The sequence below is a fragment of the Pseudomonas sp. 1L-C-7-B-C1 genome (assembly GCF_057291635.1).
In genome coordinates this window covers 56,416-161,124 of record NZ_JBXAWH010000016.1, presented here as the reverse complement: position 1 = coordinate 161,124, position 104,709 = coordinate 56,416, and the positions used below count along the sequence as shown (strand labels likewise).

At 61.4% G+C, this 104,709-nt stretch carries 99 protein-coding genes (1 of these 99 only partly in view); 43 read left to right on the top strand and 56 right to left on the bottom strand.

Annotated elements, in window-relative coordinates:
* The first annotated feature begins 480 nt into the window (after positions 1 to 480).
* Positions 481 to 1,215 carry a phosphoadenylyl-sulfate reductase gene (locus AC0Z8Z_RS23040; RefSeq protein ID WP_485620640.1) on the top strand — a complete coding sequence of 245 codons (735 nt, stop codon included), beginning with the start codon at positions 481 to 483 and terminating at the stop codon, positions 1,213 to 1,215.
* 123 nt (positions 1,216 to 1,338) lie between these two features.
* Here the strand turns inward: AC0Z8Z_RS23040 and cysB are convergent, their stop codons facing one another.
* The 5 genes from cysB to AC0Z8Z_RS23015 form a co-directional block, all read right to left on the bottom strand.
* The gene (gene cysB, locus AC0Z8Z_RS23035) at positions 1,339 to 2,313 is read right to left on the bottom strand and encodes an HTH-type transcriptional regulator CysB (protein WP_122534560.1); all 975 of its coding nucleotides are present in this window, start codon (positions 2,311 to 2,313) and stop codon (positions 1,339 to 1,341) included.
* A gap of 152 nt (positions 2,314 to 2,465) precedes the next feature.
* Positions 2,466 to 2,960 carry a universal stress protein gene (locus tag AC0Z8Z_RS23030; protein ID WP_272634907.1) on the bottom strand — a complete coding sequence of 165 codons (495 nt, stop codon included), beginning with the start codon at positions 2,958 to 2,960 and terminating at the stop codon, positions 2,466 to 2,468.
* Between the two features lie 94 nt (positions 2,961 to 3,054).
* The gene (locus AC0Z8Z_RS23025) at positions 3,055 to 3,975 is read right to left on the bottom strand and encodes a 5'-nucleotidase (RefSeq protein WP_485620639.1); all 921 of its coding nucleotides are present in this window, start codon (positions 3,973 to 3,975) and stop codon (positions 3,055 to 3,057) included.
* 46 nt (positions 3,976 to 4,021) lie between these two features.
* Positions 4,022 to 4,990 (bottom strand): putative 2-dehydropantoate 2-reductase, encoded by a 969-nt coding sequence (locus AC0Z8Z_RS23020; RefSeq protein WP_485620638.1) that lies wholly within the window; start codon positions 4,988 to 4,990, stop codon positions 4,022 to 4,024.
* Between the two features lie 12 nt (positions 4,991 to 5,002).
* The gene (locus AC0Z8Z_RS23015; RefSeq protein ID WP_485620637.1) at positions 5,003 to 5,338 is read right to left on the bottom strand and encodes a YbbN family protein; all 336 of its coding nucleotides are present in this window, start codon (positions 5,336 to 5,338) and stop codon (positions 5,003 to 5,005) included.
* Between the two features lie 212 nt (positions 5,339 to 5,550).
* Here AC0Z8Z_RS23015 and AC0Z8Z_RS23010 point away from each other — a divergent pair, with 212 nt between their 5' ends.
* A complete protein-coding gene (locus tag AC0Z8Z_RS23010; RefSeq protein WP_172612653.1) occupies positions 5,551 to 6,627 on the top strand; it encodes a 3-deoxy-7-phosphoheptulonate synthase in 1,077 nt (358 codons plus the stop codon).
* A 65-nt stretch (positions 6,628 to 6,692) separates the two neighbouring features.
* Here the strand turns inward: AC0Z8Z_RS23010 and AC0Z8Z_RS23005 are convergent, their stop codons facing one another.
* Complete coding sequence (locus AC0Z8Z_RS23005; RefSeq protein ID WP_172612654.1) at positions 6,693 to 6,974, bottom strand: GNAT family N-acetyltransferase; 282 nt, start codon at positions 6,972 to 6,974, stop codon at positions 6,693 to 6,695.
* Positions 6,975 to 7,605: 631 nt separating this feature from the next.
* Between AC0Z8Z_RS23005 and oprI the strand changes: the two genes are divergently transcribed.
* A complete protein-coding gene (gene oprI, locus AC0Z8Z_RS23000) occupies positions 7,606 to 7,857 on the top strand; it encodes an outer membrane lipoprotei OprI (protein WP_003199355.1) in 252 nt (83 codons plus the stop codon).
* Between the two features lie 177 nt (positions 7,858 to 8,034).
* Here oprI and AC0Z8Z_RS22995 read toward each other — a convergent pair whose 3' ends face one another.
* From AC0Z8Z_RS22995 to AC0Z8Z_RS22980, 4 genes are all read right to left on the bottom strand, one after another.
* The gene (locus tag AC0Z8Z_RS22995; RefSeq protein WP_122534554.1) at positions 8,035 to 9,003 is read right to left on the bottom strand and encodes a L,D-transpeptidase family protein; all 969 of its coding nucleotides are present in this window, start codon (positions 9,001 to 9,003) and stop codon (positions 8,035 to 8,037) included.
* 83 nt (positions 9,004 to 9,086) lie between these two features.
* Positions 9,087 to 9,383, bottom strand: coding sequence for a hypothetical protein (locus AC0Z8Z_RS22990; protein ID WP_065988524.1), 297 nt, complete (start codon positions 9,381 to 9,383; stop codon positions 9,087 to 9,089).
* Positions 9,384 to 9,454: 71 nt separating this feature from the next.
* Positions 9,455 to 9,913 (bottom strand): thiol-disulfide oxidoreductase DCC family protein, encoded by a 459-nt coding sequence (locus AC0Z8Z_RS22985; protein ID WP_485620636.1) that lies wholly within the window; start codon positions 9,911 to 9,913, stop codon positions 9,455 to 9,457.
* 120 nt (positions 9,914 to 10,033) lie between these two features.
* A complete protein-coding gene (locus AC0Z8Z_RS22980) occupies positions 10,034 to 10,639 on the bottom strand; it encodes an arylesterase (RefSeq protein WP_172612659.1) in 606 nt (201 codons plus the stop codon).
* 10 nt (positions 10,640 to 10,649) lie between these two features.
* Here AC0Z8Z_RS22980 and AC0Z8Z_RS22975 point away from each other — a divergent pair, with 10 nt between their 5' ends.
* Both AC0Z8Z_RS22975 and AC0Z8Z_RS22970 read left to right on the top strand, forming a co-directional pair.
* Complete coding sequence (locus AC0Z8Z_RS22975) at positions 10,650 to 11,333, top strand: ABC transporter ATP-binding protein (RefSeq protein WP_065988527.1); 684 nt, start codon at positions 10,650 to 10,652, stop codon at positions 11,331 to 11,333.
* Complete coding sequence (locus AC0Z8Z_RS22970) at positions 11,333 to 13,846, top strand: ABC transporter permease (protein WP_485620635.1); 2,514 nt, start codon at positions 11,333 to 11,335, stop codon at positions 13,844 to 13,846. Before AC0Z8Z_RS22975 ends, AC0Z8Z_RS22970 begins: the two co-directional genes overlap by 1 nt.
* A gap of 61 nt (positions 13,847 to 13,907) precedes the next feature.
* Here AC0Z8Z_RS22970 and greB read toward each other — a convergent pair whose 3' ends face one another.
* Together greB and AC0Z8Z_RS22960 are read right to left on the bottom strand one after the other, a co-directional pair.
* Complete coding sequence (gene greB / locus AC0Z8Z_RS22965; RefSeq protein WP_172613149.1) at positions 13,908 to 14,381, bottom strand: transcription elongation factor GreB; 474 nt, start codon at positions 14,379 to 14,381, stop codon at positions 13,908 to 13,910.
* 102 nt (positions 14,382 to 14,483) lie between these two features.
* Positions 14,484 to 15,467, bottom strand: a complete 984-nt coding sequence (locus AC0Z8Z_RS22960) for a GlxA family transcriptional regulator (protein WP_485620645.1) — start codon at positions 15,465 to 15,467, stop codon at positions 14,484 to 14,486.
* Positions 15,468 to 15,731: 264 nt separating this feature from the next.
* Between AC0Z8Z_RS22960 and AC0Z8Z_RS22955 the strand changes: the two genes are divergently transcribed.
* The 5 genes from AC0Z8Z_RS22955 to AC0Z8Z_RS22935 all read left to right on the top strand — a co-directional run bounded on the left by AC0Z8Z_RS22955 (position 15,732) and on the right by AC0Z8Z_RS22935 (position 20,466).
* Positions 15,732 to 16,910 (top strand): GGDEF domain-containing protein, encoded by a 1,179-nt coding sequence (locus tag AC0Z8Z_RS22955; RefSeq protein WP_485620634.1) that lies wholly within the window; start codon positions 15,732 to 15,734, stop codon positions 16,908 to 16,910.
* 24 nt (positions 16,911 to 16,934) lie between these two features.
* A complete protein-coding gene (locus AC0Z8Z_RS22950; protein ID WP_485620633.1) occupies positions 16,935 to 17,459 on the top strand; it encodes a GNAT family N-acetyltransferase in 525 nt (174 codons plus the stop codon).
* A gap of 514 nt (positions 17,460 to 17,973) precedes the next feature.
* Positions 17,974 to 18,324 carry a hypothetical protein gene (locus AC0Z8Z_RS22945; RefSeq protein ID WP_485620632.1) on the top strand — a complete coding sequence of 117 codons (351 nt, stop codon included), beginning with the start codon at positions 17,974 to 17,976 and terminating at the stop codon, positions 18,322 to 18,324.
* A gap of 457 nt (positions 18,325 to 18,781) precedes the next feature.
* On the top strand, positions 18,782 to 19,264 hold the full coding sequence (locus tag AC0Z8Z_RS22940) for a DUF2938 family protein (RefSeq protein ID WP_122534544.1): 483 nt from the start codon (positions 18,782 to 18,784) through the stop codon (positions 19,262 to 19,264).
* A gap of 140 nt (positions 19,265 to 19,404) precedes the next feature.
* The gene (locus AC0Z8Z_RS22935; protein WP_485620631.1) at positions 19,405 to 20,466 is read left to right on the top strand and encodes an SDR family oxidoreductase; all 1,062 of its coding nucleotides are present in this window, start codon (positions 19,405 to 19,407) and stop codon (positions 20,464 to 20,466) included.
* Positions 20,467 to 20,557: 91 nt separating this feature from the next.
* On the opposite strand, the gene AC0Z8Z_RS22930 is transcribed toward AC0Z8Z_RS22935, so the two are convergent.
* The 3 genes from AC0Z8Z_RS22930 to AC0Z8Z_RS22920 are packed head-to-tail and all read right to left on the bottom strand — an operon-like array spanning position 20,558 to position 23,436.
* Positions 20,558 to 20,767 (bottom strand): hypervirulence associated TUDOR domain-containing protein, encoded by a 210-nt coding sequence (locus AC0Z8Z_RS22930; RefSeq protein ID WP_172612667.1) that lies wholly within the window; start codon positions 20,765 to 20,767, stop codon positions 20,558 to 20,560.
* Positions 20,768 to 20,792: 25 nt separating this feature from the next.
* On the bottom strand, positions 20,793 to 22,643 hold the full coding sequence (locus tag AC0Z8Z_RS22925) for a glycoside hydrolase family 15 protein (RefSeq protein WP_485620630.1): 1,851 nt from the start codon (positions 22,641 to 22,643) through the stop codon (positions 20,793 to 20,795).
* The gene (locus AC0Z8Z_RS22920; protein WP_485620629.1) at positions 22,636 to 23,436 is read right to left on the bottom strand and encodes a glucose 1-dehydrogenase; all 801 of its coding nucleotides are present in this window, start codon (positions 23,434 to 23,436) and stop codon (positions 22,636 to 22,638) included. The genes AC0Z8Z_RS22925 and AC0Z8Z_RS22920 overlap by 8 nt, the downstream gene beginning before the upstream one ends.
* Before the next feature lie 341 nt (positions 23,437 to 23,777).
* Between AC0Z8Z_RS22920 and AC0Z8Z_RS22915 the strand changes: the two genes are divergently transcribed.
* The 10 genes from AC0Z8Z_RS22915 (at position 23,778) to AC0Z8Z_RS22870 (ending at position 35,900) form a co-directional block, all read left to right on the top strand.
* On the top strand, positions 23,778 to 26,210 hold the full coding sequence (locus AC0Z8Z_RS22915) for a type VI secretion system Vgr family protein (RefSeq protein ID WP_485620628.1): 2,433 nt from the start codon (positions 23,778 to 23,780) through the stop codon (positions 26,208 to 26,210).
* Positions 26,207 to 27,034, top strand: a complete 828-nt coding sequence (locus tag AC0Z8Z_RS22910; protein WP_485620627.1) for a DUF4123 domain-containing protein — start codon at positions 26,207 to 26,209, stop codon at positions 27,032 to 27,034. The genes AC0Z8Z_RS22915 and AC0Z8Z_RS22910 overlap by 4 nt, the downstream gene beginning before the upstream one ends.
* Positions 27,035 to 27,102: 68 nt before the next feature.
* Positions 27,103 to 27,555, top strand: a complete 453-nt coding sequence (locus AC0Z8Z_RS22905; RefSeq protein ID WP_485620644.1) for a DUF3304 domain-containing protein — start codon at positions 27,103 to 27,105, stop codon at positions 27,553 to 27,555.
* Positions 27,556 to 27,645: 90 nt separating this feature from the next.
* Positions 27,646 to 28,140 carry a DUF3304 domain-containing protein gene (locus AC0Z8Z_RS22900; protein WP_485620626.1) on the top strand — a complete coding sequence of 165 codons (495 nt, stop codon included), beginning with the start codon at positions 27,646 to 27,648 and terminating at the stop codon, positions 28,138 to 28,140.
* Between the two features lie 305 nt (positions 28,141 to 28,445).
* Positions 28,446 to 30,038, top strand: coding sequence for a T6SS phospholipase effector Tle1-like catalytic domain-containing protein (locus AC0Z8Z_RS22895; protein WP_485620625.1), 1,593 nt, complete (start codon positions 28,446 to 28,448; stop codon positions 30,036 to 30,038).
* A 217-nt stretch (positions 30,039 to 30,255) separates the two neighbouring features.
* Positions 30,256 to 30,729 carry a DUF3304 domain-containing protein gene (locus tag AC0Z8Z_RS22890; protein ID WP_485620624.1) on the top strand — a complete coding sequence of 158 codons (474 nt, stop codon included), beginning with the start codon at positions 30,256 to 30,258 and terminating at the stop codon, positions 30,727 to 30,729.
* Positions 30,730 to 30,742: 13 nt separating this feature from the next.
* Positions 30,743 to 32,644, top strand: a complete 1,902-nt coding sequence (locus AC0Z8Z_RS22885; RefSeq protein WP_485620623.1) for a T6SS phospholipase effector Tle1-like catalytic domain-containing protein — start codon at positions 30,743 to 30,745, stop codon at positions 32,642 to 32,644.
* Positions 32,641 to 33,132: an META domain-containing protein gene (locus AC0Z8Z_RS22880; protein ID WP_485620622.1), complete on the top strand. Its 492-nt coding sequence runs from the start codon at positions 32,641 to 32,643 to the stop codon at positions 33,130 to 33,132. The genes AC0Z8Z_RS22885 and AC0Z8Z_RS22880 overlap by 4 nt, the downstream gene beginning before the upstream one ends.
* The gene (locus AC0Z8Z_RS22875; RefSeq protein ID WP_485620621.1) at positions 33,132 to 34,742 is read left to right on the top strand and encodes a type VI lipase adapter Tla3 domain-containing protein; all 1,611 of its coding nucleotides are present in this window, start codon (positions 33,132 to 33,134) and stop codon (positions 34,740 to 34,742) included. The genes AC0Z8Z_RS22880 and AC0Z8Z_RS22875 overlap by 1 nt, the downstream gene beginning before the upstream one ends.
* A 228-nt stretch (positions 34,743 to 34,970) precedes the next feature.
* On the top strand, positions 34,971 to 35,900 hold the full coding sequence (locus AC0Z8Z_RS22870) for a LysR family transcriptional regulator (RefSeq protein ID WP_485620620.1): 930 nt from the start codon (positions 34,971 to 34,973) through the stop codon (positions 35,898 to 35,900).
* A gap of 298 nt (positions 35,901 to 36,198) precedes the next feature.
* On the opposite strand, the gene pstB is transcribed toward AC0Z8Z_RS22870, so the two are convergent.
* From pstB to AC0Z8Z_RS22830, 8 genes are all read right to left on the bottom strand, one after another.
* Positions 36,199 to 36,978 (bottom strand): phosphate ABC transporter ATP-binding protein PstB, encoded by a 780-nt coding sequence (gene pstB, locus AC0Z8Z_RS22865; protein WP_065988537.1) that lies wholly within the window; start codon positions 36,976 to 36,978, stop codon positions 36,199 to 36,201.
* Positions 36,978 to 37,856: a phosphate ABC transporter permease PstA gene (gene pstA / locus AC0Z8Z_RS22860; protein WP_122534538.1), complete on the bottom strand. Its 879-nt coding sequence runs from the start codon at positions 37,854 to 37,856 to the stop codon at positions 36,978 to 36,980. Before pstA ends, pstB begins: the two co-directional genes overlap by 1 nt.
* Positions 37,853 to 38,848, bottom strand: a complete 996-nt coding sequence (gene pstC / locus AC0Z8Z_RS22855; RefSeq protein WP_065988539.1) for a phosphate ABC transporter permease subunit PstC — start codon at positions 38,846 to 38,848, stop codon at positions 37,853 to 37,855. The genes pstA and pstC overlap by 4 nt, the downstream gene beginning before the upstream one ends.
* Positions 38,849 to 38,918: 70 nt before the next feature.
* The gene (pstS, locus tag AC0Z8Z_RS22850) at positions 38,919 to 39,938 is read right to left on the bottom strand and encodes a phosphate ABC transporter substrate-binding protein PstS (protein ID WP_485620619.1); all 1,020 of its coding nucleotides are present in this window, start codon (positions 39,936 to 39,938) and stop codon (positions 38,919 to 38,921) included.
* 403 nt (positions 39,939 to 40,341) lie between these two features.
* On the bottom strand, positions 40,342 to 41,232 hold the full coding sequence (gene bla, locus AC0Z8Z_RS22845; protein ID WP_485620618.1) for a class A beta-lactamase: 891 nt from the start codon (positions 41,230 to 41,232) through the stop codon (positions 40,342 to 40,344).
* A 199-nt stretch (positions 41,233 to 41,431) separates the two neighbouring features.
* Entirely contained in the window at positions 41,432 to 41,635 is a 204-nt protein-coding gene (locus AC0Z8Z_RS22840; protein WP_172612673.1) for a hypothetical protein, read from the bottom strand.
* 29 nt (positions 41,636 to 41,664) lie between these two features.
* Positions 41,665 to 43,734: a 2Fe-2S iron-sulfur cluster-binding protein gene (locus tag AC0Z8Z_RS22835; protein WP_485620617.1), complete on the bottom strand. Its 2,070-nt coding sequence runs from the start codon at positions 43,732 to 43,734 to the stop codon at positions 41,665 to 41,667.
* Between the two features lie 28 nt (positions 43,735 to 43,762).
* Entirely contained in the window at positions 43,763 to 44,386 is a 624-nt protein-coding gene (locus AC0Z8Z_RS22830) for a glutathione S-transferase family protein (protein WP_485620616.1), read from the bottom strand.
* A 302-nt stretch (positions 44,387 to 44,688) separates the two neighbouring features.
* On the opposite strand from AC0Z8Z_RS22830, the gene AC0Z8Z_RS22825 reads away from it, so the two are divergent.
* Positions 44,689 to 45,984 carry an MFS transporter gene (locus AC0Z8Z_RS22825; protein ID WP_485620615.1) on the top strand — a complete coding sequence of 432 codons (1,296 nt, stop codon included), beginning with the start codon at positions 44,689 to 44,691 and terminating at the stop codon, positions 45,982 to 45,984.
* 5 nt (positions 45,985 to 45,989) lie between these two features.
* Here the strand turns inward: AC0Z8Z_RS22825 and AC0Z8Z_RS22820 are convergent, their stop codons facing one another.
* From AC0Z8Z_RS22820 to cydP, 5 genes are read right to left on the bottom strand one after another with little or no spacing between them, the layout of a single operon-like run.
* Positions 45,990 to 46,292: a cyd operon YbgE family protein gene (locus AC0Z8Z_RS22820; protein ID WP_485620614.1), complete on the bottom strand. Its 303-nt coding sequence runs from the start codon at positions 46,290 to 46,292 to the stop codon at positions 45,990 to 45,992.
* Positions 46,282 to 46,398: a cytochrome bd-I oxidase subunit CydX gene (gene cydX / locus AC0Z8Z_RS22815; protein ID WP_065988546.1), complete on the bottom strand. Its 117-nt coding sequence runs from the start codon at positions 46,396 to 46,398 to the stop codon at positions 46,282 to 46,284. The genes AC0Z8Z_RS22820 and cydX overlap by 11 nt, the downstream gene beginning before the upstream one ends.
* Positions 46,399 to 46,423: 25 nt before the next feature.
* Positions 46,424 to 47,566, bottom strand: coding sequence for a cytochrome d ubiquinol oxidase subunit II (gene cydB, locus AC0Z8Z_RS22810; protein WP_205482918.1), 1,143 nt, complete (start codon positions 47,564 to 47,566; stop codon positions 46,424 to 46,426).
* Positions 47,567 to 47,576: 10 nt separating this feature from the next.
* Positions 47,577 to 49,169, bottom strand: coding sequence for a cytochrome ubiquinol oxidase subunit I (locus AC0Z8Z_RS22805; RefSeq protein WP_485620613.1), 1,593 nt, complete (start codon positions 49,167 to 49,169; stop codon positions 47,577 to 47,579).
* Positions 49,166 to 49,363, bottom strand: coding sequence for a cytochrome oxidase putative small subunit CydP (gene cydP / locus AC0Z8Z_RS22800; RefSeq protein WP_485620612.1), 198 nt, complete (start codon positions 49,361 to 49,363; stop codon positions 49,166 to 49,168). The genes AC0Z8Z_RS22805 and cydP overlap by 4 nt, the downstream gene beginning before the upstream one ends.
* An 853-nt stretch (positions 49,364 to 50,216) precedes the next feature.
* Between cydP and AC0Z8Z_RS22795 the strand changes: the two genes are divergently transcribed.
* The 5 genes from AC0Z8Z_RS22795 (at position 50,217) to AC0Z8Z_RS22775 (ending at position 55,854) form a co-directional block, all read left to right on the top strand.
* On the top strand, positions 50,217 to 51,014 hold the full coding sequence (locus AC0Z8Z_RS22795; RefSeq protein ID WP_485620611.1) for a substrate-binding periplasmic protein: 798 nt from the start codon (positions 50,217 to 50,219) through the stop codon (positions 51,012 to 51,014).
* Between the two features lie 2 nt (positions 51,015 to 51,016).
* On the top strand, positions 51,017 to 52,375 hold the full coding sequence (locus AC0Z8Z_RS22790; RefSeq protein ID WP_485620610.1) for a diguanylate cyclase domain-containing protein: 1,359 nt from the start codon (positions 51,017 to 51,019) through the stop codon (positions 52,373 to 52,375).
* 15 nt (positions 52,376 to 52,390) lie between these two features.
* On the top strand, positions 52,391 to 53,131 hold the full coding sequence (locus AC0Z8Z_RS22785; protein ID WP_485620609.1) for a hypothetical protein: 741 nt from the start codon (positions 52,391 to 52,393) through the stop codon (positions 53,129 to 53,131).
* Between the two features lie 239 nt (positions 53,132 to 53,370).
* The gene (locus AC0Z8Z_RS22780; RefSeq protein WP_485620608.1) at positions 53,371 to 55,014 is read left to right on the top strand and encodes a phosphoethanolamine transferase; all 1,644 of its coding nucleotides are present in this window, start codon (positions 53,371 to 53,373) and stop codon (positions 55,012 to 55,014) included.
* A gap of 6 nt (positions 55,015 to 55,020) precedes the next feature.
* Positions 55,021 to 55,854, top strand: a complete 834-nt coding sequence (locus AC0Z8Z_RS22775; RefSeq protein ID WP_485620607.1) for an AraC family transcriptional regulator — start codon at positions 55,021 to 55,023, stop codon at positions 55,852 to 55,854.
* Between the two features lie 32 nt (positions 55,855 to 55,886).
* On the opposite strand, the gene AC0Z8Z_RS22770 is transcribed toward AC0Z8Z_RS22775, so the two are convergent.
* From AC0Z8Z_RS22770 to AC0Z8Z_RS22755, 4 genes are all read right to left on the bottom strand, one after another.
* Entirely contained in the window at positions 55,887 to 56,474 is a 588-nt protein-coding gene (locus AC0Z8Z_RS22770) for a LysE family translocator (RefSeq protein ID WP_485620606.1), read from the bottom strand.
* 97 nt (positions 56,475 to 56,571) lie between these two features.
* Complete coding sequence (locus AC0Z8Z_RS22765) at positions 56,572 to 58,041, bottom strand: MFS transporter (protein ID WP_485620605.1); 1,470 nt, start codon at positions 58,039 to 58,041, stop codon at positions 56,572 to 56,574.
* Between the two features lie 370 nt (positions 58,042 to 58,411).
* Positions 58,412 to 59,845, bottom strand: a complete 1,434-nt coding sequence (locus AC0Z8Z_RS22760) for an NAD-dependent succinate-semialdehyde dehydrogenase (RefSeq protein ID WP_485620604.1) — start codon at positions 59,843 to 59,845, stop codon at positions 58,412 to 58,414.
* 567 nt (positions 59,846 to 60,412) lie between these two features.
* Positions 60,413 to 60,712 (bottom strand): ArsR/SmtB family transcription factor, encoded by a 300-nt coding sequence (locus tag AC0Z8Z_RS22755; protein WP_205482901.1) that lies wholly within the window; start codon positions 60,710 to 60,712, stop codon positions 60,413 to 60,415.
* A gap of 399 nt (positions 60,713 to 61,111) precedes the next feature.
* Between AC0Z8Z_RS22755 and AC0Z8Z_RS22750 the strand changes: the two genes are divergently transcribed.
* Both AC0Z8Z_RS22750 and AC0Z8Z_RS22745 read left to right on the top strand, forming a co-directional pair.
* On the top strand, positions 61,112 to 62,641 hold the full coding sequence (locus AC0Z8Z_RS22750; protein WP_485620603.1) for a nucleobase:cation symporter-2 family protein: 1,530 nt from the start codon (positions 61,112 to 61,114) through the stop codon (positions 62,639 to 62,641).
* 42 nt (positions 62,642 to 62,683) lie between these two features.
* Positions 62,684 to 63,166 (top strand): LEA/WHy family protein, encoded by a 483-nt coding sequence (locus AC0Z8Z_RS22745; protein WP_485620643.1) that lies wholly within the window; start codon positions 62,684 to 62,686, stop codon positions 63,164 to 63,166.
* 82 nt (positions 63,167 to 63,248) lie between these two features.
* Here the strand turns inward: AC0Z8Z_RS22745 and AC0Z8Z_RS22740 are convergent, their stop codons facing one another.
* Complete coding sequence (locus tag AC0Z8Z_RS22740) at positions 63,249 to 63,506, bottom strand: hypothetical protein (protein ID WP_122534790.1); 258 nt, start codon at positions 63,504 to 63,506, stop codon at positions 63,249 to 63,251.
* Between the two features lie 199 nt (positions 63,507 to 63,705).
* Here AC0Z8Z_RS22740 and AC0Z8Z_RS22735 point away from each other — a divergent pair, with 199 nt between their 5' ends.
* Positions 63,706 to 64,026 carry an ElaB/YgaM/YqjD family protein gene (locus AC0Z8Z_RS22735; protein WP_122625365.1) on the top strand — a complete coding sequence of 107 codons (321 nt, stop codon included), beginning with the start codon at positions 63,706 to 63,708 and terminating at the stop codon, positions 64,024 to 64,026.
* Between the two features lie 72 nt (positions 64,027 to 64,098).
* On the opposite strand, the gene AC0Z8Z_RS22730 is transcribed toward AC0Z8Z_RS22735, so the two are convergent.
* Positions 64,099 to 64,452 (bottom strand): hypothetical protein, encoded by a 354-nt coding sequence (locus AC0Z8Z_RS22730; RefSeq protein WP_172612691.1) that lies wholly within the window; start codon positions 64,450 to 64,452, stop codon positions 64,099 to 64,101.
* Positions 64,453 to 64,932: 480 nt separating this feature from the next.
* Here AC0Z8Z_RS22730 and AC0Z8Z_RS22725 point away from each other — a divergent pair, with 480 nt between their 5' ends.
* From AC0Z8Z_RS22725 to AC0Z8Z_RS22705, 5 genes are all read left to right on the top strand, one after another.
* Positions 64,933 to 65,487 carry a paraquat-inducible protein A gene (locus AC0Z8Z_RS22725; protein ID WP_485620642.1) on the top strand — a complete coding sequence of 185 codons (555 nt, stop codon included), beginning with the start codon at positions 64,933 to 64,935 and terminating at the stop codon, positions 65,485 to 65,487.
* A complete protein-coding gene (locus tag AC0Z8Z_RS22720) occupies positions 65,484 to 66,101 on the top strand; it encodes a paraquat-inducible protein A (protein WP_485620602.1) in 618 nt (205 codons plus the stop codon). Before AC0Z8Z_RS22725 ends, AC0Z8Z_RS22720 begins: the two co-directional genes overlap by 4 nt.
* Positions 66,091 to 67,767, top strand: a complete 1,677-nt coding sequence (locus AC0Z8Z_RS22715; protein ID WP_172612693.1) for a PqiB family protein — start codon at positions 66,091 to 66,093, stop codon at positions 67,765 to 67,767. Before AC0Z8Z_RS22720 ends, AC0Z8Z_RS22715 begins: the two co-directional genes overlap by 11 nt.
* Positions 67,764 to 68,387: a PqiC family protein gene (locus AC0Z8Z_RS22710; RefSeq protein WP_485620601.1), complete on the top strand. Its 624-nt coding sequence runs from the start codon at positions 67,764 to 67,766 to the stop codon at positions 68,385 to 68,387. Before AC0Z8Z_RS22715 ends, AC0Z8Z_RS22710 begins: the two co-directional genes overlap by 4 nt.
* 319 nt (positions 68,388 to 68,706) lie before the next feature.
* Positions 68,707 to 69,177, top strand: coding sequence for a helix-turn-helix domain-containing protein (locus AC0Z8Z_RS22705; RefSeq protein WP_485620600.1), 471 nt, complete (start codon positions 68,707 to 68,709; stop codon positions 69,175 to 69,177).
* Positions 69,178 to 69,249: 72 nt separating this feature from the next.
* Here AC0Z8Z_RS22705 and araH read toward each other — a convergent pair whose 3' ends face one another.
* From araH to AC0Z8Z_RS22680, 5 genes are all read right to left on the bottom strand, one after another.
* Positions 69,250 to 70,215: an L-arabinose ABC transporter permease AraH gene (araH, locus tag AC0Z8Z_RS22700; protein WP_065988753.1), complete on the bottom strand. Its 966-nt coding sequence runs from the start codon at positions 70,213 to 70,215 to the stop codon at positions 69,250 to 69,252.
* Between the two features lie 45 nt (positions 70,216 to 70,260).
* The gene (gene araG, locus AC0Z8Z_RS22695; RefSeq protein WP_485620599.1) at positions 70,261 to 71,790 is read right to left on the bottom strand and encodes an L-arabinose ABC transporter ATP-binding protein AraG; all 1,530 of its coding nucleotides are present in this window, start codon (positions 71,788 to 71,790) and stop codon (positions 70,261 to 70,263) included.
* A gap of 93 nt (positions 71,791 to 71,883) precedes the next feature.
* Positions 71,884 to 72,888: a substrate-binding domain-containing protein gene (locus AC0Z8Z_RS22690; RefSeq protein WP_485620598.1), complete on the bottom strand. Its 1,005-nt coding sequence runs from the start codon at positions 72,886 to 72,888 to the stop codon at positions 71,884 to 71,886.
* 163 nt (positions 72,889 to 73,051) lie between these two features.
* Positions 73,052 to 73,930 carry an SMP-30/gluconolactonase/LRE family protein gene (locus tag AC0Z8Z_RS22685; RefSeq protein WP_485620597.1) on the bottom strand — a complete coding sequence of 293 codons (879 nt, stop codon included), beginning with the start codon at positions 73,928 to 73,930 and terminating at the stop codon, positions 73,052 to 73,054.
* A 76-nt stretch (positions 73,931 to 74,006) separates the two neighbouring features.
* Entirely contained in the window at positions 74,007 to 74,717 is a 711-nt protein-coding gene (locus AC0Z8Z_RS22680) for a FadR/GntR family transcriptional regulator (RefSeq protein WP_485620596.1), read from the bottom strand.
* A gap of 345 nt (positions 74,718 to 75,062) precedes the next feature.
* On the opposite strand from AC0Z8Z_RS22680, the gene AC0Z8Z_RS22675 reads away from it, so the two are divergent.
* Together AC0Z8Z_RS22675 and AC0Z8Z_RS22670 are read left to right on the top strand one after the other, a co-directional pair.
* Positions 75,063 to 76,205 carry an aldose epimerase family protein gene (locus tag AC0Z8Z_RS22675; RefSeq protein ID WP_205482889.1) on the top strand — a complete coding sequence of 381 codons (1,143 nt, stop codon included), beginning with the start codon at positions 75,063 to 75,065 and terminating at the stop codon, positions 76,203 to 76,205.
* Between the two features lie 260 nt (positions 76,206 to 76,465).
* Positions 76,466 to 76,690, top strand: coding sequence for a DUF6555 family protein (locus AC0Z8Z_RS22670; protein WP_037011182.1), 225 nt, complete (start codon positions 76,466 to 76,468; stop codon positions 76,688 to 76,690).
* Between the two features lie 378 nt (positions 76,691 to 77,068).
* On the opposite strand, the gene AC0Z8Z_RS22665 is transcribed toward AC0Z8Z_RS22670, so the two are convergent.
* The 3 genes from AC0Z8Z_RS22665 to AC0Z8Z_RS22655 form a co-directional block, all read right to left on the bottom strand.
* On the bottom strand, positions 77,069 to 77,809 hold the full coding sequence (locus AC0Z8Z_RS22665) for an S-methyl-5'-thioinosine phosphorylase (protein WP_485620595.1): 741 nt from the start codon (positions 77,807 to 77,809) through the stop codon (positions 77,069 to 77,071).
* A 9-nt stretch (positions 77,810 to 77,818) separates the two neighbouring features.
* Positions 77,819 to 78,820 carry a beta-N-acetylhexosaminidase gene (nagZ, locus tag AC0Z8Z_RS22660; protein WP_485620641.1) on the bottom strand — a complete coding sequence of 334 codons (1,002 nt, stop codon included), beginning with the start codon at positions 78,818 to 78,820 and terminating at the stop codon, positions 77,819 to 77,821.
* Positions 78,821 to 78,925: 105 nt separating this feature from the next.
* Entirely contained in the window at positions 78,926 to 79,636 is a 711-nt protein-coding gene (locus AC0Z8Z_RS22655) for a TetR/AcrR family transcriptional regulator (RefSeq protein WP_485620594.1), read from the bottom strand.
* A gap of 229 nt (positions 79,637 to 79,865) precedes the next feature.
* On the opposite strand from AC0Z8Z_RS22655, the gene lexA reads away from it, so the two are divergent.
* Together lexA and sulA are read left to right on the top strand one after the other, a co-directional pair.
* The gene (gene lexA / locus AC0Z8Z_RS22650) at positions 79,866 to 80,474 is read left to right on the top strand and encodes a transcriptional repressor LexA (RefSeq protein ID WP_065988571.1); all 609 of its coding nucleotides are present in this window, start codon (positions 79,866 to 79,868) and stop codon (positions 80,472 to 80,474) included.
* A gap of 11 nt (positions 80,475 to 80,485) precedes the next feature.
* A complete protein-coding gene (gene sulA / locus AC0Z8Z_RS22645; RefSeq protein ID WP_485620593.1) occupies positions 80,486 to 80,989 on the top strand; it encodes an SOS-induced cell division inhibitor SulA in 504 nt (167 codons plus the stop codon).
* Between the two features lie 98 nt (positions 80,990 to 81,087).
* Here the strand turns inward: sulA and AC0Z8Z_RS22640 are convergent, their stop codons facing one another.
* The 7 genes from AC0Z8Z_RS22640 to AC0Z8Z_RS22610 all read right to left on the bottom strand — a co-directional run bounded on the left by AC0Z8Z_RS22640 (position 81,088) and on the right by AC0Z8Z_RS22610 (position 89,479).
* Positions 81,088 to 81,324: a hypothetical protein gene (locus AC0Z8Z_RS22640; protein ID WP_037011193.1), complete on the bottom strand. Its 237-nt coding sequence runs from the start codon at positions 81,322 to 81,324 to the stop codon at positions 81,088 to 81,090.
* 75 nt (positions 81,325 to 81,399) lie between these two features.
* A complete protein-coding gene (locus AC0Z8Z_RS22635) occupies positions 81,400 to 81,921 on the bottom strand; it encodes a DUF6586 family protein (protein ID WP_485620592.1) in 522 nt (173 codons plus the stop codon).
* 149 nt (positions 81,922 to 82,070) lie between these two features.
* A complete protein-coding gene (gene topA / locus AC0Z8Z_RS22630) occupies positions 82,071 to 84,674 on the bottom strand; it encodes a type I DNA topoisomerase (protein WP_485620591.1) in 2,604 nt (867 codons plus the stop codon).
* Positions 84,675 to 84,783: 109 nt separating this feature from the next.
* Complete coding sequence (locus tag AC0Z8Z_RS22625; protein ID WP_485620590.1) at positions 84,784 to 85,020, bottom strand: DUF1653 domain-containing protein; 237 nt, start codon at positions 85,018 to 85,020, stop codon at positions 84,784 to 84,786.
* 100 nt (positions 85,021 to 85,120) lie between these two features.
* Positions 85,121 to 86,296, bottom strand: a complete 1,176-nt coding sequence (gene fadA, locus AC0Z8Z_RS22620) for an acetyl-CoA C-acyltransferase FadA (RefSeq protein WP_485620589.1) — start codon at positions 86,294 to 86,296, stop codon at positions 85,121 to 85,123.
* A 23-nt stretch (positions 86,297 to 86,319) separates the two neighbouring features.
* Entirely contained in the window at positions 86,320 to 88,467 is a 2,148-nt protein-coding gene (gene fadB / locus AC0Z8Z_RS22615; protein WP_485620588.1) for a fatty acid oxidation complex subunit alpha FadB, read from the bottom strand.
* 574 nt (positions 88,468 to 89,041) lie between these two features.
* On the bottom strand, positions 89,042 to 89,479 hold the full coding sequence (locus AC0Z8Z_RS22610) for a hypothetical protein (RefSeq protein WP_205482881.1): 438 nt from the start codon (positions 89,477 to 89,479) through the stop codon (positions 89,042 to 89,044).
* A 110-nt stretch (positions 89,480 to 89,589) separates the two neighbouring features.
* Here AC0Z8Z_RS22610 and AC0Z8Z_RS22605 point away from each other — a divergent pair, with 110 nt between their 5' ends.
* On the top strand, positions 89,590 to 90,033 hold the full coding sequence (locus AC0Z8Z_RS22605) for a universal stress protein (protein WP_172612707.1): 444 nt from the start codon (positions 89,590 to 89,592) through the stop codon (positions 90,031 to 90,033).
* Between the two features lie 69 nt (positions 90,034 to 90,102).
* Here the strand turns inward: AC0Z8Z_RS22605 and AC0Z8Z_RS22600 are convergent, their stop codons facing one another.
* Positions 90,103 to 92,013 (bottom strand): ATP-binding cassette domain-containing protein, encoded by a 1,911-nt coding sequence (locus tag AC0Z8Z_RS22600; RefSeq protein WP_122534495.1) that lies wholly within the window; start codon positions 92,011 to 92,013, stop codon positions 90,103 to 90,105.
* 214 nt (positions 92,014 to 92,227) lie between these two features.
* Here AC0Z8Z_RS22600 and AC0Z8Z_RS22595 point away from each other — a divergent pair, with 214 nt between their 5' ends.
* Positions 92,228 to 94,156: a transglycosylase SLT domain-containing protein gene (locus AC0Z8Z_RS22595; protein WP_485620587.1), complete on the top strand. Its 1,929-nt coding sequence runs from the start codon at positions 92,228 to 92,230 to the stop codon at positions 94,154 to 94,156.
* A 107-nt stretch (positions 94,157 to 94,263) separates the two neighbouring features.
* Here AC0Z8Z_RS22595 and AC0Z8Z_RS22590 read toward each other — a convergent pair whose 3' ends face one another.
* Both AC0Z8Z_RS22590 and AC0Z8Z_RS22585 read right to left on the bottom strand, forming a co-directional pair.
* Complete coding sequence (locus AC0Z8Z_RS22590; protein WP_485620586.1) at positions 94,264 to 95,070, bottom strand: MOSC domain-containing protein; 807 nt, start codon at positions 95,068 to 95,070, stop codon at positions 94,264 to 94,266.
* Positions 95,071 to 95,187: 117 nt separating this feature from the next.
* Positions 95,188 to 96,114: a chemotaxis protein CheV gene (locus tag AC0Z8Z_RS22585; RefSeq protein ID WP_122534492.1), complete on the bottom strand. Its 927-nt coding sequence runs from the start codon at positions 96,112 to 96,114 to the stop codon at positions 95,188 to 95,190.
* A gap of 242 nt (positions 96,115 to 96,356) precedes the next feature.
* Here AC0Z8Z_RS22585 and AC0Z8Z_RS22580 point away from each other — a divergent pair, with 242 nt between their 5' ends.
* Complete coding sequence (locus AC0Z8Z_RS22580; RefSeq protein ID WP_485620585.1) at positions 96,357 to 96,833, top strand: hypothetical protein; 477 nt, start codon at positions 96,357 to 96,359, stop codon at positions 96,831 to 96,833.
* 51 nt (positions 96,834 to 96,884) lie between these two features.
* On the opposite strand, the gene yegS is transcribed toward AC0Z8Z_RS22580, so the two are convergent.
* Positions 96,885 to 97,793, bottom strand: coding sequence for a lipid kinase YegS (gene yegS, locus AC0Z8Z_RS22575; protein WP_122534491.1), 909 nt, complete (start codon positions 97,791 to 97,793; stop codon positions 96,885 to 96,887).
* Between the two features lie 455 nt (positions 97,794 to 98,248).
* On the opposite strand from yegS, the gene AC0Z8Z_RS22570 reads away from it, so the two are divergent.
* Positions 98,249 to 99,700: a mannose-1-phosphate guanylyltransferase/mannose-6-phosphate isomerase gene (locus AC0Z8Z_RS22570; protein ID WP_485620584.1), complete on the top strand. Its 1,452-nt coding sequence runs from the start codon at positions 98,249 to 98,251 to the stop codon at positions 99,698 to 99,700.
* An 877-nt stretch (positions 99,701 to 100,577) separates the two neighbouring features.
* Here AC0Z8Z_RS22570 and AC0Z8Z_RS22565 read toward each other — a convergent pair.
* Positions 100,578 to 101,453 carry a LysR family transcriptional regulator gene (locus AC0Z8Z_RS22565; protein WP_485620583.1) on the bottom strand — a complete coding sequence of 292 codons (876 nt, stop codon included), beginning with the start codon at positions 101,451 to 101,453 and terminating at the stop codon, positions 100,578 to 100,580.
* Between the two features lie 150 nt (positions 101,454 to 101,603).
* On the opposite strand from AC0Z8Z_RS22565, the gene AC0Z8Z_RS22560 reads away from it, so the two are divergent.
* Positions 101,604 to 103,133 carry an MFS transporter gene (locus tag AC0Z8Z_RS22560; RefSeq protein ID WP_485620582.1) on the top strand — a complete coding sequence of 510 codons (1,530 nt, stop codon included), beginning with the start codon at positions 101,604 to 101,606 and terminating at the stop codon, positions 103,131 to 103,133.
* Between the two features lie 25 nt (positions 103,134 to 103,158).
* On the opposite strand, the gene AC0Z8Z_RS22555 is transcribed toward AC0Z8Z_RS22560, so the two are convergent.
* Both AC0Z8Z_RS22555 and AC0Z8Z_RS22550 read right to left on the bottom strand, forming a co-directional pair.
* Positions 103,159 to 104,295, bottom strand: a complete 1,137-nt coding sequence (locus AC0Z8Z_RS22555) for a glycerate kinase (protein WP_485620581.1) — start codon at positions 104,293 to 104,295, stop codon at positions 103,159 to 103,161.
* Positions 104,296 to 104,410: 115 nt separating this feature from the next.
* A protein-coding gene (locus AC0Z8Z_RS22550) for a CdaR family transcriptional regulator (RefSeq protein WP_485620580.1) crosses the window boundary here: on the bottom strand, positions 104,411 to 104,709 show its 3' end. The gene runs 787 nt beyond the window's last position; 299 of the gene's 1,086 nt are visible here — the last part of the coding sequence; its start codon lies off the right edge, out of view — the gene reads right to left on this strand; it ends in the stop codon at positions 104,411 to 104,413.

Genomic DNA, 104,709 nt, shown 5'->3' with positions numbered 1-104,709 from the left:
AGTAAGAAGTACGCATGCCCATAACACCTCCGATTTGGGCGCCATCTTAGCGCCCGATTGAGATGTCCAAAATCATTAGGCCAGTTCAGCTTGCTCACGAAGACGCCAGGACAGCAGCTACTTTCTCCGGGAAATGACAGTAAGCATTCGCGAGCAAGCTCGCTCCCACAGGGTCGTGGGTCGCCTCAGGATTTCGGCCCGTTCGTGGGGCTTGTGGGAGTGAGCTTGCTCACGAAGACTGCATTCCTGCCGCCGAATATCCAGCGGATGTAACAACCTCTTCGTGAGCAAGCTCACTCCCACACCTCATGTATTCAGCCGGAATATCAGTGTCCGCCCCATACCCCCTGCACCCACTGCTCGGCACTCAGCTTCAAGCCCAGGGCAATCCCCGCTTTCAACCAAACGGCCCGACGTTTTTGTTACCATCTGCGCCATTACGAGCGCCTAAGCGCCAGCCCTGATCAGGAAGCCGCCCAGATGAACCACCCTTTCGACGTCGACGACATCGCCGCCACCTACGCGAACAAATCCCCTTCCGACATTCTCAAATTCGCCTTCCAGCACTTCGGCGACGACCTGTGGATTTCCTTCAGCGGCGCGGAAGACGTGGTGCTGGTGGACATGGCCTGGAAAATCAACAAGAACGTCAAGGTGTTCAGCCTGGACACCGGCCGGCTGCACCCGGAGACCTATCGCTTCATCGATCAGGTTCGCGAGCAGTACAAGATCGACATCGACATCGTCAGCCCGGACCGCGAGAAGCTGGAGCCTATGGTCAAGGAAAAGGGCTTGTTCAGCTTCTACCGCGACGGCCATGGCGAGTGCTGCGGGATCCGCAAGATCGAGCCGTTGCGCCGCAAGCTGTCCGGCGTGAGCGCCTGGGCGACCGGCCAGCGTCGTGATCAGAGCCCGAGCACGCGTAACAACGTCGCCGTGGTCGAAATCGACAGCGCGTTCTCAACCCCGGAGCGCACGCTGTACAAATTCAACCCGCTGGCCCAGATGAGCAGTGCCGACGTGTGGAACTACATCCGCATGCTCGAACTGCCCTTCAACACCCTCCACGAGCGCGGCTTCATCAGCATCGGCTGCGAACCCTGCACGCGTCCGGTCCTGCCGAATCAGCACGAACGCGAAGGCCGTTGGTGGTGGGAAGAAGCAACGCAGAAAGAATGCGGGCTGCACGCCGGGAATATGATCGCGAAGGCCTGAGAGCAGATCGCAACGTTGTAGGAGTGAGCTTGCTCGCGATGACGGTCTGGCACGCGCCACTCAGCGTCTGAACCGACGCATCGCGAGCAAGCTCACTCCTACAGGTTTTGCGTGCGCAGCCTATCAATGCTCCGGCAGTTCAACCCCGGCAAACAACTCTTCCAGTTCCTGTTTGTTGTGGCACTGAATGGCCTTGGCCATGACGTCGCGGGTCAGGTGCGGGGCGAATTTCTCGATAAAGTCGCACATGAAACCGCGCAGGAAGGTGCCGCGGCGGAAGCCGATCTTGGTCACGCTGGCTTCGAACAATTCGCTGGCGTCGAGCACCACGAGATCGCTGTCCAGCTTCGGGTCGACGGCCATTTTCGCGACGATGCCGACGCCTAATCCCAATCTCACGTAGGTTTTGATCACGTCCGCATCGGCGGCGGTGAACACCACTTTCGGCGTCAGGCCGCGGTGGCTGAACGCTTCGTCGAGTTTGGAACGGCCGGTGAAGCCGAACACGTAGGTCACGATCGGGTATTCGGCGAGAATCTCGAGGGTCAGCTTCGGCACCTTGGTCAGCGGATGGCCCTGGGGTACAACCACACAGCGGTTCCAGGTGTAGCACGGCATCATCACCAGATCGCCGAACAGCTCCAGCGCTTCGGTGGCGATGGCGAAATCGACCGTGCCGTCGGCGGCCATTTCCGCGATCTGCATCGGTGAGCCCTGATGCATGTGCAGCGCAACGTCCGGGTACTGCTTGATGAAATTGCTGATCACCGGCGGCAGCGCATAACGCGCCTGGGTGTGGGTGGTGGCGATGGACAGCGTGCCCTTTTTCTCGTTGGAGAATTCCTGAGCGATCTGCTTGATGCTCTCGACTTTGCGCAGGATCTCGCCGGCGGTGGTGATAATGCGCTCGCCTGCCGGGGTGACGCGGGTCAGGTGCTTGCCGCTGCGGGCGAAGACTTCGACGCCCAGCTCGTCTTCCAGCAGACGGATCTGCTTGCTGATGCCGGGCTGCGAGGTGTAGAGGCTTTGCGCGGTCGCTGAAACGTTGAGGTCGTGGTGCGCCACTTCCCAGATGTAGCGCAATTGTTGAAGCTTCATATGTATCCCTCAAAGCCGGAAGACGCCACGGGCATCAGCGACGGTATATAACTGGATTATTGGTCAGGAAGGCAAAGCTAGAACTTTTTATCACTTTTATCCGGTAATGGCACGCAGCTTTTAACGCCCTTGGCACATTCCCCGGAACACGATCACGTTTGTGTACGACTTTGCAGCATCGGCACCATGTACACCGGCACGTCGGACAGTTGCAGCACCCGCGCCGCCGTTCGGCCAATCGGCGTATCCCCCTCCCCGCCGTGGCTGCGACTGCCCACCACGAGCAAATCGACGCCGAGCAGGCGCGCCTGATCAAGTATCACATTGGATGGGTCGCCCTGGACCACCCGAACGCTGCGGATCAGCGACAGGTCCTCATGCCCCTCGCCCAGCTCCTCGCGAAAACTGGCCATCACCCGCGCCTCGATGCCGTCGATGACCGTGTTAATGCCTTCGCTGTGCAGCGCTTTGAGCACGTCGGCGGCGAGGTAACTCTGCAGCACGGACTCGGCGAACACGCCCATCGGCTCTACCACATGCACGACGTGCAGTTCGGCATCGAAGGTACGCGCCAAAATCAGCGCATGTTGCAGCGTGTAGGGCGCATAAGCACCAAGGTCCGTGGCGTAGAGCATCGAGCGGATCATGGGACCCCCGGTCTGCCATTGAAGTGAAGACTTCATCAGCGTAGCAGCGCGTCGCGCATTCCGACGGCCGACTGCTGCTTTTCGGTCTAACGCCTCAGGGTTTTAGCTCGTTGCTGATGCCGTGGGGCACGTGCCCGGTCGCCACGACGTCGCGCGCGCGCTCACAGTGGCCCGGCTGATCGTCGAAGAACACGTCCGCCGCGAAGGCTTCGAGAAACGCCGATTTGTCCAGGCCACCGAGAAACAGCGACTCATCCAGACGAATGTCCCACTCGCGCAACGTACGGATCACCCGCTCGTGAGCCGGGGCCGATCGCGCAGTCACCAGCGCCGTGCGAATCGGGCAGGACTCTTCGGGGAATTCACGCTGCAGGGCGTTCAGTGCCGCGAGGAAGGGTTTGAACGGACCGCCGGGCAATGGCCGTCGCGCCGCCTCGCGCTCGTTGGCCTGAAACGCTTCGAGCCCGCCGGACTGATACACGCGCTCGGACTCATCGGAAAACAGCACGGCGTCGCCGTCGAAAGCGATGCGCAGCTCGGCACTGGCCGCGCGACGGGCACCGCCGGAGAGGATGGTCGCAGCGGCAAAACCCGCGTCCAGCGCGGCGCGCACGTCTTCAGCATGGGTCGACAGAAACAGGTGACTGCCAAAGGCCGCAAGATACGGAAACGGACTGCGCCCGCCGACGAACGCCGCACGGGAAATATCGAGGCCGTAATGCTGAATCGAATTGAACACGCGCAAGCCGGTGTCGGCGCTGTTGCGGGAGACCAGCACTACTTCCACCCGGGACTGGTTCAGGCTGGCATTCAGGCTCAGTAGTTTTTCCACCAGGCGGAACGCGTCACCGGGCTCGAGGATTTCATCCTCGTGGTCGATCTGATACTGACGATAGGCCGCGACGCCGCTGGCCATGTAAACGTCATGGCTTTCGCGCAAATCAAACAGCGCCCGCGAGGAAATCGCCAGCACCAGCTTGCTCCCCGTGGTTTTAACATTCAGCTCAGTGCTCATCAGTCTTCCTTAAAGCGGGAGGTGGGCAGGCGCACGGCAATGGCCGTCAACGATTGCCGCGATCAATAAACGCCAGCGCGTGATACAGGGCGCGCACCTTGGGCATGTCGCAGCTGGCGGCAAGCGCAGCCGCGAGGGGCCGGGCGTAGATGGCATCGAGTTCCAGCGGGCGTTTTTCGGTGAAGTCGTGGTACATGCTCGGCCGGTAATCCGGCATATGGCCGGTGACCTTGAGCAGTTGCTCGGCATAGCCCTCCGGCAGCACATGCCCGCAAGCTTCGGCGCCCTGCACCACTTCCGCCATCAGGCCCTGGATCAGCGCGCGACTGTCGGGGTCGGCCATCAGCGGCGTGGTGCTGGCGTTAAGCAGCACGGAAAGCCCGTTGTAGGGCACGTTCCACACCAGTTTCTGCCAGCGTGCCTTGTCGAGATTGTCCATCGCCACAGAGTCGATGCCGGCCTGATGAAACAGTGACGCCCCCGCTTCGACCCATTTCCCGCGTGTAGCCGTATCGGCCGGCCCACTGTGGTAGCCGATATTCACGGCGCCAAAGGCCTGGTGAGTGATCCGGCCTGGCCCTGTTCGATGCACGCAAACAAAACACAGGCCGCCCAATAGATGAAGGGAATCCGGTAGCTCGGCGCGCAGCTCTTCCTCGACACCCAACCCGTTTTGCAGCAGCAGAACCCTGGCGTCCGGCGCCGCAGCCTGGACGATGGCAGGCGCGACGCCACCGTTGCCGGTGGTCTTGGCCCCGATCAGCAGCCAGTCGCAGGGCGGCATGTCCCCGGCGGAGGCGTAAGCCTGGACATTTTCCAGCACTAACGGGCCGTGTACCTGACTGTCCACGCACAGGCCGTTGCGGGCGACGGCGTCGAACTCGCTACGCAACAGAAAATGCACATCAAAGCCGGCCCGGGCCAGCATCACGCCGTAGAAGCCGCCGATCGCGCCGGTGCCGATGATGCCGATCCGGGGTGTGGTTGCGCTGTCGCTCGCTGCGCTTTCGCTCATGGAAACTCCGCTTCAGGGTAATTCGTCTGGCGGCGTCGCCAGCGCCTGGGCCAGGCCGGAGACGATGGCCTCGGCGGACATCTGCGTGCGCAGGGGCCCAAAGAAGGCACCTTCGCGCACCACAAACATCGCTGGCAGGTGAAACACGCCATAGCGCTGCACCGCGCCGCCGTTTTCCTCGGCATCGATCCAGCACAACCGGTCGAGCGGCAGGGATTGCTCGGGCAAATGCTGCCGGGCCCAGCGGCAACTGGAGCAGCCCAGGCTGGTGAAAATCAGCAGTGAGACGCCGGGGAGGTCAAGAAGTTGCTGATCGAGGTCGAAGTCCGTCAGTTGCAATTGATCCACGCGCTTCTCCTCTGAATGATGTTCGGGTGATGCCTGTCGCAACCCCAGACAAGTCAGACAATGCCGCAACCGTTGGACGAAAGCCACGTTTACCCATTGTCGAACCACCGGCTAACGCGCTAAGGTTCGGCTCCCCCGTTGCGCTCAATCATGCTCGGCTCCGCCGCACGGGGACGCTGGCGGCCAGCATCCGTGACCTGATGAGTAACACGATGGCTGATTTACCGATTGACGACCTCAACGTTGCCTCCAACGAGACACTGATCACCCCGGATCAGCTGAAACGCGAAATCCCGCTGACCGCCGCCGCCCAGGCCACCGTCAGCCAGGGCCGCGAAGTCATCCGCAACATCCTCGATGGCAAGGATCACCGCCTGTTCATCGTGATCGGACCCTGCTCGATCCACGACCTCAAGGCCGCCCACGAATACGCCGATCGCCTGAAAGCGCTGGCGGCCGAGGTGTCCGACACCTTGTATCTGGTCATGCGCGTCTATTTCGAGAAGCCACGCACCACTGTCGGCTGGAAAGGCCTGATCAACGATCCGTACCTGGACGACTCCTTCAAGATTCAGGATGGCCTGCACATCGGCCGTCAATTGCTGCGCGACCTGGCCGAAAAAGGCCTGCCGACCGCGACCGAAGCGCTCGACCCGATTTCACCTCAGTACCTGCAAGACCTGATCAGCTGGTCGGCCATCGGCGCGCGCACCACTGAGTCCCAGACTCACCGGGAGATGGCCTCGGGCCTGTCCTCGGCAGTCGGTTTCAAGAATGGCACCGACGGCGGCCTGACCGTCGCGATCAATGCCCTGCAATCGGTGTCCAGCCCTCATCGCTTCCTGGGTATCAATCAGGAAGGCGGCGTGTCCATCGTCACCACCAAAGGCAACGCCTACGGTCACGTGGTCTTGCGCGGCGGCAACGGCAAGCCCAACTATGACTCGGTCAGCGTTGCCCTGTGTGAACAGGCGCTGAACAAGGCAAAGATCAAGCCGAACATTATGGTTGATTGCAGTCACGCCAACTCCAACAAGGACCCGGCGCTGCAGCCGCTGGTGATGGAGAACGTTGCCAACCAGATTCTCGAAGGCAACCAGTCGATCATCGGTCTGATGGTCGAGAGTCACCTGAACTGGGGCTGCCAAGCCATTCCCAAAGACCTCGCCGACTTGCAGTACGGCGTGTCCATCACCGATGCCTGCATCGACTGGGAAAGCACTGAAAAAACCCTGCGCAGCATGCACGCCAAGCTCAAGGACGTACTGCCCAAGCGCACACGCAATTGACCTGACCGCAGAAACGACAACGCCGAGCCCATGCTCGGCGTTTTACTGTATGGACCGCGGTGGGTTCAGATCTTCGCCGCCTGCCGCTGGTTGCGCTCCATATAGCGCTCCACATAGGAGCACGAAGGAATCACGGTGTAGCCGATGCGGTCGGCATAATCCAGGGCCACTTTGGTCAATGCTGCCGCTATGCCCTTTCCGCGTAACTCGTTGGGTACAAACGTACGGTAGATATCCAGGGTCTGTTTACCCAGGTCCATGTACGTCAGATAGGCACGGTAGCCGTCGATGCTGACTTCGAACTGGTGACCGGTCTCGTCATGGTGGATGGACAACGCCTCGCTCATCACTACTCCTCGCGGGTCTTGGAATTGGACCCTTACCTTATCGACATTTTCCCGGCGAAGGAACCTTTACAGGCAGGAAGAGAACTATTGCCTCTGCAATAGAGCCTGCTGCAATAGTGCCGACTGCGCCACCCTGTGCCGTTTGGACACCGCGAAGAGCATCGCTGTTCTCAAACAATTTGAGCACAGGCAAATAGTAGGCGCTCTGGGCAAGTGCGCTCAAGTGAATCAACTGTTAATTGCGCTGCCGCACATCTGCTGCGTAACCCATGGAACCTGTTGTCGCCGATGAATGTCCATTGAGACGCAACGCCCGGACACCCGTCACTTGAGGTCATTTAAACGGCCCTCAAAGATGCGCCTGTCACGGTAATCGACTATACAAAAAAGGTCGCCCGTACCGCGAAGTCGCCTCGACCGGAGTCACCTGACAGACGCCTCTGCCGGGGGTTTTTTCTGGACGAAGAAAAAGCGTGAGGAGTTGCACGGAACTCGTTCAAACCCAAGAATTTTCTGCAGATCTTGCGCGCGCTCCGTTTACTTACTACAAACAATGAGTAAGATGTACGCCGGTCATTTTCTCACTTTCGAGAGATGACTAATTTGATAGAAGTCCTTTAAGGGGAACACGATGAACAACGTTCTGAAATTCTCTGCTCTGGCCCTGGCCGCAGTTCTGGCTACCGGTTGCAGCAGCGCATCCAAAGAAACAGAAGCTCGTCTGACCGCAACTGAAGACGCAGCCGCTCGTTCGCAAGCCCGTGCCGATGAAGCCTATCGCAAGGCTGACGAAGCGCTGGCTGCAGCTCAAAAAGCTCAGCAAACTGCTGACGAAGCCAACGAACGCGCTCTGCGTATGTTGGACAAGGCTAGCCGCAAGTAATAATCCCTCGGGATTATTGATAAGCCGATCCGTTAACGGGTCGGCTTTTTTATTGCCTGGCGTTTGCCGGCGACCTCTGTGGCAGAGGCATTTCCCAGGCAATAAAAAACCCGCCCGCCTGCGCATTCAACGCAGGACGGGGCGGGCATCAGCACCGCCTGATTGGGCGTCGCAGCGTTACTGCAGCGTCATCGGCGCGCCGCCCACCACGGGCGCCGGCGTGGTCGGCACGGCAATTTCGACCGGCATGCCGTCTTCGGCAGCCACTACGTCCCGCACTTCGTCCCAATTGATGCGCAGGCTGTTGGCCAGGTCTTCACGCTTGAGCAGGGCATTGATCACGGCGGTGTGCTTGTCGACCACCGACGGCTTGCCGCTTTCGTCCAGCGGCGTGTGCGCCTCGAGGTAGACCTTGCCGCCGCTGACGCCGAACTTGTAGGGCTCGCTCATGATGCGCACGGTGGTGCCCACCGGGACCATGTCCGCCATTTCCAGCACGTTGTTGTTGTACATGCGGAAGCAGCCATGACTGGTGCGCATGCCGATGCCGAACTTTTTGTTCGAGCCATGGATCAGGTAGCCCGGCAGGCCGAGGCCGAATTTGAACGGGCCCAGCGGGTTGTCCGGCCCGGCCGGGACCACGTTGGGCAGGATGTCGCCGTCGGCGGCATGCTCGGCCTTGACCGATGCAGGCGGCGTCCAGGTCGGGTTCGGTGTTTTGGCGGTGACTTTAGTGGTGGAAACCGGCGAACCCCAACCCTCGCGTCCGATACCCAGCGGAAAGGTGTACACCACGTCCCGGCCTTTCGGGTAGTAGTACAAACGGTACTCGGCGAGGTTGATGACGATGCCTTCGCGCGGACCCGGCGGCAGGATGAAACGCGTCGGCAATACTATTTGCGTGCCTGCGCCCGGCAGCCAGGCATCAACGCCCGGGTTGGCGGCGATCATTTCCAGGTAGCCCAGGTCGTAGCGCGTAGCGAGGTCGGCGAAGGTGTCTTCGTACCTGGCGGTGACGGTCTGCACTTGGCCGATGATGTCCTCGCCCGGCGGCGGCAACGGAAACTCCAGGGCGGAGACGGGGCCGGCCGCGCACAGCGCAGCGAGCGACAGACAGCGGGCGAAAGCTGGAATGCGCGACAACATCCGGAGAATCCTTGGTAAACGGAAGGCTTGATTGTGCGCGATTGTACACGCACCCCTGCGCGTCCGGGAGTGTTCGCGCGGCCTTAAACGCCGGCTTCCAGTTCAGGCCAGATCGGGTGCCAGCCGCGCCGTTGCGCGTCGATGATCGCCCGGCACAGCGGGCACAGCCGCTCATCCTGATAAACCGTCTGCTGGACTTCCGACCATCGTGGCTGGGCGGGCAGCAAGGTGCCGCACAAGGTGCGATCGGCGGAGCCTGCCAGCTCGAGCTGACGAGCGACCAGATGCACAAGGATTTCCTGGCACGCGAACAGGTCGAGCTGTTCGTCAGGCTCGATCAGTTGATAGGCATAAAGGGACCAGGCAGGACGGCGCGGCATCGGGGGCTCCAGAGCGGGGGCGCCACATTAGCCGAAAGCCCCCGTCCGGAAAAGGCCTGCAAGCCTTTAAATCAGCGGTTTTCGTCTGAGGGTCTGGAAATCGCGCAACGGTCGTCGCGGCATCGACGACTGCCGTCCGGATGAGGCAACCACGCCAGATGGGGACGCCAGCGGCAGAACAAGCGGTAACCGAGGTTCAGCAAGGGCCTCAGTGGCCGCCATGACAGCGGCGCAGCCCAAGCGCCGAGGCCGGCAGCCCGCCAGCTCCATAGCGTCGCATCCAGGCCGGTCACCCAGGTGCCATCGCCGAACCGGGCGTGCAGCACAGACTGCATCTGCTCGTGGGTGAATCCGAGCGCCGGGGCATCAAACCCCTCTTCGCTCATGTCGACGAGCTGAAGCCGCGCCTGTGTGGCGTCAGTCATCGAATGGGCCGACGCGTGGGAACGCAGGAGCTTGATCTCCCGCGCACACAGCGGGCAGTCACCGTCGAAGTACAGCGTGAGTGGCCACTGCTCTTTCTTGTACATCTTCTTGGTCCTGTATAGGTTTGATCCACCATAGGCGCAAACCCGGCCGCTGACAACGAGCGGTCCTTGCGCCTGATGACTGGCGCCCTGCCTGTATTGGCCTGATGTTAGCGGCGGCGACTAAAGCAGCGGTTTCAGGACGGGCCAGACATTATCCAGCAGGTAGGGCTGAGCCTGGACGTTGGGGTGAATGCCATCCTGCTGCGTCATGTCAGGCCTGCCGCCCACACCCTCCAGCATGAACGGCACCAGCGCGGCATCGGTGGCTTCGGCGACTTTCGGGTACACCGCCGCAAAGGCTGTGGTGTAACGCTCACCATAGTTGGGCGGAATTTTCATGCCCAGCAACAGCACCTTGGCGCCGGCCGCTTTGGACTGCTCAACCATGTCAGTAAGGTTTTGTTGCAATTGCGCCGGCGGCTGCCCGCGCAGGCCGTCATTACCGCCCAGTTCGAGGATCACCAGATCCGGTTTGTGCTCGGCAAGCAGCGACGGCAGCCGCGCCTGGCCCCCGGCACTGGTGTCGCCGCTGACCGACGCATTGACCACTTTATCCTTGAAGCCTTCCTTCGCCAGGCGCTGTTCCAGCAGACTGACCCAACCGACGCGGGTATCCAGGCCGAAAGCCGCGCTGATACTATCGCCAACGATCAATACCGTGCCTGCCATCGCGCCTTGTGACAACAGCAGCAAACCCAGGCCAGCACTTAAAAACCACGCACGCATCGGATTCTCCATGAGCGAAAGTATTCTCAGTGCTCGGAACCTCAGCAAAGTGGTCCCAAGCACCGAAGGTGACTTGACCATCCTGCACGAACTCTCCCTGGAACTAAACAAGGGCGACACGCTGGCCATCGTCGGCGCGTCGGGCTCGGGCAAATCCACCCTTCTCGGTCTGCTGGCCGGCCTCGACCTGCCCAGCGCCGGCTCCGTCGTCCTGTCCGGGCGCAACCTCAGCGAACTGGATGAAGATCAGCGCGCCCGGGTTCGCGCCGAACATGTGGGCTTTGTGTTTCAGTCCTTCCAGTTGCTCGACAGCCTGAACGCGCTGGAAAACGTCATGCTGCCGATGGAGCTGGAAGGCCGCAAAGACGCCCGCGATCAGGCCCGGCATCTGCTGGAGCGCGTCGGCCTGGGTCAGCGCCTGACCCACACGCCACGCCAGTTGTCGGGCGGCGAGCAGCAACGGGTGGCCATCGCCCGGGCGTTTGCTGCCGACCCGGACGTGCTATTTGCCGATGAGCCCACCGGCAACCTGGACAGCCACACCGGCGAGCGCATCAGCGATCTGCTGTTCGAGCTGAACCAGGAACGCAACACCACCCTGGTGCTGGTCACCCACGATGAGCGTCTGGCCCACCGTTGCCGGCGCCTGATCCGTCTCGAGGGTGGCCGACTGGTCGCCCCCATGGAGCCTTGATGGCACGCCTGCCTTTTTCCCGTCTGCTTAGCCTTGCGGCGCGTCAGCTCATGCGCGATGCCCGCGCCGGCGAGCTGCGCGTGCTGTTCTTCGCCTTGGTGGTGGCAGTTGCCGCCAGCACGGCCATCGGCTATTTCGGCGCGCGCCTCAACAGCGCCATGCTGCTGCGAGCCACCGAGTTTCTCGGCGCCGACCTGATCCTCGGCGGTTCCACGCCAGCCACCCCTGCGCAGATCGACGCCGGCAAGGCGCTGAAGCTGGATCATTCGCAGATCGTGATTTTCTCCAGCGTTGTGGCCACCGACAACGGCATTCAGCTGGCCAGCGTCAAGGCCGTCGATGGGGCGTATCCGTTGCGCGGCGAGCTGAAAAGCGCCCCTGCCCCCTATGAAGCCGAAACCGTTGGCGGTGAGCCCCAAGCCGGCGAAGCCTGGGCGGAAGCGCGAATTCTGGTGGCGCTGAACCTGAAAGTCGGCGACAGCATTGACGTCGGTTCCAAGACATTGAAGCTGACCCGCGTGCTGACCTACGAGCCCGACCGCGCAGGTAACTTCTACAGCCTGACGCCTCGGGTGATGATCAACATGGCCGACCTTGAAGCCACCAAGGTCGTTCAGCCCGGTAGCCGTGTCAGTTATCGGGACCTATGGCGCGGCACGCCCCAGGACCTCGCCGCTTATCGCAAAGCGATCGAACCCGGGCTGGCGCCGAATCAGAAAATCGACGACGCCCGCGATGGCAACCAGCAGATTGGCGGCGCGCTGGGCAAAGCCGAGCGTTATCTGAACATGGCCAGTCTGGTCGCCGTGCTGCTGGCGGGTGTGGCGGTGGCATTATCGGCGGCGCGTTTCGCGGTGCGCCGCTTTGACGCCAGTGCGTTGCTGCGTTGCCTGGGCCTGTCGCGCCATGAAGCGCTGGTGCTGTTCGGTTTGCAGCTGGCCATGCTGGGCGTAGTCGCCAGCGCGGCCGGCGCGTTGCTCGGCTGGTTCGCCCAACTCGGGCTGTTTCATTTGCTGGAAAACCTGCTCCCTGCTGCGGTGCCGCCCGGGGGCTGGCTGCCGGCAGTCGCCGGTATCGGCACCGGGCTGGTCGCCCTCGCCGGCTTTGCACTGCCGCCGCTGGCTGCGCTGGGTCGCGTGCCACCGCTGCGGGTATTGCGTCGGGACATGCTGCCCATCCCGGCCAGCACCTGGCTGGTCTACGGCGCGGCGCTGCTCGCACTGGGCCTGATCATGTGGCGCCTGAGTCTGGACTTGGTGCTGACGTTCGCCCTGCTCGGTGGCGGTCTGATCGCGGCGCTAATACTCGGCGGCGTGTTGCTGCTGGCCCTGAAAAGCCTGCGCCGTTTGCTGGCCGGGGCCTCGCTGCCATGGCGTCTGGGCCTGGGCCAGCTGTTGCGCCATCCCATGGCCGCCGCCGGCCAGTCCCTGGCATTCGGCCTGATTCTGCTGTCCATGGGGCTGATTGCGCTGCTGCGCGGCGAGTTGCTCGACACTTGGCAGAACCAGCTGCCCAAAGATGCGCCGAACTACTTCGCGCTTAACATCCTGCCCAACGACAAGGACAACTTCGCTGAACGCATCGGCCGCCTGTCGACCCACAGCGCGCCGCTGTACCCGATGATTCCGGGGCGCCTGATGACCATCAACGGCGAGCCGGTGAGCAAGTTTGTCACCAAAGACTCCCGTGGCGAAAACGCCACTCAGCGTGACCTCAACCTGACGTGGGCAGCAACGTTGCCGGAAGGCAACAGCATCACCGCCGGTCAGTGGTGGACCGGCGATCAGCCGCCCGCCGACGGCGTGGTACCCGGCGTGTCGGTGGAAACCAAGCTGGCCAACAGCCTGAACATGAAGCTGGGCGACACTCTGGGTTTCGTAATCGGCGGGCTGACCCGGGAGGTTAAGGTCACCAGCCTGCGCGACATCAACTGGGACACCTTTCAGCCCAACTTTTTCATGATCTTCCAGCCTGGCACCCTGAAGGACGTGCCGGCCACATACCTGACCAGCTTCTATCTGGCGCCGGGCAATGATCAGCAGATCGTCGAACTGTCCCGGGCCTTCCCGGCCGTGACGATCCTGCAGGTGGAGGCCTTGCTGGCGCAGCTGCGCAGCATCCTCGATGAGGTGACGATGGCGGTGCAGTACGTGCTGCTGTTCGTGCTGGCCGCGGGGATGGCGGTGTTGTTCTCCGGCTTGCAGGCGACGCTGGACGAGCGAATTCGACAGGGTGCGCTGCTGCGGGCGCTGGGCGCCAACCGCGCGTTGCTGACCAAGGCCCGACGCATCGAGTTCGGTCTGCTCGGGGCGGTCAGCGGTGTGCTGGCGGCGATTGGCTGCGAACTGGTGAGCTTTGCGCTCTACCGCTACGCCTTCAACCTTGAGTGGCACCCCCATGCCTGGCTGCTGGTGCTGCCCCTGATCGGCGCCTTGCTGGTGGGCGGCGCGGGTGTGTTCGGCACACGGCGGGCGCTGAACGCCAGTCCGCTGCAAGTGCTGCGCGAGGGTTAGCGGTGGGGCATGACGGTGGGCGGCACTGCGCCGTTCACCGTCAACCAGCGCAAAACCCCAGCTATTTCAGGTACTCGATTTTCGTGATCCACCATTGCTTGCTGCCGGAGGGAACCGGCACCGAGACTTCGTCGCCAACTTCTTTCTTGAGCAGCGCCCGTGCCATGGGTGAATCGATGGAGATGTAGTCCATGCGTCCGTATATCTCGTCGTAGCCGACGACGCGGAAACGCTTGCTTTCGCCCTCCTCGTCCTCGACTTCGACCCATGCGCCAAAGAACACCCGACCTTCCTGCTCCGGCGAATAGGCGACCACGCGCATGTCTTCGAGACGCTTGCGCAGGTAGCGCACACGCCGGTCGATCTCGCGCAGCAGTTTCTTGTTGTACTGATAGTCGGCGTTCTCGCTGCGATCCCCCAGGGAAGCGGCCCATGCCACTTTTTGCGTGATGTCCGGGCGGTGCTCGCGCCAAAGGTAATCGAGCTCCTTCTTCAGGGCGGCATGGCCCTCGACGGTGATTATTTTGGTGCTGATCTCACTCATTCACGCTGTCTCTGCCGCGGGCTGGGAAAGTTTGGTCTGGTATGGGCGAAGCCTACAGGGTTGGGCTGGCCGAGGGACAAATCAAGGCCGCGCTCATTTGACCAGACGCTTTTCTTTCGAGGGCCGATAGCCGAAGTACGCGCTGTAGCATTTGCTGAAATGGCTCGGCGAGACGAACCCGCAGGCCACCAGCACTTCCACCTGGGTCAGCTCAGTGTGCTGCAGCAGGCGGCGGGCCTCGGTGATGCGCAGTTCTAGGTAGTAGCGCTGCGGGGTGGTGCCCAGTTGTTCCTGGAACAGCCGCTCGATCTGTCGCCGTGAACGTCCGGCGTACACCGCCAGTTGCTCCAGTTCCAGTGGTTCCTCAAAGTTGGCGTCCATCAGCTTGACCACTTCCTTGAGCGGCGCGCTGACCGTCATGTGCCGGCTTGGCCTGATCCTCCGATAACGGGATTCCTCGAAAGACAGAATGTCCTCGATCCCTTCGACCAACGCCTTGTCGTGCAACGTCTTGATCCATTCCAGCGCCATGTGGAAGGCACCGGCGGGGCTTGCGGCAGTGAGGCGATCACGGTCAATGACGAAGGCTTCGCTGGTGACTTCGCTGACTTTGCAGATCTCCGCCAGGGCGGCGCGGTGCTCGGGGTGGATGGCGCACCGGTAGCCGTCGAGCAAACCCGCGGCGCCGAGGAACCACGCGCCGTTCCACAATCCTGCGAGGGTGATGCCCTGCTCTGCGGCGGTGGTCAGCAGGCGCACCAGGTGCTCATCGGCCTTGAGTTCGGTGCGATAACCGCCACAGATCACCAGCAGATCCAGCGCCTTTAGCGCCGGCGCGTCGAGTCGCGTGTCGGGCCGGATCACCAGCCCCAGATCGCTGGTCACTTCGCCCTCGTGCACGCCGAACGTCTGCGACGTGAACAGATCGGGGCGCAGCAGGTTGGCCGTAACGAAGGTGTCCAGCGTCTGGGTGAAGGCCGGCAACGAGAAGTGCTCGAGCAGCACGAAGCCGGTACGGGTGCGGCCCAAGGGGCTTCCCTTGTCCTGCTCCACGTAGCGAAGGTTCTTGCCCTTCATGCCTCCGCTGAATGCTCGCCGCTCGATCACTGCCGCCTCGCTTTCGTGTCCCGCCCGGGATGCTGATGGGTTGCTGCGGTTCGCCACCGTTTGCTGCCTCAAAAGACGTTGATCAAACGGCGGCCGGACCGGGTCCGCGCCATTCTAGCGGAACGGCCGGGGTTAAAGTTTTGTCGGGGTGGCCGATACAAAACCGCCCGCGAAAAAAAGCCTGCACGCGCTGACACTCGCCCGACCCACCGCCCCTTACCCATCAGGCTGCTTATGGCGCTCGACCCGATCACCCTGCTGACGATGACCATCGCCCTCGCTGCAGCCGCCGCGCTGTATCTGGCCGTGGAGTGGCGGACGGTGAGAGGGCCTTCGCTGCTGTTCTGGAGCACCGGCTTCGCCATCATTTCGGTGGGCTCGACCCTGGCGTTGCTGCGCAGCAGCGGCATTCTGCTGATTGGTATCTGGTTCGCGAACGGGTTGCTGGTGACCGCCCACTGGCTGTTCCTGTTGGGGGTTGCGCGGTTTACCGAAACTCGGCTGTCGCGCGCCTGGTACATGATTTTTGCCCTGTGGCTGGGGTTGTTGCTGCTGCCAGACCAGCCGTGGTGGTCAAAAGTGATGCTGGCAGCCAACTCGCTGTTGGTCTCTCTGCTGATGGTCAAGGCCAGCGGGTTGCTGCGCCCCCATGGCAAGTCCCTGAGCGTCGGCGCGGTGCAGTTGCGCTATGTGCTGCTGGCCCACGGCGTGTTCTATTTTTCCAAGGCGGTCACGGCAGTGATGCCTGGAACGTTGATTGATCTGGCCGCCTTTCGTGGCGCAATCATTCAAATCTCACTGGTCGAAGGGACGATGGCGGTGATGCTGATCGCCCTGTCGATGACCGGCTCGGAGCGTCATCGCCGGGAAAAGCGTATTGCCCGGCTGGCGGCGCGGGATCCATTGACGGCGCTGTACAACCGTCGTGCGCTGGAAATGCGCGGTCAGCGTCTGCTGGACAGTGTCTCGGCCGCTCGGCCGGGGGCGCTGCTCCTGATGGACGTCGACAATTTCAAGCTGGTCAACGACCTCTACGGTCACGGCGCTGGCGACCGGCTGCTGGTCGCGCTCAGTGAAATCATCCGTTCGGCCTTGCCCAAGGGCGCTCTGGTCGCGCGCCTGGGCGGGGATGAATTCGTGATGCTGCTCAGCGACACGTCCAGCGAGCAGATTCTGGCGCTGGGCCGCACGCTGCGTGAGGCCTTCCACTCGATCGCCTCGGAAAGCTTTTCCACGCCCCAGCCGGTGACCCTGAGCATTGGTGCCAATCTGTTCAGCCAACCGCCGCCCAGCCTGGCGGCGTTGCTCGAGCGCAGCGATGCAGCCCTGTATGAATCCAAACGGGGTGGACGCAACCGCCTTCAACTGGTAGATCAGAGCCTCGAAGGCGGCAATGCGCTGCACCTACCGTGAAGGCTCACCGAAGGATCCCTCGCCATGCCCATGAGCAGCGCTCACCTGATCTACCGTACTCCGGCAGTTGAAGACCTCGATCGCCTGTTCGCCATCTACAGTGACCCGCAGACCCAGCTGTTCAACCCTTCCGGGCCGATGACCGACAAGGCCCAGGCCGCAGCCCTGCTTAAGGGCTGGATCGAGCACTGGCGGACCCACGGTTATGGCTGGTGGGCAATTGCGCGCAAGGAGTTGCCCGAACATGTCATCGGGTTCGGCGGCATCGGGTGGCATGACTTTTTGGGCGTGCAGAGGGTCAATCTGGGCTATCGGTTCGCCGTTGAAGCGTGGGGGCAAGGGTTTGCCACGGAGATGGGCAAAGCGGCGCTGAACTTCGGGTTTTCGAACGTGCAGCTGGGGGATGTCTACGCCTACGTACGGCCGACCCACGCTGCATCCATTCGCGTACTGGAAAAAATCGGCATGCAGCGTTGCGGCGAGCTGGATGACGTACCCGGCCAAGCCCCTAGTCTGATGTTCAAAGCCGTCGCTGGCGGCGCATCCTGAGCACGCACAGGCGCAGCGCTGATCAGTGGGCGGTTTGCAAGCCGCAGCTGGCGTCGAGCTCATCCCAGGGATGCGCGGTTTCGCGGGCATAACCGCAGGTCGGTAAATGCACGAAGGTCGCTTCCCGTTCCGTCTCGCTTTGCCGGGCTTTACAGGTCCTGCACAACACTGTGTGGTCGGTTAGCCGCCAGTGGCTGTTCCACCGAACCAGATCGTCGGTCACCATCGTACTTCCCCTCACGATCAGTTACGTAACCAGTTGATTCAACTTGTTGCCCGAGGTTTCCCGCGAAGTGCTGCTGGCTGATCGGCGGTCATGGTTTTCGCCCGTTTGGGGCAAATGTGTCCTGCCGCCCAGTGCGCTCCCGTTTTTTACGCACCGACATCAACACCGAATTCGCCTCGCGCGATGCGGGTTTACCCAACCTTTACCGATCCTAGACGTGGGTTTACACGGATCCGGTGTTTCATACATCCATGGCGAACCCACTCTTTCGCCAAAGGAGACACCATGATGTCCAAGATGACCCAAGCCCTGATCCTGTCCGGTCTGCTCGCCAGCGCCGGTGCGGCGTCCGCCAGCGAACGCAACGTGATTGTGCCTGTCATCGCCGGAGCCGCCGTCGGTGCCGTACTGGCCGCCGTGATCAGTCAGTCGCACAACGACCGTCATGAGCGCTATCAGGATTACCGCCCGCAACCGCGCTATGCGCCGCGTTATCAGCCGCAGTACCGGGAGGTTGTCTATGTGCCGGTACGTGAGCGGGTCGAGTATCGCCGCTTCGCGCCACCGCCACCCCGCGGTTACTACGACGGCGGTTATCGCCGGGGCTTTGATCACGGTAGGGGCAATGACCGGTGGTAAGCACTTAAGCGGACGGTAATGTGGGACCGGCTTGTGGGATCGGCTTTAGCCGGGAAGGCGGCCGGTGTCACACGGCGAACTCAACGGTGTTAATCCGGGCCTCTTCCCGGCTGAAGCCGGTCCCACTAAGGCACTGCGCTCGCTCACCGGGATTAGCCGCGACCCCGAATGTGGGACCGGCTTTAGCCGGGAATGCGGCCGGTGTCGCGCTGCATGCTCAATTGGGGACAGATTAATTTACGGTAAAGCGTTGTAAATAAATCAGTCCCCTTCGAACCTGCTTCGAACCTGCGGTGTCCGTGCGGGCCTCTTCCCGGCTGAAGCCGGTCCTCCAACAAAGCGGCGCGTTTATTCAATAAAACCTGCCTTGTCTGTACTGCCGCTTTCTCCAACAAAACTGCTAACGTGTCCGGCCATCACTCGCCCATCGACCACTGACAGCACGCAGGGACGGACAATGTTCGAATTCATCTACCTGGCAATTCTCATCGGCATCGGCGGCACTGCGCTGCTGGATCTCTGGGCGTTGTTGCTCAAGGCGCTGCTGGGTTTGCCTACGCCGCCGTGGCACCTTGTGGGCCGCTGGTTTGCCGGGATGCCCAAAGGTCAGTTCGTGCACCCCAAGGGCATCGGCAATTCCCCTCCCGTACCCAATGAGCTGGCGATTGGCTGGTTCATGCATTACACCGTCGGCGTGCTGTTCGCCGCCGCGCTGTTGTTCATCTGGGGCGTGCAGTGGGCGCACGCGCCGACCTTTCTGCCGGCACTGATCGTCGGGCTGGTGACCATCGGTGCCGGCTGGTTCATCCTGCAGCCCGGCATGGGCGTCGGCGTGGCATGCAACAAGGCGCCGAAGCCGAACGTGGCGCGGTTGCAGAATGTGGTCGGCCATGTGGTCTTCGCCATTGGCATGTATGGCGCGGCGCTACTGGTCGGGTAATCAACGGGAGATTGCCAAGGGGCGCGGTCTGGGGTCGCACCCGACCAATCGAGCTGAACCTATGGGCAGCGATGCCGTTCTGAAACCTGAGAGCTGCATCGTTATGAAGCTCGTTCAACCCGATCAAACAGGAGATCCCCATGACCCAAACGGCCTTGGTCGTCGGCGCCAGCGGCATCGTCGGCAGCGCAACCACTCAACTGTTGCTTGATAACGGTTGGCAGGTGGCCGCCCTCTCCCGCCGTCCCTCCCAGACGCCTGGCGTGATCCCCGTCGCGGCAGACCTGCAAGACCCCGCATCGGTAAAGCAGGCCCTCGCGGACCTCAAGCCGACCCACGTCTTCCTCACCACCTGGTCGCGTCAGGCCACGGAAGCTGAAAACATCCGCGTCAACGCCGCCATGGTGCGTAACGTCCTGGACGCGTTGAGCCCGGCGAAGAGCGTCAAGCACGTCGCGCTGGTCACCGGCCTGAAGCATTACCTCGGCCCGTTCGAAGCCTACGGCAAAGGCACCCTGCCGCAGACGCCGTTCCGCGAATCCCAGGGCCGGCTGGACATCGAGAATTTCTATTACGCCCAGGAAGATGAAGTGTTTGCCGCCGCCGAACGCGACGGCTTCACCTGGAGCGTGCACCGTCCGCACACCGTCACCGGCGTCGCGGTGGGCAACGCGATGAACATGGCGACTACCCTCGCGGTGTACGCGTCAATCTGCAAAGCCACCGGCCGCCCGTTCGTGTTCCCCGGCTCCCGGGTGCAGTGGGACAGCCTCACCGACATGACCGATGCGCGGCAATTGGCCAGACAGCAACTGTGGGCAGCGACGACGCCTGCGGCAGCGGACCAGGCGTTCAACGTCACCAACGGCGACGTGTTTCGCTGGAAGTGGATGTGGGGCCAGATCGCCGAGTACTTTGGGCTGCACCCTGCGGCCTTTCCGGAGAAGGTTTCGCCGCTCGAAGAGCAGATGGCCAACGATCAAGGGGCGTGGGATGACCTGGTGCGCGCCCATGGTCTGAAAGAAGCCGACATCAGTCGGCTGATTTCGCCGTGGCACACCGACGCCGACTTGGGCCGCCCAATCGAAGTGGTGACCGACATGTCGAAAAGCCGAGCCCTGGGTTTCAAGGAATTCCAGGCCAGTGACCAGGCGTTCTTTGACGTGTTCGACACACTGCGGGCCCAGCGCCTGATTCCTTGATCGGCTGATCCAGCCAAAAAAAAACGCAGCGATGATTTCGGTCATCGTTGCGTTTTTGTATCCGGGCCATCTGTTATCAAAGACGCACGACTCAAGCCTTTTCCAGCGCGTCCTCTTTATGCATCGCGAGGTGACCGGTTTTGTCGCTCTTGACCTCGTACTGTGGCGCGTCGGGCGAGGCGTGACGATGCCGGCCCATGAACTCGACCTCCTTGGTGTGCACCTTCGTCACCTTGCCGACAATGTGCCCGGCCTCGGAATTCCAGCGCACGTGATCACCGACCTTGAATGCATGAGCCATCGATTTTCTCCTTGGGTTCAGGAAGTCAGGGCTGCCAGAGGGTCTGGCTGCCTTCGAGCTTGCGATCCAGAAAACTCGCCGCACTGATCAGCGCCAAGTGGCTGAGGGCTTGCGGGGTATTGCCCAAATGGTGGCCGTGGGCGTCGAACTCCTCGGCGTACAAGCCCAGCGGGTTCGCGTAGCGCAGTAACTGTTCAAACTCCAGATGCGCCTGCTCCACTCGCCCGGCGCGGGCCAGGCACTCGACGTACCAGAACGAACAGGCAACAAACGCCCCCTCTTCACCGCCGAGACCATCGTGATAGTCATCATCGTTGCGATAACGAAACACCATACCGTCGCGCACCAGCGCGCGCTCAATGGCATCCAGCGTCTTCAGCCATTTGGGATCGCTGGCGCCAACGAAGCGGACCAGCGGCATGAGCAACATGGACGCGTCGAGGTTCTTGCTGCCTTTGTGCTGGACGAAGTGGCCCAGATCGGCGTCCCAGAAGTTTTCCCAGATGTCATCATGAATGGCCTGACGCGCCTGGTCCCAGCGCTCGAATGGCGCCGGCAGCGAGCGTTTGAGCGACAGCCGCAGCGCCCGGTCCAGCGCGACCCAGCACATCAGCCGCGAATGGAGAAAATGCTGATCGTCGCCGCGCATCTCCCAGATGCCCACGTCCTTGCTCTTCCAGGTCTCGCACAGATCATTCACCAGCCGGGTGACGTGCTTCCAGCCCTCATGGGAAATGGCCTCGCCGTATTTGTTGGCCAGGTACACCGCGTCGAGCAGCTCGCCGTAGATGTCCAACTGCGTCTGCTTGTAGGCCTCGTTGCCGATACGGACCGGGGATGCACCGCCGTAGCCGCTGAGATGATCCAGTTCTTCTTCGGGCAATTCTTCGCGGCCGTCCAGCGCGTAGAGAATGCCAAGCTTGTTGGCGTCTTCGCAGCAGTCGCCCATGCGCTCGCGGACCCAGTGCATGAAGGCGTTGGCTTCCTCGGTGTAGCCCAGGCGCATGAAGGCATAGACGGTGAACGACGCGTCGCGGATCCAGGTGTAGCGGTAGTCCCAGTTGCGCTCGCCGCCCTCTTCTTCCGGCAGGCCAAAGGTCGCCGCCGCGACGATGCCGCCATGCTTGCGTGAGGTCAGCAGCTTGAGCGCCAGGGCCGAGCGATTGACCACTTCACGCCAGCGGCCGCGGTAGTTGGAATGCCGACTCCAGTGCTGCCAGAAGTTGACGGTGTTTTTCAGATCGCAGTCGCAATTCGTGGCTTTGACCAGCGGATCATCAGCGCCGCCGAGCATGAACTCCACCACATCGCCCTGCTTCATTTCGAACTCGGCCGCCGCGGCTTGGCCTTCGAGGGTCAATTGAGTGGTTGCGGCCAGACGCATGGCGGGCTGGCCTTCGGCGTCAAAGCGGATGTCATCGCCGTCCATCTGCGCGGTGGTGTCGGCGCGGCTGTAATCGTGGCGTACCCGGCAGCGCATGCGCACGGCGGTTTGGCCGTGACGCACATGAATGCGGCGGATCAGGCGCGGCAGGTTGTCCACTCCGGACGCGATGGGCATAAGGTCAGTGACTTCTACCACGGCGTCCTTGGCAATCCAGCGCGTCATCAGCACGTTGGTTTCCGGCAGATACAGCTGCTGGCGACGGGCATCAGGGAGGATCGGCGCCAGCTGGAAAATCCCCGCGTCCGGGGTGTCCAGCAGCGCGGTAAAAATGCTGGGGCTGTCGAAGTCGGGCCAGCAGCAGAAGTCGATGCTCCCGGTGTCGGCCACCAGCGCGGCGCTGCGCATGTCGCCGATGATGCCGTGGTTTTCGATGGCGTTCTGCGGTTCTTGCTCGGTCGGGTCATCCGGGTGCGGGGTGTGCTCAGCCATTGTTGCGGAACTCCGGGTAGAGGCTCATGCCGCCGTCGATGAACAGCGTCGTGCCATGCACATAATCGGACGCATCCGAGGCCAGCCAGACGATGGCGTTGGCCACATCGTCGGCCTCGCCCACCCGACCGTACGGGATCAGCTCCAGCAGTTTCTTCTCGGCGTCGCCACTGGTGGCCTTGGTGTTAATGGCCGTGCGTATCGCGCCTGGCGCAATGCTGTTGACACGGATGCGCTGTTCGCCAACCTCTTGGGCAATGCTGCGCATCAGCAAATCGACGCCGCCCTTCGAGGCGGCGTAATTGACGTGACCGGCCCAAGGGATCACCTGATGCACCGAGCTCATGTGGATGATCTTGCCCCGGGCGCGGGACACCTCAGAGCGGATGTCCTGTTTGGCGAACTGCCGCACGGCTGCGCGCGCACAGAGGAACTGACCGGTGAGATTGACGTTAATGACGGTGTTCCAGTCTTCGAGTGACATGTCGGCGAAGGCGGCATCCTTCTGCAGCCCGGAATTGGCGACCAGGATGTCCAGACGGCCGAATGCGTCGAGGGTCTCGGCGAACAGCCTTTCCACGTCCTGCTCGTTGGAGACGTCGGCACCGATGGCGATGGCCTGGCCGCCGGCATCAATGATTTCTTGCACGAGCTTCTGCGCGGGTTCGGGTTGCGAGTGGTAGTTGACGACCACTGCCGCGCCGGACGCCGCCAGCCCTTTCGCCGCGCCGGCACCCAGTCCGGAGCTGGCGCCGGTGACGAGGGCGACCTGGCCTTTCAAGGAAATCTGCATGGAATGTAGAGCCTCATGGTGAGCGTTTTAATGCTGACTCATGGGGTTCTGCCGAAGTTCATCGGGAAAAGCGCATTGCCTGTGCTCATCTGACTGCGTTGGCAGCGAAGGAAGTAACACGTTCTTCAGCGCTTTTGATCCAGAGCCGTTTGTAAGGCATGTCCCCATAACAAACCCGATCGCCCCTACGCCGCGCCCAGAATCGGCCTACATCCCCGCACCGAACGAGATGCTTGACTGCCGCCCGCCACCTTTCATCCCGCAACGCCCTGCATGGATGCAATGAACCCGATACCGCCCGGCCACCGATCCATCGATCGGATGCCCAGGCAGGAGACCGCATGCTCAACAAACTGGCCGACCTCTTTTCGCCACAGAACCGCCGCCTGCTCACCCTCAAGACCGTCCTTCACAGCGAGCAGGAGTTGTTGCTCGATTCATTCACCGGCCGCGAAGCACTGTCGGAGCTGTTTTGCTACGAGCTGGAACTGCTCGCCCAGGATGCCCACATTGAGCTGAAGTCGCTGATCGGCACGCCCGCGCAGGTGCAGATCGAGCTCGCGGACGGCGGTGTGCGCTTCATCGACGGCTGTATCAACCGCTTCAGCATGATCAGCAGTGACGGCGGGCTGTGTCGCTACTCGGCGACGTTAAGCCCATGGGTATGGCTGCTGAGCCAGCGTCAGGATTCGCGGATATTTCAGGAAAAGACCGTCGAGGACATTCTCCGCGCTGTGTTCGCCGCTTATGGCGCGGTGGCACGCTTCGAATTTCGCCTGTTCGATGAGCTTAAGCCGCACAGCTATATCACTCAGTATTTCGAAAGCGATCTCGATTTCGTCCTGCGCTTGCTTGAGCACGAAGGACTGCTGTTCTACTTCGAGCACGACGCCGATGGTCACAGGCTGGTGGTCACCGACCGCTCATGGGAACTGGCGGAATTGCCGGAGCAGCCGCGCATCCGCTACCACCGCGCGTCCGTCACCGAGCCCGAAGACGCTATCACCCAGTGGAGCGCCCATCGGCAGCTGCAATCCACCCGAATCAGCCTGCAGACCAACGACTACAAGCAGCCGGCCAATGCAATGCCGGTCAGCATGAATAGCCTCAATCGGCAGGGAGATGTGCCGCCCCTGGAGATCTACGACCGCACCCAGCCCTATTCCCATCGTGACTATGTGGCGGGCGAAACGCTGCTGCGCCGGCGTATCGAAGCCCATGAGGGCTCAGGTAAAGGCTTCACCGGCGCCAGCAATTGCCGGAGTTTGCGCGCGGGCTTCACCTTCGAGCTCACTCAGCATTTCGACCATGACCTGGACGCACGGGAAGATCGCTGCTTTCTGTTAGTCAGCGTTGAGCACCTAGGCCGCAACAATTACCTGTCAACCCATCCCGCCGATTACAGCAACACCTTCAGCTGCATCCGCCGCACGATCCCCTTTCGCCCGATGCTGACGGTGCCGCGACCGGTCATTTCCGGGCCTTTGACCGCCGTGGTGGTCGGGCCGAAAAGCGATGAAGTGTTCACCGACGAACTGGGTCGGGTTCGCGTGCGCTTTCACTGGCAGCGGCATGCCGACACCACGGACAGGGCGCCGCGCGAGGACGCTGAGGATACGGCCTGGCTGCGCGTCGCGATGCCCAGCGCCGGCACGGGTTTCGGCCATCAGTTCGTGCCGCGCATCGGTCAGGAAGTGCTGGTGCAACACGTTGCCGGTGACGTAGACCGGCCCGTCGTCACCGGCGTGATGTACAACGGCACCCACGCCCAACCCTACTTCAGCGGCGAAGCCGGCCTGCCCGGGAACAAGGCGCTGTCGGGCATCAAGAGTCGTGAGCACAGCGGCCGGGGCTACAACGAACTGCTGTTCGACGACACCTGCGGCGAACTGCGCACGCGGCTGGCCAGCACTCATCAGGCCACTGCACTGAACCTGGGCAAACTGACCACCCCGCGTGTGCGGGGCAGCGCCAGACCCCGTGGCGACGGCGCGGAATTGCGCACCGACGCCGCCATCGCCCTGCGCGCCGCTCAAGGCATGTTGCTGACGACCTACGCGCGCACCCAGGCCAACGGCGCGCAACTGGATCGGCGCGAGCTGCTCGATTTGCTGGCGGAATGCGGCGAGTTGTTCAAAGCGCTCGGGCAGACGGCAGGCACCCAAGGCAGCCAGCCCATGGACGAACAAGGCTTTGAAGGCCTGCAACAATCGCTGCGACAGTGGCCGGAGCCGGGCAGCGCCCAGTCCGGCGATCCCGTCATGGCGATTGCCGCTGTCGCCGGGACGGTCAGCGCAACCCCCGCCTCCCACCTGCAGATCGCCGGGGAAAACCACGACACCCTCGCCCGCCGCCATGTGCAGGTCACCAGTGGCCAGGCGACGCGCCTCAATGCCGGGCAAGGCATCGCACTGTTTGCCGAGGATCAGGGCATCAGCGCCATCGCCAATCGCGGCGCGGTGCGGGTTCAGGCGCAGAACGCCGACATCGCACTGACCGCGCAGCAAAACCTGCAGATCTGCGCGCAGCAGGGCGAAGTGGTGATCAGCGCCCCCAGCCTGCGGTTTGTCGCCGACGACGGCAGCTACATCAAGATCGGCGGCGGCATCGAGATGGGCACCCAGGCCAAGGTGTTAACCCATGCCAGCGCCTATCACTGGACGGGCCCGAAAACCGATCGGGTCTCGGTGACGATGCCCCCACCCGGCGATCCGATCTGCCTGAAGTGCCTGCTCAAGGCCGCGCTCAACGGCGCCGCCGAGGTGACCCTGTGAACGCGCTGCCGAAATCCTATACCGCTCTGGTCGAGGCCAAAGCGCTGAGCAGCGTGATCTTGCTCGACGGGGCCATGCAGCAACGGCTTGGCGAACGACTGGCGCGGGACCCTGACGGCGCGGAGTCGCTGTTCGCCGACTATTCCAGGGCGGCCCAAGCCCTCGGGCCCTGGTTGATGACCCCGGAGCGTGCCGCAACGCTGGGCATCGATGGCTGCGCATGCGGGGTCAACTGGCTGGCGAGCGCCCTGCCGATGGACGCGGTGCGCGAGCATTTGCTGCACTGGATGCGCGGCCCGGACCCGACCGCCAGAACCTGGCAACGGCTGGCGGATGGCCGCGCGCTAACAGCGCTGATGAGCGCGTGGGGCCACAGCCAGCGCACCGCGTTTTGTCAGCCGTGGCAGGCCTGGTGTTACGCCGACCGCAACGGCATGGGTCGGCTGCTCGCCCTGCCGGACAAGATGGAAATGTTGACGCCAGTGTCGACGGCGCTGGATGCCGCGCAGCAGCAACGCTTGCGCCTGGCGACAGCGGCGGACCGGCTGATCCATGAGCTCAAGACCACGGTTGCTATGCACGCCTCGATCAAGGGCTGTCGCGAAACCCGCCATGCCACGGTGCAGGCTGTGCTGTCCCAAGCGGCCGCTGCGGGGTATGCGGTTGAAAACGACCTTGGTCAGTTTGTGATGTGGGCGTTGCGTACCGGCGCTACAGCGGCGCAGCGCTGTGCGGGATTGGCGGCGGTGGAGTTGCGATTGAACGGCAGTGCGCTGGCCGAGGCGCTTGGGGAGGACATGGGGCCAGAGAAGGTGACGCTGTGAAGCACGTGCCGTTGGGGGTGTTTTGGGGCGTGACCGTGGTGCTGATCGGCGTGGCTCGGCGGGGGTTGATGCCGCCTTCGAAGCCGGTGTCGACGACGCGGTATTTCGGCAGCAGCGTGACGCCGATGGATCACGACATGAGCGATACGTTTGTGCGGCCGGTATTTGTTAATGGGTCGGGAATTGGTGCGGCAGGAAGAGGCGGCGGTACTTCTTTAGGAGCGCTTAGTCTGCCGGCGCCATGGCATCCGGGTCTGACGGTTCGGGTTAAGTGGAGGCGGTGTGATCGATTTGATCGGAATAACCCGGTGCCCGATTCGGAGGCATGTCGTTGGACCGAGAAGGATGTGCTAGTTCATCCCTATTCCTCAACAGCAGGTGCTTGGCTGCACATATTAGAAGACGACGAGGTTCTTATAATTCCGACGATGCTGGGACCAAGGCACGATGATTATCCTGGCCCTCACTATCCAAGGAAGAATTTTTACAAGAGAAAGGAATACTCATATGAGCAACTATGAACTACCGAACTCAAACCGCTCGATTAGTCGCACTGAGGATCTCAATATCTGCCGTTATGGGCCTAGATCATGGCGAGAATGAATCTAGGTATGTTTTTGGCCGGCGCTGCGATATTGATTGCAGTTATTAACTACGCAAAGTATCCACGGCCTGAGCCTGTGATCAAGAAACTGTATTTCGGGAGCAGCGTGACGCCCATGGACCATGAGCCAAGCGATACATTTGTACGACCGGTTTACGTCAATGGAAGTTGGGTAGGCGCTGCGGGAACGGGAGGAAGCACGGTTGACGGCGCACTCAGTCTTCCTGCGCCTTGGCATCCAGGATTAACAGTCCAAGTTAAGTGGCGCCGTTGCTTTCGATTCGATAAAGCCAATCCCGTGCCTGACTCTGAAGCGTGCAAATGGAGTGAGAAAAATGTTTTGGTACACCCCTATGACCGCACAGGCAGTGCACATCTTCATATTCTTGAGAATGACGATGTGCTGATAATTCCTAGCATGATGTTCCCCAGACATCCTGATTATCCAGGCCCTGGCTTGCCCAAAAAAAACTTTCATACGAAGAAAGGAATCACTCAATGACCAATCTTAGTTGGCGACCTAATGACGCGCCAAATTCCCGATTCATGATGCCGGAACTATTCAGTCCTACGACACAATTCCCATGTAGGCTGAAACCCTGCTATTCCATCTATTTCGATGGCACTCGAAATTCGAGAGATGTCGATAGGGCGAGTGGGTCACACAGTAATGTTGCGAGACTTGCATCACTTTCGATTGAAGATCCGGATAATTGTGTCTACAGCAGATATATCCAGGGCGTTGGGACTAGCTTCCCTGAAATAGGCGAGGCTGACCCTCACCCTAACGGTGCCAAGGACGGCTCCATGGGCGACCGCCGTATTCGCTACGCGATGTTGTTTATAGCGAACACCGTGGCTTATATCGCCGGGAATCGTTATCTGGTTGCCGATAATACTCAATCCATAACTCACGCCGTCAAAAACGACAACCTGATCCCCCGCTGGCGCGACCAGATCACCACCATGCTGATCCCCCGCATCGGCGGCCCGAAAATAGACGAGATCACCCTCGACTTATTCGGCTTTTCACGGGGAGCGACAGCCGCACGCTCGTTCCTTAATCAACTGCTGATGCACTTCGGCAACAACGACAGCACCTTCTGCGGCATTCCCCTGCGCGTGCGTTTCATGGGACTGTTCGACACCGTTGCATCTGTCGGGCTGGCCGACGCCTACCCGCTGCCGGTGGACGGCCATCAGTACTGGGGCGATCAGTCACTGCTGACTATCCCGCCTTGCGTAGAGCAATGCGTACACATGGTCGCTGCCCACGAAAACCGGGCCTCCTTCCCGGTGGACCTGATTCGCGCCGGTGATACCTACACGCCCAATTGCCTGGAGATCATTTATCCCGGCATGCACGCCGATGTCGGTGGAGGCTACGGTCTCAGAGACCAGGGCAAAGGCACCCAACTGGCCGACGGCAGCGTGCGACATTCCACTGCGGACAAGCTGTCGCAAATCCCGCTCAATGATATGTACCGGCGTGCGCGGAATGCCGGGGTCCCTCTGCTGGATATCGACGAAACAAGCGATGCCCGCTTAAGTGACGACCTCGCCATCAGCCCCGAGCTCCAGGACAGCTTCGACACCTACATATCGCAACTCACCGCCCTGCAAACCGGCGCGCCCGTCACCCATCACTTCCTCGCCCACCGCAAGCTGTACCTGGGCTGGCGCAAGCAGGTCCTCGCCGACGAGCATTTCAGTCAGCTCTCGTTCGTGCGCGCCAGTGGCGATCAGGAGCGGGTGGACATGATCGAGGCCAATCGGCAGTTGCATCAGCGTATCCAGGCGTTCAGCGACGACACCCAGCGGCAAAAGTACCTCGAAAAGCTGCAGTACAGCCTGGCGTCGCCCCTGGAAAAAGGCGTTCACCTGGAATGGCGTCATGCCCCTGCCCTGCACCCTGAGGTCGGCCTGTTTCTTGAGCAGTACGTGCATGACTCCCGCGCGCATTTCGTGCTCACCGATCCGCAAACCGAGGATGAACGCCGGGTGTCGCATGAGTCTCTGGAGCGTCAGGACCGCGAATACCAGCAAGCGATGACGGCGTGGCGCGCCCAGCAAAAAGCCGATGAGCGCGCCGTGATGCAGGGCAAATCCGTAGTCCCGACCGTTCCCCCTCGTGACCCCTTGATCGGACCGGGCCGCGAGATGTTGCGCCTGCACCGCGCGGGCCAGCCGGCCATCTTCAGCGATGCCAACCCCGGCACGAGCGTGGACGGCGTGAACGACAGCCGCGACCTGCTCAACCGCTATTCCGGCCGCCGCGAAGACTGGAGTTACCTGCGCCTGCGACAGGTGTTCGCCGGCGCTCGGGTGCATTACGCGCCTTATGCCCCACCTCCTCCAAAACCAAGACGAACCATCATCGACCTCAGGAGAAGCGCATGACCCATTTTTGTTCATTCAAATAGGACCTTGCTGATGATGAAAGGATGCATGAAATGAAATACCCGATTTTTCAACTGCTTTATTTAACTGACGGCCGTACCGCATTCAAAAAAAGGCCCTGCCCAACCGATAAGCTTCAGCGAAATTTCAAGTATTGGCTGCGGCTCGATATAAGTAAGGCGTGCAATAACACCAACGAAGAGCAGTGAGCCCGCCGATGAAAAAAATCAACCTCGGCATGTTTCTGGGCGGGGCTGCGATATTGATCGCAGTTGTTAATTATGTGAAATACCCACGGCCTGAGCCTGTTATCAAGAAGCTGTCTTTCGGTAGTAGTGTGATTCCCATGGACCATGACATGAGCGATACCTTTGTAAGGCCGGTTTATATCAATGGGAGTTGGGTTGGTGCCGCGGGCACGGGAGGTAGCACCGTGTCGGGCGCGCTCAGCCTTCCAGCGCCTTGGCACTTGGGATTGACTGTCCGTGTCAAATGGAGGCGTTGTGAACCTTATGGAAAGAATTGCAGGTGGACCGAGAAAGATGTGTTGGTGCATCCCTACGACAAGTCGGGAGCTACGCACCTTCATATTATGGAGAACGATGATGTGCTGATTATTCCCAGCATGTTGTCGCCTCGAAACCCTGACTACCCCGGCCCTGGCCATCCAAAAAAAGACTTCTATAAGTGAAAGGATTCAAAGAATGAACAATCTCAGCTGGCGTCCATCTGACGCGCCCGCATCATATAGATCTTTTCCAAAGCTATTTGAGCCAACCGCTGAATTTCCATGCAGGCTTAAACTCAGCTTTTCGATCTATTTCGATGGCACTCGAAACAGTAAAGATGTAGATAAGCCAAGCCAGTCTCATAGCAACATCGCCAGACTTTTTGATCGAGCGCTTGATAAAGACGAGGAATGTATATACCGACTGTACCTACAGGGAGTAGGTACGAGCTTCCCCGAAATCGGCGAGCCGGTGCCTCATCCAGACGGAGCTAAAACAGGGGCAATGGGCGACCGCCGTATTCGCTACGCGATGCTGTTTGTCGCCAATCGTGTGGCCGATACCGCGTATGGCCGATATCTGGTGGATGAAAATCCTCAGTCCATAGCCCACGCCGTCAAGAACGACAATTTAATCCCCCGCTGGCGCGACCAGATCACCGCGATGCTGATCCCCCGCATCGGCGGCCCGAAGATCGATGAAATCACCCTCGACCTGTTCGGCTTCTCAAGGGGCGCAACCGCCGCGCGCTCATTTCTCAATCAACTGCTGAAGCACTTCAGCAACAACGACAGCACCTTCTGCGGCATCCCCTTGCGCGTACGCTTCATGGGGTTGTTCGACACCGTCGCCTCAGTCGGACTGGCCGACGCCTACCCCCTTCCGGTGGACGGCCACCAATACTGGGGCGATCAGTCGCTGCTGACCATCCCGCCTTGCGTTGAGCAATGCGTACAAATGGTCGCTGCACACGAAAACCGCGCCTCTTTCCCGGTGGATCTGATTCGCGCCGGTGAGACCTATACGCCGAACTGCCTGGAGATCGTATATCCCGGTATGCACGCCGATGTCGGTGGCGGTTATGGTCTCAGAGATCAGGGTAAAGGTACCCAACAGGCCGACGGCAGCATGCGCCATTCCACCGCTGACAAGCTGTCGCAAATTCCGCTTAACGATATGTATGAGCGAGCGCTTAAGGCTGGCGTGCCTTTGATTAGCCTCGACAAAAAAGTGCGCGGCGATCTGTCGGACGACTTCGCCATCAGCCCCGAACTCCAAGACAGCTTCGACACCTACATGTCGCAGCTCACCGCCCTGCAAACCGGCGCGCCCGTCACCCATCACTTCCTCGGCCACCGCAAGCTCTACCTGGGCTGGCGCAAGCAGGTCCTCGCCGACGAGCATTTCAGTCAGCTCTCATTCGTGCGCGCCAGTGGCGACCAAGAGCGCGTCGACATGATCGAAGCCAATCGGCAGTTGCATCAGCGTATCCAGGCGTTCAGCGACGACACCCAGCGGCAGAAATACCTCGAAAAGCTGCAGTACAGCTTGGCCTCGCCCCTGGAAAAAGGCTTTCACCTGGAATGGCGTCATGCCCCTGCCCTGCACCCTGAGGTCGGCCTGTTTCTTGAGCAGTACGTGCATGACTCCCGCGCGCATTTCGTGCTCACCGATCCCCAAACCGACGATGAACGCCGGGTGTTGCATGAGTCTCTGGAACGTCAGGACCACGAGTACCAGCAGGCGCTGACGGCGTGGCGCGCCCAGCAAAAAGCCGATGAGCGCGCCGTACTGAAGGGCAAATCCGTGGTCCCGACCATGCCCCCACGCGACCCCTTGAGTGGACCGGGCCGCGAGATGTTGCGCCTGCACCGCGCTGGCCACCCGGCCATCTTCAGCGATGCCAACCCCGGCACGAGCGTGGACGGCGTGAACGACAGCCGTGACCTGCTAAACCGCTATTCCGGCCGCCGCGAAGACTGGAGTTACCTGCGCCTGCGACAGGTGTTCGCCGGCGCTCGGGTGCATTACGCGCCTTACGCCCCACCTGCTCCAAAACCAAGACGAACCATCATTGACCTCAGGAGAAGCGCATGAACCACAAAGGACTGTTCTACGGCCTGACCTTCGTGCTCGCCGCATTGATGAGCGGCTTGGCGGGCTGCGAAAGACAGCCGGAACCGGCGCGGGATAAATCCAAACCATTGGACAGTACCGTCTGGAAACTCGCCCAGCTGGACCTGGGCGGAACGCCCTATGCCCTTACCGATATTCCCCAGGAGAGCCATGTGGGGTTCGTGATCTTCAAGGCCGAGGACCAAACGCTGATCGGCTTCGCCGGCTGCCAGCAAGTCGATGGCCGCTACCGCGTCGAGGGCGAGCGGCTGTTGGTAGAGGACATCACCCTCACCGGATCGCGCTGTCACAACCCGCGCTTCGATCACGTCGGTGACCGCTTCGCCCAGGCGTTGCGCGGCGTGACCACGTATCGCCTGGCCAGTGACGACGCCCGTCTGGAGCTGATGACCGGTGGCAGCGTCACCGCCGTGCTGCTGTTCCGCCAGCCAGAGAAGGATATGTGGTGATGGACGTTCAAGCCCCCCAGAATGGACGACCGGTGATCAAGACCCGGCGCGAGATCAATCAGCATGAGTTCCTGTGGCCTCGAGGCTATCTACGTGTGCTCGCGTTGCTGATCGGCCTGTGGCTCGCTTTTCTCTACGCAGTGGCAAGCAGTGTGGCTGCCAACGGATCGCCAATGCCAGACCTGCAGCATTGGGTCTGGGAAGGCTGTATCGGGATCGCGTTCGCGCTTGCCTTCCTCTTCTTAGCCCATAGCTTGATCAAGCTCATGCTGTGCGAGCGTCGCTACGACGCAGAGCGTCTGGCCCATCAGCGATGGTTGCAGAATGAAGCCCAACGGGTCTTCAGCCTTGAGATCCAAGGCACCGGCTTGGGCATGCATGGCATCACGCTGAAGCAGATATGGGCCTCGCTGAGCAACGGTGATCAGACCGTCACTTTTTCGCCCACGTCGTCGCGCCATGACTACACCACCCGGGACTGGCTCTTCCCGCTTCGTCGCGCTGCATTCCGTGGGTCCGCCGCCCATGCGGTAACGTTCTGGCCGATCCCGACGTTCGTGGTCGGCTCACTGCGCCCGGCCGACGAGCAGGTCAGCGCCGCATGGATGATCAACGAAGGGCGCAACGCCGCCGTTCTCGGGCAGAGCCAGTTCGTGGCGCAGTTCGCCGAGCGGGGTGACAAAACCCAGGCCATGATCGAGCACCTGTTTGCGTTCATGGAGAAGCATCGCGGGATGCCGCAGGCCCTGCTGGTCAGCGACGAGGAAGGCGGCTCGGCTTCCACCGGCGCGTCACCCGTTGCAAACACCGCCTCGCTGTTGCTGAGCAACCGTGTATCAGGACTGGAGCGTACCTCCGTCGACACCCCTACCGGCGAGGCATTCATGGGAACGGCGCCGGGCAGGCTATGGACATTCTTCTGGCAGACGGACAAGGCCTATGCGGCGGAGTATCAGCAGCGTCGAGCGGCTGCGGGCGAGCCAGCCGCGATCATCCCGAGGACGATGCCGATTGACTATTGGCACGCGCACCTCCCCGAGTTCATGAGAACTTATGAAGACGACGGCCCGTACTTCGAGCCAAGCTTGTGGCGGCCGGTGCGCTGGGGAAGGTTCCAGCTGGAGGCGTACAAGTCCGCTCCGGTACTGGGTTACCTGCATCGGCCGATCAAGGTCGCCACGCGCAGGACGGGGGACGCTTCAGAGGCTGCGCACAACCTCAAGTTGCTTGAGGACGGCTGGATTCACGCGCTGAATTCGCTGCATGTGGGTGAACGCCCGGTGCGGGTGTTCTACGACAGTCGCCAGCATCCCGGATTGAAAGCGATGGTCACGCAAGCGCTGGCTGAACGACAAGGTGGGGGTCAGGGTCTTGCTCCGGAGCCTCCCCAAGACCTGTACGACCTTGGGCTGCAGATCGGCGATACCGGCGTCGGCAGTACCTTGGTAATGCTGAATGTCGCCACCGTTGCCAGTTACGAGAGCGGCGGCATCAGCGCGGTGGTGTATGCCGGCGAGGATCACAGCACCACTGTGCAGATGGTGCGCCCGCCTGATTCCGACCATAAACAGCAGAACCAGCGCAATGCCGAAGCGGCTGAGGCGGTTTGAAAAGGCTGCGCGCGTTGGATTGGTGAGCTCGCACATCGCAAGATCGAGGGTGCCCGGACTGGCTTCTTCCCGGCTGAAGCCGGTCCCACTGAACGTACGCGTACACCTGTAGGGCTGGCTTTAGCCGGGAACGCTGGACGCCGAACAACCGCGCTCCATAAACTGGCGCCCATCATGTCGCAGGCCATCCACAGCAGGGTGACGAATGTCGGGTAACGGGGACGATCTATGAATCGCAATGAGCTGCGCAAGGCCGACATCAACCTGATGGTGGTGTTCGAGACCTTGATGCAAGAGCGTAACGTCACCCGCGCCGCCGAGAAGCTGTTCCTCGGCCAACCCACTATCAGCGCTGCCCTCAATCGCCTGCGTGCGCTGTTCAACGACCCGCTGTTCATTCGCGTCGGTCACCGCATGGAGCCTACAGCGCGGGCCAACGAGATCATCAGTCACCTGTCGCCGGCGCTGGACGCCATGTCCGTGGCCCTGAGCCTTACGCGGGAATTCGACCCGGCCAGCAGCGACATGACCTTCCGCATCGGGCTGTCCGACGACGTCGAATACAGCCTGTTGCCGCCGATGCTGCGCGCGATTCGTGAAGAAGCGCCGGGCATCGTGCTGGTGATCAAGCAGGTCAATTTCTGGAATGTTTCGGAGCTGCTCATGTCTGGCGACATCACTGTCGGCGTCTGCCTGACCCGTGAACTGCCGGCAAACGCCAAGCGGAAAATGCTCCGCACCGTACAGCCAATGGTGGTGCGCGCCGATTCTTCGCCGGAGCCCATCACCCTGGATGAATACTGCACGCGGCCCCACGTCGTGGTTTCCCACGTGGCGAACATTTCAAGCTTTGCGGATGAGTGGCTGGCCGCGATCGGGCGCAAGCGCACCGCCGTACTGTCTGTACCGCAATACAGCACGTTGCCGGCGTTGATGGAGGGGACGGATCTGCTGTGCAATTTGCCGGATCACCTGACCCGGGCCATGGCTCGAACCGGTCTGCGCGGTGAACCGCTGCCGTTCGTGACGCCGAACCTGGACCTGTCGATGGTCTGGCTCAGCGTCATGGACACCGACCCCGCCGAGCGCTGGCTGCGCAAGCGGCTGGAGGCGTTCATGGGGGATTCAAGCGCTACAGCTCCCCGCAGCAGCGCCTGACGCCTTCCCGGCTGAAGCCGGTCCTGCTGACTGCCAGCGACCAAATGTAGGACCGGCATTACCGGGAAGACGCCGGCTTGAACACCCACACATCTGCGGTGTGACGACCAACGCATTCCCGGCTGAAGCCGGTCCTACAGATAATCCGCTACCAAATGTAGGACCGGCTTCAGCCGGGAAGAGGCCGGTTTGTACACCACCAATTTGCCGGTGTAGCGGCCGACGCATTCCCGGCTAAAGCCGGTCCTACGAGGCGCGCGGTCCCGCTAAAACCTCCCGCAGCGCCGCGATAACCCGATCAGCCAAAACGACCGGTGATGTAATCCTCGGTCTGGGTCTTGGACGGCTTGGTGAAGATGGTGTCGGTGTCGCCGTGTTCGATCAGTTCGCCCATGAACATGAACGCGGTGTAGTCCGAGCAACGGGCGGCCTGTTGCATGTTGTGGGTCACGATGATCACCGTGAACTGCTCTTTGAGCTCGGTGATCAGTTGCTCGATGCGACCGGTGGAGATCGGGTCGAGGGCTGAAGTCGGTTCGTCCAGCAGCAGCACTTGCGGGCGCAGCGCGATGGTGCGGGCGATGCACAGACGCTGTTGCTGACCACCGGAAAGACTCTGGGCGCTCTGCTTGAGCTTGTCTTTCACTTCATCCCACAACGCCGCGCCACGCAGGGCCTGCTCGACGCGCTCTTCCATCTCGCGACGGGAGAGTTTTTCGTGGTGACGCACCGCGTAGGCGATGTTGTCGTAGATCGACATCGGGAACGGCACCGGCTTCTGGAACACCATGCCGACGTTGCTGCGCAGGCGGTTCATCGAGTAGCCCGGGGCCAGAATGTTCTCCCCGTTGAGCATCACTTCGCCTTTGGCTTCCTGCTTCGGGTACATCGAGTAAATGCGGTTGAACACGCGCAGCAGCGTGGACTTGCCGCAGCCGGACGGGCCGATGATCGCGGTGATGCGCTTCTCGGGGATGATCATGTCGACCGACTTCAGCGAGCGCTGAGTGCCGTAGTAGAAATCGAGACCGCGTACCTGGATTTTGGTTTTTTCGTCGGCGAGGGAAAGGTTGTTCATCAGGACGCCCTATTGCGCAAAAGGAGAAGACGGGAACTGAGGCTCAGTACCAGTACAAACATGGTCATAATCAAAGCGCCGGCCCAGGCCAGGGAATGCCAGTCGTCGAACGGGCTCATCGCGTACTGGAAAATCACCACAGGCACGCTTGCGATCGGTTTGAGCAGGTCACTGCTCCAGAACTGGTTGCCGAAAGCGGTGAACAGCAACGGCGCGGTTTCGCCGGTGATGCGCGCCAGCGCCAGCAGGATGCCGGTCACCACGCCGGCCTTGGCCGCACGCAGGACAATCTGCAGCGTCAGCTTCCATTGCGGCACACCGAGCGCCAATGCGGCTTCGCGCATGGTCGACGGTTGCAGCTGGAGCATTTCGTCGGTGGTTCGTACCACCACCGGGATCACCAGCAGTGCCAGGGCCAGGGCGCCGGCGATGGCGGAGAAACCGACCTGGTGGTTGGTAACGGCGCTGAGGGGCAGAATCACCGCGGTGTACACGAACAGACCGAGCACGATCGACGGCGCTGACAGCAGAATGTCGTTGATGAAGCGCACCGCATTGCCCAGCTTGGTGTTGCGGGCAAACTCTGCCAGCCAGATACCGGCCATCAAACCAATCGGCGTGCCGATCAGCAGGCCGATGCCGGACATCAGGATGCTGCCGTAAAAGGCGTTGGCCAGTCCGCCCGATGAGCCCGGTGGCGGGGTCATGTCGGTGAACAGCCGCAGGTTCAGTGCTTCGAACCCGTTGACGATCGTGGTCAGCAGAATCCACACCAGCCACAACAGGCCGAAGGCCGTCGCGGCGCAGCTCAGTACCATCGCGATTCTGTTCTTGATGGCGCGCGAGCGGTACAGGTTTTCGTTATCGGCCTTACTCATAGACCCTCCTTGCGCGACAGACGAGAGAGCATCAGACGGGCGATCGCCAGCACGATGAAGGTAACCACGAACAGCAGGAAGCCCAAGGCGATCAGCGCAGAACGGTGCAGGTCGGTGTAGGCCTCGCTGAACTCGTTGGCAATCACCGAAGCAATCGAGCTGCTTGGCATCATCAGCGATGCGGAGAACTGGTGGGCGTTGCCCAATACGAAGGTCACCGCCATGGTTTCACCGAGCGCACGGCCCAGACCCAGGAACACACCGCCGACCACCGCAGAGCGGGTATAAGGCAGGACGATGTCCCAGACCACTTCCCAGGTCGTGCCGCCCAGTGCGTACGCCGACTCTTTAAGGGCAATGGGCACGCTGCGGAACACTTCGGTCATGACCGAGGTGATGAACGGGATAATCATGATCGCCAGCACGATGCCGGCGGTGAGCATGCCGATGCCCAGTGGCGGGCCCTGGAACACCGGGCCGATCAGCGGCAGCGCGCCAAGGTTGTCGTTGATCCACGGGGCCATGTATTGCGCCATGAACGGGCCGAACACGAACAGGCCCCACATGCCGTAGATGATCGAAGGAATGCCGGCCAGCAGTTCCACCGCCGAAGCGATGGGCATGCGCAACCAGGGCGGTGCGACTTCAGTCAGAAAAACCGCGATGCCGAAGCTCACCGGAACGGCGATCAGCAGCGCGAGAAAGGAGGTGACCAGCGTGCCGTAGATCGGCACCAACGCGCCGAACTTGCCGTTGACCACGTCCCATTCGGTACTGGTAAGAAATTCGAAGCCAAAGGTCTTGAACGCCAGGGCGCCGCCCCAGAGTGTCGAGCCGGCGATACTCGCCAGCAACAGCAGCACCAACAGAGCCGCTCCCAGCATCGTGCGCCGAAACCAGGCGTCGTGTCGGTGATCGCGGGCCGCGCGTTTTTCGCTCTCGGATATTGCATCCGGAATCACAGCGGACATGTATTGGGTGTTATCAGTCATGGTAGGTCCACTCGCAAGGAAACCCTGTCACCGAGCGCTCGGTGACAGGGGTTAGCCGGATGACGTCGAGTTACTTGGTGAACTCGGTTTTCCAGTAGTCTTCGATCTTGCTGACCAGCGAGGCAGGCAGAGGGACGTATTCCAGTTTTTCAGCGGCGCTCTGACCTTTTTCCAGGGACCATTTGAAGAAGTCGAAAGCAGCAGCGCTTTTCTCGGCGTTCTTCGGTTGCTTGTACATGATGATCCAGGTGGTCGCGGTGATCGGCCATGCTTTCTCGCCCGGGGCGTTGGTCATGATCAGGTTGAAGTCTTTGGCGTTGGCCCAGTCAGCGGTGTCAGCAGCAGCGGCGAAGGCTTTGGCGTCAGGCTTGATATCCTTGCCGGCGGCATTCTTCAGCTGGGTGAAAGCGATATCGCTTTTGGTGGCGTAGGAGTATTCAACGTAACCGATCGAGCCCTTGATCTGTTTTACGTAAGCCGCCACACCTTCGTTACCCTTGCCGCCCACGCCCACTGGCCATTGAACGGCGGAGCCGGTGCCTGGACCGGATTTCCATGCTTCGCTGACTTTGGTCAGGTAGCTGGTGAAGTTGAAGGAAGTGCCCGAGCCGTCCGAACGGTGAACGACAGTGATGGTGGTCTCAGGCAGCTTTACACCCGAGTTCATTGCGACGATTGCAGGATCGTTCCACTTGGTGATTTTGCCCTGGAAGATGTCGGCGAGGACCTGGCCACTCAGTTTCAGGTCGTTGGCTTTCACGCCTTCGATGTTGACGACCGGAACGATACCGCCGATCACGCTTGGGAACTGACCCAGGCCGCCGGCCTTGAGGTCTTCAGCGGACATCGGGGCGTCGGACGCGCCGAAGTCTACGGTGGCAGCCTTGATCTGGGCGATACCGCCACCCGAACCGATCGACTGGTAGTTGACGCGATTGTCAGCAGTTTTGCTGTAGTCCTGCGACCACTGGGAGATAACCGGGAATACGAAACTCGAACCAGCGCCCGTCACATCAACGGCGTGTGCCATACCCGACAGGCACATCGAAGCCATCAGAAGCGACAGGCGTTTTTTAGTCAGCAGAATCACGGCAATACCTCAACAAGAGAATTTTGTGTGTGTGGTCACAGTTGAAGACCCGAGGCAGATTTAAAACTGGAAACATTTCTGTTTGATGACAGTCTTGAGACCGCGCGCAAAAACGGAGGCGTCTGTCAGCTTTTTCCTACAGGTTGTAAAACTGGAACGCCCGGTTTTGCTGGCTGCGGCTGAAGTTGTCTAGCGGAAGGGAATTTAATGTCAATGCGCCACATGTCCGCGCAAAGGCGAGCATTTTGTCGCAATTACCCAAGGCATGGGGCACCGCAGGAGCGGCGCAGCGCCGTCATGGGGCGTAGGCAGGAGCCCGCCGTCTGTGGCGAATGGCAGATTCATGGCGGCAATGTGTATCGAGATCTTACGACTCGCCGCGATACACCTGGACGCTCGCCCTTTACACCGCAGCAGCCAGACGCCCGATGTCGGCCATCAGCACATTGATCTGATCACCGCTGGCCTTGGAGCCGGTGTAATAAGCCGTGACAAAGATGGGCGACCGGTCGCCGGGCCAGATCACGGCGACGTCGTTACTGGCATTGTTGGCGCCGGAGCCGGTCTTATCGCCCACACGCCAATGGGCAGGCAAGCCGGCGCGCAGTTTCTTGTCACCGGTCTGGTTGTTCACCAACCACGCTGTCAGTTGATCGCGGGACGGCAGCGTTAGCTCACTGCCCAGAACGAGGGTGTTCAGGGTGTGCAGCATGGCGACGGGCGTCGTGGTGTCGCGCGGGTCACCCGGCCGGTTTTCATTCAGCTCTGGCTCACGCCGGTCGAGGCGGGTTTGTGTGTCACCGATCGATCGCAGCCAGGCGGTCAACGCATCAGGGCCGCCCAGGCTGTCGAGCAGCACGTTGGCCGCCGTGTTGTCGCTCAGCGTCATCGCTGCCTCGCACAGTGAACCGACGCTCAGCCCCTGCCCGCCCACGTGCAGCTCGGTGGTGGGTGAATACGGCACCAGTTGCTCGGCGGAATAAGCGATGCGCCGCGCAAGGTCCTCCTGCTTTTGATCGACCCGCGACAGCACGCAGGCGGCGGCGAGGCATTTAAAGGTGCTGCACAGGGCAAAGCGTTCATCGCCGCGATGGCTGATCAGGCGCTGGCTGGCCGTATTCAAAATAGCGACACCCAGCCGGCCGCCATGACGATGTTCGAGGTCGGCCAGCTGTTGCTGGATGATCCGGTCCGAAGACGGCTCGGGCCGTCGTTCGGCAGCGAACGAGGGAAGGCTCAGCAGCGAAGGCACGACCAGCAACGATGCGCCAATGAGGGTTCTGCGGGTGATCAAGATGAACGTCCTTGTGAAGGGCAACGAGCGCCGCACGGCAGAGGGCAGCCATCCCATGAAAAGAGGAGCTGCCGGTGAGTCGCTGCGAACGGTAAGCAAACCGGCGCACATCATCCTTCCAGACGTTGGGACATTACAACCATAAGCCGCAAAACCGGCACAGTCACGGGACCGTGCCCATCGCCCATCGCACGCGGCCTCAGGGTGATCGTTTGAAGGCCGACACCGAACGCACCCACATGAACAGCCGCAACGTCGCTGGCGTGTCGATGGGCTCGTGGCTCGCCGCAAGCTCGCCGGCCAGGGACGCCAGCGACTGCGGCAACAACCAGGAGATCTCCTGCTCGGTGGCCTGGTAAGGCATCGGGGTTTCATCTTTCTCGAACGCTGGCCATGGGTTCATCGCCGTCTCTCCCGCACACGCATGGATGGTTACAGATCGAGCACCAACGGCCCTGAAGCCGGGACTGCGCAGCAGATCAGCACGTGGTCCGGCGCCGGCCTTTCAGCGGGCGGGACCGGGTAATGCACCTGGCCACTGACGAGCCGGGTCTTGCAGGTGCCACAGGATCCGCCGCGACAGCTGAATTCCGGGCTGAGCCCGCGGCTTTCGGCCAGTTCGAGCAGCGTGCCGCCGGCGGGTTGCCAGCGCGCCTCCTTGGCGGAGCGTTCGAACACCACCGGCACCGCTTCGGTGGCGGCGGGTGGTTGCTCAAAGGCGATCGCTCGGGAATCGCCGCTGCGCTTCAGGCTGGACGGGCCGAACGTCTCGGCATGGATGCGCTCGTCGCGAATGTGCAGGCCGCGCAGGCCGTCGTAGATCGCTTGGGTAAACGCGGCCGGCCCGCACACATAGAAATCAAAATCGTCGAACGGCAGCAGCGCCTTAAGCAGGTCGAGGTCGATACGGCCGGTCAGCTGGAAATCTTCACCCACTCGCGCCGACGTTTCCGGCTGGCTCAGCACACGGATCGCTGTTAGCTGATCGCCAGCCTTTGCAATAAGTGTGTCCACTTCTTCCCGAAACGCCAGGTCGGTCAGACGACGTGCACTCTGAATGAACCAGGTCGGCCGCCCTCCTCGCACGCGTTTGCCTTCGTAGATGACTTCTCGCAGCATCGACAGCATGGGCGTGACGCCAATCCCCGCACCCAGCAGCACCAATGGCCGGCGCTCTTGCGGGTCCACCACGAAACTGCCCTGGGGCGCCCGCGCCTGGAGCAGATCGCCGACGCTGACGTGGTCATGCAGGTACGCCGAAGCTTGGCCGTCGCGCTTGACGCTGATGCGAAAGAATCCGTCGGACGGCGCGCTGGACAGGCTGTAGGTCCGGATCAATGGCCGCGTAGGACTTTCCTGCGATCCGGGGAGCGCCAGCCGCAGCGGCAGGTGCTGCCCGGCCTTGAACGCGGGCAACCCGGCGCCGTCGGCAGGCTCGAGATAGAACGAACGAATGCCGTCGCTTTCGTCCTCGATCCGCGTCACCCGCATCGGCCGCCATTGATCGCGCAGGGCATCGGCCTGCAAACGGGCGGCGGTCTGCTGCCAGTCGCCAGTCATCAGGCTGTTCGGCGACCAACCCTCGAATTCCCAGCGCGAGCGCAACGCCGCCGGCCGACGCACCACCTGCTCCACCCGCACCTGCCAGAGCCGTTCGGCGCCTTGAAACGCCGCGATTTCCGGCCCGTCGAGGATTAACGTGACAGTGCCTGCCACCTGCAGCAGATCGCCGGTCTGGAAATCAACAAACAGCAGACCTGCTCTGGGGTTGACCTGGAAATTGCCCAGGGTATTGAAAAACAGGTTGCCGGCGAAATCCGGGATGGTCAGCACGTCGCCCTCCACCCGCACGAACCCCGCCTGGCCGCCACGGTGGGACACGTCCACCGAACGATGGGGCCTCGCGCCCTCAAGGTCGACATAACTGGCGACAAAGAAGGTGTCAGCGCCACGAATGGTCGCGATCGCGGCGTCATCCAGTGCGGTCAATCGCTGCGCCGGGGAACGCTCCGCCACAGGGTTGAGCGGCACCTGCTTCAGCGCCCGTAGTTGAATGTACTGCGGGCAATTGCCGTACGAGTGCTCGACGCTCACCGAGAAACCGTTTTCCCGGACGTCGCTGATGTGGCCGTTGAGGCGGTTGCGACGGCGGGTGTGCAAGTCGATGCCGAGCATGCCCAACGCGGCGCCCGGCGCAAATCCGCCGCCGACCGGGTCTTCGGCATCGGGAAGCCGGGTGATGTCCAGCCGCTTGGCATCGGGTGAATGGATAAAACCTGACTGGGCGTCCAGCACGCTCGCCCACGGCCAGCCTTGAGCGTCCACGGCGCCGATGATCAGGTACGGCAGGTGCTCGTAGAACTCACGGTGCTGATCGGGCATATAGTCGCGAATGACGCGCTTGCCCAAGGTTTCCATGCGTTCTGCGACGCCGACTTTGGCCTGCAGAGCGCGCTCGCCGGAATGCCATGGCGATGCTGTTTCAGTGCGAATCTCGTTCATGGCGCGAACTCCCTGGAATCCCGGATGATTACTTGACCAGCCCTGCTGCCGTGCGCGGCATGGGCGTGAAGCCCGGCAGGTTCTCGATGCGCGCCAGCCATGCCTGCACGTTGGCGTATTCGTCCAGCGACACATTGCCTTCCGGCGCGTGGGCGATGTAGCTGTAGGCGGCGACGTCGGCGATGGTGGCGTGATCGGTGGCGAGGAATTCGCGGCCGCTCAGGTGCTGATCGATCACGAGCAGGGCGTCATGGGCACGCTGGACCGTGTCTTTCGGATCGAAGCCCGCGCCGAACACCGTGATCAGACGCGCCCGCGCCGGGCCCAGATAAATCGCGCCAGACGCGGCAGACAACCAGCGCTGTACTTGCGCCGCGCCCTCGGGATCATTCGGCAACCAGCGGCCCGACGGGTCGTACTTCTTAGCCAGATACACAAGAATTGCGGTTGAATCGGCGACGATGACACCGTTGTCGTCGATCACCGGCACTTGGCCGAAAGCGTTGATGGCCAGGAATTCCGGCCTTTTCTGTTCGCCCTTGGCCAGATCAACAAACTGGATCTTCGGATCAAGGCCCAGCAGCGACAACATCAGCTCGGCGCGGTGGGAGTGGCCGGACAACGGGAAGTGATAGAGCGTGATGGCGGTCATGGGGTGGGCTCCTGGGCAAGTGAATCAACTCAGCGTGGGGCGGCTGTGCCGCAATGGTGAGCCGCGCTGGTGGAATGAATAGTGGGCCTGACCGCTGGATTGGAGAATCACCAGAAAAGGCAATCCACCGTTTCACCGGGTGAAATGCTGACCGTGAAAACGTGCTCCCTGGGCCACTTGAAAGGCTGAACGTCCAGGTATCTGCAACATTCAGAAATATCCCCTTGACGGAAGCACGATGGCTGAGCGTTCATATTGAAGTACACCCATCATCCAACTACTCCGTTCTCTGGTGAATTTCCATGGTTTCGTCCGTTCTGGCGGCTTCGCTGTCGCGTCGCCGTGTCCATTACAGCTGGGTCATTCTGGCCGTCACTTTCCTGACCATGCTGGTGATGGCCGGTGCAGTGGGCGCGCCGGGGGTGTTCATCCGGCCGCTGCAAGCGGAATTCGGCTGGGACACCGCCGAGATTTCTTCGGCGCTGGCGATACGCTTTGCCCTGTTCGGGCTGGTCGGCCCCTTTGCAGCCGCGTTCATGAACCACTTCGGCGTGCGCAAAGTGGTGCTGACGGCCCTGACACTGGTGGCCAGCGGCATGGTGTTATCGCTGTTCATGACGCAGTTCTGGCAATTGGTCGTGCTCTGGGGCGTGGTGGTCGGCTTCGGCACGGGGCTGACGGCGATGGTGCTCGGCGCCACCGTCGCGACGCGCTGGTTCTCCGCGCGTCGCGGGCTGGCGATGGGTTTACTGTCGGCGAGTTCTGCCACGGGCCAGTTGGTGTTCATGCCGTTGCTGGCGAACATGACCGAGCATTTCGGCTGGCGCACGGCGCTGACATGCATCTGCGCAGCCATCTTCATTGCCGGTGTCGCGGTGCTGGCACTGATGCGCAATCGCCCTGCCGATCTGCAGCTGCCGCTCTATGGCGATGAGGACATTCAACCCGTTGCCGAGAGCAGCCAGACGTTCATTCAGCTGTTGATCACGCCGCTGCGGGTGCTGCGCGACGTGTCGAAAACCTGGACGTTCTGGGTGCTGTTCATGACGTTCTTCATCTGCGGCGCCAGCACCAACGGCCTGATTCAGACCCACTTCATCAGCCTGTGCGGCGATTACGGCCTGGCCGCGACGACGGCAGCCGGAATGCTGGCAGTGATGGGAATTTTCGACTTCTTCGGCACCATCGGCTCCGGCTGGCTGTCGGACCGCTTCGATAACCGCTGGCTGCTGTTCTGGTACTACGGCTTTCGCGGCGTGTCGCTGGTGCTGCTGCCCTTTCTGGATTTCACCGTGTTCGGGCTGTCGGTGTTTGCCCTGTTGTACGGGCTCGACTGGATCGCCACGGTGCCGCCAACCGTAAAGCTGACCGCCCAGCGATTTGGCGCAGAACGCGCCAATATCGTGTTTGGCTGGGTGTTCGCCGGGCATCAGCTGGGTGCAGCGTTTGCCGCCTTCGGCGCCGGCTGGACGCGCACGCATTTCGCCACCTACCTGCCGGCGTTCTTCATCTCCGGCCTGTTGTGCGCGATTGCCGCGTTGATCGCGCTGTCCATCGTGCCCGCCGTGAAGAAGGCCAACGCTGCAGCTGCCTTATGAAGGACCTAAAGCCACTGCCGCGCCGTCAGCCACATCCCAAAACCCAAGGCCATCAGCGCCCAGGCCAGCAGCGGGTGAAACACCACCCGCCAGGCCATCGCCCGCGGCTCGAAACCGACGCCGTGGACGAAGCCCCCGGCCACGCCCCACATGATCAGCATCAGCAGGCTGTGGGAATAATGGCCGTTGGCGTCGAGCATCGACGCCGGATGAATCAGCAACACCAGGCTGAGCGGCACGGCCATCAGCAGGGACAATGCCCGGCCGATGGCTTGCCTGAGGGGCGCGCTCAGCGCTTCAGCGGTCACGGCCGCTCTCCAGCGCTGCGGCGTCGGACGACTCCAGCCACAGCGCGTTGATGATGCCGAAGCTGCAGGCCAGCAACACGCCGAGAATCCAAGCGAAATACCACATGTTTGTCTCTCCTCTAAAGCGCGGCTCAGTACAGGCCGTGGGGGTTGTGGTCGATGTGCGCGGTGGTGACCTTGCCCCACATCTTCGCGTAGCACCAAAGCGTGTAGCAGAGGATCAGCGGCACGAAGATCGACGCCGCGATCAGCATGATCATCAGGGTTTTATGGCTGGAAACAGCGTCCCACACGGTCAGGCTTGACGCCGGGTCCAGGCTCGACGGCATGACGAACGGGAACAGCGCGAAACCTGCGGTGCACAACGCGCCGACGATGCCCAGGCTGCTGCCGAGGAATGCCGTTCTGCCCTGCCCCGCACTGGCGCCGAGCAAGGCCAGCAAGCCACCGAAAATCCCCAACAACGGTGCGACGACCGTCAGCGGGTGCTGCTGATAATTCCCCAGCCAGCCGTGGTTGCTGGCCGTCACGGTTTTCGCCAGCGGGTTTAGCGCAGCGCCAGCATCGAACGCCGAAGTGATCGCCAGGCCCTGAATGCCGCCGAGCAACAGCCACACGCCGGCCCCGATGAACGACAGCAAGAACACGAGCGACAACCACTGGGCCGCACGGCGGGAGCGTTGGGCAATGGCCCCTTCGGTGCGCATCATCAGCCAGCTGCCGCCGTGCAGGCCGAGCATGCTCAGGCTGACCACGCCGGCCAGCAGGCCAAACGGGCTCAACAGCTGCCAGAAGTTGCCCTGATAACTGGAACGCAGGGTGTCGTCGAACTGGAACGGCACGCCCAGCAACAGGTTGCCAAACGCCACGCCGAAGACCAGCGACGGCACCACGCCTCCGATGAACAGGCCCCAGTCCCAGCTCTGCCGCCAGCGGGTGTTTTCCAGCTTGCTGCGGTAATCGAACCCCACCGGGCGCACGAACAGCGCAAACAGCACCAGCAGCAGCGCCCAGTACAAACCCGAGAACGCCGCGGCGTAGACCAGTGGCCATGCGGCAAAAAGCGCACCGCCGGCGGTGATCAGCCAGACCTGATTGCCGTCCCAGTGCGGGGCGATGGTGTTGATGACCACACGCCGCTCGGTGTCGCTGCGCCCGACGTAAGGCATCAGCATCGCTGCGCCCAGGTCGAAGCCATCGGTGAGGGCGAAGCCGATCAGCAACACGCCGACCAGCACCCACCAGATCATTTTCAGTGTCTCGTAATCGAACATCGGTGAGTCCTCAGGCCAGGGCCGGTTGTTTGGCGTGAGCAGCGTTGCCCTGCGCGGCTTGCTCGAAGTGATAGCGACCGGTGTGCAGGCTGCTCGGACCGAGCCGTGCGAACTTGATCATCAGGTACATCTCGATGATCAGCAGGACGGTGTAGAAGCCGACCAGCGCCACAATCGAACCGAGCACATCCCCCGCTGACAGGGTCGAGGCCGACAGGTGCACGGGCAGCACTTCGCCGATGGACCAGGGCTGACGGCCATGTTCGGCGACCCACCAGCCGGTCTGGGTGGCAATCCACGGCAGCGGCAGGCTGAACAGCGCCCACTTGAGCAGCCAGCGCTTGCGGGTCTCGTTCTTGCGCGCCGACGCCCAGAAGGCACAGGCGAACAACAGCAGCATGAGCATCCCGCTGAGCACCATCACGCGGAAGGTCCAGAAGATCGACGCCACCTGCGGGATCGAGTCCAGCGCGGCCTGCTTGATCTGTTGCTCGCTGGCGTCGACGACCTTGTCGGTGTACTTCTTCAGCAACAGGCCGTAGCCGAGGTCCTTTTTCACCGCATTGAAAGCGTCGAGGGTCTGCTCGCTCTTGTCCCCGCCGCGCAGTTGGCCGAGCAAGTCGTAGGCGGTCATGCCGTTGCGGATGCGGCCTTCGTGTTCGCGGACCAGGTCCTTGATGCCGGTGACCTGCTTGTCCACCGAGCGGGTGGCAATGATGCCCATCACGTAGGGAATCTTGACCGCGTAGTCGGTGCGCTGCTCGGCCTGGTTGGGCAAGCCGAACAGGGTGAACGCCGCGGGGGCCGGCTCGGTTTCCCATTCGGCTTCGATGGCGGCCAGTTTGGTTTTCTGCACGTCGCCGATTTCGTAGCCGGATTCATCACCCAGCACGATCACCGACAGGATCGAGGCCATGCCGAATGCCGAGGCGATGGCGAACGAGCGCCGGGCGAAGGCGATGTCGCGGCCCTTGAGCAAGTACCAGCTGGAAATCGCCAGGACGAAGATCGCGCCGGTGACGTAGCCGGACGCCACGGTGTGGACAAACTTGACCTGGGCGACGGGGTTGAACAGCAGGTCGCTGAAGCTGGTGAGTTCCATGCGCATGGTGGTGAAGTTGAACTCGGCGCCGACCGGGTTCTGCATCCAGCCGTTGGCGATGAGGATCCACAGCGCCGACATGTTCGAGCCGATCGCCACCAGCCAGATGACTGTCAGGTGCTGGACGCGGGTCAGGCGGTCCCAACCAAAGAAGAACAGGCCGATAAAGGTCGATTCGAGGAAGAACGCCATCATGCCTTCGATGGCCAGTGGGGCACCAAAGATGTCACCGACGTAGTGGCTGTAGTAGGCCCAGTTGGTGCCGAACTGGAATTCCATGGTCAGGCCGGTGGTGACGCCGAGGGCGAAGTTGATGCCGAACAGTTTTCCCCAGAACTTCGTCATGTCTTTGTAGACCTGCTTGCCGGTCATGACGTAGACCGATTCCATGATGGCGAGCAGGAAGGTCATGCCGAGGGTCAACGGGACGAACAGGAAGTGGTACAGCGCGGTCATCGCGAACTGCAGCCGGGAGAGGTCGACGACTGATTCCGATATCATTTTGGGCTTTTCTCAGAGGGTGCGGGTGGGGTGCCCAGTACATGCAGGCCGGTTTGCACGCCGTCGTCCTTGATTTCGACCGGGGCGTCGAACCAGACGCTGCGGATGCCCATGAGCAGGACGAGTTTGATCAGGAGGATCAGACTGATGTCTTTGGCCAGGGGGTGTTTGAGGAAGTCGAGGGGACCGGGCATGTTGAGGACTCGTCGGGGTGCGGGGTATTTTTCCTACAGACGTTTCCTACGGGATTGATCCAGGTCAATAGAGCCATCTCAGAGGGGTGTGGCACAACGCCACAGCTCTGCCTAACGGCAGAGGGTTTCGCCTTCGGCGAGTTACTTGGAAAAGCACCCCAAGTAACCAAGGGTGCCAGCTCCTGGTTTGGCCCTCCTCCGTCGGGTTCCTTCACTCCGGTCTTGCTCCGTGGGCCCGCGCCGAACGGACATCCATGTCCTGACGGCGCTCTCGCCGCATCCATGCGGCTCGGCCCACTCCGCAAAACCTGCGTTCAGCCTGCACCCAAGTCGCGTTTGGCGGTGTCTGGACTTTTTGTGTACGAAGATCAAAAGCAGATCAAAGGCTTCCCGGCTGAAGCCGGTCCCACTGACTGCACGCGGCTTTTTAGTGGGACCGGCTTCAGCCGGGAAGACGCCAGGCCAGACGCTGGCATTTCTGGACTGTACGCAGCGCCTGAGTAGGACCGGCTTCAGCCGGGAAGACGCCAGGCCAGACGCTGGCATTTCTGGACTGTACGCAGCGCCTGAGTGGGACCGGCTTTAGCCGGGAAGAGGCCCGTCCGGTCACTGGAAATGAGTGGTTGCCGCGCGATGTGCTTTGTCTGGCGGTCGGGAACTTTGTGTGAGGTGGCGCGCGGCAGTGGGGGAACCCGGATTTGTCTGTGCAAGCTGTTAGGATGACCGGCAGGAAGCCGTCTCAAGTGACGGATTATTCAGCCGATATCCCAATGTGCAAGGCAGTCGGTGACGGTTGCGCCGGGTTATTCAGGGCCCGGAATCGGTCGCTTTTGCACCCATGAGGTAGTTATCGATGACACTCCATTCGCTCATTCACTCACTGGGCAGCGCACTGTGTATGGCGCTGTTGCTGTGCATGGGGACGGGCGCGTCGGGAGCTGAATCGATTAACTCAGACGCGCTTCATGCCGAGATTCACGTAGTCACCGAAGAACTGCCGCCCTACAACATGACTCGCGACGGGGTGCTCACCGGTATGAGCACCGAGGTGGTTCAGGCGGTGTTGAAGGAGGTCAATGTGCAGGCCTCCATTCAGTCCATGCCCTGGGCACGGGCATATGATCTGGCGCTGCACACGCCCAATGTGTTGATTTACTCCATCACTCGCACCGCCGAGCGCGAGCATCTGTTCAAGTGGGTCGGCACCATCGCCGCGTCGCGCTGGTTTCTCTATTCGTCCGCCAGCCATCCCGTTACGTTGCTGAGCCTGGACGATGCCCGGGACTGGCAGACCGCGACGGTCAATGAAGATGTTGGCGAGCAGTATCTGATGGCGCGCACGTTCGAGATCGGCCATCAGCTGCAATCGAGCAACCGCTACGAATTCAATTACCAGAAACTGCAGACCGGCCACGTCGACCTGTGGATTTCCGACGAGCTCAACGCTTACTACCTCGCCCGGCAAGTGGGTGATGACCCGGCCCGAAACCTGGTGCAATCCCTGCGTATAAAAGAGCTGGAGGAAGCCGGCGGCTTCAACATGGCGTTCAGCACGGGAACGCCCGATGCCACGGTGCAGCTGTTTCAGAAAGCCTTGGAGACGATTCGCGCCAATGGCACCTACGACGCCATCGCGCGCAAGTGGCAATGAGCATGCAGCGCGAAACGCCTTCTGACCCGCCCGGCAAGACCCGCCCCACCCCGCGCACCGGACAGCGCACCGGGTCGCTCGCGCGGCGTCTGGTGCTGGCAACGCTGGCGTTTTGCGTGCTGTTCACGGTCGCAACGGTGCTGGTGCGCACCTGGTTCGCCTGGAACACCAACCTGGCGAACATGAATGCCGAGCTGACCCTGATCGATCAGGTGTTTCAGGGCACGCTGTCCAAGGCCGTGTGGGAAATGGATGACCAGGCGCTGCAGACCCAGATCGACAGCGTCGCCACGGCGGCGCCGGTGGGTCGGGTACAGCTGAAGGTCCTGCGGCCCGGTCGCGCCCCTGAAATCCTCGAACGCCAGCACCCCGGCCACACCGGCTCGATTCGCGCCCCGGCGCTGCATCGGCAGCTGACCGTCGCGCCCTATCCCGGCGCCAGCGAAGTGGTGGGCGAGCTGACCATTGAAGGCGACGAGAGCCTGCTGTGGAAACGCCTCTGGAAAGAAGTCGCGATCATCATGCTCACTCAAATCATCCAATCGTTGGCGCTGGCCGGGGTGATCATGGGCATGTTCAACCGCTCGGTGACCCTGCACGTGCGGCGCATTGCCCGGCACCTCGAGCACCTGACGCCGCTCAACCTCAAGACCCACCTGACCCTGGAACGGCGCGGCAAGGGGGGCGACGAACTTGACTTGCTGGAAGCGGGCGTCAATGACCTGCAGGACAAACTGGCCGCGCACCTGGAGCGTCAGGCCCACGATGAAGTCGCCCTCGCCGCCAGCCGCGATCAACTCGCCGAACTGGTCGAGCAGCGCACCGCACAGCTCAAGGCTGCCAACACGCGACTTGAAGCGCTGACCCGCTTCGATCCCCTCACGGGGCTCGCCAACCGCCGCCATTTCGACGAGCTCAAGGAGCTGGAATTCAACCGCGCCTTGCGTCATCGCCAGCCGCTGTCGGTGCTGATGTGCGACATCGATTTTTTCAAGCTGTACAACGACACCTACGGCCATGCGCGGGGCGATCAATGCCTGCGCGATGTGGCGCTGGCCATGAGCGCGCTGTTTTCGCGTTCCGGCGAACTGGTGGCGCGGCTCGGCGGCGAAGAATTCGCCGTGCTGCTGCCGGGCCAGGATGAGCAGCAGGCGCTGGCCTCGGCCGATCGCCTGCGCGGCCTGCTGGCCCGACAACAACTGGTCCACAGCGCTTCACCGGTCTCGCCTTTCGTGACCTTGAGCATCGGCGTGGCCGAGCTCGACCCGGCGAACATGGAGCACTTCGATCAACTGCTGCAGAGTGCCGACCGGGCACTGTACCGGGCGAAAAGCCAGGGCCGGGACCGCTGTGTGATCTGAACCGAGAGGGATGCCATGGGAAAAATTCATTGTCAGCACAGTGTTCTGGCCACTTTCCTGATGCTGTTCGTGTGCCTGAACGCCGACGCCACGCCGCTGCAAGTGGTGACCGAGGACTCTTCCTACAGCGCGCTTGACGGCGACAAGGTGGTCGGGGTCGCCAGTGAAGTCGTCGAGATGACCCTCGCCCACGCCGGCATCACCGACTACCACATGGCCCTCTACCCCTGGGCACGGGCCTACGACATCGCGCGCCTGGAAGCAAACGTGCTCATCTACCCGATGATTCGCAGCAGTGCGCGCGAAGGGCTGTTCAAGTGGGTCGGCGAGCTTGAACACGTCATGCCTTCGTTCTACAAACTCCGCAAGCGCCGCGATGTGCTGGTCACGGATTTGCAGGACGCCAGTCACTACACCGTCGGCGTGGTGCGCGACGATTCGCGCCAGCAGTACCTGGAGGGCAAGGGTTTCAGCAGGATGGTGGTGTCGGCCAATAACCTCGACAACCTGCGCAAACTCATCAGCGGCCAAGTCGAGCTGATTCCCATGCCCGAACGCGAGGCGCGGGAGCAATGCGCCGATTTACACATTGCCTATGAGGACCTGGAAAGCGTCTTTACCCTCGGCGAGCTGTCCAAAGGTCTGTACGTCGCCCTCAGCGCCAGTACCCCGGATGAGACGGTGCAGCGGATCACCGCCGCGTTCGCCCGACTCAAGCAGAACGGCACCGTGGACAGGGTCATCGCCGGGCAGTGACAGCAAGCGGTCGCAAGCCCACCCCGGCCTGCAAAAACTGCTTTTCGCGCCCCGGAAACAAGCGCCTCTGGGATTTCACGAAGCCTTCACAATCGTTTTGGAAAACTCCGCGCGGTCTGTCCCGCCTACCCTCCCGGCAGCCATTGACTGACTCACCGCACGTCTCGGCACTCACGTCTCGGCACTAAGGATGGAATTGCCTGCTGCATCCGCACGCCAGGCACTGCGCGGCCCCTGATATGGAAATGAATCCGATGGTCAAACCGGTCACGTCTACTCGTCTGGTGATGCTGTTTTCCCTGTGTCTGGTGCTGTTTTACAACCTGGCGACCTGGCGCGCATTGGTTGATCTGGCGCAGTTACAAGGCGTCAAAGCCATCGCGTTTTATGTGTCGTTTGCCCTCCTGCTGTGGGCTGCGATCACCCTGCTGCTCACGCCTTTTTCGTTTCGCGCGACGCTCAAGCCGGTGCTGAGTCTGGTTGCGCTGTGCTCGGCGGCCGCGGCGTATTTCATGAACACCTACGGCATCAGCATCGACACGACGATGATGGAAAACGTGATCGAGACCAACCCCGGTGAGGCCCAGGCCCTGTTGAGCGGCAAGCTGTTTCTCTACCTGGGACTGCTGGGCGTGCTGCCGATCGCACTGATCTGGCGGGTGCCGGTGACCTACCGCCGCGTATTGCCCGGGCTGGTCAACAAAGTGCTGGTGTGCACCGGCTGTCTGCTGGTGATCGCCACTGCCGTCGGACCCTTCTACTCGACCTATGCGCCGATATTTCGCGACGAAGACAAGCTCACCCACTTCATCAACCCGACCAACTACCTCTACGCCATTGGCAAGCTGACCAAGCAGACCGTCGCCATCAAGGAGACGCTGAACATCCAGACCGTCGGCGCCGACGCTGCGCTCAGCCCGCAGGCGCAACAGCGGCCGAGAAAGAGCCTGATGATCTTTGTCGTCGGCGAAACGGCCCGCGCCGATCACTTCTCTCTCAACGGTTACGGGCGGGAGACCAACCCGGAGCTGAAGAAGCAGGACATTCTCAACTTCACCCACGTGGCCTCGTGCGGCACGTCAACCGCCGTGTCAGTGCCGTGCATGTTTTCGAAGTTTCCGCGCACTGATTACAGCGACAAAAAGGGCAAGACCTACGAGGGTCTGCTGGACATGCTTCAGCGCGCCGGTCTGAAAGTGCTGTGGCTGGACAACAACAGCGATTGCAAAGGCACCTGCCTGCGCGTGCCCCACCGCGACATTCCGAAAAATCAGCCGAGCCCGTTCTGCGATGGTCAGAATTGCCTCGACGAATCGCTGCTGGTGGGCTTGCAGGACTACATCGATTCGCTGCAGGACAACGCCATCATCGTCCTCCATTCCGATGGCAGCCACGGTCCGGAATACTACGATCGCTACCCCAAAAGCCTCGAACGCTTTACGCCGGTTTGCCACACCAATCAGTTGGGCAGTTGCACGTCCGACGAGCTGAAAAACGTCTACGACAACACCATTCTCTACACCGACCATTTCCTGTCCCAGACCATCGAACTGCTTAAGCGCAATCAGGACAAGGTCGATACCTCGATGATCTACGTCTCGGACCACGGCGAATCCCTCGGTGAAAACGGCATCTATTTGCACGCCGCGCCGTACGCCATCGCTCCGACCGCCCAGACCCACGTGCCGATGGTGATGTGGTTTGGCCACTCGACCCTGGAAGACGCCGGCGTCGATCGCACCTGCCTGGCCGCCAGGCAAGACCAGCCGGACCTGAGCCATGACTATGTGTTTCATTCGGTGCTAGGCTTGCTCGGCGTTACCAGCACGGAATACCAGCCGGCGCTGGACCTCTTTCACAGCTGCAAACGCGACAAGGGATGAGTTGAGATGACCTGCCAGAACCCGGTGAAACGTCTTGATCAACCGGTGTTCTGGCGGGACGCGCAGCTGCCGTTCATTGAAGCGCGCTCCATCGACGACGGCCGCAAGGTCTGTTATTCCCGTCATTCCCACGAGGTGTTCTCCATCGGCGCAATCACCGCCGGGCAAAGCACCTACCTGCACGAGAAAACCACCCAGACCATCGCCGCCGGCACCGTTGTGGTGATGAACCCCGGCGAGGTCCACGCCTGCAATCCCATCGACGATCAGCCGTGGTCCTACCTGATGCTGTACGTCAACGCGCAATGGCTGGGCGCGCTGCAGCAGGATTGCGGGGTCAACAACGGCGGCGTGTTTCGGGGGTATCCGACCACCCACAGTCGTGATCCGCTGTTGTTCGACGGGCTGCTGGCGCTGCATCGGCGGCTGGTGGATTCGCAGCTGGAGACGCTGGCAAAACAGGAGGCCGCGGTCGGGTTCTTCACGCGGGTCGAACAGCGTCTGGGCGGCTCGGCGCTGACACCGAGACGGCCCAATCCCAAGGTCGCACGTGTGGCGCGGTTCATCGATGCGCATTACTTGCAACCGATTCGGCTGGAAGACCTGTGCGCGGTGGCGAATCTGTCCGAGGCCTACCTGATTCGCGCGTTCGAGCAGCATTACCACATGACCCCGCACGCCTGGCTGGTCAACCGGCGCATCCAGCACGGCCAGGCGCAATTGCGCAGCGGCGAGCCCATCGCCGACATTGCCCAGCAGAGTGGCTTTGCCGATCAGGCGCACTTTCAGCGGGCGTTCAAAAAGCATCTGGCTCTGACGCCGGGCCAGTACAAACCGTGATCGGACTTTTGCGTGTCCGGACCTGAACGGGCTCAGACGTAAAACAGTGACACCGCGCAGCCTGCCAACAGCGCCGCCATGCTGCGGTTGAACACGCGGATGCGTCGGGGACTGCGCAGATACGGGCCAAGAAAAGCACCGGCGTAGGCCCAGCAGCCCACCGACAGGTAGCACACGACAAAGTAAATCAGCGCAAATAGACCGATCAGTCGCGCCTCACCATCGGCCACGAACGCGCCCATCCCCGCCACCGCCGCCAGCCACGCTTTCGGGTTCAGCCACTGCATCGCCGCGCCGTGCAGAAAAGACGGCTCGCGGGTCGGTTTGGCAACGTCGAGGCGGCCGTCGTCCATGGCCAGTTTCCACGCGAGATAGAGCAGAAACGCTACCCCCGCCCAGCGAATGATCTCGGTGAGCATCGAGTAGCGTTGCAGCACTTCATGCAGCCCGAACCCGGTGAACATCAGCAGCACGACGAAGCCCACCGTCGCGCCGAGCACATGACGCAGGCTGGCGATCAGGCCGAACTGCGCACCCGAGCTGAGCGCCACGACGTTCACCGGCCCCGGCGATATGGACGCGGCCAGCGCGAACGCCGTCATGGAAATCATCAGGTTCATTGCACGTCTCATCTGTCATTGACTGTCAGGTGAGTGTACGAAGTGCGGCCGGGCGGTGATTGAACAAAACTGACCAATCGCAGCCCGGGTGTTTGGGTCAGTCGTGGGCCTGGGACAAGGGCCGCGCCACTTCTTCGAGGGATTTGCCTTCCGATGCCACGCCCCAGATGGCCTGCACCACCGCGGCCAGCAACATCAACGCCGCGCCGATCAGGTACCCAAAGAACACCGGCCCGCGCTCGTGGGTGTCGATCAGCTCGCCGAACAGTGTTGGACCAACAATGCCACCCAGCGCCGTGCCGAACGCATAGAACACCGCAATCGCCAGTGCACGGATCTCCAGCGGGAAGGTTTCGGCGACGGTCAGGTACGCCGAACTGGCCGCTGCCGAGGCGAAGAAGAAGATGATCATCCAGGCGATGGCCTGTTGGGTGACGTCCAGAATGCCCTGCTGAAACAAATAGCCGCTGACGGTCAGCAAAACCCCGGAGACGGCGTAAGTCAGGCTGATCATGACCCGCCGCCCCACCACATCGAACAGCCGGCCGAGCAGCAAGGGCCCGCAGAAATTGCCCAGCGCCAGGGGCAGCACGTACCAGCCGATGGAGGCCGACGGCACTTGGTAGAACTCGGTGAGCACCAGCGCGTAGGTGAAGAAGATGGCGTTGTAGAAGAACGCCTGAGCGGTCAGCAACGTCAGGCCCACCAGGGCGCGACGGCGGTAGGTGTTGAACAGCGTGTGGAAAATCTCTTTCAGCGGCGTGTGGTCCCGGGCGTGCAGACGCAATGGCGGACCCGTTGGCGCGGAGAGGTCGTGGCCCTGTTGGCGCAGGCGCTCTTCGATGCCTTCCACAATCACCCTCGCCTCCTCGCCCTGGCCGTGAATCAGCAACCAGCGCGGACTTTCCGGCAGCCACAGGCGCATCAGCAGAATGATCAGACCCAGCACCGCGCCGATGCCGAAACACAGGCGCCAGCCCATGTCCGCGCCGACCCACGACGCGTCCAGCAGGACGATGGAGCCGACCGCGCCCAGGGCCGCGCCGATCCAGAAGGTGCCGTTGATGGTCAGGTCCACCCAGCCGCGAAACCGGGCCGGGGTAAATTCCTGAATGGTGGAATTGATCGCCGTGTATTCGCCGCCGATGCCCATCCCGGTGAGAAAGCGGAACAGCAGGAAACTCCAGAGGCTGAAGGAGAACGCCGTGGCGGCAGTCGCGGTGATGTACAGCGCGAGGGTGATGAAGAACAGTTTGCGCCGACCGAGACGGTCGGTCAGCCAGCCGAAGAACAACGCCCCCAGTACCGCGCCGCAGATATAGGCACCGCCGGCCAGGCCGATGTCGGCGTTGGTCAGGTGCAGCACCGGGCTGTCTTTCAAGGCTCCGGACACCGAGCCCGCCAGTGTCACCTCGAGCCCGTCGAGCAGCCAAGTGATGCCCAGCGCAAACACCAGCAAGGTATGAAACCGCCCCCACGGCAGACGATCGAGCCGGGCTGGAAGATCCGTTTCGAACACCTCCCCTTTGCTGTCCGCCGCTACCGCCTGCACGCCGCTGATCGCCATGACTCGTCCCCGTGGATCGGAAGTGATCTGTGGGTTCAGAGTTCGCGGGGTGGGCGGGAGTTCAGCGAGGTGTTGGGACCTGTGTCAGCCGCTGAGGCTGTGGGACTGAACTTGATCAGGAAGGGGTAGGAACAGTCAGCCACTTTCTTCTTTGAGGGAGAGCAAGCCTTCGCGAGCAAGCTCGCTCCCACAGGATCGCCGATCAACTCGCGATCTCAGTCATTTTCCCAAACCTGTGGGAGTGAGCTTGCTCACGAAGAAGCTCGTGCATTCAGCCTTCGATCGCGCCTTGCAAAGCGTGGGTACGAACAACAATCCAAAAAAGAACCCACCTGACGGTGGGCTTCTTTTTCAACGCCGCAGCATGACGTTAAACGTTGAACACCGTCACCAGCTTGGTGTTCAGGTACGCCTCGATCGCTTCGGTACCGCCCTCGGACCCGTAGCCGGAATCCTTGATGCCACCGAACGGCACTTCAACCAGGCCGATGCCCTGGTGGTTGATCGACAGCATGCCGGCTTCGATGCGGGTGCTGAGGATGTGGGTGGTTTTCATCGACGAAGTAAACGCATACGACGCCAGACCAAACGGCACGCGGTTGGATTCCTTGACGGCATCCTCGACCGTGTCGAACGGCACCAGCAGCGCCACCGGGCCGAACGGTTCTTCGTTCATGATGCGCATTTCGGTGGTCAGGCCGCTGAGGACAGTGGGCTGGAAGAAGTAGCCCGGCCCTTCGATGGCCTTGCCGCCGACGTGGACCTTGGCGCCCTTGTCGCTGGCGTCCTTGATCAACGCCGACAACGCCGGAATGCGACGCTCATTGGCCACCGGGCCCATGGTCACGCCCTGCTCCAGGCCGTTGCCGACTTTCAGCTCGTGGGCGTGGCCGACGAACTTCTCGACGAATTCATCGAACACGCCGCGCTGAACCAGAATCCGCGTGGGTGACACGCAGACCTGCCCGGCATTGCGGAATTTGGCACCGGCTAGCGTGCGGGCGGCGAGGTCGATATCGGCGTCGTCGAACACCAGCGCCGGGGCGTGGCCGCCGAGCTCCATGGTCGCGCGCTTCATGTGCTGACCGGCCAGCGCTGCCAGTTGCTTGCCGACAGGGGTCGAACCGGTGAAGGTGACTTTCTTGATGGTCGGGTGCGCAATCAGGTAGCTGGAAATCTGTGCAGGGTCGCCGTATACCAGGCCGATGACGCCCGCCGGAACGCCGGCATCGACGAACGCGCGGACCAGTTCGGCAGGCGACGCCGGGGTTTCTTCCGGGGCCTTGACGATGATCGAGCAGCCGGCCGCCAGCGCCGAGGACAGTTTGCGTACTACCTGGTTGATCGGGAAGTTCCACGGCGTGAAGGCCGCCACCGGGCCGACCGGCTCTTTGATGACTTTCTGCTCCACCGAGACATTGCGCGATGGGACCAGTCGGCCATAGGCGCGACGGCCTTCTTCGGCCAGCCAGTCGATGATGTCGGCGGCAGACAGGGTTTCCATGCGCGCTTCGGCCAGGGGTTTGCCCTGTTCCTGGGTCATGATGTTGGCGATGTGGTCGACGCGGTCGCGCAGCAGGTTGGCGGCCTTTTGCATGATTTTGTAGCGGTCGTAGGCCGGGGTGCTGCGCCAGGTTTCAAAGCCGCGCTCGGCCGCTGCGAGCGCCTGATCCAGATCGGCGATGTCGGCATGGGCGACGGTGCCGAGGGTTTCACCGTCGGCGGGGTTGATGACGTCGAGGGTGCGGCCGTCTGCACTGGCACGCCATTGACCATCGATGAAGAGCTGAACGTCTGGGTACATGGGGAACTCCGGATGCGGGATTGTTCAAGACATAGGGGTTGTCAGGGCTTTTTTCAATGGGGCTGCCGAGATCCAGAGGAGATCAAGGGCGTCGGCCTGGGGGCCGACTGTTTCGCCTTCGGCGACTTACTTTTGAAAAGCACCAAAAGTAAGCAAAAGTGCCTGCTCCTGGTTGGGCCCTTCGTTCCTCAGGGTTCCCTCACTCCGACGACGCTCCGTGGGCCCGCGCCGAACGGACATCCATGTCCTGACGGCGCTCTCGCCGCATCCATGCGGCTCGACCCACTGCGCGTCGTCTGCGTTCGGCCTGCACCCAAGTCGCGATTTGTGGTGTCTGGACTTTTTGCGCATGAAGATCAAAAGCAGATCAGAAGCAAAGCAAAAGCTTCCCGGCTGAAGCCGGTCCTACAGTCCGAGCCAATCCCACTGACTGCACACGGTGCCCTTGTAGGACTGGCTTTAGCCGGGAAGAGGCCGGTTTGTTCACCATAGATGCTGATTGTTCCCACGCTCCGCGTGGTCACACCGCCCCGGACGCTCCGCGTCTTGCAGATCGCACGGGGTGTATTAGATCTGCATCAACTGCCGAGCGTAGGCGTGGAGCACTTCGCGCTGGATGATGAAACTGGCGTATTTGCCTTCGCGCAGGGTGGCGATGAGGCCGGCGCGCTCGAGCTCTTTGGTGTGGTGGGAAACGGTGGCGGCGCTGACCGGATGGACCTTCAGCACTTCGGCGCAGGGCAGCGCCTGTTCGCTGTCGCCGATCTGAATCAGGATCCGAAAGCGTCGGCTGTCCGCCAGCGCCCGGGCGATCAATGCGATTTGCGACTCACTCAACGGGAACTGCTGTGCCGTGCTCTTGATCATCGTGACGCCTCAGTAAAAACCTCCTTGTCCAGAGATACTGCGGAACAAACTCGACAGGCTGGTGACGGTCACCACTGATGGCGGTCGACACTGGCGGTCAACATTATGGAGGCTTTCGGCAAAAGATGGTTCAGCGCCGTGAGCATTTGCCTGGAACCAGCCGACATCGATCGCTGACCTGGGTAATGTTTTCTGGCATCCTGCGCGCCCTTTTTCCCACGGCCGACTGCCATGCCTCGCCTCACGATTTGTACACAATCTTCTACTAAAATGTATTTCTACTTGTGGACATGTTGTACAGTCGGCAATCCTGACCGGCAAGACAAGATGTCCGCACCGGTGGGAGATGTGTCATCCGCAAAGCCCATGACCCCATAAAAACAAAATGGCAGGCTAACCATGACCGCACCCCGCAACAGCGCCCCGACCCGCTCGGCTTCTGCTTCAGTTTCATCCAGATCAGACCTCATCTACGGCCTGCATGACCGACCGCATTTTACTGCCGCGATCTTTGCCGCGTTGCAGCACGTGCTGGCCAGTTTCGTCGGCATCATCACCCCTACCCTCATCGTCGGCAGCGTGCTCGGGCTGGACAGCGAAGTGCCGTACCTGATCAGCATGGCGTTGTTCGTGTCCGGGCTGGGCACCTTCGTTCAGGCCAAACGCTTTGGCCCGATCGGTTCGGGCCTGCTGTGTCTGCAGGGCACCAGTTTCTCCTTTCTCAGCGTCATACTCAGCGCGGGGTTTCTGGTGAAGAGTCGCGGCGGCGGCACAGAGGAAATCCTTTCCACGATCTTCGGCGTGTGCTTCTGCGCGGCGTTCGTCGAAGTCGCCCTCAGCCAGTTCATCGGTAAATTGCGCAAGCTGATCACCCCGGTGGTCACCGGCACGATCATTACCCTTATGGGCCTGTCGCTGTTGAAAGTGGCGATGACCGACATGGCCGGCGGCTTTGGCGCAGGCGACCTGGGTTCGGCGGCGAACATGGGCCTGGCAGGTCTGGTGCTGATCACCATCGTGGTCCTCAACCGGTTCAACATCCCGTTACTGCGCCTGAGTGCGATCATCATCGCCTTGGCCCTGGGCTTCGCCGTCGCGTGGTTCATGGGTCGGGTGGATTTCGCGCAGATGCCCCATGTTCCGGTGATGAGCCTGCCGGTGCCGTTCAAATACGGCTTTTCCTTCGATCTGCTGGCGTTCATCCCGATCGCGGTGATCTTTCTCGTGTCGCCGCTGGAGGCCGCCGGGGACCTTACCGCCAACTCGATGATTTCCCGGCAACCGGTGAGCGGGCCGGTGTACATCCGCCGGATCAAGTCGGGGCTGCTGGCGGACGGGCTGAATTCGGCGCTGGCCGCGACCTTCAATAGCCTGCCCATGGTGACGTTCGCGCAGAACAACGGGGTCATTCAGCTGACCGGCGTGGCCAGCCGCTACGTGGCGTTTTACATCGCCGGGATTCTGGTGCTGCTGGGCCTGTTTCCGGTCATCGGCGCTGTGCTGCAGCTGATGCCGAAGCCGGTGCTGGGCGGCGCGACGCTGATCATGTTTGGCACCGTCGCGGTGGCGGGCATCAAGATCCTCTCGGAAGCCGGCCTGCATCGGCGCAATATGCTGATCGTGGCGATTTCCCTGGGCATGGGCCTGGGCGTCGCTGCCGTGCCGGAGGTCTTGCGCGAGCTGCCCAAGGCGCTGCACAACATTTTCGAATCGCCCATCACCGTCGGCGCGTTCTGCGCGATCCTCCTTAATATCTTTCTGCCAGAGGAATACCAGGAGCCGGAGCTCACGGAATTCGACCCGGAAGCCGCGACCTTGAAGGTGCTGCAGGACCCGTCCCCCGGCCCTGATGCAGAAGCTGCTGCGGCACCTGACGCAGAACCTCTTCCGGCGCGCGGGGTCGCACACTTGAATCGTCAGGACGTTTGAAGGGGCATGTTGCGCCCCAACGGCCTGCCACGGGAGTCACCGATGCCGCTACGCCCGATCCGCACCCTCCTCGCCGGCCTGACCATGGTGCTCGCACTGAGCGCCTGCGCGCTGTTTCCCAACCGCGACCCGTTGAATATCAACGTGGTGGGCATCGATCCCCTGCCCGGCCAGGATCTGGAAATCCGCTTCGCCGTGAAGCTCCGCCTGCAAAATCCCAACGACACCGACATCCAGTACGACGGTGTGGCGCTGAACCTGGACGTCAACGGCCGGCTGCTGGCGTCCGGCGTGAGTGACCAGAAAGGCACGATCGGGCGTTTCTCCGAGGGCGTACTGACCGTGCCGGTCACGGTTTCAGCCTTTGCCGCCCTGCGCCAGGCGGTGGGCCTCGCTGATCAGCAGCGCCTGGACAACCTGCCCTACGAGCTGCACGGCAAGCTGGCCGGCGGGCTGTTCGGCACGATGCGCTTTGAAGACAGCGGCACGCTGAGCCTGCCGAAACCGGCTAGCGGAAGTTGGTGATACCGCGCCCCATGACCGATTTTGAGCTTCCACTGGGACGGGCTTTAGCCGGGAAGGCATCAAAAGCGCTGTATTGAATCCCTCAACCCCGCGCCGCCGCCACCAGACGATTGACCTCGGCGCGCACCATGTTGGCGTACTCCGGTGGCGACATGGCGTCGAGTTCGCCGCGCACCCACTCCGACCATTTGCCCTTGCGTTTGGCCCGCTCGCCCATCAACCGGGCAGCGTCACCCTTGGCCTTGCCCAGATTGCTCTGCCACAGATCGAACAGACGAGACTTTTCGTCCTCGATGGCGGCGCGTTCCGGAAGGGTTTTATTGGCCAGGTTGTAGCTCATGGTATGTACCTCGATGTGCAAAACGAAACGCATGAACGGAGCCGTATCGGCTCGAAAAACGTCAGCATCTTACACCCGGTGAAGACAATTCCCGACCCTGTTCATTGTACTTTTTGGCCGCCGGCGGATTTGGGCTGCAACTTTTCAGGCACTCAAAACTCCATTGCACACTGCCATAACCACTGAAAGGAAATTTGCCATGGCTCGTAAAACTGCTGCCCAAAACGCCGCTGTCGAACAGATCAAGGATCAAGCGTTCAGCGAACTGGCCGCCCTCATTGAAGAGTCCGACAAATTGCTCAAGGACAGCGCCTCACTGGTTGGCGAAGAAGCCGACACCGTGCGCGCTCAACTGAGCCAGAAGCTCAAGCAGGCCATGGAGTCCGTGAGCAGCGTGCGCGAACGCGCCAAGCCAGCCGTCGATGCCACCGAAAACTACATCGGCGGCCACCCATGGCAGACCGTGGCGGTCTCTGCAGGCTTCGGTCTGGTCGTGGGTCTGCTGCTGGGCCGTCGTTGATCATCGACGTCTGACTCTGCTCCAAGACGGGGTTTGGCCGGGGCATCCTTTGATGTCACCGGCCTCGGATCCTCAGGAGTGTGGCGGGATCACTTCCAGCTGCGACAGTCGATGGGCCTTGGCCATCGCGGCATCGATATCCATCTTCGCCTTCTCGGCGTCAGCCTGAGACTCGAACGGCCCGATCATGACCACTTCTCTGCCATCGACCTTGACCACGTAAGACGGGTAATGGTGCTCGACCAGCCAATACGTCATGTCGCTCAGTGCTTCCTTCAAATGGACACGAATGGTCCATTGCTGCGAAGCCGGCGTCGGCGCTTCCGCCACCGAATCAGTGCTCGGAACCTGGGCGGGTGTCGCCGGCTTGCCGCCATCACAACCCGCCAGCATCAACACCGCTACCATCATTGCCATCTTGCGCACGTCTGTTGCTCCTCGTTTGAAGTGGCCGGAGTCTATCACCGCAGGTGGATGCGAGTTGTAACTGGCCGCCGCTAGAATGCTCGGCCACAACAGCGAATTCGCTTTCACCCTTGCCTGTGACAGCATTCTGAGAACGGTGCGGCCGCCTTTGCAAAATAACGCCGAACCCAATGATGGCACTGTGGTCAATCTTTCAAGTCTTTTCGCCGGCGCGTCTTTCATGACATTCACTTCAACTAATGCGAGCCTGCGCTTGGCCGACAGGGTATCGTTGCCCGCCCAACGCCCACACGCGCAATCGACGAAAGCCGATCTATCGTGAACACATCCATGACTTCCGCGACGCCCGCGCCGATGACTGACATTTCTCACCGCCAGGCCCATGCATCCGAGCAACCGCCCGCGCCAGCGCTGGGCGAGACGCACACGCGCGCTGATCAGTGGATCATCTGCGAGCATTGCGACTCGGTCTACGAGGCCATGCCCCTGAACAGAGGCGAGGCTGCCTATTGCCTGCGCTGCGCCGCGATTCTGCGCCGCAGTCACCGGCTGACCATCGAGCAACTGCTCGCACTGAGCCTCGCCGCCTGCGTCCTGTTCATCTTCGCCAACGTGTTTCCGGTCATCAGCATCAGCATGCAAGGCCTGCACAACGAGGTGACCCTCTGGGGTTCGGTTCAAGCGCTGGCCCAGGGGCAGATCACGCTGATCGCCCTGGTCGCAGGGCTGGCCATCATTCTCGCGCCGGCGCTGCAGATCGCCCTGCTGTTCTGGGTGCTGGCGCATGCCCATCGCGGCGAGATCGCCCCCGGCTTCAAAATGTGCATGCGCACCCTTGAACACCTGCGGCCCTGGAGCATGCTGGAGGTGTGCCTGCTGGGGATTCTGGTGGCGATCGTCAAGCTGGCAGGCATGCTGGACGTACACGCAGGCGCAGGCCTGTGGGCCATGGCAATGCTGATGGTGCTGATCCTGTTGATCGCCGGCAAAGACATCCGCCGTCTGTGGGACGAACTGGGAGTTGACCCGCAATGACCGGCATTCCCTACGCCCGCGACTACAAAGTCACCTTGTGTCACGTGTGCAGTTACGTCTGCCCGGAAGACGCCCATGAATGCCCGCGCTGCGATTCGCCGGTGCATCGGCGCAAGCCCAACAGCCTGACGCGCACCTGGGCATTTCTGATTGCAGGGCTGATCTTCTACATTCCGGCCAACCTGCTGCCGGTGATGTATACGACCATGCTCGGCAGCAGCAGTGAGAACACCATCATGAGCGGGGTCATCGAGTTCGCCGAAAGCGGCTCATGGGACATCGCCATTCTGATTTTCATCGCCAGCGTGGTCGTGCCGTGCATCAAGTTTCTGGTGCTGGGGCTGATGCTGGTGACTTGCCAGCGCCGCAGCACATGGGCGATGCGCGAGCGCTCGCGGCTGTTTCGTTTCATTGAACTGATCGGCTACTGGTCCATGCTCGACGTGCTGGTGGTCGCGCTGGTGGCAGCGCTGGTTCAGTTTCGCGGGCTCAGCACCATCGAGCCGCGCCTTGGCATTCTGTTTTTTGGTTTGGTGGTGGTGATGACCATGCTTGCCGCCATGACGTTCGATCCCCGGCTAATCTGGGACGCAGAGGTTGAAGATGTCCGATAACACCCTACCCCCCTCCCCGCCGACCCGACCGCAGGTCAAGGCACGCAAGGTCCGCGTGTCACTGGTCTGGCTGGTGCCGATCGTCGCCGCCCTGATCGGCTTGTCGATGGTGGTTCATGACTTCCTCAACGTCGGCCCCAAAGTGGTGGTGAGCTTCCTCACGGCCGAAGGTCTGGAAGCCAAGAAAACCCAGGTCAAGTACAAGAACGTGGTCATCGGCATGGTCACCGACATCGAACTCAGCGATGACCGCACTCACGTGCTGGCAAGCATCGACCTGAACCAGTCGGCCGTGCCGTTCACCCGCGCCGACACACAGTACTGGGTGGTGCGGCCGCGCATCGGCGCCCATGGCGTGACCGGCGTCGATACCCTGTTATCAGGGGCGTTCATCGGCGCCGATGCCGGCAACTCGGAAGAAACCAAGAAAGACTTCACCGGCCTGGAAACCCCGCCGGCCGTGACGTTTGGCGAGAAAGGCAAGCGCTTCATTCTGCACACCGACGACCTTGGCTCGCTGGACATCGGCTCGCCGGTGTACTTCCGCCGCATCCAGGTGGGCCAGGTCGTGGCCTACGAACTGGCGAAGGACGGCAAGGGCGTGGACGTCGAAATTTTCGTCGGCGCGCCCAACGATCAATTCGTCCTCGACGATTCACGCTTCTGGAACGCCAGCGGTGTGGACGTCACCCTTGGTGCTTCGGGCCTGAAAGTGTCCACCCAGTCCATGGCGTCGATCCTCTCCGGCGGTATCGCCTTCCGTGAACCCAAGTACAGTCCGGACGCCAAGCCGGCCAACGGCAACGCCGAATTCAAGCTGTTCGAGGACCAGGCCACTGCGCTGGCCCCACCCGACGGCGAACCCAAATACATCCGCATGCGCTTCAACCAGTCGCTGCGCGGCCTTGTGGTCAATGCGCCGGTGGACTTCCTCGGCGTCAACGTGGGCCGCGTGGTGTCCGTTGACCTCGACTATGACGCGGCGACGGGCACCTTCCCCGGCATCGTCGGCGCCGTGATCTATCCACAGCGGCTGGGCGCAGCCAATGACAAGCTGAAACAGCAGGCCGGCGGCGGCGACGATGAAGAGCAGACCTCCAGAATTCTCGGTCAGTTTGTCGAGCGCGGGCTGCGGGCGCAGGTGCGCACCGGCAACCTGCTGACCGGCCAGCTTTATGTGGCCATGGATTTCGATCCCAAGGCGGCGAAGATTTCCTACAACGCCAAGGCGCGTCCGTTGGAGATTCCGACGGTGCCCGGCAGTTTCGATAAGCTGCAGGAGCAGTTGCAGCAGTTTGTCGACAAGCTTGGCAAGATCCCCCTCGACGACCTGGCAAAGAACCTCAACGGCAGCCTGATCGAACTCCAGAAAACCATGAAGCAGGTCAACAGCGACGTGTTGCCACAGATGCGTGGCGCGTTGCAGCAAGCGCAAAAAACCCTGGGCACGGCCAACGAGGCGCTGTCGGATGACTCGCCGGCACGTCAGCAACTGGGTCAAGCCATGGACGAAGTGCAGCGGACGGCGCGCTCAGTGCGGGTGTTGACCGACTTCCTCAGTCGCCATCCGGAATCACTGATTCGCGGTCGCACTGGCGACGCGGCGCCCGGTTCGTATAAAGGATCATCCTCTTCCCGTGAAATCGCTCCGGAGCCGGCCCAATGACGCTGCGTAATTCTCTTCTTGCCCTGGGGTGTGTGCTCGGTGTGGCGGCCTGCGCCTCCACGCCGACCCACTATTACACGTTGATCGCGCCGGCCACTCCGGTGCCGGCGAATGTAAGCCCGGCGCCGTTTCAGTTCGAAATGCAGGCTGTGCTCATGGCGGTGCAGGTCGACCAGCCGCCGCTGGTCATCCGCCAGGGTAATGGCAGCCTGGCGATCCTGGAGAACGAACGCTGGGGCGCGCCGTTGGGCGATGAATTCCATGACGCGCTGACTGGACAGCTGGAGCGTCGCTTCGGGTCCCGAGACCTTGCCGGGCTGCCGAAACAGGGTAACCAGCCGGTGCTATCGGTGCGCACTGACGTACGTCGCTTTGAATCGGTGCTGGATCAATACGCCCTGATCGACGTGGTCTGGAACCTGAGCCTGCGCGGCAGCGGTGCCGGGCCCGGTACCCAGCGGCAGACCCTCACCTGCAGCAGCGTGATTCGGCAACCAGCAGCCTCCGGCATGGAAAACCTGGTGCTCGCTCATCAGCAAGCCGTGTCGGCTCTCGCTGAAGCCATCGCGCGGACCGCCTCGCAATGGGCGCGCCAACCCGATGCCCGCTGCCCTTCCTGACAGCATCGGCGCCCGGTCCCCAGACGCCCGGGCGTTCCCATCAGCGCACCTCCTTCACGCCACTATCCATAAAGCCCACCGGTCCTACCCAAGTCCTTCGTTCGAATGGTTGTAATACAACTGTTTGAGAAAATTCCTACAACACGCTATTTTCGGATCCACATTCAAACCGAATGACGGTATTGTCTGGTCCTGTATGAATAGACAAATCTCTTAAGCCGCACCCGTTTGCGTTGATCTGCTCATCCTCCCGCCGAGTCGGTCCATGAATTCGCATTCAGCTGCTTGACCTCAGGGATCCTCAAACGGAGTTGAGCACATGAAAGGCATTGGCCTGCGACTCAGGCAGGAACGCAACAGACTGAAGCTGTCACAGAGCGCATTAGGCGCTATTGGCGGCGTCGAGACCAACGCACAGGGCAATTACGAGAACGGCACCCGGTCGCCGAAGGCCGATTATCTGCTGCGCATCGCCGAGGCCGGTGTCGACCTGAACTACGTCATGAGTGGCAACAGGGCATCGCCGAACGCAGTGAACAGAGCATCGGTGATAGATCCTGAGGAACCGCCGGACGTATACCCCCATCTCACCAAAGTCACCCATCAGCTGCACCGTAATTTATACGGCCTCATTGAGGCTTCGCTGCAGTTGACGCAACTCATCGAAGTGCGCAACCACGATGCTCGGTTCAGCGAAGCAAATGTGCAGCTGGAAACGATCCGGGTTGAAGCGCAGTCGCTGGCCCAGGCCACGATGAAGTTGATCTTCGAGACCTCGAAGCTGGTGTAAAGCGGCATGGTAGGAGATGAGGCTGTGTGGGGAGAGGCCCTCCTCACACAGCGCAGTACAGACGCCCCCGAATCAGCGACGCTTCAACCGGTCGATGATCACCGCCAGCAGCAGGATCGTGCCGCGGATCACGTATTGGTAAAACGTGTCGATGTTCTTCAGGTTCATGGCGTTCTCGATGATTGCCAGAATCAACACCCCTGCGATCACGTGGCGAATCATGCCGATGCCGCCGCTCAGGGACACCCCGCCCAGTACGCACGCAGAAATCACCGTCAGCTCAAAGCCCTGGCCGATCATCGGCTGACCCGAGGTCATGCGCGAGGCCAGCACCACGCCAGCCAGCGCGCCGATCAAACCGTGCACGGCAAAGATGATGATCTTGGTCCGGTCAACGTGTACGCCAGCCAGAAGCGCCGCTTCCTGGTTGCCGCCGATGGCCAGGGTGTTGCGTCCGTAGGTGGTGTAGTTCAACAGCCAGCCGAAGAAGATAAAGCAGACGATGGTGATCAGAATCGGCACCGGCACGCCGAACAGCTGACCGTTACCGAACACGAAGAAGGCCTCGTCGCCGACGCCCACGGCTTTACCGTTGGAGAAGATGTACGCCAGCCCCCGCACAATCTGCATGGTCGCCAGCGTGGTGATCAGCGCGTTGATGCGCAGCTTGGCGATGACGATGCCGTTGATCAGCCCGACCAGCAAGCCCATGGCCAGCGCCGCCGATACGCCCAGAAACACGCTGTCGGTGTCACGTATGACGATCCCGGCAATGACGCCTGAGCACGCCAGCACCGAACCGACCGACAGGTCGAAATGCCCTGACGCCAGGCAGTACAGCATGGTGCAGGCGGCAATACCAACGGTGGAAATCGCCAGGCCCAGACCACGCATATTCAGCGGTGACATGAAGTTGTCGATCAAAAGCGCACAGAGCACAAAGATGCCCAGGGCGGCCATGAGCATGGCCCAGTCGTCGACGAATCGACGCAGGTTCATGCCTTGGCGGGGAGCCGTCAGGCTGGATTCGGTAGACATACGCACCTCGTTCTTATTTTTCATAGCCAGTTTTCATAGCCAGGTTCAACCGCGCGTACGCGGCAATGCCAGTTGCAGAAGACGCTGCTCATTGGCCTCTTCGCGGGACAATTCGCCGGTGATGGCGCCTTCACTCATCACCAGAATCCGATCGGAAATGCCCATGACCTCCATCAGGTCGCTGGACACCACAATGACCGCAATGCCATCGGCGGCGAGGTTGTGGATGATCTGGTAGATCTCGGATTTGGCGCCGATGTCGATGCCCCGGGTGGGCTCATCCAGCAAGAGCACCTTCATCGGCATCGACAGCCAGCGGCCCAGAATGGCCTTCTGCTGATTGCCGCCCGATAGAAACAGCATTTGCTGTTCGGGCGAAGGCGTCTTGACGTTCATCGACTTGATCTGGTGCCGGGCGTTGTCACGCTCCCAGCGGCCCTGAATCAGGCAGCCCAGGCTGACATGGCGAGGGCGCGCACCGATGTTGATGTTCTCGGCGACACTGGACAGCGGCACGATGCCTTCTTTTTTGCGGTCTTCCGGGCACAGCAGAATGCCGGCGTCGATGGCGTCGCGCGGTGAACGCAGGTTCAGCGGCTTGCCCTCCAGTTGCAAGGCCCCGGCCTGACTGCGCGTCAGCCCCGACAGCATGCGAAACATCTCGGTCCGACCGGCGCCGACCAGCCCGAAGAAGCCAAGGATCTCCCCCTTCTCCACGGCAAAACTGACGGGCTCCTGCAAACCGGGGCCCATCAGGCCAGTCACTCGCAGGCTCGGCCCCTGATGCTGGCGCGGCCGATAGTTGTAGATGTCCTGGATGTCGCGCCCAACCATACAGGTCACGAGGCGGTCATGGTCCAGATCAGCCATGTCCTCGAAGGTGCGCACGAAGCGCCCATCCTTGAACACGGTGACGGCGTCACACACGCGGAAGATTTCTTCCATGCGGTGAGACACGTAGAGAATGACCCGGCCTTCATCCCGCAGCCGGGTGATGATCGCCATCAGACGATCGATCTCGCGCGCCGACAGGCTGCTGGTGGGTTCGTCGAACGCAATCACATGGGCGTTGCGCGACATGGCCTTGGCGATTTCCACCAATTGCCGCTGACCCAGGGAGAGATCACCCAGGCGCGTGTTCGGGTCGATCTCGTCGGCCAGACCTTTGAGCAGCTCCCTCGCGCGTCGGACCATGGCCCGACGGTTGATCATGCCCCAGCGATTGGGCATGTGACCGAGCAGCAGGTTTTCCGCCACCGACATTTCCGGGACCAAGTGCAGTTCCTGGTGAATCACCGCGACGCCGGCCGCGATGCTGTCAGCGGTTGATTTGAACGCCAGGTGCTGATCGCCGATCTGCAGATCGCCGCTGTTGGGCTGGTACGAGCCGCCGAGGATTTTCAGCAGCGTCGATTTACCCGCGCCGTTCTCGCCCATCAGCGCATGAACGCTGCCTGGCCGAGCTTCGAAATTGATGTCCGACAGTGCCTTCACACCGGGGAAGGTTTTACCGATCCCGTTGAAACGCAGGCTGCCGCCGTGCTGAACCTGTTGCTGAACCGATGCCTGTTGCATGAACCACCTCCACCCTGCCCCACCCTTGCCGGGTGGGACGGGGCCTCGCAGATATCCGCCTGATTTTCAGGCGTCCCGACTCGACTGCCGCGGTTACTTGTACAGACCGATCTTGGTCAGCACGTCCTTGAAGTTGGCGCGGGTGATCAGCGTCACGTCGTCCATCGCGGTGTATTTCGCAGGTTCTTTGCCGGTGGTGACCCACTCGTACATCTGCAGGGCGGTGTTGTAGCCTTCTTTGTCGGGGCTGGGCAGCATCGATCCGAAGAAGCCGCTTTCCTTCTTCTTCAGCTCATCGATAGCGTCAGTGCCGTTGATGCCGATGCCGATCACGTTGGCCGCGGTGAAGCCAGCACCCGCTGTGGCGCGCACGCCGCCCAGAACGGTGTTGTCGTTCATGCCGCCGATGATGAGGTTTTTCGCCCCGCTTGGCAGTTTCGGCAGGGCCGCACCGGTGGAGTCCATGCTGCCCGGCACGTCGAGGGTTTTCTGCGGCGCGAAGAGGATGTGATCCTCAGGCAAACCGGCTTTCTTCAACGCATCCACCGAACCGTCGGTGCGCTTCTTGCCGGTGTCGAGCTCGTTGTAGGTGTTGATGATCGCGTAGGTTTCTTTCCAGTCCCACTTGCGATTCTTCGCTTCGTCGGCCATGGCCGCGCCCTGTTTCTGGCCGACTTCGAACGCGGCCATGCCCAGGTACGGCACGTCTTCCATGAACTTGCCTTTGGCGTCGACAAAACGGTCGTCGACGGCCATCACTTTCATGTCATTGGCTTTGGCTTTGGCGACGATGGACGGGCCGAGGGAAACATCAGGCGGGCAGATGACAAACCCTTTGGCGCCGTTGGCGGCGAGGCTGTCGATGGCGGAGAGGGTTTTCTCACCGTCGGGAACGGCAATTTTGATCACTTCAAAACCGTGTTCCTGGCCGGCTTTTTCAGCGAAGGCCCATTCGGTCTGGAACCAGGGCTCTTCAGCCTGTTTGACCAGGAAGCCGATCTTGACCTTATCAGCGGCGGATACACCGCCGCTCATGCCCAGGATGGCGGTGGCAACAGCAGCACAGCACAGGGAACGAATCCCGTGGCGACTCAACATAGCTAACTCCTTATTTTTATTGACTAGCTACAGCGTTCAGCAGTGAGTGTCGGGACGGAATGCAGCTGGAACAACGCAGGCCGACCGACTGAAAACAGTCATATCATATTATCAATGAAGCCTATGTAACCGAGTGTCACACCTCTACCGCACAGGGTTTGGCTCACCCCGCAAAGCGATGCGAGGGCATGCCCTTGATGCCCATTTTCATCTGAATCACAGATCCATCCAGCTCCAGCGCGCCTTCTGCAGGCCGCGCGCTGGTGACGAATAACGTGGTCATGTCCGGCCCGCCGAACACGCAACTGGTCGGGTGACTGACCGGCAACTCGACGACCCGATCAACGCTGCCATCGGGGCCAAAACGGATCAGGCAGCCACCCCCCCAGCGGGCGTTCCAGACAAAACCATCTTCGTCCATCGCCGAGCCATCGGGGGCACCGCGCGAATGCTCATGGGCCCAGACCTCGCGGTCGCCCAAAGAGTGATCGTCGTTGATCGGGTAACGATAGATCACGCCGTCCAGGGTGTCTGCGGTCAGTACCGCTGCATCGTTCTCCGGCCAGACCAGGGTGTTGACGATGCCTTGCCCACTGAGCAAAGGCGCGACTGAGGCATCGCCGTCGACGCGGTAAAGTCCGCCGGAGCGACGCTCGATCGGCAGGTCACCGCCCCCCTCGTCCAGGTTGTTCTGCATGGTCCCCAGCCACAGCCGGCCGTGCCGGTCGCAACGGGCTTCGTTGGCACGGTTGCCGGCCACAGGGTCAGCGGCGCAGAGCAGAGAAATAACAGGCTGATGGGACGGGGAATCGAGGTCGAGACGGTGGACCCCGCTGGCGAGGGTGACCAGTGCATCGCCTGTCGTGGTAGGTATGAAGGCGGAGACCGGTTCGCTGAACTGCCAGTGGGACAGCTTGCCGGCGTGAAGGCGCAGCGCACGGAAGCCGGCGATATCGACCCAGTACAACGCCTGATGGGCATGGTCCCAGAACGGCCCTTCGGCCAATTTGAAACGCTGGTCACAGACCGGCAGCCATTTCATGGAAGGTTTCCTGCTTATTATTGTAGGTCTGTGAGCCACTCAAAAAGCTCACCTCTAAAACGTCAAACGTGCCTGCTCAGGAATAGCGCGACAGCGGTTGTTCCCGTGAACGCGCGATCACTTCACCAGCGTTTTCGATCAGACTCATGCAGGCCCATACACCCCGCGCCGAATCCCGGTTCGCAATGGCGTCCGCCAGATCCTTGTGCAACGGCAAGGTTCTGCCCAGCTCGCCGGGCACCGCCGATGACACTTCAAACGAAATCGCCAGCAGAGCACCCAGTGCCGGCAGCATCTGCTCGATAAACTGGTTGTGACTCGCCGCCAGCACCGCTTCATGGAAGCGTTGATCCGCAGCGTTGTAATCGCCGAAGTCGGCGACGCTGGCCGCAAGCTGCGCATAGGCTGCCTGAATCCCGGCAATTTGCTCCGGTGTCGCCCTTTCACACGCCCATCGCACCGCCATCGGTTCAATGGCGCGTCTCAAATCCAGCAGGTCCAGCACAAAACTGGTCGGCAGACCTTTTGCCGCTAGCCAGCCCACGACCTGCGGGTCAAACAGATTCCAGGCGCGTACTGGCAATACCCGCGTGCCCACCTTGGGCCCGACTTCCAGCAACCCCTTGGCGACCAAGGTCTTGATGGCCTCGCGAATCACCGTCCGGCTGACCCCGAACTCTTCACCCAACGCCGCTTCAACCTTCAGCGACTGCCCCGGCATCACGTTGCCTTGAGCAATCCAGGCCCCCAGGCGGTCTACCGTCGACGCATGAAAACTGCTGCTCATTGATCCGCCCCTGTTTGCGGTGTGTTCCGCGAATCGAGGCTAATGATCATACGATTAGGCGTCAATCGCCTGTACAGGCGGGCGATTCTGGACTAGACCTTCCCGCGTCAGGACAGACACTGCCTTTCGCCAAATAGTATTACAATTTATTTTTAAAGCGAGTGCTTTTGATCTATAAGTCGAAATATCGGGGCCTTCCAGGCTGAATAGTATGACCAATCGCTAAATCCAGGCCATTGACGTACTGCTTGGCGGTAGCGCTTCGAGCAATGAGGCTGATGCCTTGGGGCAACACCCCCGAAATACTCACAACAACACGCCTATAAAAACAAAAGGATCGACGCAATGAGAAAGACGCTTATCCCTGCCCTGGGCCTGTCGCTGATGGCCGCGGCCCTGCACGTGCACGCCGCCGGGCTGTCCACTGAACACGGTGCTTTCGGTAAACTCGCCGATGGCACGCCGGTCGAGAAATACACCTTGCGTAACAGCAAGGGCATGCAAGCCACCGTCATCACATACGGCGGCACGTTGCAGTCGCTGCTGGTGCCAGACAAGCACGGCAAGGCTGAAGACGTGGTTCTGGGCTTCGATGACGTGGACGGCTACGTCAAAGGGACCGCATTTTTCGGCGCCACCATTGGCCGCTTTGGCAATCGCCTGGCGGGCGGCAAGTTCTCCCTGGATGGCAAAAGCTATCAGGTGCCGCTGAATGACAAGACCAACTCCCTGCATGGCGGCCCGAAAGGCTTCGACAAGCAGATCTGGAAGGCCGAAGAGGTCAAGGACAAAGGCTCGGTCGGGGTCAAGCTGACGTACGTCTCGATCGATGGCGAGATGGGTTTCCCCGGTACGCTGAAAACCGAAGTCACCTATAGCCTGAACGACAAGAACGAGTTGCGCATTCAGTACCACGCGACGACGGACAAACCGACCGTCCTCAACCTCACCAACCACAGTTACTTCAACCTGGCAGGCGCGGGTAACGGCGACATTCTGGATCAGGTGGCGGTGGTGCATGCTGCGCATTACACGCCGGTCAACGAGACGCTGATCCCGACCGGTGAGCTGCCGCCAGTGGCCGGCACACCGTTTGACTTCCTCAAACCCGTCGCCTTCGGCAAGCGCATCCGTGAAGACAACCAGCAGCTCAAGTTCGCCGAAGCGACCCAGGGCGGCTACGACCATAACTGGGTGCTCGACACCAAAGGCAAGCTGTCGAATCTGGCAGCGGACGTGGTCGATCCGAAGTCGGGTCGTCGTTTGCAGCTGTTTACCACCGAGCCCGGCGTCCAGCTGTACACAGGCAACTTCCTCGACGGCACCGTCAAAGGTAAGGGCGGCAAGATCTATCCGCACTGGGGCGCATTCACGCTGGAAACCCAGCACTACCCGGACTCGCCGAACCAGCCCGCCTTCCCTTCGACTCGCCTGGAACCGGGTAAGGCCTACACCCAGACCACTGTGTTCAAATTCCTGAACAAGTAACCATTTGGGTGTGAAAACGGGGCGGCAGGACGACGTGAAGGGTCGTCACTGCCGCATCGCTCTGTGCTTCATGCAGCCAGAGTGTCGCTGCAACCGCTCAAAACCGGGGGTTTGCCACTCATTTGCAAGGGTGGTCGACGGTTCGCTCATCGTTCTGTACTAAAGCTAACCATTTGGCTTAGAACGAGAATTTCGAGTGAATTTTCCCGGCGGTGACGACTCAGTTACAAAGAGAGTGACTGATAGGGAGGTTTGCAAGCGTGGCACAGTACAAGCATTTCAGAATCGATTACCTGCTGCACGGCAGCTACAAAAGCTTCTACATCAGCGCTGAAGCCATGGACAACGCATCTGCCTGGCATTGGGCCTCTGTGGATGCCGGGTTTGGTCAGATTCCAAAATACCGCTCGGATCGCGTTCCGAAGGTTACCAAGCCAAAAGCCGAGCAACTGGGCTTGACCGATGTTGAGTGGGCTGAATCCTGATCCGCCGATCAGGCTTCCTTCTCGTGATGTGATATCTGACTTTTCCCTACGGAAACTTGCTCTGGCAGCGCGCCATTCCTGATGCGCTGCCGGGCACCCGCCGCCTGAGCGCCCCCCTCGCTTTACTTCCCACCGTTCCGGCCCGATTCGAAGAGAATTCTGACGATTAACCTGCTGCATCGGCGCCATTGGCAAACCTGATCATTAAACAACCATTGCAGCTAAGGCCTTGCAACTACAGGCTTACAGAAACTTATCCACAGAGATATTCACGCTTTCCGTGGACAACTTTTTCAACGAAATGGCGTTGACTTTGCTGCCCTCCCCGGCCTAGCCAGCGCTCAAGAAAAGCCCCTGCCAGACCGACATGTTCCTGCATCAAGCGGCGCTAAGCACCCTTGCCAGTGTTGCCTTGACCTTGCCGATTCCGTCGTGCAAAGCCTGCTCGATTTCGGCCATTGTGATCACTGCCGCCGACTTGCCGGCAGCCGGGTTGACGACCAGCGCCAGACAGGCATATTCCAGTTCAAGCTCACGGGCCAGGGCCGCTTCCGGCATGCCGGTCATGCCGACGATGTCGCAACCATCACGCTGCAGTCGCGCGATCTCCGCCACGGTTTCCAGGCGCGGGCCCTGAGTGCAGGCGTACACGCCGAAATCGCTGTGGGCGCAGCCCTCGGCAGCCAGTGCCGCGATCAGCCGAGCCCGTAACGGCGCGCTGTAGGGGAAGCTGAAATCGATGTGGGTCACGTGCTCCAGATCATCGGCAAAGAACGTGTGATCGCGACCGCTGGTGTAATCCACGAGATCATGGGGCACGCAGAAATGGCCGGTGCCCATGTCAGGGTGGATTCCGCCTACGGCGTTGACCGCCAGAATCGCTTCGGCCCCGGCCTGCTTCAGCGCCCAGATGTTGGCGCGGTAGTTGACCTTGTGTGGCGGAAAGCGGTGCGGGTGCCCGTGACGGGCCAGAAACATCACCTCGCGGCCGGCATACTCGCCCAAATGGATATCGCAGGACGGCGCGCCGTAAGGCGTATTCACCGCCAGGGATTGACGGATCGTCAGCCCGTCGAGCTGGGTCAAGCCAGTGCCGCCGATAATCGCGTAAACAGTCATGGGAGTTCCTTATTCGATCAGTTGAGCAGCGCGCAGTGCGGTCAGCGCTGCCAGCCAGCGGGGGTGCTGCCGGTATTCGGTGGACGCCATGCCCTGCCCGCGCATTCTGTGAAGTCGCGCCGCAGGAGGCGAGACTTTCAAGCGCTGCGCGGCACTCAACGCCAGCTCAGCTGCAGCGCGGTCGTTGCACACCAGGCCCATGTCACAACCGGCGGTAAGCGCCGCCTCGATGCGGCTCGCGGCATCACCCACCACATGGGCGCCGGCCATCGACAGGTCATCGCTGAAGATCACCCCATCGAATCCCAGCTCGCCGCGCAAGATGTCCTGCAACCAGCGGCGGGAAAAGCCCGCTGGCTGCGAATCGACCTGGGGATAGATGACGTGGGCAGGCATGACCGCTGCCAAGTGTTTGCTCAGGCGCTGAAAGGGCACCAGGTCGTTGGCGCGGATCGTTTCCAGGCTGCGCTCGTCGTTGGGGATAGCCACATGGGAGTCCGCTTCGGCCCAACCATGACCCGGGAAATGCTTGCCCGTGGCCGCCATGCCCGCCGCGTTCATGCCCCGGATAAAAGCGCCGGCCAGTAACGCCGCCCGCTCAGGGTCGCCTTCAAACGACCGGGTGCCAACGACCGCACTGCGCTGGTAATCCAGATCCAGCACCGGCGCAAAGCTAAGGTCCAGCCCTACTGCCAGGACTTCGGTAGCCATCAGCCAGCCACAATGTTCGGCGAGGTTTTCGGCATTGGGATGACCGGCAATGGCGCGCATTGGCGGCAACCGGACAAAACCCTGGCGCAGGCGCTGCACGCGGCCGCCCTCCTGGTCGACAGCCAATAACAACTCGGGACGAATGGCGCGAATGGAGGCACAAAGCTCACGCACTTGCCGTGGGCTCTCTATGTTGCGCGCGAAAATGATCAGGCCGCCCACTTCGGGCTGACGCAGAAACTGACGGTCTTCGGAGGTCAGCCAGGTACCGGCGACGTCCACCATCAGGGAGCCTTGCAGGCCAGAACTCATAGGAAGATCCTTCAACAACCAATGCTCAAGCCGGCATGGTGAGGGATCGAAGGATGTGATGCAAATTACGCCACCGCCAGCCGGTGACGCGCCTCAGACCTTGGCAGGCACCGGTGTCGAGGTTTTGGTCCGGGGCCTGAGTTGCGCGGTGAGCATGGCGTTATCGGTGACACCCGTTTCGGCGCGCATGCCGGCCGCGAGGAATGGCACCATCAGGCGCATGACTTGCTCGATGGACGTGTTGACACCGAAATCGGTCTCGGCGATGGCGCGCAGGGCCTTGATACCGGACATGCTGAACGCAGCAGCGCCCAACATGAAATGGACCCGCCAGAACAACTCGATGGGAGGAATGCGCGGCGCCGCTTCGTTGACCAGCAGCATGTAACGACGGAATACCTTGCCGTACATGTCTTCGAGATAACGCCGTAAGTGGCCCTGGCTCTGGCTGAATGCAAGGCCAAGCAGGCGCATGAAGATGGACAGGTCATTGCCGCTGCGCGGCTGAACGACTAACGCCTGCTCGACGAGAATCTCGAGCAGCTCTTCGAGGGTAGGTTTGTTTTCAGGCTTGGCCTGGCGGCGCTCCAGCTCGCGATCGAGACTGACGCAGAACGGCCCGAGGAAGCGCGAGAATACGGCCTGAATGAGGGCCTTCTTTGAGCCAAAGTGGTAATTCACCGCGGCCAGATTGACTGACGCCTTGCTGGTGATCAGCCGCAACGAGGTTTCGGCAAAACCCTTCTCGGCAAACAGCTGCTCCGCTGCATCGAGGATTCGTTCAACTGTTTCCGACTGAGCCATGGTTCAACGCCTGACAAACAAGTGTTTGAAACATACGTTTCATACACGGCACTGTCAACCCTTAGCACCTGCTTTGTGTCCCGGCAGTCACGGGCATTTAACCATATAAACCGGGGCCTGTAGCCATCCAGGGATGAGGCGCAATGCAGGCGTGGCGAAAAGGCCCGTTGCCAAGACCCAAGCACTGTATATAATCCCAGTCACTGTATAAAAAGCCAGAGCGATGCACATGATCAAACTGACGTCACGCCAAGCCGAGATTCTGGACTTCATCAAGCGCTGCCTCGAAGACAACGGCTACCCGCCCACCCGCGCTGAAATCGCTCAGGAGTTGGGGTTCAAGTCGCCCAACGCCGCCGAAGAACACTTGAAAGCACTTGCCCGCAAAGGCGCCATCGAAATGACCCCGGGTGCCTCCCGCGGCATTCGTATTCCGGGCTTCGAAGCCAAACCCGATGACAGCGGTCTGCCGATCATCGGCCGCGTTGCAGCCGGCGCGCCGATCCTGGCCCAGCAGCACATCGAAGAATCCCTCGCCATCAACCCGGCCTTCTTTCATCCGAGTGCAGATTACCTGCTGCGGGTGCACGGGATGAGCATGAAGGACGTCGGGATTCTCGACGGCGACCTGCTGGCCGTTCACACCACCCGCGAAGCACGCAACGGCCAGATCGTTGTGGCGCGCATCGGTGACGAAGTGACGGTTAAACGCTTCAAGCGTGAGGGTAACAAGGTCTGGTTGCTGGCCGAGAACGCCGACTTCGCACCGATCGAAGTGAATCTCAAAGATCAGGATCTTGTCATTGAAGGCTTGAGCGTCGGCGTGATTCGTCGATAAGGAGAACGTAGATGCAGTTCCCACAGACACCGCAACAACATGCACAGCTGCCACTGTTCGAAGCATTTATGGCGCCCGGCGTGCCCATGCTCGACGTTCCGCTGTTGCAGGTCCCGACGCTGGCAGAGATTGCAGAGTCGCCCTGGAGCAACGAACCAGAAGCCTTTAGTGAATTGTCATTGCGCGGCGCTGCCGGGAACTGCCTCAACCTGCTGGCGCCGATCCTGCGCGAGTTGAGCCAGGACACCAACGATCGCTGGCTGACGCTGATAGCACCCCCCGCCAGCGTGACCCAGGCATGGCTGCGTGACGCGGGTCTGAATCGGGAACGTATTATTCTGATGCACCCGCGCGGGACTCAGAGTGCGCTGGAACTCACCCGTGAGGTCTTGCGCCTGGGCCGGAGCCATACGGTGGTCAGCTGGATCAATTCCCTGTCAGGCGGTGCGCGCCAGCAACTGGCAAGCGCAGCACGCATCGGCGATGCGCAGAGCCTCAACATTCGTCTGGGCTGAGCACGTTCGCGAAACTATTCAGGGTATTTAGTGCGTAAAGGCGCTTCTTGCGAATCGAGAAGCGAGATGGCGTGTGGGCGAGCTGCAGATCCCGAGAATCAATGCAGCACGCGCGGCCCTTCTTCATCCTTGGTCAACTCTCCTTCGGCCAGACGGCCTGCCATCTGCACACCGACGCTGAGCATCGCCTTGGCGACTTCAACGTGCTGACCCTGCAGGAACGCCTTGGCGTCTTCGGAGAAGTTCAGCGTGACGAGTGAACCTTCGTCTTCGGCGCGGCGCAATTCGATGCGGCCGTCAGGCAGTTCAACAATTTCCAGAAACGAAGTTGGCATCAGTGCAGTTCTCCACGAAAGGCCGGCATTGTAACAGCCAGAGGACTCAGTCCCTAGCCCATCGATCACTCTGCATCAGCACTCGCTCAGCCCTTCCCTGAACCGGATTGCCAGGCCTTTGAGCTGCTGGCGCCAGGCTTCCATCTCTTCGCGCGTCAATGCCTGCTCAGGCTCTTCGTCCGCCCCCACTGCGATGATCAATGGCTGGGTGACGTCACCCTTGGGTTTGCGCGGCGCGCTCGGAGGCAAATACAACTTATGGTACGAAGCCAGCAGCTGCGCCAGCCAGGTCTCGCGGTGTTGGGCCAGTTCCACCAGCTCCCCCATTTCCGGAATGGCGATGGCTTCCAATACTTTTGGCGACAGCAGATCCTCTGCACGGGGCGTGCTGGCCTGTGGCAGCCGGTAGAATCCGGCAATCTCGTGGCAGAGCCCGAGCAATGCGCCGTAGAGATGAAAGATCGCCGACTCACGCTCCGCCTGCTCAAGCCCCTGGGCGTTCATCGCGCGGCTGTCCCTGGCCTTGGCCATCGCTTCCAGTGCCAGGCCTGCGAAGAAGAGCTTTTGGTTGGTGCGGGTATAGAGTTCGTGAGCCATAACGGTGGCCTCTGTAGAGATGAGTGAATCGCCAGCCTGCCCGCAGCGGTTAGCCGCAGACAAAAAAATCCCTCGGAGCGTACATGCACGCCGAGGGATTCTTTTAACGCAAAGCGTCGAGGCTGACCAGTCGGATCGAGATCAAACGATCAACGCTTGTCCTCGACCTTCCACTTGCCGCCGTCGTAGAACGCACGCCAGCCGGTGGGCTTGCCTTCCACTTCGGTCTGCACGTACTGCTCCTTGGACTTGCGGCTGTAGCGGATCACCGCTGGACGACCGTCGGGGTCCTTCTTCGGCGCTTCACAGAGGAAGTGATACTTCGGATCGATCTCGTCCTTGTGCGGCGCGATCTCCATGACCAGGGGCGCACGGGTCTCGCGGTTTTTCGGGAACTGGCTGGCTGCCAGGAACAGGCCCGAAGCACCATCGCGCAGGATGTAGGTGTCGTCGACCTTCTCGCATTTGAGCTCCGGCATTTTCACCGGGTCCATCTTCGGCGGTGCCGCTTCACCGCTCTTCAGCAATTTACGGGTGTTTTTGCAGTTGGTGCAGCCGAAAAACTTGCCAAAACGGCCGGTCTTTAGCTGCATCTCGCCGCCGCACTTGTCGCACTCGACACTCGGGCCTTCATAGCCCTTGATGCGGTAAGTGCCCTCTTCGATCTCGTAACCCGAGCAGTCCGGGTTGTTGCCGCAGATGTGCAACTTGTGCTTCTCATCCAGCAGGTAGGCGTCCATCGCGGTGCTGCAGATCGGGCAACGGTGCTTGCCACGCAGCACGCGGGATTCGGACTCGCCCTCATCGTCGTCGGCGATTTCGTCGCCCGGCGTGAGGTTGACGGTGGCCTTGCAGCGCTCTTTCGGCGGCAGGCTGTAGCCCGAGCAACCAAGGAATACGCCGGTGGACGCCGTACGAATCTGCATCGGGCGACCGCAGACCTTGCACGGGATGTCAGTCATCACGGGCTGATTGGCGCGCATACCGCTGTCGGGGGCTTCAGCTACTTCAAGTTTCTTCTTGAAGTCACCGTAGAACTCGTCGAGGACGTTCTTCCAGTCGCGCTGCCCGTGGGCCACGTCGTCGAGGTTCTCTTCCATGCCGGCGGTGAAGCCGTAGTCCATCAGATTCGAGAAGCTTTCAGACAAACGCTCTGTGACGATATCGCCCATCTTTTCCGAATAGAAACGACGGTTGTGCAGGGCCACGTAACCACGGTCCTGAATCGTCGAAATGATCGCCGCATAAGTCGATGGACGACCGATGCCGCGTTTTTCCATTTCCTTGACCAGGCTCGCTTCCGAATAACGCGCGGGCGGCTTGGTGAAGTGCTGACTCGGATCAAGCTTGATCAGCTTTAGCTTGTCGCCTTGAGCCATGTCCGGCAGGACGTCGTCATCGCCAGGCTTGCTCATCTGAGGCAGCACGCGGGTGTAGCCGTCGAACTTGAGGATGCGGCCCTTGGCGCGCAGCTCGAAATCGCCAGCCGCCACGCTGACAGTGGTCGACAGGTATTGCGCAGGCGGCATCTGGCAGGCCACAAACTGGCGCCAGATCAGTTCGTACAGACGCTCGGCATCACGCTCCATGCCGGTCAGCTTGCTCGGGTGCGTGTTGACGTCGGAGGGGCGAATCGCTTCGTGAGCCTCTTGCGCGCCTTCCTTGCTGCTGTAGACGATCGGCGATTCCGGCAGGTACTTCTTGCCGAACTCGGTTTCGATGTAGGTGCGGGCCATGGCCACTGCGTCCGCCGACAGGTTGGTCGAATCAGTACGCATGTAGGTGATGTAGCCGGCTTCGTACAGACGCTGGGCCATCATCATGGTTTTCTTCACGCCGTAGCCCAGGCGGTTGCTCGCAGCCTGCTGCAGCGTGGACGTGATGAAGGGTGCCGACGGCTTGCTGCTGGTCGGTTTGTCTTCACGCTTGCTGATGCTGTAGGCCGAGGCCTTGAGCTTCTCCAGCGCCGCCATGGCAGTCGCTTCGTTCAGCGGTTTGAAGGCTTCGCCTTTTTCGCGGGCAACTTCAAAGCGAACGTTGGCGCCCTTGGCGGTGCCGAGGTCCGCGTGGATCTCCCAGTACTCTTCCGGGTTGAACGCACGGATTTCACGCTCGCGCTCCACCACCAGCTTCACGGCCACGGACTGCACACGGCCGGCCGACAGACCGCGGGCGATCTTCTGCCACAGCAGCGGCGACACCATGTAGCCGACGACGCGGTCGAGGAAACGGCGTGCCTGCTGGGCATTCACGCGGTCGATGTCGAGCTCGCCCGGTTTGGAAAAGGCTTCCTGGATGGCTTTCTTGGTGATCTCGTTGAAGACCACGCGCTTGTAGCGAGCATCGTCGCCACCAATGGCTTCGCGCAGGTGCCAGGCGATGGCTTCCCCTTCGCGGTCCAAGTCCGTCGCGAGATAGATGGTGTCGGCGTCTTTGGCCAGGCGGCGCAACTCGTCGATCACCTTCTCTTTGCCGGGAAGGATTTCGTACTTGGCTTTCCAGCCGTGCTCCGGATCGACACCCATGCGCGCCACGAGCTGACGCTTGGCCTTTTCCTTGGGCGACAGCACGGGCGCTTCGGCCACGGCCTTGCCGCGCTTGGCAGCAGGCTCTTTGGAGGCGCTAGCCGAACCGCTGGTGGGCAGGTCTCGGATATGGCCGATACTCGACTTCACCACGTACTGGTTGCCCAGGTACTTGTTGATGGTCTTGGCCTTAGCCGGGGATTCCACAATGACCAGCGATTTGCCCATGGATCGGAAAATTCCTAATGCGAGAAAAAAGACGTCAGAGCCGTCGAGGCCCCGCTATATATAGTGGCTGAAAGGTGAGGTCAAGCAATGGCTGCTGCAACGTGCCGCCTCAGGGCCGGGGAAAAAGATCCGGTTCGGCCTTAACCAAAGCAAAGCGCGGCACTTGCTCGCCGTCAACCTCAACTGACTGCAGAAACATGCTCAAAGGGCGTACCCACAGGCCGAATTCGCCGTACAGCGCTTGGTAGCACACCACTTCCTCTTCGGTCTCCGAGTGCCGCGCGACACCGATAACACGGTATTCGGGCCCTTTGTAGTGACGGTAGAGACCAGGTTGTAGCGGCATGCGGGGGACCTCGGGTGTGACAGAAAAAAAGTGGCGAAAATACATTTCCGGAAAAAACAAAAGCCGGGGCACCAGGCCCCGGCTCGCACACTGACACCGTTTAGACGCGTTCGAACACGGTGGTGATGCCCTGACCCAGACCGATGCACATGGTGGCAACACCCAGGGTGCCGCCATTCTGCTTCATCACGTTGAGCAAGGTGCCGGAAATCCGCGCCCCCGAGCAACCGAACGGGTGACCCAAGGCAATGGCGCCGCCGTGCAGGTTAACCTTCTCGTCCATCTTGTCGAGCACTTTCAAATCTTTCAGCACCGGCAGGGCCTGTGCAGCGAAAGCTTCGTTGAGCTCGAAGTAGTCGATATCGGCGATGCTCAGCCCTGCGCGCTTGAGCGCTTTCTGGGTCGCCGGAACCGGTCCGTAACCCATGATTGCAGGGTCTACACCGGCCACAGCCATGGAGCGGATCACCGCCAGGGGCTGGATGCCGAGGTCCATGGCGCGCTGGCCGGACATGACGATCATGCACGACGCACCGTCGGTAATCTGCGACGAGGTGCCGGCCGTGACCGTACCGCCTTTCGGGTTGAACGCAGGCTTGAGGGCAGCCAGGCTTTCCAGCGTCGTCTCCGGACGAATGGTCTCGTCGAAGTCGAACATTTTCAGGAAACCGTTCTCGTCGTAGCCCTGCATCGGGATGATTTCGTCCTTGAACTTCCCTTCCAGCGTGGCCTTCTGAGCGAGCCTGTGGGAGCGCACACCGAACGCATCCTGGGCCTCACGGGTGATGCCGTGCATCTTGCCCAGCATTTCGGCGGTCAGGCCCATCATGCCGGAGGCTTTCGCTGCGTACAGCGACATGTGCGGGTTCGGGTCGACCCCGTGCATCATGCCAACGTGGCCCATGTGCTCGACACCGCCGATGACGAAGACGTCACCGTTGTTGCTCATGATCGCCTGCGCCGCCGTGTGCAACGCACTCATGGACGAGCCACACAGGCGGCTGACCGTCTGCGCCGCAGAGGTGTGCGGAATCTGGGTCATCAGCGACGCCATGCGGGCGATGTTCCAGCCCTGCTCGAGGGTCTGGTTGACGCAGCCCCAGATCACGTCCTCGACTTCCGCCGGGTCGACCTTGCTATTGCGTTCCAGCAATTTGCTGATCAGGTGCGCCGACATGTCTTCGGCGCGGGTATTGCGGTGCATGCCACCCTTGGAGCGGCCCATCGGTGTGCGACCGAAGTCGACAATCACGACGTCTCTCGGATTCAAGCTCATATCTTCACCTGTTCGTTGGGCACTTAGCCGAAGAAGCGTTGGCCGGTCTTGGCCATTTCACGCAGCTTCGCAGTGGGGTGGTACAGAGCGCCCAGATCAGCGTATTGGTCAGCCAGGGCCACGAATTCAGCGACACCGATCGAGTCGATGTAGCGCAGCGCGCCACCGCGGAACGGAGGGAAGCCGATGCCGTAGATCAGGCCCATGTCGGCCTCGGCAGCCGTGTCGACGATGCCGTCTTCCAGGCAACGAACGGTCTCGAGGCAGAGCGGGATCATCATCCAGTTGATGATGTCATCGTCGCTGACCTCACGCTGCTCGTAGATCACTGGCTTGAGCACTTCCAGCACGGAAGCGTCGACCACTTTCTTCGGCTTGCCCTGCTTGTCGGTCTCGTAGACGTAGAAGCCCTTGCCGTTCTTCTGGCCGAGGCGATCGGCGTCGTACAAGGCGTCGACGGCAGTGCGGCGATCGTCCTTCATGCGATCCGGGAAGCCTTCAGCCATGACGTCGCGACCGTGGTGACCGGTGTCGATGCCGACCACGTCCATCAGGTACGCCGGGCCCATTGGCCAGCCGAATTTTTCCATGACCTTGTCGATGCGTACGAAGTCGACACCGGCGCTGACCAGCTTGGCGAAACCGCCGAAGTACGGGAACAGGATGCGGTTGACCAGGAAGCCGGGGCAGTCGTTGACCACGATCGGGTTCTTGCCCATCTTCTTGGCGTAGGCCACGGTGGTCGCCACGGCGACTTCGCTGGACTTCTCGCCACGGATGACTTCAACCAGCGGCATCATGTGCACCGGATTGAAGAAGTGCATGCCGACGAAGTTCTCCGGACGCTTGAGGGCCTTGGCCAGCAAGCTGATGGAAATCGTTGAGGTGTTCGAAGCGAGAATGGTGTTTTCACCCACCTGCCCTTCCACTTCGGCCAGCACGGCTTGCTTGACCTTAGGGTTCTCGACCACGGCTTCGACAACGAGGTCGACGGTGCCGAAATCGCCGTAGGACAGCGTAGGACGAATCGCGTTAAGCGCTTGGGCCATCTTCGCGGAGGTCAGACGGCCTTTTTCGACGCGCTTGCCCAACAGCTTCGATGCTTCGCCCAGGCCCAGCGCGATGGCTTCTTCGCGGATGTCTTTCATCAGGATCGGCGTGCCTTTGACAGCCGACTGATAGGCGATGCCGCCGCCCATGATGCCAGCGCCCAATACAGCGGCCTGCTTCACGTCCTTGGCGACTTCGTCGTAGACCTTGGCTTTCTTCTTCAGCTCCTGATCGTTCAGGAACAGGCCGATCAGGCTCGCGGCGGCCGAGGTCTTGGCCATCTTCACGAAACCGGCGGCTTCCACTTCCAGCGCTTTGTCGCGACCGAAATTGGCGGCTTTCTGAATGGTCTTGATGGCTTCGACCGGCGCCGGGTAGTTCGGGCCGGCCTGGCCAGCCACGAAACCCTTGGCGGTTTCGAAGGCCATCATCTGCTCGATGGCATTGAGCTTGAGCTTGTCCAGCTTCGGCTGACGCTTGGCCTTGAAATCGAACTCGCCGGAGATGGCGCGCTTGATCAGGTCCAGTGCGGCTTCCTGCAGCTTGCCCGGAGCGACCACTGCATCGACGGCGCCCACTTTCAGTGCGTCTTCAGCGCTGTTGTCTTTGCCGGACGCGATCCACTCAACGGCGTTATCGACACCGATCAGGCGTGGCAGACGGACGGTGCCGCCGAAGCCCGGGTAGATGCCGAGTTTGACTTCCGGCAGGCCGACCTTGGCGGTGGCGGACATGACGCGGAAGTCAGCGGCCAGGCACATTTCCAGACCGCCGCCCAGCGCGATGCCGTTGATGGCGGCGAGGGTCGGTACGTTGAGGTCTTCGAAGGCGCTGAAAATCTTGTTGGCTTCGAGGTTGCCGGCGACGAGTTCAGCGTCCGGCAGCTTGAAGTTGTCGACGAATTCGGTGATGTCGGCGCCGACGATGAACACGTCCTTGGCGCTGGTGACAATGACGCCCTTGATCGAGCTGTCGGCCTTGATGGCTTCGATGGCCTGACTGAGGTCGTTGAGGGTGAGACGGTTGAACTTGTTGACGGACTCACCCTTGAGGTCGAACTGCAATTCGACGATGCCACTTTCAAGAGCCTTAACCGTGATGGCTTTACCTTCGTAAATCATCAACTGATCTCCACGATATGGAAGCTGAACATTACGCGTCAGACGCTGAGATCCGGCGCTGTGCACGACGTTGCCGTCGAGGCGTAACACCAGACGCCAGTCACCCCGGCGACGCGATTCGAGCGTCTGTAAGAGCGTTCCTGCGGCAAACGCTCAATTCATACGCCCGTTTGATTTGGGTGCGGCTACCTTCTGCCATATTCCGGCAATTGTCAATTGAGCAGACAGCGGGCAAAACCGGCAAATCACAGGTAAAAGGCGCGCCTGATACGGGGCCATTCAAACCAATGATCACAGGAGCAGCAAACAGTCGGTAGTCGACGAAGGCGGCAGGAAACGCCGTCAACATGAAGAATGAAATAAACATCGGCGCAGCAGACAAATGCACCATTAAGGTCTACATTCAGCGCACTGCGCATCAAGACGGGTCATATAACCGGTCGCCAACAAGTAGTATGTGACCCGGCGAGCGGCATTGCACCGCACCGCACCTGAATTACGGCCTGCCTGGCCAACCCCGGCCCGATGTTGTTATCGGGCTTTTTAATGCCCGTCATTCGGGCATCGGGGTGGGTTACGCCAAGGCCTTCAGTACCGCTGCAATGTGCTGCAATACGTCTGGCTCGCCACGCTCGGCCCAGTACAGGGCAATCAGCTGCTTGCCCGCTTCCACCTTGTAGACGTCCGCCGGCAGCGTCGTGAACTGCTCGAGCAGGCGCGGATCTTCACACGGCTCACGCCACTGGTTGACCCACACGCCCGGCTCCCTCTGCCAATACACCCAGACATCAGGCTCCCGCGCAGTACGCGGCCGGTGATACTGCGGGCACGGACTCGGCGGCTCGGTGGGCAGCCAGTGCGGCCACTCCTGGGGAATCAGCTGCATGGCCAGCCCCATGCGTCGAGCCTGCATGCGCATGGCCATCCTGCCGCTCTGCGAGCGCGACGGGCGCAGCCAGACCAGCGGACTTAAAACCACCGCAATGATTGACAGAACTATCCACACCGTCATATTTGTACGCCCCCCGCGGCGGCAAGCGGCGGGCGGACCACATCGGCGTGCCAGAGGCGCGTGAAAAGAGCCATAATCAAAACCATCGCAAACCTCAGAAGGAAAACCCCATGTCCTATGTACATATTCTGGTAGCCGTGGACCTCACTGAAGAGTGCGATCCGGTGATCAAAAAAGCCATGGCACTGGCATTGGCCGGCGGCTCCAAGCTGTCGCTGGTGCACATCGTCGAACCCATGGCCATGGCGTTCGGTGGCGATGTCCCGATGGACCTGTCGCAGCTGCAACAACAGCAGTTCGATCAGGCCAAGGAAAAACTGGAAGCGCTGAAACGCAAATACCCTGACGTAAAAACCGGCGACAGCCATCTGACCTACGGCCAGCCACGTCAGGAAATCCACAACCTAGCGAAGGAACACCACGTCGACCTGATCGTGGTCGGTAGCCACGGCCGGCACGGTCTCTCTTTGCTGCTCGGCTCGACCGCCAATGACGTTCTGCACGGCGCACCCTGCGACGTGCTGGCCGTACGACTGGTCAAGCGCGTCGACTGATCCAGGCCCGCAAACAAAAGCCCGGCCCTTGAAAAAGGGCCGGGCTTTTTTATTGCTACAGGTTACCGATCACTCGTCCAGCTCAGCCCAACGCTCAAGCAAGCCGTCCAGTTCGCCTTGCAGGCTTTCCAGCTGCGCCATGACAGCTGTCGTTTGCTCCGCAGGACGCTGATAGAAACCGGCCTCGGCCATCTCGGCACTGAGCGCAGCCATTTGCGCTTCAACAGCGTCGATCTGCGCGGGCAATGCTTCAAGCTCGCGCTGCAGTTTATAGCTGAGCTTCTTTTTCGCGACCGGCATTTCTGCCGCTGCGACGGGTGCCGCCTGAACTACGGCAGTGGCCAGTTCGGACTTGCCGGACTTGCTGTCGGTGACGCCCAGCAGACGCGGCGAGCCGCCCTGTCGAATCCAGTCCTGATAGCCACCGACGAATTCGCGGACCTTGCCCTCGCCTTCGAACACCAGGGTACTGGTGACGACGTTATCGAGAAATGCCCGGTCGTGGCTGACCATCAGCACGGTGCCCTTGAAGGTCAGCAGCACTTCTTCAAGGAGCTCAAGGGTCTCGACGTCCAGATCGTTGGTCGGTTCGTCGAGGACCAGCAGGTTGGCCGGTTTGCTGAACAGCTTGGCGAGCAGCAGACGCGCGCGCTCACCGCCCGACAAAGCCTTGACCGGCGTCCGCGCCCGCTGCGGGCTGAACAGGAAATCGCCCAGGTAGCTGAGGACGTGGCGGCTCTGACCGTCGATGTCGATGAAGTCGCGCCCTTCGGCCACGTTGTCGATCACGGTCTTTTCCAGATCGAGCTGGTGACGCAACTGGTCGAAGTAGGCGACATCCAGACGGGTGCCGACTTCCACCTTGCCGCTGGTGGGCTGGAGGTTGTCGAGCATCAGCTTGAGCAGCGTGGTCTTGCCGGTGCCGTTGGCGCCGAGCAGGCCGATGCGGTCTTCGCGCTGCAGGACCATGGAGAAGTCCTTGATCAGCATCGGGCCGCCCGGGTGAGCGAAGCTGACGTTGTCGAGCACCATCACCTGCTTGCCGGATTTGTCTGCGGTGTCGAGCTGAATGTTGGCTTTGCCGGTACGTTCGCGACGGTCGCTACGCTCGACGCGCAATGCCTTCAGGGCGCGTACGCGGCCTTCGTTACGGGTACGACGGGCCTTGATGCCCTGACGGATCCACACTTCTTCCTGGGCCAGACGCTTGTCGAACAGCGCGTTGGCGGTTTCTTCCGCCGCGAGCATGGCTTCCTTGTGCACCAGGAAGCTGGCGTAGTCGCCGTCCCAGTCGATCAGGCCGCCACGGTCGAGTTCGAGAATGCGCGTGGCAAGGTTTTGCAGGAAGGACCGGTCGTGGGTGATGAACAACACCGCGCCCTGGAATTCCTTCAGTGCTTCTTCAAGCCAGGCGATCGCGCCGATGTCCAGGTGGTTGGTCGGTTCGTCGAGCATCAGCAGATCAGGCTCGGACACCAGGGCCTGGGCCAGCAACACGCGACGACGCCAGCCGCCGGACAGTTCGGCGAGGGTCTTGTCGGCCGGCAGTTGCAGACGGCTGAGGGTGCTGTCCACCAACTGCTGCAGGCGCCAGCCGTCACGGGCTTCGAGGTCCGACTGCACGTGCATCAGCTTGTCGAGGTCTTCGGCGGTGACGATGTTCTGGCTGAGGTGGTGATACTGAGCGAGCAGCTCGCCCACGCCATCCAGGCCTTCGGCAACGACGTCGAATACGGTACGGCCGTCAGCGACCGGCAACTCCTGGGGCAGCTCGCCGATCTTCAGGCCGGGCGCGCGCCAGACATTGCCGTCGTCAGGCATCTGAATGCCCTTGACGAGCTTCAACATGCTGGATTTGCCAGTGCCGTTGCGGCCGATGATGCAGACCCGCTCACCACGGGCGATCTGCCAGGACACCTTGTCCAACAACGGCATGGCGCCGAACGCAAGGGACACATCGCTGAATTTGAGCAGGGTCATGAGCTTCTCCAAAAACCGGGCGCGCATTCTACCTGAGATAACCCGGCAGAGGGGCGGCTAATCGATGACAGGACGTCGTCCGGACCCGGTGGCCGGCCGATTGTAGGCCGGGGTATGTTTCCATCTATCACGACGGGCAAGGCAGCGCTTCAACCCGCGCGGGCAACAGGCTAAGCTAGCCGCACTTTTCACGATGCATCTGCACGGAAGTCTCATGCGCAGTCGTTTCTTCAGCCTTTTGTCCTGCCTGCTTCTGTCGGCCACCGCTGCCCAATCCGTCCAAGCGGTCGATCTCACCACCCAGCGTCAGTATTACGATGAGGCCAAGCGGGCTTTAGCCAAGGGCGACAGTGGCCCTTATCGCACCTATGCCGCCGCGTTGGCGGACTATCCCCTCGAACCCTACCTGGCCTACGACGAACTCACCGCACGCCTGAACAGCGCGAGTGACGAGGAAGTCGAGAAATTTTTCGCCGAGCATGGCGACCTGCCCCAAGCCAACTACATGAAGCTGCGCTGGCTACGATTGCTCGCCTCGCGCGGTGACTGGCAGCCCTTCGTCAAGTACTACGACCCCAAGCTGAATTTCGTCGAGCTCGACTGTTTGTACGGCTCGTACCAGCTCAGCCACAACCAGCGCTCGGAAGGCTATGCCAACGCCGAGAAGACCTGGATGACCGGCAAGACGCTGCCGGCGGCCTGCGATACGTTCTTCACTCAATGGGCCGTCGAAGGACAGCTGACTGAACAGAAAAGATGGCAGCGCGCCAAGCTCGCCGCGCAAGGGCGCAACTATGCGCTGGCCAATCAACTGGTCAACAGCATGACCACCCTCGCCCCCCAGGGTCGTTTGCTGATCGCCGTGGCGCAGAAGCCCGAAATGGTCAACAACTCGGGCCAGTTCATGCCGGCCGACGAGGCGATGTCCGATGTGGTCGGGCTGGGCCTGCGTCGCCTGGCCAAGCAGGACCCGCAGCGAGCCATGGAGCTGCTCGACAGCTACGCGCCGGTGCTGCATTTTTCACACGAGGAACAGGTGCAGATCGCCAAGGAAATCGGCCTGACCCTCGCCCGCAGTTACGACGGTCGGGCCCTTGAGGTCATGACCAAGTACGACCCGGACCTGCGCGACAACACCGTTACCGAATGGCGCCTGCGCCTATTGCTGCGACTGGGCCGCTGGAGTGACGCGTACGAGCTGACCCGCCGCCTGCCCCAGGACCTGGCGACCACCAACCGCTGGCGTTACTGGCAGGCCCGCTCCCTGGAACTGGCCCAGCCCAACAGCCCGCTGCTGCCGGGGCTGTACAAGGCCGTCGCGAAGGAGCGTGACTTCTACGGCTTCCTCGCCGCCGACCGCACCCAGACGCCGTACATGCTCAACAACAAGCCGCTGGCGATGAGTCAGGCGCTCATGACCAAGGTGCGTAACACCCCGGGCGTGCGCCGCGCGCTGGAGTTTTATGATCGCGGGCAGATCGTCGACGGGCGCCGCGAGTGGTACCACGTCACCCGTCGCTTCAGCCGAGACGAAATGGTTGCCCAGGCCAAACTGGCGTACGACATGCACTGGTTCTTCCCGGCCATTCGCACCATCAGCCAGGCCCAGTACTGGGACGACCTGGACATCCGCTTCCCGATGGCCCACCGCGACACCCTGGTGCGTGAAGCCCAGGTTCGCGGGCTGCACTCAAGCTGGGTCTTTGCGATCACGCGACAGGAAAGTGCCTTCATGGACGACGCCCGCTCCGGCGTCGGTGCCGCAGGCTTGATGCAGCTGATGCCTGCGACCGCCAAAGAGACCGCGCGCAAATTCAGCATCCCGCTGGCCTCACCGGCGCAGGTGCTCGATCCGGACAAGAACATCCAGCTCGGCGCGGCGTATCTGAGTCAGGTCCACGCTCAGTTCAATGGCAACCGGGTGCTGGCTTCGGCCGCGTATAACGCAGGTCCGGGACGCGTGCGGCAGTGGCTGAGGGGCGCCAATCACCTGGCCTTCGACGTCTGGGTCGAGAGCATTCCGTTCGACGAAACCCGCCAGTATGTGCAGAACGTGCTGTCGTATGCCGTGATCTACGGCCAGAAGCTTAATTCACCGCAGCCGCTGGTGGACTGGCATGAACGGTTTTTTGATGATTTGTGAGCGGGCGAATGTTCGACCACGTTCGCCAGCAAGCCGGCTCCTACGGTGAAATTGCGTACGTCCCGTAGGACTGGCTTTAGCCGGGAAGGCGTTTGGCAGGCGCTCGACTACTCCAGCACTTCAACCTCCATCCCCACCTCGACAACCCCCGGCCCATCGCTCACCAGGTTCTGGCCAAACCAGATCTCCCCTTCCCGCTCGCGATAGGTCTTGAGCGTTGTCATCGGTTCGCGATCCGCGCTGCGCTCACCGGTTGCCGGGTCGATTGTCGTCATAATGCACCGCGAGCAGGGCTTCAACACCCGCAACTCAACCCCGCCAATCCGAATCCGCTTCCAGCCATCCTCCGCAAACGCTTCGGCGCCGGTCACCACCAGATTCGGGCGAAACCGCAGCATCTCCAGGGGACGCCCGACCTTGCTCGACAAGTCATCCAGGGACGACTGCCCGATCAACAACAGCGGAAAACCGTCAGCAAACCCGACCCTGTCTTCAATCGCCCCATAGCCGGAAGGCAACCAGCGAGCGCGCTCTTTCGGCACATGCACCAGCCGCGTCGGCTTGCCCGCCAGGGCGCTTACCCACCGCGCCGCTTCCTCGCCCGCGTCCGGCACCCGAAACGTGTCGCGCCAGATCGTGATGCCGCGCAGATTGGCCTCTTCATCGCTCGGCACCGGCACATCCAGACTGCCCAGCCCCGGGGCCGAAAGTGTTACGCCATCGCCCTTCCACAGCACCGACAGCTGCGACATCTGCGGCAGCGCACGCTGGCTGTAAAAGCGCCCGCTGGCTTCATCCACCAGCATCCAGCGACGATCGCCACTCATGCCCAACTCATCGAAACGGGCCTGCTGCAACGACTCGCCCATGCAGGATTTGAGGGGGTACCGATACAGTGCGCTGAGACGAAACATGTACGCGTCCTTATGCCAGAGCGGAAAGCCACCACTCTATACGAGACGCCAGGAAACCAAGCGGTACAGATGCAAAAAAGCCCCTCCATACAGCAAGGGGCTTGAAACAGTACCGGATCAGTTGTCGAGCATGAGCCGCTCGCGGACCACGTCGACCAGCTTGTCCGGCTGGAATTTGGAGAGGAAGTTGTCGCACCCGACCTTCTTGACCATGGACTCGTTAAAGCTGCCGGACAACGAGGTGTGCAGCACGACGTAAAGACCGCGCAGACGAGGGTCGTTACGGATTTCCGTGGTAAGGCGGTAGCCGTCCATTTCCGGCATCTCGGCGTCGGTGAAGACCATCAGCAGTTTGTCGGTCATGACCTCGCCGGTGTCTGCCCAGCCCTTGAGCATGTTCAGGGCTTTCAGCCCGTCACGGGCGACGTGCATTTTCACGCCGAGCTGACCCAGGGTGTCGCGCAACTGCGAAAGCGCCACGTTGGAATCGTCCACCAGCAGCACTTCGCGGCCGATGGCCCGGGCGAGGACCGGATCGTCCAGCTTGTCGCGGGAGACCTTGGCGCTGTACGGCACGATTTCGGCGAGGACTTTTTCCACGTCGATGATCTCCACCAACTGGTCGTCGACCTTGCTGATGGCGGTCAGGTAGTGCTGCCGCCCGGCGCTGGTCGGCGGCGGCAGGATCGCCTCCCAGTTCATGTTGACGATGCGGTCGACGCCGCCCACCAGGAACGCCTGAACCGAGCGGTTGTATTCGGTGACGATGATGGTGCTCGAAGGCCCCGGTACCAGCGGACGCATGCCGATGGCCTGGGACAGGTCGATCACCGGCAGGGTCTGGCCGCGCAGGTTGACCACGCCGCAGACGAACGGATGACGCTGGGGCATCAGCGTCAGCTTGGGCAGCTGCAGGACTTCCTGAACCTTGAATACGTTGATCGCGAACAACTGTCGGCCAGCCAGGCGGAACATAAGGATTTCCAGGCGGTTCTCACCTACCAGCTGTGTACGTTGGTCTACTGTGTCGAGAATGCCAGCCATCTGTTGCTCCTGGAGCAGGGTTCAAGTAAGTCCGCCTACCCTGTATCGGCAGCGCCGTGGCAGACCTTAATCGGGATAACGGCGCAGATGAACGTTTCACCCGTTCCGCCGATCAGCGTCCTCTGCCCCCATTCGCAACAATCAGAAATGGCCTACAGACTTTCAAGTGCGCTCAACATTAACTTTGGGCCACTCGCCCCCACGCGACCCGACATCTCATTGAGAGAAGGTGGAGATTGCACATGCTGAATGGCCTCGAATGGCAGCAGTTGCACGCAGCATTTCTCAGCAACAGCCAGACACTGATGTGCCGCGCCGACGAATGCTTCAGTCATCTGGAATTGATCAGTGATGATCGTGACGCGATGGAATGCCTGCTCTCCACATTGCAACACCTCGCCCGTGAGGCCGACACTCACGGCATTGCAACTGTTTGCGGGTTCGCCCGGCAACTGCATGACCTTCTTGAGTCCGCCACCGCCGCCCGACAATTGCCGCCCAAGGCACTGCCCGCTCTTAAACGCTGCTTCGTGTTGATGTCATGGCAACTGGAACTCATTGATCCGCGCAATGGTTCGCTGACGCTGGACGAAAGCGAAGAGCGCGACTTGCTGAACGCCTTCGCTTGCCAGTGCGGGTTCGGCGCCCGGAAAGAAAACCGGGGCATCACGCCGAGCTGGCAGGTCAACCCTGAGCAGTGCGACGTGCCCCTGACTTGATGTGCCGAGCGGAGCGAAGCGCAGTCAGCTCCGGGCAATGCTTGCGGGGGATCAGGCGATGTGCCGCGTCTGCCCCAGCAACGGCGAATGCGATGGCAAGTGCACGCGCAGCGCCCCCGCTCTGGCTTCGAAACGGGTGGCCTCCCCGCTCAGAGGTTCGCCGTCGAGGTTGATGGTCAGCCCCTGCGCCGATTTGAGTTCGACCCACGGCAACCGTGCGCGGACGAACATATTGTCCAGGCCAAGCCCGCCTTCGAGCAGACTCCTCAGGGTGCTCACCACTTCCTGGGGCGCTGGCAAGATGCTGATGTCCAGCAGACCGTCGTCGGCCAAGGCTTCGGGGCACAACGGATGCCCCCCGCCAGCTTGACGGCCGTTGCCGATGCCCAGCGCCAGCATCTCGCCCTTCCAGTGAAAATCCGGGCCGTTGAATTCGCCGTACGCGGCTTTCAACTCGCTGAAGCGTGTGAGACCGGTGAACAGATACGCCGCACCGCCGAGGATCTTCTTCAAGTCTTCAGAGGTATTGGCGGTGACCTGACTGCCAAAGCCGCCGGTGGCCATGTTGAGGAACATCTGGCCGCCCACCGCCCCCATATCGACGGCACGCGCCGGTACGTCCAGCAGGTCAAGGGCCTGGTCGGGTTCCAGCGGCACGCCTGCGGAGCGGGCAAAATCGTTGGCCGTCCCCAGCGGCATGATCACCAGGCTGGCGTCGACTTCAGACAGCGCCAACGCCTCGGCGACATCCCGCAGGGTGCCGTCGCCACCGCCGGCGATGATCTGCCGATGACCGGCCTCCAGACCCTCGCGCACCAGGCGCTGGGCATCGCCTGCTTCCCAGGTCACGCGAACGTCCAGTTCCCAGCCGTGTTTGCGCTTGCGCTCCACTGCCTCGCGGACATCCTCATTGAGCGCCTGCTTGCCGTGAAGAATCAGTAATGCCCTGCGCGCTGTCATATCCCTTCCTTTTGCGTGTTCGAGTTGATGCGTGATGTGTTGACCGCGCGCGCTGCGAAAAAAGCCCGGCGGAGGAAAATCTTTTAAACCAACGTCCTTGGATTGAGATCTCGCCAAACTCCATCCCTGGAAGGCATTGGACGGGGTGTGATGGCAGTCGGTGATGGCAAAAAGCCTTGAGCGGCGGGGACTTACGTGTGCGGTCCTTGCCGACACGCGACATTCATCTCCGTGCATGCCCATGAGGTTGCCGCCTTGCGTGCCGTAATTAGGGGACGAGAGGCGTTACTTCTGCGTTACAGCCTCTTGAAAACCACGGGCGGAAAGCGCTTAATCGACAAATAATTGGCTAATTTGCACAGGACTCTCATAAAAGTCAGTAAATTGACTTTCAATGCGATCGCCTGGATTGCGGCCCTGTCATTGATTCACGGATCGAAAAGGCGAAAACCCACATGCAACTGATTCCCTGCATTATTGCTGGCGGCGCCGGCACCCGGCTGTGGCCTGTTTCACGGGAGGCGATGCCCAAACCCTTCATGCGCTTGCCGGACGGCGAAAGCCTGCTGCAAAAGACGTTCAACCGCGCCAGCCAGCTGGACGGTGTCGAAAGCGTGCTCACCGTCACCAACCGGGACGTGTATTTCCGCACCGTGGATGACTACCGGCTGCTGAATAAACGACAGCGTTCGCTGGAGTTTCTGCTCGAACCGTTCGGCCGCAACACGGCCCCTGCCATCGCTGCCGCAGCGCTGCATGTCCAGGCGCGCTACGGCGATGACGCGCAGCTGTTGATTCTGCCGGCGGATCAATTGATCACTGACGTTGCCGCCTTCGAGACCGCCGTGCAGAGCGCACGCAAGCTGGCCGACCAGGGCTGGCTGGTGACGTTCGGGCTGGTTCCCTCCCGCGCCGAAACCGGCTTTGGCTACATCGAGAAAGGCCAGGCCCTCAGCAGCGAGGCCTATCAGGTGGCGCGTTTCGTCGAGAAACCCGATGCTGTCACCGCCCAGAACTATGTCGAGGGTGGGCTGCATTTGTGGAACGCCGGCATGTTCTGCATGCGCGTCGATGTGCTGCTGGCCGAACTGGAAAGTCACGCACCGGCGCTTCTGGCCGCGGTGCGCCATTGCCTGGCGCAGTGCACCAGCAAGGAAGGCCGCAACGAACTGCAGATCGAGCTGGACAGCACGAGCTTCGCCCTGGCGCCGGACATTTCCATCGATTACGCGTTGATGGAGCGTTCGCAGAAGGTCGCGGTGGTGCCGTGCGAGATGGGCTGGAGCGACATCGGTTCGTGGCAGGCCATTCGCGAGCTGAGTGCGGCCGATGAAAATGGCAACCGATGCAACGGCGAGGTGGTGTTGCACGACGTGACCAACTGCTACATCGACTCGAAGAAGCGACTGGTGGGTGCGGTGGGTCTGGACAACCTGATCATCATCGACACCCCGGACGCTTTGTTGATCGCCGATGCAAATCGCAGTCAGGAAGTGAAGGTCATCGCCCAGGAGCTCAAGCGTCAGGGCCATCCGGCGTACCTACTGCACAACACCGTGACCAGACCGTGGGGCACTTACACGGTGCTGGAGGAAGGCAAGCGCTTCAAGATCAAGCGCATCGTGGTGAAACCGCAGGCGTCTTTGTCGCTGCAGATGCATCACCACCGCAGCGAGCACTGGATTGTGGTCAGCGGCATGGCTCGGGTCACCAACGGGGAAGACGAGTTCATGCTCGATACCAATGAGTCGACGTTCATCAAACCGGGGCATACCCATCGTCTGGTCAACCCGGGGGTGATTGATCTGGTGATGATCGAGGTGCAGAGCGGGGAGTATCTGGGGGAAGACGACATCGTACGGTTTACCGATGTTTATGGGCGGGTGCCTGAGCCTGCGAAGGCTTAGGCGTTGCCTGATTAGATCAAGATCAAGATCAGAATCAAGATCAAGATCAAGATCAAGATCAAGATCAAGGGCGTCTGCCTGGGGGCAGACTGTTTCGGCTTCGCCGAGTTACTTGGAAAAGCACCCCAAGTAACCAAGGGTGCTTGCTCCTGGTTGGGCCCCTCGTTCCTCGGGGTTCCTTCACTCCGGTCCCGCTCCGTGGGCCCGCCGCCATCCGCCATCCATGGCGGGGGGCGGCTCTCGCGGCATCCATGCCGCTCGGCCCACTCCGCGAGACCTGCGCTCAGCCTGCACCCAAGTCGCGATTTGTGGTGTCTGGGCTTTTTGCGTATGAAGAGCAAGAGCAGATCAGAAGCAGATCAAGAGCTTCCCGGCTAAAGCCGGTCCTAAGAGTACCCGCCGTTTGATCGTTCCCACGCTCCGCATGGGAATGCATCCCGTGACGCTCCGCGTCATTTCCCCAGTCCCGAATGCGCGTCGTCTAAGGGACGCGGAGCGTCCGGAGGGGCGTTACCACGCGGAGCGTGGGAACGATCAGAAATAGCGGTGGCGACCTCGACTGTAGGACCGGCTTCAGCCGGGAAGCCTTTGATCTTGATCTTCATACACAAGAGGCTCAGTCACCGCCCATCGCGACTTGGGTGCAGGCTGAACGCAGGTCTCGCGGAGTGGGCCGAGCCGCATGGATGCGGCGAGAGCGCCGTCAGGACAGGGATGTCCGTTCGGCGCGGGCCCACGGAGCGAGACCGGAGTGAAGGAACCCTGACGAAGGAAGGGCCCAACCAGGAGCAGGCACTTTTGCTTACTTTTGGTGCTTTTCAAAAGTAAGTCGCCGAAGGCGAAACAGTCTGCCCCCAGGCAGACGCCCTTGATCTTCTCACAGCCCCCGCGCGCCTTTGACGTACTCAACAAACCTGATCACCGCCGGGGCCTTTTCGTGGCGTCGGTGGATGAGCGACAACGACGAGCTCGGCTGACAATCCTCAATCCGCCGATAGACCACATTCGGCAACCGAATGTGATCCACCACCGACTCCGGCACCACCGCCACCCCCTGGCCAAGACTCACCAGCGCAATCACCGACACCAGCCCTCCCGGCTGCGGACCCAGCGTCGGCGCGAAACCGCCATGGGCCGCCACCTCCAGCGTGCCGGAAATCTGCTCAGGGAGAATGAACACCTCGCTCTGCAGGTTCACCGTGTTGATCACCTTCAGTTTACAAAGCCACGAACTGTCCGCCAGCGCCAGAACAAAACCCTCGGTCAGCAACGGCACGACGCTGACCGAATCGGGCAGCTGCATGGGCGAGCGGATGAAACCCACGTCCAGCCGCCCCTCCTCGATCAGCCGCGGCAGCGTCGGCATCAGATGCTCGTTGATGTTGAATTCAATGTCCGCATAGCGCTGACGAAACTGACTGACGTGCTGCTGCAACACCCCGGAAAACACCGCCGAGGCGACGTAGCCCAACTCGATCCGGCCGGCCTCGCCACGGCCGGCGCGCTGGACGTTGTACTGCGCGGTCTCAAACTGGCGCACCGCCAGTTCGGCCTCGATCTGCAACGCGCGTCCCGCCTCCGTCAGCCTCACCTCTCGCTGTTCACGGAGAAACAGCCGGGTGCCCAGCGCGTTTTCCAGGTCCTGAATCTGCCGCGTCAGCGTAGGCGGCGCGATGCCCAGTTGCTCAGCGGCGCGAGTGAAATGCCGATGACGGGCGACGGCCAGAAAGTAGCGAAAGTGACGGATTTCCATGGAGCGTTACCTGGGAGGTAATCAAAACGCGGGGCGCGGGTAACAGAGCATAGGGCATATCCGCTTACTCTGTTGCAGCGAAGAACCGCCCCACCCAATGTAGTCACCACCCGTGTTAGCCAGCACCTAACAACCTCCGGAGCCCCATACATGTCTCGACCCAGCCCCCGCATGACCCTGCTCACGGCTTCCGGCGTGTGCGCGTTGATCGTGCTCGACACCAACATTGTCGCCGTGACTCTGCCGAGCATCGCGCGTGATCTGGGTGCCGGGTTTGCCGACATCGAGTGGGTGGTCAGCGCCTACATGCTGGCTTTCGCCGCGCTGTTGCTGCCGGCGGGCAGCCTGGCCGACCGCTTTGGGCGCAAGCGCATGCTGATCACCGGGCTGGTGCTGTTCATCCTGGCGTCGCTAGGCTGCGGAGCGGCGCCGGACATTCTGTTCCTCGACATTGCCCGTGCGCTCAAGGGTGTGGGCGCGGCCTTGCTGCTGACCTCGGCGCTGGCGACCATCGGCCACGTTTTCCATGATGAAGCCGAGCGCGCCAAAGCCTGGGCGTTCTGGGGAGCCTGCATGGGCGTGGCCATGACTGCAGCGCCCACGGTCGGCGGGCTGATCGCCGAACTGGTCGGCTGGCGCTGGATTTTCTACCTTAACCTGCCGGTGGGTCTGGGGCTGCTGGTGATGGTCATGGGGAACATCGAGGAATCGCGCAACGAGCAGTCAGCGCGGCTTGATCCGTGGGGCAGCCTGTTTTTCAGTGCCAGCCTGCTGAGCCTGATCTGGGGCCTGATCGAAGCCACCCGAATCGGCTGGGACCACCCGCTCACCTCCATGCGTCTGGCCGCCGGGGCGGTGCTACTCGCGCTGTTCGTCATCGCCGAGCGCCTGCAACGCCGGCCGATGGTCGACTTGCAGCTGTTCAAATACCCGCGCTTCATCGGTGCCCTGCTCGGCATGTTCGCCTACGCTGGCTGCGCCCAAGTGATGATGACCCTGCTGCCGTTTTACCTGCAGAACGGCCTGGGCTTCAGCGCCATCGGCTCGGGGCTGGGCATGCTGCCGTTCGCAATCACCATGCTCCTGTTGCCACGCTTCGGGCCGACAATCTCACGTCATCTTTCGCCGGCCGCCATGATGGCGCTGGGCCTGACCCTTGTGGGCATCGGCAACCTGCTTTGCGCCTGGGCCACCGGAATGGGCGGCTACCCGGCATTCGCTGCGGCGATGGCGGTGACCGGTGCGGGGGCGGGCTTGCTCAATGGCGACACCCAGAAAAACATCATGGCCTGCGTACCCCGCGAACGCACCGGCATGGCATCGGGGATGAGCACGACCATGCGGTTCAGCGCCATCATGCTGGCGATCGGCGTCTACGGCGCGCTGCTCGCCAGTCACACGCTCGGTGCGCTGAAAGACACACTGGCGACCGTTGCGCCCGACCTCCTCGATCAGGCCGAGCACATCGCCTCACGTGCGGTGGCCGGGGACATGAACGCTGCGCTGCAAACGATCGATGCCAGCGCCCGGGGAATGATTCAGCCGCTGGCCCGGGACGCCTTTGTCTCGGGCTTCGGCTCGGTGCTGTGGGTGTCGGGACTGATCGCCCTGTTGGCCGCAGTGCTGGTGGGCACGCTGATGCGCAAGCCCATTCCGCTGATGCACCTGAAAACCGCCTGACCCATGCCACCGCTGAGGCGAATTTTTAGCGGGCTGCGAGGGCCCACACCCGGGCGATATCCCGCGCGCGATCATGGAGCAGGGCCGCCGCATTGGCGCAGGCGAACTCCAGCGTCATCGGCCCGCTGGTCACGGCAAACGCGGCGCTGATGCCGTGGGCATAAAGGTCGGCGTAGCCCTCCCCCAGTGTGCCGGCCAGCACGATGACCGGCACGTTGTTGCGCTGCGCCATCCGGGCGACGCCGAAGGGGGTTTTGCCGCGCAGGGTCTGGGCGTCGAAACGGCCTTCGCCGGTGATGACCAAGTCGGCGCCCTCCAGTGCGTCGGCCAGCCCGGTCAGGTCGGCGACCACCTCCACGCCGGGACGGAACGATGCATTCAGATAGGCCTTGGCGGCGAAACCCATGCCGCCTGCCGCGCCGCTTCCCGGGTATTCGCTGTCGTCCCGACCCAGTGCCTGAGCGGAATGCTCGGCGAAATGCCCCAGGGCCGCGTCCAGCGCCAGCACCTGCTCAGGGGACGCGCCCTTCTGCGGGCCAAAGATGTGCGAAGCACCCTGCAGGCCGGACAGGGGATTGTTGACGTCGGCGGCGACCTCGAACTGCACGCTGTTCAAGCGCGGGTCGAGCCCGGTCAGGTCGATGCGCGCCAGTTGCGCCAGCGACAGACCACCGGCCGGGAGAGGCTGGTCGTCGCGGTCAAGGAAGCGCGCGCCCAGCGCCGACAGCATGCCGGTGCCGGCATCATTGGTCGCGCTGCCGCCGATGGCCAGAATCACCCGCTCGGCGCCGGCATCCAGGGCGGCCTTGATCAGCTCGCCGGTGCCGAACGTGCTGGTGACCGTCGCGTCGCGCTGTTCCAGGCTCAGCAGTTGCAAGCCGCTGGCCATGGCCATTTCGATGATCGCTGTGCGCGTGTCCGACAGCCAGCCCCACTGTGCCTGCACGGGCTGCGCAAGCGGTCCGCTGACCTGATTGCTCATCCACTCACCGTCGCACGCCGCCAAGACCGCTTCGATGGTGCCCTCCCCGCCATCGGCCATCGGGCACTCGACCAACTGGGCATCAGGCCAGACATCGATGAGCCCGGCGGCGATGGCGTGGGCGACACTTTGGGCGCTGAGGCTGTCTTTGAACGAGTCCGGGGCGATGACGATTTTCATATTATTCTCCTTGTCTGATGGACGATCTTCGCACCCTGAAGAAACTTTACCGCCTTACGCTTGCACAACAGATGGCTGGCTCGGTTGTTCATACGAACAACGCTGCGACAGCGCTTTACCTGACCACCATCTGCGCGCCGAGGTACAGGCGCAGCAGGTCTTCTGTTCGATAAGGGTCGCAGCCAGTCAGTTCGGTAATTTTCTCAAGCCGGTAACGCAGGCTGTTGCGATGGATGCCCAGCGCGTCGGCGCAGGCCTGGCTTTCGCCGCTGTAATCGAACCAGGCGCGCAGGGTGTCGAGCAGCTGCGGGTTGTCGTGCAGGCGCTTGATGGGTTCTGCGATGCCTTCGGCCAACCAGTCGTGGCGATTGCGCCAGAACAGCAGCGCGACGCGATGGCTGGCCAGACGCAGCA

Bases quoted from the DNA above. Each gene is read 5' to 3' on its own strand.
- AC0Z8Z_RS23040 (WP_485620640.1), top strand. From the start codon at position 481: ATGAACCACCCTTTCGACGTCGACGACATCGCCGCCACCTACGCGAAC.
- cysB (WP_122534560.1), bottom strand. From the start codon at position 2,313: ATGAAGCTTCAACAATTGCGCTACATCTGGGAAGTGGCGCACCACGAC.
- AC0Z8Z_RS23030 (WP_272634907.1), bottom strand. From the start codon at position 2,960: ATGATCCGCTCGATGCTCTACGCCACGGACCTTGGTGCTTATGCGCCC.
- AC0Z8Z_RS23025 (WP_485620639.1), bottom strand. From the start codon at position 3,975: ATGAGCACTGAGCTGAATGTTAAAACCACGGGGAGCAAGCTGGTGCTG.
- AC0Z8Z_RS23020 (WP_485620638.1), bottom strand. From the start codon at position 4,990: ATGAGCGAAAGCGCAGCGAGCGACAGCGCAACCACACCCCGGATCGGC.
- AC0Z8Z_RS23010 (WP_172612653.1), top strand. From the start codon at position 5,551: ATGGCTGATTTACCGATTGACGACCTCAACGTTGCCTCCAACGAGACA.
- AC0Z8Z_RS23005 (WP_172612654.1), bottom strand. From the start codon at position 6,974: ATGAGCGAGGCGTTGTCCATCCACCATGACGAGACCGGTCACCAGTTC.
- oprI (WP_003199355.1), top strand. From the start codon at position 7,606: ATGAACAACGTTCTGAAATTCTCTGCTCTGGCCCTGGCCGCAGTTCTG.
- AC0Z8Z_RS22995 (WP_122534554.1), bottom strand. From the start codon at position 9,003: ATGTTGTCGCGCATTCCAGCTTTCGCCCGCTGTCTGTCGCTCGCTGCG.
- AC0Z8Z_RS22990 (WP_065988524.1), bottom strand. From the start codon at position 9,383: ATGCCGCGCCGTCCTGCCTGGTCCCTTTATGCCTATCAACTGATCGAG.
- AC0Z8Z_RS22985 (WP_485620636.1), bottom strand. From the start codon at position 9,913: ATGTACAAGAAAGAGCAGTGGCCACTCACGCTGTACTTCGACGGTGAC.
- AC0Z8Z_RS22980 (WP_172612659.1), bottom strand. From the start codon at position 10,639: ATGCGTGCGTGGTTTTTAAGTGCTGGCCTGGGTTTGCTGCTGTTGTCA.
- AC0Z8Z_RS22975 (WP_065988527.1), top strand. From the start codon at position 10,650: ATGAGCGAAAGTATTCTCAGTGCTCGGAACCTCAGCAAAGTGGTCCCA.
- AC0Z8Z_RS22970 (WP_485620635.1), top strand. From the start codon at position 11,333: ATGGCACGCCTGCCTTTTTCCCGTCTGCTTAGCCTTGCGGCGCGTCAG.
- AC0Z8Z_RS22960 (WP_485620645.1), bottom strand. From the start codon at position 15,467: ATGAAGGGCAAGAACCTTCGCTACGTGGAGCAGGACAAGGGAAGCCCC.
- AC0Z8Z_RS22955 (WP_485620634.1), top strand. From the start codon at position 15,732: ATGGCGCTCGACCCGATCACCCTGCTGACGATGACCATCGCCCTCGCT.
- AC0Z8Z_RS22950 (WP_485620633.1), top strand. From the start codon at position 16,935: ATGCCCATGAGCAGCGCTCACCTGATCTACCGTACTCCGGCAGTTGAA.
- AC0Z8Z_RS22945 (WP_485620632.1), top strand. From the start codon at position 17,974: ATGTCCAAGATGACCCAAGCCCTGATCCTGTCCGGTCTGCTCGCCAGC.
- AC0Z8Z_RS22940 (WP_122534544.1), top strand. From the start codon at position 18,782: ATGTTCGAATTCATCTACCTGGCAATTCTCATCGGCATCGGCGGCACT.
- AC0Z8Z_RS22935 (WP_485620631.1), top strand. From the start codon at position 19,405: ATGACCCAAACGGCCTTGGTCGTCGGCGCCAGCGGCATCGTCGGCAGC.
- AC0Z8Z_RS22930 (WP_172612667.1), bottom strand. From the start codon at position 20,767: ATGGCTCATGCATTCAAGGTCGGTGATCACGTGCGCTGGAATTCCGAG.
- AC0Z8Z_RS22925 (WP_485620630.1), bottom strand. From the start codon at position 22,643: ATGGCTGAGCACACCCCGCACCCGGATGACCCGACCGAGCAAGAACCG.
- AC0Z8Z_RS22920 (WP_485620629.1), bottom strand. From the start codon at position 23,436: ATGCAGATTTCCTTGAAAGGCCAGGTCGCCCTCGTCACCGGCGCCAGC.
- AC0Z8Z_RS22915 (WP_485620628.1), top strand. From the start codon at position 23,778: ATGCTCAACAAACTGGCCGACCTCTTTTCGCCACAGAACCGCCGCCTG.
- AC0Z8Z_RS22905 (WP_485620644.1), top strand. From the start codon at position 27,103: ATGCCGCCTTCGAAGCCGGTGTCGACGACGCGGTATTTCGGCAGCAGC.
- AC0Z8Z_RS22900 (WP_485620626.1), top strand. From the start codon at position 27,646: ATGTTTTTGGCCGGCGCTGCGATATTGATTGCAGTTATTAACTACGCA.
- AC0Z8Z_RS22895 (WP_485620625.1), top strand. From the start codon at position 28,446: ATGGGCGACCGCCGTATTCGCTACGCGATGTTGTTTATAGCGAACACC.
- AC0Z8Z_RS22890 (WP_485620624.1), top strand. From the start codon at position 30,256: ATGAAAAAAATCAACCTCGGCATGTTTCTGGGCGGGGCTGCGATATTG.
- AC0Z8Z_RS22885 (WP_485620623.1), top strand. From the start codon at position 30,743: ATGAACAATCTCAGCTGGCGTCCATCTGACGCGCCCGCATCATATAGA.
- AC0Z8Z_RS22880 (WP_485620622.1), top strand. From the start codon at position 32,641: ATGAACCACAAAGGACTGTTCTACGGCCTGACCTTCGTGCTCGCCGCA.
- AC0Z8Z_RS22875 (WP_485620621.1), top strand. From the start codon at position 33,132: ATGGACGTTCAAGCCCCCCAGAATGGACGACCGGTGATCAAGACCCGG.
- AC0Z8Z_RS22870 (WP_485620620.1), top strand. From the start codon at position 34,971: ATGAATCGCAATGAGCTGCGCAAGGCCGACATCAACCTGATGGTGGTG.
- pstB (WP_065988537.1), bottom strand. From the start codon at position 36,978: ATGAACAACCTTTCCCTCGCCGACGAAAAAACCAAAATCCAGGTACGC.
- pstA (WP_122534538.1), bottom strand. From the start codon at position 37,856: ATGAGTAAGGCCGATAACGAAAACCTGTACCGCTCGCGCGCCATCAAG.
- pstC (WP_065988539.1), bottom strand. From the start codon at position 38,848: ATGACTGATAACACCCAATACATGTCCGCTGTGATTCCGGATGCAATA.
- AC0Z8Z_RS22840 (WP_172612673.1), bottom strand. From the start codon at position 41,635: ATGAACCCATGGCCAGCGTTCGAGAAAGATGAAACCCCGATGCCTTAC.
- AC0Z8Z_RS22835 (WP_485620617.1), bottom strand. From the start codon at position 43,734: ATGAACGAGATTCGCACTGAAACAGCATCGCCATGGCATTCCGGCGAG.
- AC0Z8Z_RS22830 (WP_485620616.1), bottom strand. From the start codon at position 44,386: ATGACCGCCATCACGCTCTATCACTTCCCGTTGTCCGGCCACTCCCAC.
- AC0Z8Z_RS22825 (WP_485620615.1), top strand. From the start codon at position 44,689: ATGGTTTCGTCCGTTCTGGCGGCTTCGCTGTCGCGTCGCCGTGTCCAT.
- cydX (WP_065988546.1), bottom strand. From the start codon at position 46,398: ATGTGGTATTTCGCTTGGATTCTCGGCGTGTTGCTGGCCTGCAGCTTC.
- cydB (WP_205482918.1), bottom strand. From the start codon at position 47,566: ATGTTCGATTACGAGACACTGAAAATGATCTGGTGGGTGCTGGTCGGC.
- AC0Z8Z_RS22805 (WP_485620613.1), bottom strand. From the start codon at position 49,169: ATGATATCGGAATCAGTCGTCGACCTCTCCCGGCTGCAGTTCGCGATG.
- cydP (WP_485620612.1), bottom strand. From the start codon at position 49,363: ATGCCCGGTCCCCTCGACTTCCTCAAACACCCCCTGGCCAAAGACATC.
- AC0Z8Z_RS22795 (WP_485620611.1), top strand. From the start codon at position 50,217: ATGACACTCCATTCGCTCATTCACTCACTGGGCAGCGCACTGTGTATG.
- AC0Z8Z_RS22790 (WP_485620610.1), top strand. From the start codon at position 51,017: ATGCAGCGCGAAACGCCTTCTGACCCGCCCGGCAAGACCCGCCCCACC.
- AC0Z8Z_RS22785 (WP_485620609.1), top strand. From the start codon at position 52,391: ATGGGAAAAATTCATTGTCAGCACAGTGTTCTGGCCACTTTCCTGATG.
- AC0Z8Z_RS22780 (WP_485620608.1), top strand. From the start codon at position 53,371: ATGGAAATGAATCCGATGGTCAAACCGGTCACGTCTACTCGTCTGGTG.
- AC0Z8Z_RS22775 (WP_485620607.1), top strand. From the start codon at position 55,021: ATGACCTGCCAGAACCCGGTGAAACGTCTTGATCAACCGGTGTTCTGG.
- AC0Z8Z_RS22770 (WP_485620606.1), bottom strand. From the start codon at position 56,474: ATGAACCTGATGATTTCCATGACGGCGTTCGCGCTGGCCGCGTCCATA.
- AC0Z8Z_RS22765 (WP_485620605.1), bottom strand. From the start codon at position 58,041: ATGGCGATCAGCGGCGTGCAGGCGGTAGCGGCGGACAGCAAAGGGGAG.
- AC0Z8Z_RS22760 (WP_485620604.1), bottom strand. From the start codon at position 59,845: ATGTACCCAGACGTTCAGCTCTTCATCGATGGTCAATGGCGTGCCAGT.
- AC0Z8Z_RS22755 (WP_205482901.1), bottom strand. From the start codon at position 60,712: ATGATCAAGAGCACGGCACAGCAGTTCCCGTTGAGTGAGTCGCAAATC.
- AC0Z8Z_RS22750 (WP_485620603.1), top strand. From the start codon at position 61,112: ATGACCGCACCCCGCAACAGCGCCCCGACCCGCTCGGCTTCTGCTTCA.
- AC0Z8Z_RS22745 (WP_485620643.1), top strand. From the start codon at position 62,684: ATGCCGCTACGCCCGATCCGCACCCTCCTCGCCGGCCTGACCATGGTG.
- AC0Z8Z_RS22740 (WP_122534790.1), bottom strand. From the start codon at position 63,506: ATGAGCTACAACCTGGCCAATAAAACCCTTCCGGAACGCGCCGCCATC.
- AC0Z8Z_RS22735 (WP_122625365.1), top strand. From the start codon at position 63,706: ATGGCTCGTAAAACTGCTGCCCAAAACGCCGCTGTCGAACAGATCAAG.
- AC0Z8Z_RS22725 (WP_485620642.1), top strand. From the start codon at position 64,933: ATGCCCCTGAACAGAGGCGAGGCTGCCTATTGCCTGCGCTGCGCCGCG.
- AC0Z8Z_RS22720 (WP_485620602.1), top strand. From the start codon at position 65,484: ATGACCGGCATTCCCTACGCCCGCGACTACAAAGTCACCTTGTGTCAC.
- AC0Z8Z_RS22715 (WP_172612693.1), top strand. From the start codon at position 66,091: ATGTCCGATAACACCCTACCCCCCTCCCCGCCGACCCGACCGCAGGTC.
- AC0Z8Z_RS22710 (WP_485620601.1), top strand. From the start codon at position 67,764: ATGACGCTGCGTAATTCTCTTCTTGCCCTGGGGTGTGTGCTCGGTGTG.
- AC0Z8Z_RS22705 (WP_485620600.1), top strand. From the start codon at position 68,707: ATGAAAGGCATTGGCCTGCGACTCAGGCAGGAACGCAACAGACTGAAG.
- araH (WP_065988753.1), bottom strand. From the start codon at position 70,215: ATGTCTACCGAATCCAGCCTGACGGCTCCCCGCCAAGGCATGAACCTG.
- araG (WP_485620599.1), bottom strand. From the start codon at position 71,790: ATGCAACAGGCATCGGTTCAGCAACAGGTTCAGCACGGCGGCAGCCTG.
- AC0Z8Z_RS22690 (WP_485620598.1), bottom strand. From the start codon at position 72,888: ATGTTGAGTCGCCACGGGATTCGTTCCCTGTGCTGTGCTGCTGTTGCC.
- AC0Z8Z_RS22685 (WP_485620597.1), bottom strand. From the start codon at position 73,930: ATGAAATGGCTGCCGGTCTGTGACCAGCGTTTCAAATTGGCCGAAGGG.
- AC0Z8Z_RS22680 (WP_485620596.1), bottom strand. From the start codon at position 74,717: ATGAGCAGCAGTTTTCATGCGTCGACGGTAGACCGCCTGGGGGCCTGG.
- AC0Z8Z_RS22675 (WP_205482889.1), top strand. From the start codon at position 75,063: ATGAGAAAGACGCTTATCCCTGCCCTGGGCCTGTCGCTGATGGCCGCG.
- AC0Z8Z_RS22665 (WP_485620595.1), bottom strand. From the start codon at position 77,809: ATGACTGTTTACGCGATTATCGGCGGCACTGGCTTGACCCAGCTCGAC.
- AC0Z8Z_RS22655 (WP_485620594.1), bottom strand. From the start codon at position 79,636: ATGGCTCAGTCGGAAACAGTTGAACGAATCCTCGATGCAGCGGAGCAG.
- lexA (WP_065988571.1), top strand. From the start codon at position 79,866: ATGATCAAACTGACGTCACGCCAAGCCGAGATTCTGGACTTCATCAAG.
- sulA (WP_485620593.1), top strand. From the start codon at position 80,486: ATGCAGTTCCCACAGACACCGCAACAACATGCACAGCTGCCACTGTTC.
- AC0Z8Z_RS22640 (WP_037011193.1), bottom strand. From the start codon at position 81,324: ATGCCAACTTCGTTTCTGGAAATTGTTGAACTGCCTGACGGCCGCATC.
- AC0Z8Z_RS22635 (WP_485620592.1), bottom strand. From the start codon at position 81,921: ATGGCTCACGAACTCTATACCCGCACCAACCAAAAGCTCTTCTTCGCA.
- topA (WP_485620591.1), bottom strand. From the start codon at position 84,674: ATGGGCAAATCGCTGGTCATTGTGGAATCCCCGGCTAAGGCCAAGACC.
- AC0Z8Z_RS22625 (WP_485620590.1), bottom strand. From the start codon at position 85,020: ATGCCGCTACAACCTGGTCTCTACCGTCACTACAAAGGGCCCGAATAC.
- fadA (WP_485620589.1), bottom strand. From the start codon at position 86,296: ATGAGCTTGAATCCGAGAGACGTCGTGATTGTCGACTTCGGTCGCACA.
- fadB (WP_485620588.1), bottom strand. From the start codon at position 88,467: ATGATTTACGAAGGTAAAGCCATCACGGTTAAGGCTCTTGAAAGTGGC.
- AC0Z8Z_RS22610 (WP_205482881.1), bottom strand. From the start codon at position 89,479: ATGACGGTGTGGATAGTTCTGTCAATCATTGCGGTGGTTTTAAGTCCG.
- AC0Z8Z_RS22605 (WP_172612707.1), top strand. From the start codon at position 89,590: ATGTCCTATGTACATATTCTGGTAGCCGTGGACCTCACTGAAGAGTGC.
- AC0Z8Z_RS22600 (WP_122534495.1), bottom strand. From the start codon at position 92,013: ATGACCCTGCTCAAATTCAGCGATGTGTCCCTTGCGTTCGGCGCCATG.
- AC0Z8Z_RS22595 (WP_485620587.1), top strand. From the start codon at position 92,228: ATGCGCAGTCGTTTCTTCAGCCTTTTGTCCTGCCTGCTTCTGTCGGCC.
- AC0Z8Z_RS22590 (WP_485620586.1), bottom strand. From the start codon at position 95,070: ATGTTTCGTCTCAGCGCACTGTATCGGTACCCCCTCAAATCCTGCATG.
- AC0Z8Z_RS22585 (WP_122534492.1), bottom strand. From the start codon at position 96,114: ATGGCTGGCATTCTCGACACAGTAGACCAACGTACACAGCTGGTAGGT.
- AC0Z8Z_RS22580 (WP_485620585.1), top strand. From the start codon at position 96,357: ATGCTGAATGGCCTCGAATGGCAGCAGTTGCACGCAGCATTTCTCAGC.
- yegS (WP_122534491.1), bottom strand. From the start codon at position 97,793: ATGACAGCGCGCAGGGCATTACTGATTCTTCACGGCAAGCAGGCGCTC.
- AC0Z8Z_RS22570 (WP_485620584.1), top strand. From the start codon at position 98,249: ATGCAACTGATTCCCTGCATTATTGCTGGCGGCGCCGGCACCCGGCTG.
- AC0Z8Z_RS22565 (WP_485620583.1), bottom strand. From the start codon at position 101,453: ATGGAAATCCGTCACTTTCGCTACTTTCTGGCCGTCGCCCGTCATCGG.
- AC0Z8Z_RS22560 (WP_485620582.1), top strand. From the start codon at position 101,604: ATGTCTCGACCCAGCCCCCGCATGACCCTGCTCACGGCTTCCGGCGTG.
- AC0Z8Z_RS22555 (WP_485620581.1), bottom strand. From the start codon at position 104,295: ATGAAAATCGTCATCGCCCCGGACTCGTTCAAAGACAGCCTCAGCGCC.